At 65.2% G+C, this 112,796-nt stretch carries 99 protein-coding genes, 1 tRNA gene and 1 pseudogene (2 of these 101 cut by a window edge); 43 read left to right on the forward strand and 58 right to left on the reverse strand.

The annotated features are described in order from the left end of the window. Together DK842_RS13205 and DK842_RS13210 are read right to left on the reverse strand one after the other, a co-directional pair. Positions 1-1,171, reverse strand: partial view of an FAD-dependent oxidoreductase gene (locus DK842_RS13205; RefSeq protein ID WP_114061852.1) — the 5' portion only. 11 nt of this gene lie to the left of the window's left edge; 1,171 of the gene's 1,182 nt are visible here — the first part of the coding sequence; it begins with the start codon at positions 1,169-1,171; its stop codon lies beyond the left edge, outside the window. Positions 1,172-1,216: 45 nt separating this feature from the next. Continuing rightward, complete coding sequence (locus tag DK842_RS13210; RefSeq protein ID WP_114061853.1) at positions 1,217-2,182, reverse strand: LysR family transcriptional regulator; 966 nt, start codon at positions 2,180-2,182, stop codon at positions 1,217-1,219. 95 nt (positions 2,183-2,277) lie between these two features. Here DK842_RS13210 and DK842_RS23455 point away from each other — a divergent pair, with 95 nt between their 5' ends. The 6 genes from DK842_RS23455 to DK842_RS13235 all read left to right on the forward strand — a co-directional run bounded on the left by DK842_RS23455 (position 2,278) and on the right by DK842_RS13235 (position 9,673). Beyond that, the gene (locus DK842_RS23455) at positions 2,278-2,415 is read left to right on the forward strand and encodes a hypothetical protein (RefSeq protein WP_168191902.1); all 138 of its coding nucleotides are present in this window, start codon (positions 2,278-2,280) and stop codon (positions 2,413-2,415) included. Continuing rightward, positions 2,412-2,828: an ester cyclase gene (locus DK842_RS13215; RefSeq protein WP_114061854.1), complete on the forward strand. Its 417-nt coding sequence runs from the start codon at positions 2,412-2,414 to the stop codon at positions 2,826-2,828. Before DK842_RS23455 ends, DK842_RS13215 begins: the two co-directional genes overlap by 4 nt. A 101-nt stretch (positions 2,829-2,929) precedes the next feature. Further along, the gene (locus tag DK842_RS13220) at positions 2,930-3,793 is read left to right on the forward strand and encodes a DMT family transporter (RefSeq protein WP_114061855.1); all 864 of its coding nucleotides are present in this window, start codon (positions 2,930-2,932) and stop codon (positions 3,791-3,793) included. Between the two features lie 77 nt (positions 3,794-3,870). Next, the gene (locus tag DK842_RS13225; RefSeq protein WP_114061856.1) at positions 3,871-4,935 is read left to right on the forward strand and encodes a carbonic anhydrase; all 1,065 of its coding nucleotides are present in this window, start codon (positions 3,871-3,873) and stop codon (positions 4,933-4,935) included. Positions 4,936-5,300: 365 nt separating this feature from the next. Further along, on the forward strand, positions 5,301-7,970 hold the full coding sequence (gene adhE / locus DK842_RS13230; RefSeq protein WP_114061857.1) for a bifunctional acetaldehyde-CoA/alcohol dehydrogenase: 2,670 nt from the start codon (positions 5,301-5,303) through the stop codon (positions 7,968-7,970). Positions 7,971-8,281: 311 nt separating this feature from the next. Beyond that, on the forward strand, positions 8,282-9,673 hold the full coding sequence (locus DK842_RS13235; protein WP_114061858.1) for an amino acid permease: 1,392 nt from the start codon (positions 8,282-8,284) through the stop codon (positions 9,671-9,673). Positions 9,674-9,718: 45 nt separating this feature from the next. On the opposite strand, the gene DK842_RS13240 is transcribed toward DK842_RS13235, so the two are convergent. Then, on the reverse strand, positions 9,719-10,624 hold the full coding sequence (locus tag DK842_RS13240; protein WP_114061859.1) for a LysR family transcriptional regulator: 906 nt from the start codon (positions 10,622-10,624) through the stop codon (positions 9,719-9,721). A gap of 96 nt (positions 10,625-10,720) precedes the next feature. Between DK842_RS13240 and DK842_RS13245 the strand changes: the two genes are divergently transcribed. Continuing rightward, complete coding sequence (locus DK842_RS13245) at positions 10,721-11,710, forward strand: aldo/keto reductase (RefSeq protein WP_114061860.1); 990 nt, start codon at positions 10,721-10,723, stop codon at positions 11,708-11,710. A gap of 13 nt (positions 11,711-11,723) precedes the next feature. Here the strand turns inward: DK842_RS13245 and DK842_RS13250 are convergent, their stop codons facing one another. Further along, on the reverse strand, positions 11,724-12,176 hold the full coding sequence (locus tag DK842_RS13250) for a hypothetical protein (protein WP_145964034.1): 453 nt from the start codon (positions 12,174-12,176) through the stop codon (positions 11,724-11,726). Between the two features lie 183 nt (positions 12,177-12,359). Further along, entirely contained in the window at positions 12,360-12,719 is a 360-nt protein-coding gene (locus DK842_RS13255; protein WP_114061862.1) for a hypothetical protein, read from the reverse strand. A 331-nt stretch (positions 12,720-13,050) separates the two neighbouring features. On the opposite strand from DK842_RS13255, the gene DK842_RS13260 reads away from it, so the two are divergent. Continuing rightward, positions 13,051-14,253: a GGDEF domain-containing protein gene (locus DK842_RS13260; protein ID WP_114061863.1), complete on the forward strand. Its 1,203-nt coding sequence runs from the start codon at positions 13,051-13,053 to the stop codon at positions 14,251-14,253. A gap of 10 nt (positions 14,254-14,263) precedes the next feature. Here DK842_RS13260 and DK842_RS23680 read toward each other — a convergent pair whose 3' ends face one another. From DK842_RS23680 to DK842_RS13275, 4 genes and pseudogenes are all read right to left on the reverse strand, one after another. Next, complete coding sequence (locus tag DK842_RS23680; protein WP_198414538.1) at positions 14,264-14,593, reverse strand: DinB family protein; 330 nt, start codon at positions 14,591-14,593, stop codon at positions 14,264-14,266. A 71-nt stretch (positions 14,594-14,664) separates the two neighbouring features. Continuing rightward, a pseudogene (locus tag DK842_RS24255) lies at positions 14,665-14,802 on the reverse strand (DinB family protein); the annotation flags it as partial. Between the two features lie 207 nt (positions 14,803-15,009). Further along, complete coding sequence (locus DK842_RS13270; protein ID WP_168191903.1) at positions 15,010-15,732, reverse strand: substrate-binding periplasmic protein; 723 nt, start codon at positions 15,730-15,732, stop codon at positions 15,010-15,012. Between the two features lie 106 nt (positions 15,733-15,838). Then, the gene (locus DK842_RS13275) at positions 15,839-16,462 is read right to left on the reverse strand and encodes a Clp protease ClpP (RefSeq protein WP_114061865.1); all 624 of its coding nucleotides are present in this window, start codon (positions 16,460-16,462) and stop codon (positions 15,839-15,841) included. Between the two features lie 130 nt (positions 16,463-16,592). Here DK842_RS13275 and DK842_RS13280 point away from each other — a divergent pair, with 130 nt between their 5' ends. Next, a complete protein-coding gene (locus DK842_RS13280; protein WP_114061866.1) occupies positions 16,593-17,666 on the forward strand; it encodes a hypothetical protein in 1,074 nt (357 codons plus the stop codon). Between the two features lie 303 nt (positions 17,667-17,969). Here DK842_RS13280 and mfd read toward each other — a convergent pair whose 3' ends face one another. Further along, positions 17,970-21,362 (reverse strand): transcription-repair coupling factor, encoded by a 3,393-nt coding sequence (gene mfd / locus DK842_RS13285; protein ID WP_114061867.1) that lies wholly within the window; start codon positions 21,360-21,362, stop codon positions 17,970-17,972. Between the two features lie 398 nt (positions 21,363-21,760). On the opposite strand from mfd, the gene DK842_RS13290 reads away from it, so the two are divergent. Both DK842_RS13290 and rlmB read left to right on the forward strand, forming a co-directional pair. Next, positions 21,761-25,018 carry a sensor domain-containing protein gene (locus DK842_RS13290; protein ID WP_232538475.1) on the forward strand — a complete coding sequence of 1,086 codons (3,258 nt, stop codon included), beginning with the start codon at positions 21,761-21,763 and terminating at the stop codon, positions 25,016-25,018. 77 nt (positions 25,019-25,095) lie between these two features. Further along, positions 25,096-25,845: a 23S rRNA (guanosine(2251)-2'-O)-methyltransferase RlmB gene (gene rlmB, locus DK842_RS13295; RefSeq protein WP_114061868.1), complete on the forward strand. Its 750-nt coding sequence runs from the start codon at positions 25,096-25,098 to the stop codon at positions 25,843-25,845. A gap of 596 nt (positions 25,846-26,441) precedes the next feature. Here the strand turns inward: rlmB and DK842_RS13310 are convergent. After that, positions 26,442-27,332: a LysR family transcriptional regulator gene (locus tag DK842_RS13310; RefSeq protein WP_114061869.1), complete on the reverse strand. Its 891-nt coding sequence runs from the start codon at positions 27,330-27,332 to the stop codon at positions 26,442-26,444. Between the two features lie 102 nt (positions 27,333-27,434). Between DK842_RS13310 and DK842_RS13315 the strand changes: the two genes are divergently transcribed. After that, entirely contained in the window at positions 27,435-27,875 is a 441-nt protein-coding gene (locus tag DK842_RS13315; protein ID WP_114061870.1) for a CidA/LrgA family protein, read from the forward strand. Next, positions 27,865-28,548: an LrgB family protein gene (locus tag DK842_RS13320; RefSeq protein ID WP_232538476.1), complete on the forward strand. Its 684-nt coding sequence runs from the start codon at positions 27,865-27,867 to the stop codon at positions 28,546-28,548. The genes DK842_RS13315 and DK842_RS13320 overlap by 11 nt, the downstream gene beginning before the upstream one ends. A gap of 74 nt (positions 28,549-28,622) precedes the next feature. Here DK842_RS13320 and DK842_RS13325 read toward each other — a convergent pair whose 3' ends face one another. Then, a complete protein-coding gene (locus DK842_RS13325; protein ID WP_114061871.1) occupies positions 28,623-29,129 on the reverse strand; it encodes a Cd(II)/Pb(II)-responsive transcriptional regulator in 507 nt (168 codons plus the stop codon). Between the two features lie 80 nt (positions 29,130-29,209). On the opposite strand from DK842_RS13325, the gene DK842_RS13330 reads away from it, so the two are divergent. Next, positions 29,210-31,582 (forward strand): heavy metal translocating P-type ATPase, encoded by a 2,373-nt coding sequence (locus DK842_RS13330; protein WP_232538477.1) that lies wholly within the window; start codon positions 29,210-29,212, stop codon positions 31,580-31,582. On the opposite strand, the gene DK842_RS13335 is transcribed toward DK842_RS13330, so the two are convergent. Further along, positions 31,579-32,304, reverse strand: coding sequence for a putative metalloprotease CJM1_0395 family protein (locus DK842_RS13335; protein ID WP_114061872.1), 726 nt, complete (start codon positions 32,302-32,304; stop codon positions 31,579-31,581). The two genes, DK842_RS13330 and DK842_RS13335, sit on opposite strands and share 4 nt — an antisense overlap. A gap of 97 nt (positions 32,305-32,401) precedes the next feature. On the opposite strand from DK842_RS13335, the gene DK842_RS13340 reads away from it, so the two are divergent. Beyond that, positions 32,402-32,878, forward strand: a complete 477-nt coding sequence (locus DK842_RS13340) for an acyl-CoA thioesterase (RefSeq protein WP_114063738.1) — start codon at positions 32,402-32,404, stop codon at positions 32,876-32,878. A 20-nt stretch (positions 32,879-32,898) separates the two neighbouring features. On the opposite strand, the gene DK842_RS23915 is transcribed toward DK842_RS13340, so the two are convergent. Then, positions 32,899-33,366: a pilin gene (locus DK842_RS23915; protein ID WP_269779777.1), complete on the reverse strand. Its 468-nt coding sequence runs from the start codon at positions 33,364-33,366 to the stop codon at positions 32,899-32,901. A 307-nt stretch (positions 33,367-33,673) separates the two neighbouring features. On the opposite strand from DK842_RS23915, the gene DK842_RS13350 reads away from it, so the two are divergent. Next, a complete protein-coding gene (locus DK842_RS13350) occupies positions 33,674-34,348 on the forward strand; it encodes a TIGR01621 family pseudouridine synthase (protein WP_114061874.1) in 675 nt (224 codons plus the stop codon). 6 nt (positions 34,349-34,354) lie between these two features. On the opposite strand, the gene DK842_RS13355 is transcribed toward DK842_RS13350, so the two are convergent. From DK842_RS13355 to DK842_RS13375, 5 genes are all read right to left on the reverse strand, one after another. Next, entirely contained in the window at positions 34,355-35,170 is an 816-nt protein-coding gene (locus tag DK842_RS13355; RefSeq protein ID WP_114061875.1) for a ChbG/HpnK family deacetylase, read from the reverse strand. A gap of 54 nt (positions 35,171-35,224) precedes the next feature. Continuing rightward, positions 35,225-35,614 (reverse strand): GtrA family protein, encoded by a 390-nt coding sequence (locus tag DK842_RS13360; protein WP_114061876.1) that lies wholly within the window; start codon positions 35,612-35,614, stop codon positions 35,225-35,227. Continuing rightward, a complete protein-coding gene (locus tag DK842_RS13365; protein ID WP_114061877.1) occupies positions 35,611-36,618 on the reverse strand; it encodes a glycosyltransferase family 2 protein in 1,008 nt (335 codons plus the stop codon). The genes DK842_RS13360 and DK842_RS13365 overlap by 4 nt, the downstream gene beginning before the upstream one ends. After that, positions 36,615-38,102: an ArnT family glycosyltransferase gene (locus tag DK842_RS13370; protein ID WP_114061878.1), complete on the reverse strand. Its 1,488-nt coding sequence runs from the start codon at positions 38,100-38,102 to the stop codon at positions 36,615-36,617. The genes DK842_RS13365 and DK842_RS13370 overlap by 4 nt, the downstream gene beginning before the upstream one ends. Before the next feature lie 129 nt (positions 38,103-38,231). After that, positions 38,232-39,608, reverse strand: a complete 1,377-nt coding sequence (locus tag DK842_RS13375) for a peptide MFS transporter (protein WP_114061879.1) — start codon at positions 39,606-39,608, stop codon at positions 38,232-38,234. 572 nt (positions 39,609-40,180) lie between these two features. On the opposite strand from DK842_RS13375, the gene DK842_RS13385 reads away from it, so the two are divergent. Beyond that, positions 40,181-41,566, forward strand: a complete 1,386-nt coding sequence (locus DK842_RS13385; protein WP_114061881.1) for a tryptophanase — start codon at positions 40,181-40,183, stop codon at positions 41,564-41,566. 52 nt (positions 41,567-41,618) lie between these two features. Here the strand turns inward: DK842_RS13385 and DK842_RS13390 are convergent, their stop codons facing one another. Continuing rightward, positions 41,619-42,239, reverse strand: coding sequence for a glutathione S-transferase family protein (locus DK842_RS13390; protein WP_114063739.1), 621 nt, complete (start codon positions 42,237-42,239; stop codon positions 41,619-41,621). 188 nt (positions 42,240-42,427) lie between these two features. Here DK842_RS13390 and DK842_RS13395 point away from each other — a divergent pair, with 188 nt between their 5' ends. Then, a complete protein-coding gene (locus DK842_RS13395; protein WP_114061882.1) occupies positions 42,428-42,907 on the forward strand; it encodes a YbaK/prolyl-tRNA synthetase associated domain-containing protein in 480 nt (159 codons plus the stop codon). Beyond that, positions 42,904-43,248: a hypothetical protein gene (locus DK842_RS13400; RefSeq protein WP_114061883.1), complete on the forward strand. Its 345-nt coding sequence runs from the start codon at positions 42,904-42,906 to the stop codon at positions 43,246-43,248. The genes DK842_RS13395 and DK842_RS13400 overlap by 4 nt, the downstream gene beginning before the upstream one ends. A gap of 69 nt (positions 43,249-43,317) precedes the next feature. Here the strand turns inward: DK842_RS13400 and DK842_RS13405 are convergent, their stop codons facing one another. Further along, positions 43,318-44,991 (reverse strand): SgrR family transcriptional regulator, encoded by a 1,674-nt coding sequence (locus DK842_RS13405; RefSeq protein ID WP_114061884.1) that lies wholly within the window; start codon positions 44,989-44,991, stop codon positions 43,318-43,320. A gap of 90 nt (positions 44,992-45,081) precedes the next feature. Here DK842_RS13405 and DK842_RS13410 point away from each other — a divergent pair, with 90 nt between their 5' ends. Beyond that, the gene (locus DK842_RS13410; protein ID WP_114061885.1) at positions 45,082-46,290 is read left to right on the forward strand and encodes an MFS transporter; all 1,209 of its coding nucleotides are present in this window, start codon (positions 45,082-45,084) and stop codon (positions 46,288-46,290) included. A gap of 176 nt (positions 46,291-46,466) precedes the next feature. Here the strand turns inward: DK842_RS13410 and DK842_RS13415 are convergent, their stop codons facing one another. The 6 genes from DK842_RS13415 to ccoN form a co-directional block, all read right to left on the reverse strand. Then, a complete protein-coding gene (locus DK842_RS13415) occupies positions 46,467-47,003 on the reverse strand; it encodes a FixH family protein (protein ID WP_114061886.1) in 537 nt (178 codons plus the stop codon). A gap of 5 nt (positions 47,004-47,008) precedes the next feature. Further along, entirely contained in the window at positions 47,009-48,436 is a 1,428-nt protein-coding gene (gene ccoG / locus DK842_RS13420; protein WP_114061887.1) for a cytochrome c oxidase accessory protein CcoG, read from the reverse strand. A 122-nt stretch (positions 48,437-48,558) separates the two neighbouring features. Next, entirely contained in the window at positions 48,559-49,476 is a 918-nt protein-coding gene (gene ccoP, locus DK842_RS13425) for a cytochrome-c oxidase, cbb3-type subunit III (protein WP_114061888.1), read from the reverse strand. Beyond that, positions 49,473-49,664, reverse strand: a complete 192-nt coding sequence (locus DK842_RS13430; RefSeq protein ID WP_114061889.1) for a cbb3-type cytochrome oxidase subunit 3 — start codon at positions 49,662-49,664, stop codon at positions 49,473-49,475. The genes ccoP and DK842_RS13430 overlap by 4 nt, the downstream gene beginning before the upstream one ends. A gap of 3 nt (positions 49,665-49,667) precedes the next feature. Further along, entirely contained in the window at positions 49,668-50,282 is a 615-nt protein-coding gene (gene ccoO / locus DK842_RS13435; protein WP_114061890.1) for a cytochrome-c oxidase, cbb3-type subunit II, read from the reverse strand. Between the two features lie 15 nt (positions 50,283-50,297). Beyond that, positions 50,298-51,722, reverse strand: coding sequence for a cytochrome-c oxidase, cbb3-type subunit I (ccoN, locus tag DK842_RS13440; protein WP_114061891.1), 1,425 nt, complete (start codon positions 51,720-51,722; stop codon positions 50,298-50,300). A gap of 460 nt (positions 51,723-52,182) precedes the next feature. Here ccoN and DK842_RS13445 point away from each other — a divergent pair, with 460 nt between their 5' ends. Next, positions 52,183-53,976, forward strand: a complete 1,794-nt coding sequence (locus tag DK842_RS13445; protein WP_114061892.1) for a M61 family metallopeptidase — start codon at positions 52,183-52,185, stop codon at positions 53,974-53,976. 94 nt (positions 53,977-54,070) lie between these two features. Further along, complete coding sequence (gene pepN / locus DK842_RS13450) at positions 54,071-56,689, forward strand: aminopeptidase N (protein ID WP_114061893.1); 2,619 nt, start codon at positions 54,071-54,073, stop codon at positions 56,687-56,689. 69 nt (positions 56,690-56,758) lie between these two features. On the opposite strand, the gene DK842_RS13455 is transcribed toward pepN, so the two are convergent. After that, complete coding sequence (locus tag DK842_RS13455) at positions 56,759-57,184, reverse strand: Hsp20/alpha crystallin family protein (RefSeq protein ID WP_114061894.1); 426 nt, start codon at positions 57,182-57,184, stop codon at positions 56,759-56,761. A gap of 109 nt (positions 57,185-57,293) precedes the next feature. Further along, complete coding sequence (locus DK842_RS13460) at positions 57,294-58,949, reverse strand: ABC transporter substrate-binding protein (protein ID WP_168194883.1); 1,656 nt, start codon at positions 58,947-58,949, stop codon at positions 57,294-57,296. A gap of 119 nt (positions 58,950-59,068) precedes the next feature. Between DK842_RS13460 and DK842_RS13465 the strand changes: the two genes are divergently transcribed. From DK842_RS13465 to DK842_RS13480, 4 genes are all read left to right on the forward strand, one after another. Next, positions 59,069-60,277: an MFS transporter gene (locus DK842_RS13465; protein ID WP_168194884.1), complete on the forward strand. Its 1,209-nt coding sequence runs from the start codon at positions 59,069-59,071 to the stop codon at positions 60,275-60,277. 58 nt (positions 60,278-60,335) lie between these two features. After that, the gene (locus DK842_RS13470) at positions 60,336-61,253 is read left to right on the forward strand and encodes an alpha/beta fold hydrolase (RefSeq protein WP_114061897.1); all 918 of its coding nucleotides are present in this window, start codon (positions 60,336-60,338) and stop codon (positions 61,251-61,253) included. A 667-nt stretch (positions 61,254-61,920) separates the two neighbouring features. Beyond that, positions 61,921-63,192: a RidA family protein gene (locus tag DK842_RS13475; protein ID WP_114063740.1), complete on the forward strand. Its 1,272-nt coding sequence runs from the start codon at positions 61,921-61,923 to the stop codon at positions 63,190-63,192. Positions 63,193-63,434: 242 nt separating this feature from the next. After that, positions 63,435-64,064, forward strand: coding sequence for a 2OG-Fe(II) oxygenase (locus tag DK842_RS13480; RefSeq protein ID WP_114061898.1), 630 nt, complete (start codon positions 63,435-63,437; stop codon positions 64,062-64,064). Positions 64,065-64,400: 336 nt separating this feature from the next. Here DK842_RS13480 and eutC read toward each other — a convergent pair whose 3' ends face one another. From eutC to eat, 3 genes are read right to left on the reverse strand one after another with little or no spacing between them, the layout of a single operon-like run. Then, positions 64,401-65,201, reverse strand: coding sequence for an ethanolamine ammonia-lyase subunit EutC (eutC, locus tag DK842_RS13485; RefSeq protein ID WP_114061899.1), 801 nt, complete (start codon positions 65,199-65,201; stop codon positions 64,401-64,403). After that, entirely contained in the window at positions 65,198-66,580 is a 1,383-nt protein-coding gene (locus DK842_RS13490) for an ethanolamine ammonia-lyase subunit EutB (protein ID WP_114061900.1), read from the reverse strand. The genes eutC and DK842_RS13490 overlap by 4 nt, the downstream gene beginning before the upstream one ends. Next, positions 66,577-67,998: an ethanolamine permease gene (eat, locus tag DK842_RS13495; protein ID WP_114061901.1), complete on the reverse strand. Its 1,422-nt coding sequence runs from the start codon at positions 67,996-67,998 to the stop codon at positions 66,577-66,579. The genes DK842_RS13490 and eat overlap by 4 nt, the downstream gene beginning before the upstream one ends. A gap of 195 nt (positions 67,999-68,193) precedes the next feature. On the opposite strand from eat, the gene aroC reads away from it, so the two are divergent. Both aroC and DK842_RS13505 read left to right on the forward strand, forming a co-directional pair. Further along, the gene (gene aroC / locus DK842_RS13500; RefSeq protein WP_114061902.1) at positions 68,194-69,294 is read left to right on the forward strand and encodes a chorismate synthase; all 1,101 of its coding nucleotides are present in this window, start codon (positions 68,194-68,196) and stop codon (positions 69,292-69,294) included. 56 nt (positions 69,295-69,350) lie between these two features. After that, complete coding sequence (locus DK842_RS13505; protein WP_114061903.1) at positions 69,351-70,775, forward strand: EAL and HDOD domain-containing protein; 1,425 nt, start codon at positions 69,351-69,353, stop codon at positions 70,773-70,775. A gap of 112 nt (positions 70,776-70,887) precedes the next feature. On the opposite strand, the gene DK842_RS13510 is transcribed toward DK842_RS13505, so the two are convergent. Beyond that, positions 70,888-71,907, reverse strand: a complete 1,020-nt coding sequence (locus DK842_RS13510) for a response regulator (protein WP_114061904.1) — start codon at positions 71,905-71,907, stop codon at positions 70,888-70,890. 2 nt (positions 71,908-71,909) lie between these two features. Then, positions 71,910-76,049 (reverse strand): response regulator, encoded by a 4,140-nt coding sequence (locus tag DK842_RS13515; protein ID WP_114061905.1) that lies wholly within the window; start codon positions 76,047-76,049, stop codon positions 71,910-71,912. Between the two features lie 621 nt (positions 76,050-76,670). Between DK842_RS13515 and DK842_RS23690 the strand changes: the two genes are divergently transcribed. The 5 genes from DK842_RS23690 (at position 76,671) to DK842_RS13545 (ending at position 79,409) form a co-directional block, all read left to right on the forward strand. Beyond that, positions 76,671-77,282 carry an aminotransferase class III-fold pyridoxal phosphate-dependent enzyme gene (locus DK842_RS23690; protein WP_114061907.1) on the forward strand — a complete coding sequence of 204 codons (612 nt, stop codon included), beginning with the start codon at positions 76,671-76,673 and terminating at the stop codon, positions 77,280-77,282. 40 nt (positions 77,283-77,322) lie between these two features. Then, complete coding sequence (locus tag DK842_RS23925) at positions 77,323-77,475, forward strand: hypothetical protein (RefSeq protein ID WP_232538478.1); 153 nt, start codon at positions 77,323-77,325, stop codon at positions 77,473-77,475. Positions 77,476-77,863: 388 nt separating this feature from the next. Continuing rightward, a complete protein-coding gene (locus DK842_RS13535; protein ID WP_145964035.1) occupies positions 77,864-78,727 on the forward strand; it encodes a hypothetical protein in 864 nt (287 codons plus the stop codon). A gap of 19 nt (positions 78,728-78,746) precedes the next feature. Next, positions 78,747-79,175, forward strand: a complete 429-nt coding sequence (locus DK842_RS13540) for a hypothetical protein (RefSeq protein ID WP_145964036.1) — start codon at positions 78,747-78,749, stop codon at positions 79,173-79,175. A 6-nt stretch (positions 79,176-79,181) separates the two neighbouring features. Continuing rightward, a complete protein-coding gene (locus tag DK842_RS13545) occupies positions 79,182-79,409 on the forward strand; it encodes a hypothetical protein (protein ID WP_114061910.1) in 228 nt (75 codons plus the stop codon). Between the two features lie 16 nt (positions 79,410-79,425). On the opposite strand, the gene DK842_RS13550 is transcribed toward DK842_RS13545, so the two are convergent. The 12 genes from DK842_RS13550 to DK842_RS13605 all read right to left on the reverse strand — a co-directional run bounded on the left by DK842_RS13550 (position 79,426) and on the right by DK842_RS13605 (position 92,268). Continuing rightward, positions 79,426-81,066 carry a sigma 54-interacting transcriptional regulator gene (locus DK842_RS13550; protein WP_114061911.1) on the reverse strand — a complete coding sequence of 547 codons (1,641 nt, stop codon included), beginning with the start codon at positions 81,064-81,066 and terminating at the stop codon, positions 79,426-79,428. Between the two features lie 91 nt (positions 81,067-81,157). Beyond that, on the reverse strand, positions 81,158-81,637 hold the full coding sequence (hycI, locus tag DK842_RS13555) for a hydrogenase maturation peptidase HycI (RefSeq protein WP_114061912.1): 480 nt from the start codon (positions 81,635-81,637) through the stop codon (positions 81,158-81,160). Next, positions 81,627-82,037 (reverse strand): formate hydrogenlyase maturation protein HycH, encoded by a 411-nt coding sequence (gene hycH / locus DK842_RS13560; protein WP_114061913.1) that lies wholly within the window; start codon positions 82,035-82,037, stop codon positions 81,627-81,629. The genes hycI and hycH overlap by 11 nt, the downstream gene beginning before the upstream one ends. Next, on the reverse strand, positions 82,034-82,834 hold the full coding sequence (locus tag DK842_RS13565) for an NADH-quinone oxidoreductase subunit B family protein (RefSeq protein WP_114061914.1): 801 nt from the start codon (positions 82,832-82,834) through the stop codon (positions 82,034-82,036). The genes hycH and DK842_RS13565 overlap by 4 nt, the downstream gene beginning before the upstream one ends. After that, positions 82,831-83,370: a formate hydrogenlyase complex iron-sulfur subunit gene (locus tag DK842_RS13570; RefSeq protein ID WP_114061915.1), complete on the reverse strand. Its 540-nt coding sequence runs from the start codon at positions 83,368-83,370 to the stop codon at positions 82,831-82,833. Before DK842_RS13570 ends, DK842_RS13565 begins: the two co-directional genes overlap by 4 nt. Before the next feature lie 9 nt (positions 83,371-83,379). Continuing rightward, a complete protein-coding gene (locus DK842_RS13575) occupies positions 83,380-85,086 on the reverse strand; it encodes a hydrogenase large subunit (protein WP_114061916.1) in 1,707 nt (568 codons plus the stop codon). Positions 85,087-85,102: 16 nt separating this feature from the next. Continuing rightward, entirely contained in the window at positions 85,103-86,620 is a 1,518-nt protein-coding gene (locus DK842_RS13580; RefSeq protein WP_114061917.1) for a hydrogenase 4 subunit F, read from the reverse strand. 4 nt (positions 86,621-86,624) lie between these two features. Further along, on the reverse strand, positions 86,625-87,275 hold the full coding sequence (gene hyfE / locus DK842_RS13585; RefSeq protein ID WP_114061918.1) for a hydrogenase 4 membrane subunit: 651 nt from the start codon (positions 87,273-87,275) through the stop codon (positions 86,625-86,627). Between the two features lie 10 nt (positions 87,276-87,285). Continuing rightward, positions 87,286-88,725 carry a hydrogenase 4 subunit D gene (locus tag DK842_RS13590; RefSeq protein WP_114061919.1) on the reverse strand — a complete coding sequence of 480 codons (1,440 nt, stop codon included), beginning with the start codon at positions 88,723-88,725 and terminating at the stop codon, positions 87,286-87,288. Positions 88,726-88,734: 9 nt separating this feature from the next. Next, on the reverse strand, positions 88,735-89,673 hold the full coding sequence (locus tag DK842_RS13595; RefSeq protein WP_114061920.1) for a respiratory chain complex I subunit 1 family protein: 939 nt from the start codon (positions 89,671-89,673) through the stop codon (positions 88,735-88,737). Positions 89,674-89,683: 10 nt separating this feature from the next. Further along, positions 89,684-91,705, reverse strand: coding sequence for a hydrogenase 4 subunit B (gene hyfB / locus DK842_RS13600; protein ID WP_114061921.1), 2,022 nt, complete (start codon positions 91,703-91,705; stop codon positions 89,684-89,686). Next, a complete protein-coding gene (locus tag DK842_RS13605) occupies positions 91,702-92,268 on the reverse strand; it encodes a 4Fe-4S dicluster domain-containing protein (RefSeq protein ID WP_232538479.1) in 567 nt (188 codons plus the stop codon). The genes hyfB and DK842_RS13605 overlap by 4 nt, the downstream gene beginning before the upstream one ends. 416 nt (positions 92,269-92,684) lie before the next feature. Between DK842_RS13605 and DK842_RS13610 the strand changes: the two genes are divergently transcribed. Both DK842_RS13610 and DK842_RS13615 read left to right on the forward strand, forming a co-directional pair. Continuing rightward, positions 92,685-93,563, forward strand: a complete 879-nt coding sequence (locus DK842_RS13610) for a nitrilase-related carbon-nitrogen hydrolase (RefSeq protein WP_114061923.1) — start codon at positions 92,685-92,687, stop codon at positions 93,561-93,563. A gap of 225 nt (positions 93,564-93,788) precedes the next feature. Further along, positions 93,789-94,361 carry a hypothetical protein gene (locus DK842_RS13615; RefSeq protein WP_145964037.1) on the forward strand — a complete coding sequence of 191 codons (573 nt, stop codon included), beginning with the start codon at positions 93,789-93,791 and terminating at the stop codon, positions 94,359-94,361. An 81-nt stretch (positions 94,362-94,442) separates the two neighbouring features. Here DK842_RS13615 and hypE read toward each other — a convergent pair whose 3' ends face one another. Genes hypE through DK842_RS13645 form a run of 6 tightly spaced genes read right to left on the reverse strand, consistent with a single transcriptional unit; the run spans position 94,443 to position 100,338 of the window. Then, a complete protein-coding gene (hypE, locus tag DK842_RS13620; RefSeq protein ID WP_114061925.1) occupies positions 94,443-95,474 on the reverse strand; it encodes a hydrogenase expression/formation protein HypE in 1,032 nt (343 codons plus the stop codon). Beyond that, the gene (gene hypD, locus DK842_RS13625; protein ID WP_114061926.1) at positions 95,471-96,610 is read right to left on the reverse strand and encodes a hydrogenase formation protein HypD; all 1,140 of its coding nucleotides are present in this window, start codon (positions 96,608-96,610) and stop codon (positions 95,471-95,473) included. The genes hypE and hypD overlap by 4 nt, the downstream gene beginning before the upstream one ends. Positions 96,611-96,619: 9 nt before the next feature. Then, positions 96,620-96,862, reverse strand: a complete 243-nt coding sequence (locus DK842_RS13630) for a HypC/HybG/HupF family hydrogenase formation chaperone (protein ID WP_114061927.1) — start codon at positions 96,860-96,862, stop codon at positions 96,620-96,622. Between the two features lie 10 nt (positions 96,863-96,872). Beyond that, a complete protein-coding gene (gene hypF / locus DK842_RS13635) occupies positions 96,873-99,167 on the reverse strand; it encodes a carbamoyltransferase HypF (RefSeq protein ID WP_232538480.1) in 2,295 nt (764 codons plus the stop codon). Positions 99,168-99,169: 2 nt separating this feature from the next. After that, a complete protein-coding gene (gene hypB, locus DK842_RS13640) occupies positions 99,170-99,985 on the reverse strand; it encodes a hydrogenase nickel incorporation protein HypB (RefSeq protein WP_114061929.1) in 816 nt (271 codons plus the stop codon). Between the two features lie 11 nt (positions 99,986-99,996). After that, positions 99,997-100,338 (reverse strand): hydrogenase maturation nickel metallochaperone HypA, encoded by a 342-nt coding sequence (locus DK842_RS13645; protein ID WP_168191905.1) that lies wholly within the window; start codon positions 100,336-100,338, stop codon positions 99,997-99,999. Positions 100,339-100,605: 267 nt separating this feature from the next. On the opposite strand from DK842_RS13645, the gene DK842_RS13650 reads away from it, so the two are divergent. The 8 genes from DK842_RS13650 (at position 100,606) to DK842_RS13685 (ending at position 108,970) form a co-directional block, all read left to right on the forward strand. Then, positions 100,606-101,142, forward strand: a complete 537-nt coding sequence (locus DK842_RS13650) for a 4Fe-4S dicluster domain-containing protein (RefSeq protein WP_114061931.1) — start codon at positions 100,606-100,608, stop codon at positions 101,140-101,142. A gap of 30 nt (positions 101,143-101,172) precedes the next feature. Then, positions 101,173-103,320 (forward strand): formate dehydrogenase subunit alpha, encoded by a 2,148-nt coding sequence (gene fdhF / locus DK842_RS13655; RefSeq protein ID WP_114061932.1) that lies wholly within the window; start codon positions 101,173-101,175, stop codon positions 103,318-103,320. A 3-nt stretch (positions 103,321-103,323) separates the two neighbouring features. Next, entirely contained in the window at positions 103,324-104,310 is a 987-nt protein-coding gene (gene moaA, locus DK842_RS13660; RefSeq protein WP_114061933.1) for a GTP 3',8-cyclase MoaA, read from the forward strand. A gap of 35 nt (positions 104,311-104,345) precedes the next feature. Beyond that, the gene (locus DK842_RS13665) at positions 104,346-104,933 is read left to right on the forward strand and encodes a HupE/UreJ family protein (protein WP_114061934.1); all 588 of its coding nucleotides are present in this window, start codon (positions 104,346-104,348) and stop codon (positions 104,931-104,933) included. Positions 104,934-105,491: 558 nt separating this feature from the next. After that, the gene (locus DK842_RS13670) at positions 105,492-106,205 is read left to right on the forward strand and encodes an ABC transporter permease (protein ID WP_114061935.1); all 714 of its coding nucleotides are present in this window, start codon (positions 105,492-105,494) and stop codon (positions 106,203-106,205) included. Positions 106,206-106,242: 37 nt separating this feature from the next. Continuing rightward, complete coding sequence (locus tag DK842_RS13675; RefSeq protein WP_114061936.1) at positions 106,243-107,166, forward strand: glycine betaine ABC transporter substrate-binding protein; 924 nt, start codon at positions 106,243-106,245, stop codon at positions 107,164-107,166. Between the two features lie 11 nt (positions 107,167-107,177). After that, on the forward strand, positions 107,178-107,825 hold the full coding sequence (locus tag DK842_RS13680; protein ID WP_114063741.1) for an ABC transporter permease: 648 nt from the start codon (positions 107,178-107,180) through the stop codon (positions 107,823-107,825). Beyond that, positions 107,825-108,970: an osmoprotectant ABC transporter ATP-binding protein OsmV gene (locus DK842_RS13685; protein WP_114061937.1), complete on the forward strand. Its 1,146-nt coding sequence runs from the start codon at positions 107,825-107,827 to the stop codon at positions 108,968-108,970. Before DK842_RS13680 ends, DK842_RS13685 begins: the two co-directional genes overlap by 1 nt. Positions 108,971-109,165: 195 nt before the next feature. Here the strand turns inward: DK842_RS13685 and DK842_RS13690 are convergent. The 6 genes from DK842_RS13690 to apbC all read right to left on the reverse strand — a co-directional run. Further along, a tRNA-Ser gene (locus DK842_RS13690) sits at positions 109,166-109,255 on the reverse strand. Positions 109,256-109,375: 120 nt separating this feature from the next. Further along, a complete protein-coding gene (locus DK842_RS13695; protein WP_114061938.1) occupies positions 109,376-110,611 on the reverse strand; it encodes a dicarboxylate/amino acid:cation symporter in 1,236 nt (411 codons plus the stop codon). Positions 110,612-111,069: 458 nt separating this feature from the next. Then, positions 111,070-111,348 (reverse strand): barstar family protein, encoded by a 279-nt coding sequence (locus DK842_RS13700; RefSeq protein ID WP_232538481.1) that lies wholly within the window; start codon positions 111,346-111,348, stop codon positions 111,070-111,072. After that, entirely contained in the window at positions 111,339-111,782 is a 444-nt protein-coding gene (locus DK842_RS13705; protein WP_114061940.1) for a ribonuclease domain-containing protein, read from the reverse strand. The genes DK842_RS13700 and DK842_RS13705 overlap by 10 nt, the downstream gene beginning before the upstream one ends. 172 nt (positions 111,783-111,954) lie before the next feature. Further along, complete coding sequence (gene murI, locus DK842_RS13710) at positions 111,955-112,734, reverse strand: glutamate racemase (protein WP_114061941.1); 780 nt, start codon at positions 112,732-112,734, stop codon at positions 111,955-111,957. A gap of 8 nt (positions 112,735-112,742) precedes the next feature. Next, positions 112,743-112,796 carry the 3' end of an iron-sulfur cluster carrier protein ApbC gene (gene apbC / locus DK842_RS13715; protein WP_114061942.1) on the reverse strand. 1,098 nt of this gene lie beyond the right edge of the window, so only the last 54 of its 1,152 coding nucleotides appear in the window; its start codon lies off the right edge, out of view; its stop codon occupies positions 112,743-112,745.

The following is a 112,796-nucleotide window of genomic DNA, read 5'->3' on the forward strand; positions in this document are numbered from 1 at the left end:
GGCCCAGCGCGTAGCGTATCGCTTCGCGCTTCAGCGGCCCGGCCTTGTCCGCCAGCTTCAGGCCCAGGCCGCGCAGCAGGCGCAGCGGGCCGATGTCGTTGGAGAAGCCATAGCAAAAGGCGTCCATGCCGGCCTGCATCGCTAGGTTGGCAGGCTTGCGCGCGCGCTGGTAGCGCGACAGCGCCTTTTCGCCGGCCCAGTCTTCGCCCTTGGCATGGGCGTCGGCGATGACGCGCGCCAGCTGCGCCGCGTCCTGGAAGCCCAGGTTGACCCCCTGTCCGGCCAGCGGGTGTATGGTGTGGGCGGCGTCGCCGGCCAGCGCCACGCCGTCTCTGACATAGCATTGGGCGTGGCGGCGGGTCAGGCCGAAGCTGCCGCGGGCGATGATTTCGCGGATGCCGGGCAGCTTGCGCGGAAACGACTGGCTGACGGCGGCGATCAGTTCCTCATCGCTCAGCGTCTGCAGGCGCTTGGCTTCTTCCGGCCGGTGATACCAAACCAGGGAAGCGGCGTCGCCGCTCAGCGGCAGGAAGGCGAGGGGGCCGGTGGGCGTGAACTGTTGCCAGGTGATGTCCTGCTGGCCGCCTTCCATCCTGCAGGCCAGCACCAGCGCGTGCATGGGGTAATCCCAGCTGGTGACGCCGATGCCGGCGGCTTCGCGCACCTGTGAGCGCGCGCCGTCCGCGGCGATCAGCAGCCTGGCCTGCAGCCGGCTGCCGTCGGACAGCGTCAGTTGCGAGGCTTGCGGCCGATAGACGATTTCCGCTACCGCCGCCGGGCAGCGATAGTCGATATCGCCCTTGGCGAGCAAGGCTTCGGTAGCCGCCAGCTGCACCACGCGGTTCTCCACGATGTGGCCCAGCGCGTCCTCTCCCACCTCGGCGGCGTCGAACAGCACGCCCGCCGATTCGTCCCGTTCCCACACCTGCATCCGGCGGTAGGGCGCGGCGCGCATCGCCAGGGCTTTGTCCCAGGCGCCTATGCTCTCTAGAAAGGCGGCCGAGGCGGGGCTGATCGCCGAGACCCTCAGGTCGGGCGCCTGTTCCGGCGCGAAAGGCGCCGGCGCTTCCTTTTCCAGCACGCAGACGGACAGGCCGCGGCCTGTCAGCGCGGCGGCCAGCGCGCTGCCCACCATGCCGCCGCCGACGATCACGATGTCGTGGTGTTCCATTGCATTCTCCTTGTCAGGCCGGGCTGTCGCCGGCGCGGATGGCGCTCATTCTGGCGATGACGGGCGAACGGCGCCTTGGCCTGGATCAATGCCGGCCTCCAGCAGCGCGCGCATCCGCGGCACCACGTGCTGGATGAAGGCCTCGTATTTTCGCGGCAGCGGATGGCGGTAAGGGTAGACCAGGTAGACCGGCCAGCAATCGTGGCTCCAGCCCGGCAGCACCGGCGCCAGGCGGCCGCTTCTCAGATGCTCGCTGGCGACATAGGCCGGCAGCAGGGCCACGCCGCTGCCGGCGATGGCGGCGGACAACAGCGGCGCGTATTGATGGCTGCTCAGCACCGGCTGCACTCGCACCTGCTTTTGCTGGCCGTCTTTTTCCAGCAGCCATTCCGGGGTGTCGCGCAGCTTGGGCCGGCTGGTGTCCAGCAGGATGCGGTGCTGCGGCAAATCGTCTGGGGACGCCAGGGGAGGGGCTTTGGCGAGGTAGTCGGGGGAGGCGAACGCCCATTCGCGTACCAGGCCCAGCGGTTTGGCCACCAGCGCGTCGTCGTGGATGTTGCGGGTGCGGATGCAGAAATCCAGCCCTTCCGCTATCGGGTCCTGCAGCCGGTTTTCCACCTGCAGCTTCAATTGCAGGCCGGGATGCAGCACCGCCAGCTCGGCCAGGATCGGCGCCAGCAGGTATTGGGCGAAGGAGGTGATGGAGCTGATGACCAGCGGCCCGCTGACATCGCCGTCCGCCTCGTTGATGTCGAGGCGGGCGCGCTCCAGCAGGCAGCGCAGCTCGCGCGCGTGCGCGGCCAGCCGCTGGCCGGTTTCGGTCAGCGCCACGCGGCGGGTGTTGCGCAGCACCAGCACGGAGCCCAGATCCTTTTCCAGCGCCTTGACCAGCTGGCTGACCCGGCTCTTGGTGCATTCGAGCTCTTCGGCGGCGGCGGTGAAGCTGCCGCGGCGGACCAGCGCGTCGAAGGCCAGCAATGCCTGGGCGTCGGGTAGATGGTTTGTTCTCATTTCATGAACAGTGTGTCATGCGGCATGCGGTTTTTCAATCCATCCTGCCCAGGTAGCATCGGATTCATATTCAAGATTGAACAATGGAGGCGGAAATGCGAACACTTTTGAACGCGCTCAGGCATTGGAGGGATTGGTGGTGGCAAGGCATGGCCATCCATGCCCGGCAAGCGTGCCGCGACGAGTCGGAAGCGTTGGACCGCATCCGGAATCTGACGGGAGAGCCGAAATGAGCAAGGAAGAAACCAGGGCCGTGGTATGGGGGTTTTTGACCGAAGTGCGTTCCGGGCGCCATCCGGACGCGGCGGGCCAATATCTGGCGGCCAGCGTGGCCGCGCACCAGCTGGAGTCGGAAAATCCGCGCGCGTTGACGCGCAGTCCGGCCAATTACGCCGAGCATGTGCGCGAATTCATGAGCCTGTTCGGCGACTTTGAATTGCGGATAGACGAGCTGCTGGCGGATGGCGACCGCGCTTACGCCCGCTGGACCCAGCTGGGCCGCCACCAGGGCGAGATAGACGGCCGTCCCGGCACCGGCAAGCCGCTGGCGCTGATCGACAGCGCCTGCTACCGGGTGGCGGACGGCAAGATCGTCGAATACTGGATACAGGCAGACAGACTGGGGCTGGAGCGGCAACTGGGCTGAGCGCGGCGCGCGGCGACGTTCGACAGCCGCCGCCGGATTCTGAAACAATGTCTCCCGCATAGGGCCGCGCAGACGGCCCGCCAACCGCATCGGGAGACATCTTGCCTTATCTCGCCCTGACGCTGGCCATGTTTCTGTGGTCCAGCGCCTTCATCGTTCTCAAATACGTGTTCCAGTATTACCACCCGCTGGCGGTGCTGTTCGCGCGGATGGCGATCGCCACCGTCTGCCTGCTGCCGCTGGCGATGAGCGGACGCGTCAGCTGGCGCTACCGCCGCGGCGACTGGCCCTGGCTGCTGGCGATGGGGCTGTGCGAGCCTTGTCTTTACTTTTTGTTCGAAGCCAATGCCCTGACCTATACCAGCGCCTCCCAGGCCGGGGTGATCACCGCCACGCTGCCGATGATGATGGCGATAGGCGCGACGCTGTTCCTGGGCGAGCGCCAGCCGCGCCAGGTGTGGCTGGGCATCGCGGTCTCCTTCGCCGGCGTGATCTGGCTGAGCATGGACAGCCAAGCCGGTCCGGGCGCGCCCCGGCCGCTGCTGGGCAACGCGCTGGAATTCTGCGCGATGATCTGCGCCAGCGGCTATGTGTTGATCGCCAAGCGGCTGTCGGCGCGCTATTCGCCGCTGGCGCTGACCGGCATCCAGACGCTGGCCGGCTGCGCCTGGTTCGGGGGGGCGATGCTGACGCCGTGGGGCGAGTGGCCGCCACGGCTGCTGCTGATGCCCAGCTTGTGGGTGCTTTACCTGGGGGCGGTCATCACCCTGGGCGCTTACGGCCTCTACACCTGGGCGGTGTCGCGGATTCCGGTGGCGAGGGCGGGGGCGTTCAACAATCTGATTCCGGTGTTCACCGTCGCCATGGCCTGGCTGCTGCTGGATGAGAAGCTGCAGCCCTGGCAAGGCGCGGCGGGCGCGCTGGTGTTCGCCGGCGTGTGGCTGAGCCAGCGGCGGCAGGCGTGAAACGCGGCTGGCGGCTTTCCCCGCCATGGTCGATGATGCAGAATAGAAACAATTGCGATTGACGTAAGGAATCGAGCATGAATCGTCGGCGGATGGGATCTTGCGTGGCGTTGCCCCTGTTGTTGCTGGCCGGCCAGGCTGCCGCTGCGGAAGACGCGCATGGCCAGGAGCAGGTGCAGCAGGTGATCAAGCTGCCGTTGAAGCTGAACAAGGAGCCGCAGGCCGGCGCCGAGCATGGCGCGTCGCCGGCGCCCAAGCCCGCAGAGGCGAAGCCGGCCGAGCACAAGCCAGCCGCGCCCGCTCCTGGCGGCGCCGAGGCCGGCAAGAAGCCGGAGCCGGCCAAGGCGGAGCAGAAGGAGCCGGAGAAAATGGCGCCGTCGGTGCCGATGGCCAGCCCGCCGCGCGATCTGAGCCAGCCCAGTCCCGAGGTGAGGGCGCCCGGCAGCAGGCCGCGCGTCGCGCATCGAGCCAAGCCCAAGCGCCACGCCAAGCCGGAGCCGGCGAAGGCAATGGGCGAGGCCGGCCAAGTCAAGAGCGTGGTGGGAGACATCCTCAAGGCCAATCAGACCTATATCGCCAAGCACTCCCCGGGCTATCTGCTGAAGCTGGGCGAGCGCGCACAGCCCAAGGCGACGGTTGTCACCTGCTCCAGTCCGGGCGGGCAGGTGGGCATGGCGGGCGGCGACGCCGATCTGTTCGTGATCAGCAATATGGGCAATCAGCTGGCCAGCTCCGAAGGATCGATCGAATACGGCGTCCGCAATCTGCGCACGCCGTTGCTGATGTTCGTCAGTCACACCGGCTGCGGCGCGATCAAGGCGGCGGCCGGCGATTACAGCAATCTGGGGCCGGCGGTGCAGAAGGAGCTCGAAAATATCGAGATTCCCAAGGGCATCGACGCCACCAACGGCGCGCTGATCAACATCAACAATCAGGTGGAAGGCGCCATCCTCAAGTTCTCCGGCGAGGTGGAGGCGGGCAGGCTGGCGGTGCTGGGCGGCTACTACGATTACAACAATGACCTGAAGCAGGGACGCGGCAAGCTGGTGATCACCAATATCAACGGCGAAACCGACCCGGCTCGCATCCGCGAGCTGACGCGGGGAGGCCGCTACTTCCACTACGCCTTTATGGGGCATTAAGTCCGCATCGGTAGCATCCACGTTACAGCGGTTTTCATCCGTACCCATATCAGAGCGCCGATGCGGCGCTCTTTTCATGGGAAAAGTGCGAATTGTTTGGCCATGCGCAAAAACGAATATCCGAAAATCGATTAGGATGGTCGTGAATCAAGCGAGCCGGGGGAAATGGCCCGAAAAGCCCCTGAATTTCATAAGGGTATAGTCCCCGGGATGTAATGGCTACGCTACAAAGGGTTTGATGGCGCCGTCATCGAAAAGCGGTGATGGATTGGGGTTTTAGCTATATTTTTTCGAATTCGAAAAATTTTTAGCGAAAACGAACATTCAAGCGCTCGGCAATTTCATTTGGTTCTTGGAGAGACAAAATGGCAGTCAGCAATCAAATCGAACTCGACGCCCTGGTGGCCCGCGTCAAGAAGGCTCAAATCGCCTTCGCACAGTTCACGCAAGAGCAGGTAGACCACATTTTCCGCTCGGCCGCGCTGGCCGCGGCCGACGCCCGCATCCCGCTGGCGCGCATGGCCGTCGCCGAGACCGGCATGGGCGTGATGGAAGACAAAGTGATTAAAAACCACTTCGCCTCCGAATACATCTACAACAAGTACAAGGATGAGAAGACCTGCGGCGTCTTGTCCGAGGACGACACCTTCGGCACCATCACCATCGCCGAGCCTATCGGCGTGCTCTGTGGCATCGTGCCCACCACCAACCCGACTTCCACCGCCATCTTCAAGGCGCTGATCTCGCTGAAGACCCGCAACGGCATCATCTTCTCGCCGCACCCGCGCGCGCGCCGCTCCACCTGCGAAGCCGCCCGCCTGGTGCTGGAAGCCGCCGTCGCCGCCGGCGCGCCGCAAGACATCATCGGCTGGATCGACGAGCCGTCGGTCGCGCTGTCCAACCAGCTGATGCACCACCCCGACATCAACCTGATCCTGGCCACCGGCGGCCCGGGCATGGTCAAGGCTGCTTACTCCTCCGGCAAGCCCGCCATCGGCGTGGGCGCCGGCAACACCCCGGCCGTGATCGACGAAACCGCCGACATCAAGCGCGCCGTCGCCTCTATCCTGATGTCCAAGACTTTCGACAACGGCGTGGTGTGCGCGTCCGAGCAATCCGTCATCATCGTCGACGAAATCTACGACGCGGTGCGCGAGCGCTTCTCCAAGCACGGCGGCTACATCCTGAAGGGGAGCGAAGCCGAGGCCGTGCGCAAGGTGATCCTGAACGACGGCAGCCTGAACGCCGCCATCGTCGGCCAGAGCGCCGCCAAGATCGCCGCCATGGCAGGCATCGAAGTGCCGCCCACCACCAAGGTGCTGATCGGCGAAGTGACCGAAGTCTCCGAGCAGGAAGCCTTCGCCCACGAAAAACTGTCGCCCACCCTGGCCATGTACCGCGCCAAGAACTTCCTCGACGCTTGCGACAAGGCGGCCGCGCTGGTGACCATGGGCGGCATCGGCCACACCTCGGCGCTGTACACCGACCAGGATCTGCAAGAGGAGCGCGTGCGCTACTTCGGCGACAAGATGAAGACCGCCCGCATCCTGATCAACACCCCGTCCTCGCAAGGCGGCATCGGCGACTTGTACAACTTCAGCCTGGCACCGTCGCTGACCCTGGGTTGCGGCTCCTGGGGCGGCAACTCCATCTCCGAGAACGTCGGTCCCAAGCACCTGATCAACAAGAAAACCGTCGCCAAGAGGGCTGAAAACATGCTGTGGCACAAGCTGCCCAAGTCCATCTACTTCCGCCGCGGCTCCTTGCCGGTGGCCCTGGAAGATTTGGCCGGCAAGAAACGCTGCCTGATCGTCACCGGCCAGTATCTGTTCGAACACGGCTTCATCGACGAGCCCATCCGTTTGCTGAAGAAGATGGGCCTGGAAGTGGAAACCTTCTTCGAAGTGCCGGCCGATCCGACCCTGGCCGTGGTGCGCAAGGGCGCCGACCTGGCCCACGCCTTCAAGCCTGACGTCATCATGGCCATCGGCGGCGGCTCGCCGATGGACGCGGCCAAGATCATGTGGGTGATGTACGAGCATCCGGAAGTGCACTTCGCCGACCTGGCCTTGCGCTTCATGGACATCCGCAAGCGCATCTACCAGTTCCCGAAACTGGGCCAGAAAGCCATGATGGTGGCCGTGCCGACGACCTCCGGCACCGGCTCCGAAGTGACCCCGTTCGCTGTGGTGACCGACGAAGTGACCGGCGTGAAGTACCCGATCGCCGACTACGAGCTGACCCCGAACATGGCCATCGTCGACGCCAATCTGGTGATGGACATGCCGAAGTCGCTGACTGCCTTCGGCGGCATCGACGCGGTGACCCACGCGCTGGAAGCGTATGTGTCGGTGATGGCCAATGAGTACTCCGATCCGCAAGCCCTGCAATCGCTGAAGCTGCTGAAGGAGTACCTGCCGTCGTCCTACCTGAACGGCGCCAAGGATCCCAAGGCGCGCGAACAAGTGCACAACGCCGCCACCATCGCCGGCATCGCCTTCGCCAACGCCTTCCTGGGCGTGTGCCACTCCATGGCGCACAAGATCGGCGCCGAGTTCGGCCTGGCCCACGGCCTGGCCAACGCGCTGCTGATCAGCAACGTGATCCGCTACAACGCCGCCGACGTGCCGACCAAGCAAACCGCCTTCAGCCAGTACGACCGGCCGAAGAGCGTGGCGCGCTACGCCGAGATCGCCCGCCACCTGGGCCTGGAAGCCAGCCGCGACCACGAGCGCGTCGAGAAGCTGATCGAATGGGTGGACGAGCTGAAGAAGACACTGGGCATCCCGTCGTCCATCCAGGGCGCCGGCGTGGCCGAGTCCGACTTCCTGGCCAAGGTGGACGAGCTGGCCGAAGCCGCCTTCGACGATCAGTGCACCGGCGCCAACCCGCGCTACCCGCTGATCAGCGAGCTGAAGCAGCTGCTGCTGGACAGCTTCTACGGCCGTCCGTACAAGGAAGCCTGGGAGCGCGAAGAAGCGGCCGCCAAGCCGGAAGACAAGCCTGCCAAGGGCAAGGCCAAAGCCAAGGCCTGAGCCGCCAGATTTCAGCGAGCATGAGAACAGCCCGGACCCAGGTCCGGGCTTTTTTGCGTCTGCCGTTTTTTCTGGGGCTTGTCCTTTTCAATAAAAAACATGAATCAACAATGCTTGAAAATGTTTAAATCTGGTTTTAATGTGCTGGCTTATTCATATTGATATGAATTTATGTAAAATACTTTGTCATTCCGGCGTATAAGGGCGATTGACCTGATTCATCGCGCGCAGAGGGCGGTTCGGTTTCGGAACGCGGCTGCCGCTTGAAAACACAACAGCCGGAAACTCAACGCTTACACAAGGAGCAATGCATGTCAGGAGAACCGCAGACCCTGCACCGGGGGCTGGAAGAGAGGCATATCAATCTGATGGCGCTGGGCGCCACCATAGGCGTCGGCCTGTTTCTGGGATCGGCCACCGCGATCAAGATGGCTGGCCCGGCCATCATGCTGGCCTATGGTCTGGGCGGCCTCGCCATTTTCATGATCATGCGCGCGCTGGGCGAGATGGCCATCCACAACCCGGTGGCAGGTTCGTTCAGCCGCTACGCGCAGGACTACCTCGGCCCCTTGGCCGGCTATCTCACCGGCTGGAACTACTGGTTCCTGTGGTTGGTGACCTGCATGGCGGAAATCACCGCCGTCGGGGTCTACATGGGCATCTGGTTCCCGGACGTGCCGTCCTGGTACTGGGCGCTGGCGGCGATGCTGGCGATGGGCGGCGTCAATTTCATCGCGGTGAAGGCATACGGCGAGTTCGAGTTTTGGTTCGCGCTGATCAAGATCGTCACCATCGTGCTGATGATCGTCGGCGGCTTCGCGATGATCTTCTTCGGCTTCGGCAACCACGGCGTGGCCACCGGCATCTCCAATCTGTGGGCGCACGGCGGCTTCATGCCCAATGGCTTCTCCGGCGTGCTGATGTCGCTGCAGATGGTGATGTTCGCCTACCTGGGCGTGGAAATGCTGGGCCTGACCGCCGGCGAGGCGAAGAATCCGAAGAAAGCGCTGGCGCGCGCGGTGGATTCGGTGTTCTGGCGCATCCTGATCTTCTACGTCGGCGCGCTGTTCGTGATCCTGTCCATCTATCCGTGGAACGAGCTGGGCACCCGCGGCAGCCCCTTCGTGCTGACTTTCGAGAGCATGGGCATTCCGGCCGCCGCCGGCATCATCAACTTCGTGGTGCTGACCGCCGCGCTGTCCTCGTGCAACAGCGGCATCTTCAGCACCGGCCGCATGCTGTTCAACCTGGCCGAGCAGAAGCAGGCGCTGCCCGTGTTCGCCCGCGTCTCCCGAAGCGGCGTGCCGGTGCCGGCGCTGCTGCTGTCCATCGCCGCGCTGTTGCTCGGCGTGCTGCTGAACTACCTGGCGCCGAAGGAGGTGTTCACCTGGCTGACGGCGATTTCCACTTTCGGAGCCGTGTGGACCTGGCTGATCATCCTGCTGGCGCAACTGCGTTTCCGCCGTTCGCTGTCGGCGGAGGCGCTGGCTTCCATCAGCCACCGCATGCCGCTGTGGCCGTACGGCTCCTATCTGACGCTGGGCTTCCTGGCGTTGGTGATCGGCCTGATGGCGTACTTTCCGGACACCCGCGTCGCGCTGATCGTCGGCCCGGGCTGGCTGGTGTTCCTGGTGGCGGTGTATTACTTGTTGGGCTACCACAAGCAGGACGCCGCCTGGCGGCTGGCTCAGCAGTCGCGCTGAGTTCAGGCTTGCGTATCCAATCCGCCCGCCCGCCGGCGGGCTTTTTCATGCCTGCGGCAAGCCGGCGCGCTCGCGCAAAAAGGCCATCAGCGCGCGAAGCTTGGCCGGCTGCCGGACGCGATGCGGATAGTACAGGTACAGCGCCTCCGCCGGCGGCATGTGCTGGTCCAGCACCACGGCCAATCTGCCTTCGGCGGCCCAGGGCGCGATCAGCGGCTCGGCCAGGTAGGCCAGGCCGGCGCCGCCCAGCGCCGCGTGAAGCAGCGCCGTGTTGTCGTTGGCGATCAATGGGCCGTTGACCGCCAGCTGCAGCGGCTGGCCATCGGCGACGAACTGCCAGCGGTATTGCCCGCCGCCGCCGAAGCGGTAGCCCAGGCAATCGTGGTCGAACAAGTCCTGCGGCTGCATGGGCATGCCGCGGCGGCGCAGGTAGTCCGGCGAAGCGGCGACGACGAAACGCAGCGGCTGGCTGACCGGCAGCGCCTGCATGCCGGGCTGCAGCGCTTCGCCGAAACGGATGCCGGCGTCGAAGCGCTGGGCGACGATGTCGACCAGGCCGTTGTTGACGTCCAGCTCCAGCCCCAGCTTGGGATGGCGGGCGGCGAATTCGGCCAGCGCCGGGTAAAGCAGCAGCTGGGCGGCGGTGTGCGGCAGGGTGACGCGCAGCTGGCCCACCGGCTGGCCGCGGCTCTGCCGGGTTTCCTCCAGCGCCTCGGCGATTTCATCCAGCGCCGGCGATAGCCTCGCCAGCAGCGCCTCGCCGGCCTCGGTCGGCGCCACCTGGCGCGTGGTGCGGGTCAGCAGGGGCGCGCCCAGCGCCGTCTCCAGCTGACGCATCGCCTGGCTGAGCGCCGAGGCGCTGACGCCCAGTTCGGCGCCTGCGCGGGTGAAGCTGCGGTGGCGGACGATCGCGCGGAAAGCCTGCAGCGCGTCATGCGGAATTCGCGACATTGTGAAGCTCAGCGAAATAATGTTTGTCATTTTGGGCCATTTATCGCCCTGTCGCCATCTTCTATGCTGACGTCCATTCACCAAAGGAGCGATACGATGCAAAAACGCACGCTGGGCCGGGACGGCCCGCAGGTTTCCGCGCTGGGCTTGGGCTGCATGGGGATGAGCGCTTTTTACGGCCCGCGCGACGACGCCGAATCGCTGGCGACGCTGGACGCGGCGCTGGATCTGGGCGTCAACTTTCTCGACACCGCCGACATGTACGGCCCGCACGCCAACGAGCTGTTGCTGTCCCGGCTGCTGGCGCGCCGCCGCGGCGAGGTGGTGCTGGCCACCAAATTCGGCATCGTGATGGACTCGGCCGATCCGGCCAAGCGCGGCGTCAACGGCCGCCCGGAATACGTCCGCGCCAGCTGCGAGGGCAGCTTGCAGCGGCTGGGCGTCGATCACATCGATCTCTACTACCAGCACCGAATCGATCCCGACGTGCCCATCGAGGAAACCGTCGGGGCGATGGCCGATCTGGTCAAGGCCGGCAAGGTGCGTTGGCTGGGCTTGTCGGAAGCATCCTCCGCCACGCTGCGCCGCGCCGCGGCCATCCATCCCATTCACGCGCTGCAGAGCGAATACTCGCTGTGGACGCGCGATCCGGAAGACGGCGTATTGGCCGCCTGCCGCGAGCTGGGCGTCGGTTTTGTCGCCTACAGCCCGCTGGGGCGCGGCTTCCTGACCGGCGCGATCAAGAGCCCGGACGATTTCGCCGCCGACGACTTCCGCCGCGGCAATCCGCGGTTCCAGGGGGAGAACTTCCTGCGCAATCTTGAACTGGTAGACCAGGTGAAGGCCTTGGCCGCCGCCAAAGGCTGCAGTCCGGCGCAACTGGCGCTGGCCTGGCTGCTGGCCCAGGGGCAAGACATCGTCGCGATCCCAGGGGCGCGCAAGCAGGCCAATCTGCGCGACAACCTGGGCGCGCTGGGCGTCGCGCTGTCCGAGGAGGAACTATCGGCCTTGGGCGAAGCGTTCGCGCCCGGCCGGGTCAGCGGCCAGCGCTACGCTGCCGAGGTGATGGAGATGGTCAACCGCTGATGGCTCTCGTCATTCAGCGCAGTTGCTGAGGCGGCAGCGGCGGCAGCATGTGCATGGGGATGGCGCGCTGTTGCCCATTCGCCCCCGGTTGCTTGATGTTCAGTTGCGGCCAGGGAAATGCGTCGCGCGGCGCGGGGGGCGGAGAGAATCCGCTGTTCCGCGGTTGCAGTTGCACGGGACCGGACTCGTTCAGGGACTTGCCTATCGAAAAACTGTCGGCGAATTTGGGATCATCGCGCGGGCCCGCGAAATTGGAGGGCGGTTGGATCTCGATCAGCGGACTGTCCAGGTCGCCCAGCTGGATTCTGGGCTCGATGTTCAACGGCTTGGCTTCCGCCTGGCCCTGGCCATGGAAAACGCGCGGTTCGCCGGCGGATTGGGTGGCGAAATCGAAGGAGGGAAGCGGGGAGGCTGCCAGATGGGCGCTGCAGAGCGCCAATGGCAGCAGGAGGACGCATCGTCGCATGGTATACCTGCTATGGCTGGGCCGCGAGAGCGGCCGGGTGTGGCGGAATGGCTTGGCTGGCGCGCTCAGGTCACTGAAACGCGTGGCTGGGCGCCGTCATGACTCGACCTCGGGTTGCGGGCGCTAAAGTCGGCGGCATGACGAAGGGGAGCGGACGGAGGCGCTAAAAATGGATAGAGTATTCTATCTAAGTTGAGAGAAGGGATCAAGCTGATAGTCTGGCGAAGAAAAGCCTTGTTGCCGCCATTTGCCGGTCTTGGGGTCCAGTTCCGGCGCCAGCATGGGCGCGAGTTGCCATTGCGGCGTCTGCAAGCGGGTTTGCCGTTTCCGTTTTTTGGCTTCCAGAGCCCAGCTGGGCGGAGGCGGGACATCAAAATCCGGCAGTTGCAGCTTGGGATCCTGTTTCAGCGGCTGGCGCGGTTGGCTCATGTCCAGCCTGGGTCTGTCGCTTTCTGCCGCCAGAGCGAAAGCATAGGAGGGAAGGGAAGCCGCCGCTGGCTCGGTGGATAGCGCCAATGGTAGCAGGAAAAAGCGTAACGGCATGTTGATTCCTGCGGGGGGCCGCATGGGCCTGGTGTTGCGTGGGTTGGGTGTCTGGCGCGCTCGACGGGATGAGAGCGCGTGGCTGCTGGCACAGGAAGATGAAATACCTTTCCTGAAAGATAGAGTATTCCACCTAATTTAATCTGTATTGACAATTATGTAGACTGAGTGCTCGTTGCGGGACATGCTTAGCGCGGCTACGATGATGCGAAAGGCATGATGCGGCCGTACTGATGTCGCGCAGTTCTGGTATGGTGTCGGCGTTTTGCCCGCGGAGCGGGGCGATCTTTGTCCCGGTTGCCGCCTGACCCATACCGCCAAGCCGCTTTCCATGCCCATCGTGCCTTTACATACGCCCAGCATCCTTGACTTCAAGGCCACGCTGATCAGCAATGCCGGCTATTCGCTGGTGTTGACCACGGTTTTGTTGTTGTCCTGGTTCAGCGGCCGGCGCGAGCGCGCCTTGCTCACGTTGGGCATTGCCGGCGTGCTGGGCAATCTGGGTTTCCTGATCAATGCGTTGCCGCTGGGGCTGTCGTCCTGGCTTCAGTTGCAGGCAACCAATTATCTGCTGCTCGTCTTTTGTCCGCTGGCCCTGGTGTGCGCCCGCCAACTGCACGGCAAGCCCAGCCGCTGGCAGGCGGTTTTCGCGCCTTGGCTATTGGGCGTGCTGGCATACGCTTTTTGGGCGGGGCCGGACCGTTTCGCCGACAGGGTGCTGGTGGTGTCTTTGGTCAGCGCGTTGTATTGGGGGGGCACCACGCTGGAATTTTGGCGGCAGCGGGAGCGTTATCAGGGCATCGGGCATTGGATCGCCGTGCTGTGCGCAGCATTGCAATGCCTGCTCTCATGGCTGCGGCTATGGCATGGCTGGCATGTGGGCGGCCGCTATGGCCCAGACGGGCTGATGTTCAACGCGTTGGCTTCGCAAGGCTTGTTCTGGCTGGGCTACAGCTTCAGCCTGTGCGTGCTGATGATCAGCTACGAGCAGTTGCTGCTGCAGGTGCGCGAGCAGGCGCAGCAGGATGGCCTGACCCGCCTGTTCAATCACCGCACCTTCCATGAACAGGCGGCCGGCCTGTTTCAGCGCGCGCGGGAGCGGGGCGAGGGACTGGCGCTGCTGTTGATCGATCTGGACCATTTCAAGAACATCAACGACCGCTACGGCCACCAGGCTGGGGACGAAGTGTTGCGCCAACTGGCGGACTGCCTGCGCGCGGAGTCCCGCCATGGTGATCTGCTGGGGCGCCACGGTGGGGAGGAGTTCGTGGTGATGCTGCCGCGAACCTCGAGGGTGGAGGCCTATAACGCGGCCGACCGGCTGCGGCAGGCCATCGCCGAACTTCATCCGCGGACGGGGGAGCTGCGGCTGGCCATCAGCGCGAGCATAGGCGTGGCCTGCCTGCGTGAACGGGAGCATGAAAACCTGGCCAGCCTGTTTCTGGAGGCGGATCTGCTGCTTTACCAGGCCAAGCGCAAGGGCCGCAACCGGGTGGAGATAGAGCGCGAGCCTGAGCCCGCGCTGCTGGCGTGAGCGGGTTCTGTCAGCGCGCGTTTTCCGGTTCGCGGTGCGCGTCGCGGAGATAGACCGGCAGGTCGGTGACCGGGGGCGTGGCGGGCACTTGGTACAGCATGTCGGCGACGAAGCCGCGGTGGTAGTTCTTGTGGTTGACGATATGCAGCAGCATGTCGCCGCGCCGCATGCGGCCCTTGCCGCCATCCACGAATAGAAAATCCACTTCCTCGTCATGCGCGGCGGGGGCCAGGCCGTCCGCGTAATCGATATACCAGCGATGTAATCGATATACCAGCGATCCAGCTCCGCCTGCGAGCGGGCGAGCTCGCTCAGCGCCGGCGTGTCCGCCGTGTTGCACGCGTTGTAGCCATGCGCTTGCGCCAGCAAGTGGCCACGCCAGATGCGGTCCACCACCAGGTTGTGATTCAGGGTGGACAGGATGTCGCCGAACACGGTGGCGCGGCTTTTGACCAGCTCCGACTCGGGCAGGGCGGCCAAGGCGTCGAACAGGCGTTGATTGGCCCAGGCGCTGTAGCGGGCCAGCATGCGGATGTGGCGCAGAGACATGTCGATATCGAGCCGTGAAAGTGAGCGGAAAGGTTATGGACAAATCCGGACCAATTTAATGTCATTGGTATTGAATTGCCATCTCCGTGTTAGCGGCAGCGCGCCTGGATGCGTTGGTAAGCGCTGTTCCGCCGCAGGCGTCGTCCAGCTTGCCGTCTTGAAAGGAGAAGGGCGTTCCGCCACCGTGCCGGGCGAGAGCGGCGCGTTTCATTGGCCGGGCGACGCCTCGCCGTCAGGCAGCAGCAGCTGTTGATAGCGGCCGCTGCGGCGCAAGGCCGCCAGGCCCTGATTGAACTTCTGCATCAGTTGCTCCGCGTTCGGCCGCTGCCGGCTGATGATCAAGAACAAGCCGCTGGTCTGCTGCTTGCCGATCTCGGCGGCGACGAAGGGCGAACGCGGGCCGTATAGCTGGCGGATGGCGTAGCCGGCGACGAAGTCGTTGCAGGACACCAGGTCCACCTGGTTGCTGCCCAGCATCTTCAGGCAATTTTCCAATGCCGGAGGCCTTTCCAGCCTGAGCTGGTATTTGCGGATGTCGGCGTCGGTATAGGCGGTGGTCCAACCCAGCGGCAGGCATAGCCGCTTGTTTCGCCAACGTCCCGCCAGCGCATCCGCATCGTCCTTGCGCGCGAAATACGAGAAATGGTCCTGATGCAGCGGATCAGAATACAGGAACTGCTTCTCGCGCGCCGCGTCGCGGGCATAGGGAAAGGTGGCGGCGTAACGATTCAGCTCGGCTTCGCTGTAACCGCGCTTCCATGGCAAGAATACGATTTTGGGCGTAGCCAGCCCGGCCGCGGCGAAGGCCTCGCGAACGATCTTGCTGGTGACGCCGCCTTGCGGCAGCCGCTCGCCGACATAGGGCGGAAACTCGCCGGTGGCCAGCGTCAGCGCGGCCTCATCCTCGGCGGGCGCCGGGGAGGAAAGCAAAAGCGCGATGAGCGGAAGGCACGCGGCGGCAAGAGGGCGCATTGCGGCGGATGGTGTGAGGTTAACCTTATGATTATCAATCAACTCGGCGGTACGGCAAGCACGATCACGCCGCTGGCGGTTTGGCTTTGCCGCGATCCGGCTTGCGTTGCGCGGCGGCCGGCGCGCCCTTCTGGATGTTGTGCAGGCGGCGGCGGATATTGTCGCTGTCCAGCCAGATGTCCTCGCCCCGCAGGATGCGGTCCAGCTCCTCGTCGGTGAGGAAGGGGCGGCAGACATGTCGCATCACCTTTTCAAACCACTTCACGCTGGCGGCTACCTGCGCCTGTTGCTCGTTGCCCTTGCCTATCAGCGCCGACGAGTAGTTGTGGAACATCAGCTGGCAGGTATCGTGCACCACCAGTTCGTCGCCGGCGAGGAAGATCAGCGCGCCCATCGAGTAGGCCCGCGCTTCCAGAATGGTGACCACGTGGGCTTCGCTGGCCGTGATGTTGTTGATGATCTGCAGGCCGGCGTCGAAATTGCCGCCGGGGGTGTTCAGGTGCAGGTAGACGATGTCGGTGCTGCTGGCGGTGCGCAGGGTGTAGAGCAGGTCGGTGTAGTGTATCGGCGCGCCAATTTCGTCGGATAGGTAGAACGAAATCTGCCTCACCGCGCCCTGGGTTTCGTACTGGCGGTACAGCGGGACGGGCTTGTCGTCATCGTCCGCGTCGGCATTGCGGCGAGGCATGGCGTTTCTCCTTGTGCTTGCCTTTCCAATCTAGTCCCAGAGAGGGGGGCTTGCTTTGGGTTGGCGCAAGAGGGGGCACGCTGCGGTAACATAAGAGCATTTTGCGCGCAGGAAACCACAGCTGAAACGAATGAAAAAAGAACCGCTGCCTCGATTACATTCTATCGACGAGTTCGATGACTGGCGGATCGCGCTCAAGGCAATAAAAATCACGAGGCGCTTCCTGCTATTGGAAGAGATGGTTATGGCGCTTGTGATGTGTGTCTTGCTGATAGCGATCTATGGGCTTGTCTTGTGGCTGGCGGAGGACTGCGCTTGCTTGCCGGGGCTGGGCATGTCGGGCATGAGTTGGCTACTTGCCGGAGGCGCGGGACTGCTCGCGTTGGGAGTCATGGCTTACTGCATGCCTGTGGATGAGATTGGTTTGGAGTGCTGCGACGCAGGGTTAAAAATCGGTCAAAACGAATTCTGGCCTTGGGCGGCTTTGGATGTCCATTGGCGTTTAAGGAATTGCCTGGGAGGCTTGACCCGATCCACTCATGATATTCATGAAGGGGAGGCATGGGTGAAGACGCCAGGGAATCCACTGATGAAGTTCCGTTTGCTGCAGATGGACGCCTCGGAGACGGCAGAGGCAATGGCGGCGCTGCAACGCTGTCGGGCCGCCGGCGTGTTCGACGTCGCGGATGGCGCTTTCCCATGGGAGGAGTCACAGGGAAAGAGCCGTTGCTGGTCCTGGATCCGGATGCGGGGTGCGGTGCGGCGTCCGCAGTCCAGCCCGGAGCCTCCCGGCGCATTGCGGCGCGGACTCGCGTGCATGGCCCTGACGCTGTTCGCCAGCATGACGATGGTGCTTGTGCTGAGCGAGATGGGGTCTGGCCTCAGTGATTGGCTGGTTGTTTCCGCAATGATGGCTGTCATTTGCATTGGCGCGGCGGCGACAGTTGTGGCTTCAAGCTGCGACAAGGTTATTTTCGATCAAGAAGGTTTGACTAGTCAGACGCATGGGCGCTTGGCCTGGGGTGATGTGGCGCGTGTTTCCACGGAAAGGCGCAGCAAGAGCCTGCATGTGTTTCTGCATTATCATGATCCCGCTCGTCCGCGGATCCAGTGGTCATGGCCTGCGGGTTTTGATTTCGGCGCGGCTGCGGACTTTGCCGCCATATGCGAGCAGGCGGCATGCCGATGGGGTCGCAGATTGTAGGCTTAGGCTGCGGCTCTTTGCTTCTTGGCGCTGTTGCTAGTTGGCAAGATCAGTCTTGCGAGCGAGTGAAATGATTTTGGGAGAAGGAAACCGGTTTGGGGCATAAAAAGAAAACCCAGCGCGTCGAGCCCTCGCTGATTCGCAAGCAGGAGGGGATGTTGAGCGTACGCGTATTGAGCGAGCGCGAACAGCGTGGATTGCATAGGGCAGAAGCGATATGGGCTTTTGGCTTTATGAAGCATCAGCATGAAGCATCGACGGCCAACACTTGAACGATCGGTTGCGTGTTGACCGCCGCTGAGCCTACGCGCTCAACTCCTTCAACACCTCCTTCACCTTCACGATCCGCTGCGCCACCTCCGGCAGCGCCTGCTCGATGCGCAGCTTGTCCTGTCCGGCCAGGCGGTAGTTCTTCTTGCTCTGGATCAGCAGGATGATCTTCACCGGATCGATAGGCGGGTTCTTGATGAAGGTGATCTGTACCGCCACCTCGCTGGCGTCCAGCTTTTGCACCCCCAGCTCCTTGGCCGCCAAGCGCAGACGATGGCTTTCGATCAGCGTCTTCACGCTTTGCGGCGGCAGGCCGAAGCGGTCGATCAGCTCTTCGTGGATGTCGTCGATCTCCGCTTCGGTCTCGCAACTGGCCAGCCGCTTGTAGATCAGCAGCCGCTCGTGCACGTCCGGGCAATAGCCGTCCGGCAGCAGCGCCGGGCTGTGCAGATTGATCTCGGTGGTGACGCCAAGCGGCGCGTCCAGGTCCGGCGCGCGGCCCTTTTTCAGATCGCGCACCGCCTGCTTCAGCATCTCGGTGAACAGGCTGAAGCCCACTTCCTGCATCTCGCCGGACTGGCCTTCGCCCAGGACTTCGCCGGCGCCGCGGATTTCCAGGTCGTGCATCGCCAGGTAAAAGCCCGCGCCCAGCTCGCCGGACAGCTGGATGGCCTCCAGCCGCTTCTGCGCGTCGCGGGTCATGCCGTCCGGCGTCAGCAGATAGGCGTAGGCCTGGTGGTGCGAACGGCCGACGCGGCCGCGCAGTTGATGCAGCTGGGCCAGGCCGAACTTGTCGGCGCGGTTGATCAGGATGGTGTTGGCATTGGGGATGTCGATGCCGGTTTCGATGATGGTGGAGCACAACAGCAGGTTGAAGCGCTGCTGCAGGAAGTCGCGCATCACCTGCTCCAGCTCGCGCTCGCGCAGCTGGCCGTGGGCGACGCCGATGCGCGCCTCCGGGATCAGCTCGGCCAGCTTTTCGCGCATGTTTTCTATGGTGTCGACTTCATTGTGCAGGAAGAACACCTGGCCGCCGCGCTTCAGCTCGCGCAATACCGCCTCGCGGATCACGCCGTTGCTCAAGGGGCTGACGAAGGTTTTCACCGCCAGTCGGCGGCTGGGGGCGGTGGCGATGGCGGAGAAGTCGCGCAGGCCTTCCAGCGCCATCGACAGCGTGCGCGGAATCGGCGTCGCGGTCAGCGTCAGCACGTCCACATTGGCGCGCAGCCGTTTCAGCTGCTCCTTCTGCCGCACGCCGAAGCGGTGTTCTTCGTCGATGATGACCAGGCCCAGGTTCTTGAACTCAACATCCGGCTGCACCAGCTTGTGGGTGCCGATGACGATGTCGACGCTGCCGTCGGTCAGCCCTTGCAAGGCTTGCTTCGTTTCCTTGCCGCTCTTGAAGCGCGACAGCTCGGCGATGCGCACCGGCCAGTCGGCGAAGCGGTCGGAGAAGTTCTGGAAGTGCTGTTCGGCCAAGAGCGTGGTGGGCACCAGCACCGCCACTTGCTTGCCGCCCATCACCGCGACGAAGGCGGCGCGCAGCGCCACTTCCGTTTTGCCGAAGCCGACGTCGCCGCAGACCAGCCGGTCCATCGGCTTGCCGGAGCACATGTCCTGGATCACCGCTTCGATGGCGGTGGCCTGGTCCGGCGTCTCCTCGAAGCCGAAGCCGGCGGCGAAGGCGCTGTAGTCGGCGGGGGACAGCTCGAAGCTGTGGCCCTCGCGCGCGGCGCGCTGGGCGTACAGGTTCAGCAGCTCGGCGGCGGTGTCGCGCGCTTTTTCCGCCGCGCGCTTCTTGGCCTTTTCCCAGGCCGGGTTGCCCAGCTTGTGTAGCTGGATGTTGTCGGTGGCGCCGCCGGCGTAGCGGGAGATCAGCTGCAGCTGCGACACCGGCACGTACAGCGTGGCGCCGTCGGCGTACTCCAGCTGCATCAGTTCGGTTTCACCCTCGCCCAGGTCCATGGCCACCAGGCCGATGTAGCGGCCGATGCCGTGCGCCTCGTGCACCACTGGGTCGCCGGCCTTCACCTCGGCCAGGTCGCGCAGCATGGCGTCGGAGCTGGCGCGGCTGGTCTTGCGGCGGGTGTGGCTGCGGGCGACGTGCTGGTACAGCTCGCTCTCGGTCACCACGGCGATGGCCGGATCGGCCAGCGCGAAGCCGGAGTAGAGCGGGGCGATGGTCAGCGCCAGCGGCGTCTTGCCGGCCATGAAGTCGGCCCAGTTGTCCACCGGCGTCGGCTTGACGCCGTGTTCGGCCAGGAAGCTCAGCATGGTTTCGCGGCGGCCCAGGCTTTCCGCCGCCAGCAGGATGCGGCGGCCGCCGGCGGCGATGAAGCTTTGCAATTTATGCAGTGGCGCGTCGGCGCGGCGGTCCACGGCCAGCTCCGGCAGCGCGGCGGCGATGTCGCCTTCGCCGGAGAATTCGATGCGGGCGTAGGGCTTGAGCCTGGCCATCAGCTCGTCCGGGCGCAGGAAAATGTCGGCCGGCGCCAGCACCGGGCGCTCGACGTCGCCGCGGGCCATGTCGTAGCGGCCTTGCGCGTCGCGCCAGAAGGTTTCCGCCGCCGCCTGCACGTCGTGGTGCTGGATCACCAGCGCGTCGTCGCCGACGTAGTCGAACAAGGTGGCGGTTTCGTCGAAGAACAGCGGCAGATAGTATTCGATGCCGGCCGGCCACAGGCCTTGCGACACGTCCTTGTAGACGCGGCTCTTGCTAGGGTCGCCTTCCATCTTCTCGCGGTAATGCTGGCGGAAGGCGGTGACGCCGGTCTCGTCGGCCGGGTATTCGCGCGCCGGCAGCATGCGGATCTCGGGCACTGGATACAGCGTGCGCTGGGTGTCCGGATCGAAGGTCTTCAGGCTGTCGATCTCGGCGTCGAACAGGTCGATGCGGTAGGGCAGCGGCGAACCCATCGGATACAGATCGATCAGGCTGCCGCGCACCGAAAATTCGCCCGGCGCCATCACCTGGGTGACGTGCTGGTAGCCGGCGGACACCATGTCGCCGCGCAGTTTTTCCACATCCAGTTGCTGGCCGGCTTTCAGGAAAAACGTGCGGCCCAAGAGATAGCTTACCGGGGCCAGCCGGCTCAGCGCGGTGCCGACCGGCGCGATCACCACCTGGCACTCGCGCTGGCGTATCCGCCACAGGGTGGCCAGCCGCTCGCTGACCAGGTCGCCGTGCGGCGAGAAGTGGTCGTAAGGCAGGGTTTCCCAGTCCGGGAACAGCGCGATGGACAGGTCGGGCGCGAAGAACGGCAGCTCGGCTTGCAGCCGCTGCGCTGCCTGGGCGTCGGCGGCGAGAATCAGCAAGGGGCGGCGCTGCTTGGCCAGCGCGGCGATGGCATGGCTGTCCAGGCCGTCCGGCAGGCGGCCGCAGCGGGTTTTCTGGCCGGCGGGCGGCAGGGGCGGTAGCGTATCCAACTTGATCTGGTTTCTATGCGGAGTTGTGCTTGTCGCGATTATAACAGTGCGCCGGGCGGCTTACGGCTTTGACGACCGGCGGCGCTAGCCGGCGCGGGGATTCCCGGCTATCGTATGCGTTTGCTTCAAGCGAGGTTTACTTTTGCATGAAGCAAATAGGCGTTTGATGCTGAAAAGATATAACAAAAAATAATACCGCAGGTCACGCATGCCAGGCTACCGGCCTGGGCGCCGTCAATCACGCTTGCCGCGGGTCCGATTCCCAGGCCTCGGCGTTTGGGAGCCTGGCGCGAGCCGGCAAGCGACTCAGCGGGCAGGGGCCGCCGGAGCGTAATCGGGGGCCAGCTGGATGACGGATCACGATCCGGCGAAGCGGACGACAGAAAGAGGATGGGAGAGTGAGGAGCGCGCCTAGGGTGGAGGAGTGGCTGGTTTTCCTGGGGTTTGTCGCCAGCGCGGCCTTGTGGCCGCGTGGACCGCATGCGGCATTATCGCTGGCGAGTTTCGCGCCGCATGGCTTGCTGTGCTGGCAATTGCTGACGCAGCCGCCTCGGCGCAGCCGCTGGTGGCCGCTGGCGGCGGGCGCGGCGGCGGCGTTGTGGATGCCCCCGGCATGGGCGTCGCTGCTGGCCGCGTCGCTGTATTTGATTCAGCCAGGCTTGCGCCTGGGGGGCTTGTCGAACGGCCTGGCGCGGCCGAACACGCCGCAACAGCTGCGGCATCTGCTGCTGGCGCTGATCGCCTACCCCGCGTTGGCGGCGGCGCTGCTGCTGGGCGGCTTCGCCTGGGCCGCGGGCCGGCTGGCGGGCAGCCCCTGGCCCTGGATATGGCAATGCTGGGCGGCATTGGCCTCAGCCTTGTTCCTGTGCGCGCCGCTGGCGCTGGCGCCGCCGCGGCCGCTGTCGGTGCCTTTGCGAATGGAACTGGCGCTGATTCTGCTGTTGTCCGCCGGCGGCGTGGGCTTGCTGCTGTCCGCCGGCGAGCCGCCCGGCGTGCCCAGCCTGCTGCTGTTTTTCCCCCTGATTTTGTGGGCGGCTTGCCGCACCGGCCCCGGCGGCGCGGCGCTGACTTGCGGCATGGTGTCGCTGCTGTTGTCGTTGGCGGCGTTGCCGCCGGCGGGGCTGGCCCGGGGCGGCATGGGCGATGCGGCCACCGATTTGCTGCTGGCGTTGGTCTTGAACGTATCCGGCTTGCTGGTGGGCATCCTGATGGATGGCCACCGCTCCGACGGCGAGGCGCTGCGGGCCTTCCGCGCCCGCATTGAATCCCTGGTGAACCACAGTCCGACGATGATGTCGCTGAAGGACAGGGACGGCCGCTATCTGCTGGTCAACGCCGCCTACGCGCGGCGGGTGGGCGTGGCGGCGGAGTCGCTGTTGGGCAAGCGGCCGGAGGATGTGTTCGATCCCGAGGACGCGCGGCAGATCCGCGAGCAGGACCAGCAGGTGCTGAACTTGCTGTCGCCGCGCCAGTTCGACGAGCATTTCGTTCTCAACGGCGCGGAAACCTATCTGCTGGCTTCCAAGTTTCCCTTGTTCGATGCCGACGGCCGTCCAGCCGGCGTCGGCAGCGTGGATACTGACATCACCCAGACCAAGCAGGAACAGAAAGCCAAGCGCGAGGCCGAGGAGCGGTATCTGGCTCTGGTGGAGCAGTCGCTGGTGGGCATCTACATTATGCAGGACGAGAAGCTGGCCTACGCCAATCCGAAGCTGGCGGAGATCATGGGCTACCCGCAGGCGGACATGACCGGCATGACCATGGCCCAGCTGCTGGTGCCGGGCGAGGCCGATCGCTTGCGGCAGCAACTGCTGCGCCGCTTCCGCGACAATATCGCGGTGATGCATTACGCCACCCGCGGCCTGAGGCGGGATGGCGTGCTGGTGGACATGGAGGTGCACAGCCGCCTGTTCGACTTCAACGGCCGCAAGGCGGTGATCGGCGTGGTGATGGACATTTCCGAGCGCCTGCTGGCCGATACCAATCTCAGGCTGGCGGCCAAGGTGTTCGAAAACTCTGCCGAGGGGATTTTGATTCTGGACGCGGCGACTCGCATCATCGCCGTCAACGACGCTTTTACGCGCATCACCGGTTATGCGGAGGAAGAGGCGCTGGGCCGGCCTTCGCGCATTTTCGGCGCGGAGCAGCAGGCGCGTTCGGCGATGCAACAGGCGCTGGCCGACTGCGGGCATTGGCAGGGCGAGATGCAGGACCGGCGCAAGGACGGCCAATGGTATCCGGCCGAATTGTCCATTTCCGCGCTGCGCGACGAGGACGGCCAGTTGTGCAACTACGTGGCGGTGTTCTCCGACATCACCCAACGCAAGGAGGCTGAGGAGAGGCTGCAATTTCTGGCCAACCACGATCCCTTGACCCGGCTGCCCAACCGCAGCAGCCTCACCGCCCGGCTGGACGAGGCCCTGGGGCGGATGGACTGCGAGGACGGCCAACTGGCGGTGATGTTCATCGATCTGGACCGTTTCAAGCTGATCAACGACTCCTTCGGCCACCAAGTGGGCGACCAGCTGCTGTGCGAGATCGCGATCCGCCTGTCGCGGGCGGTGGGCGAGCGCGGCATGCTGGCGCGGCTGGGCGGCGACGAGTTCACGCTGCTGATGAGCGGCTTCGACAGCCACCACCAGCTGGCCGACATGGCGTCCGACATTCTGTCCGCGCTGGCCAAGCCGCTGTGCCTGGAAGCGCACGAAGTGTTCATCACCGGCAGCATCGGCATCAGCGTGTTCCCGCACGACGGCCGCGACGCGCCTACGCTGCTGAAGAACGCCGACGTGGCGATGTACCGCGCCAAAGAGGCCGGCAAGAACACCTACCAGTTCTTCGATGTCGGCATGAATACCCAGACTTTCGAGCGGTTGTTGTTGGAGAACGGCCTGCGCATGGCGCTGGAGCGCGACGAGTTCGAGCTGCACTACCAGCCGCAGTTGAGCGCCGGCGGCCGCGCGTTGGCCGGCGCCGAGGCGCTGCTGCGCTGGCGGCATCCGCAGCTGGGGCTGGTGCCGCCGGCGCGCTTCATTTCCCTGGCGGAGGAAACCGGCCTGATCAAGCCGATAGGCGATTGGGTGCTGCGCGAGGGCTGCCGCCAGTTGGCGGCTTGGGATGCGCAGGGGCTGAGGGTGCCCAGACTGGCGGTGAACTTGTCGCCGCGGCAGTTCGGCCAGCCGTCGCTGCCGGCCAAAGTGGCGGATGCCTTGCAGTCCTCCGGGCTCGCGGCGGATAGGCTGGAGCTGGAAATCACTGAAAGCATGATCATGCAGAGCCCCACCGAGGCGGTGGGCCTGCTGTCGGAGCTGAAGTCGCTGGGCGTGTGGCTGTCCATCGACGATTTCGGCACCGGCTACTCGTCGCTGTCGCATCTGAAGCGTTTTCCGCTGGACACCCTGAAGATAGACCAGTCCTTCGTCGAGGGACTGCCGGACGATGGCGACAACGCCGCCATCGCCGAAGCCATTCTGGCGATGGCCAAGAAGCTGAAATTCCAGGTGGTGGCGGAAGGCGTGGAGAGCGAGGCGCAGGCGGCCTTTCTGGAGGGCAAGGGCTGCCATCTGCTGCAAGGCTATTACTTCAGCCGGCCATTGCCGGCGGATGCGTTCGCCGCCCTGGCCTCGGCTTGGCGGCGCGAGGCGGCGCCGGCCTGAGCGGAGCGTTCCGGGCTGGGCCGGGAGGGCGGCTTGCGGCTACAATGGCGGGAATCGAGAATTTGAGAATCCCCGCCATGAGCAACAAACGCCTGATACACGGCTTCCACGCCATCAACGCCCGTCTGTGGCAGAACCCGAAGAGCCTGCTGGAGATCTGGCTGGCCGGCGGCCGCCACGACGCCCGCGCCAAGGCGGTGCTGGACAAGGCCGGCGAGGAGAAGGTCAAGCTGCACATCGTCGACAAGGAGCGCCTGGACAGCATGAGCGGCAACGCCCGCCATCAGGGCGTGGTGGCGATGATAGACGCCAGCATGAACTACGTGACCCTGGACGACGTGCTGGACAACCTGTCCGAGCCGCCGCTGCTGCTGATCCTTGACGGCGTCACCGATCCGCACAATCTGGGCGCCTGCCTGCGCGTCGCCGACGCGATGGGCGCGCACGCGGTGATCGCACCCAAGGACCGCTCCGCCACGCTGAACGCCACCGTGTCCAAGGTGGCTTGCGGCGCGGCCGAGGTGGTGCCCTACATCACCGTCACCAATCTGGCGCGCACCTTGCGCGACCTGAAAGACGCCGGAGTGTGGATCGCCGGCACCACCATGGAAGCCGACACCGATCTCTACCACTTCGACGCCTCCGGCCCGCTGGCCTGGGTGATGGGCGCGGAGGGCGAGGGCATGCGCCGGCTGACGCGCGAGCATTGCGACGTGCTGGTGTCCATCCCGATGTTCGGCACCGTGGAGAGCCTGAACGTGTCGGTTTCGTCCGGCATGGTGCTGTCGGAAAGCCGCCGCCAGCGGGTGCTGAAGGCTACTGGCTGATGGGGGTTTAGCCTAGCGCTAGTAAAGCGCGCCTGCTTCGTGCAGGGGGTGGATTCCGGGCAGTGGCTCGCCCGATTCCTTCATGTCGATGATGACGTCGTGCACCAGATGGACGATGCCACGCAGCGCTTTGTCTTGGCTGTTGTCTAGCCAAGACAGCAGCGGAAACTCATCGCATAAGCCTACGTATTGTTCATCTTCGGCGACCAGATCACTCGATAGGAATAATGCTTGCTATCCATTCTGGGGTTTCTCCAACTGCTCTAATGCTTTCAGGACCTGTCGAACCTGATAGGACTTCGCTTTGCCGTGATCGTTCTGGATATTGATCCGCCCGCCGCCGCCTGGGATTTCGTAAATCTGATGGCTGGTCCCTTGTTGTCTGGGTTCGCCAAATTTTTCCCGACATACTGTTTCCAGTCATGAAAGCTGATGTTGTTCGGTGAGCGCCTCATCTTGTCGATGATTTTCTCGGTACTCATCAAGCATTGCCTTTCATGATTGTCGAGGGATCATTTTCGAATTATCTCAGGCTGTTGCAGCGAAGTTCGATTGGACTTTTCGTGTATACCAATGGCTCTTGATAGCTTGCTTTTTCAATCCTGCCCGCCCAGCGTTTCCCGCGTCAGCGCCAGCCAGGCGCGGGCGGCATGGGACAGATAGCCGCCGCGCTGCCAGATCAGCGCGAGGTGCCAATACAGCTTGTTGTCGAACAGCGGGATCACGTCGAATTGCTCGCGGTCCAGCCGTTCGACGATGCTGCGCGGCAGCAGGGTGACGCCCAGATTGGCCGCCACCAGCTCGACGATGAAATCCCAGTGGGCGCTGCGGCCGACGATGTTGAGCGGCTTGCCTAGTTCGCGAAAGGCGTCTCCGATGCGGCGGCTGAGGGTGAAGTCGTCCGGGTACAGCACCATGGGCTGGTCGGCGATGTCGGCCAATTGCACCAGCGACTTGCCGTGCCAGCGCGAGCCGGCCGGCGCCACCAGGCACAGCGGGTCGCGCACCACCGAGTAGTGCTCGAATACCTGGCTGTCCACCGGCAGCACCGCCACGCCGATCTCCAGCTCGCCGCTCTTGATGCGGTTTTCTATCGCCAGCGCGCCGTCCTCCACCATTTTCAGCTCGATCTGCGGATAGCGGCCTCGGTAGCGGCTGACCACCGGCGCGAAGAAGGCGACGCCTACCATCGGCGGCAGGCCCACCACCAGTTCGCCGTGGCTGAGCGAGGCCAGGTCGGCCAGCTCGTGCTTGAGCTGGTTCATGGCCGACAGCACATCCATGCCGCGCTCGTAGGTGACGCGGCCGGCGTCGGTCAGGCGGAAGCTGCGGCCTTCGCGCAGGATCAGCGGCATGTCCAGTTCCTCCTCCAACTGCTTCACCATCTTGCTGATGGTGGGCTGGGTGACGAACAGGGCGTCGGCGGCACGGGTGAAGCTTTGGCATTTCACCAGTTCAACGAAATAGCGCAGCGCGCGGATGTCCATTTTCATTCCTGTATGGAATCGTCTTGATAATTTTAATTCATTTTTAGAATGAATATCGTCTGGCTATACTTTGTCCAACTCCTAAGTTGATGGAAGCCAAGCATGGCCAGCCTGTTTCACCGCCTGTCGCAGCCGTTGCAAACCTTTTTCCAGGTTTTGCTGCTGAGCTTGGTGTGGCTGGCGGCGAGCCAACTGAGCCACCGCTTCCTGCCGGCGATGCCGGCCGGCGTGCTGGGCATGCTGCTGGTGCTGGCCGGCCTGTGGTCTGGCCTGCTGCCGGTGGATTGGTTCCGCCACGGCGCGCGCTGGCTGCTGGCCGAGATGCTGCTGTTCTTCATCCCGGCCGTGGTGGCGGTGGTGCAGTACCCGGAAGTGATCCTGTCCGCCGGCGTCCGATTGCTGCTGGTGATCGTCGCCTCCACCGCGCTGGTGATGGCGGTGACCGCCCTGGTCGTGGATCGTTGCTACCGGCTGGAAATCCGGCTGCGCCGCCGCGGCAGCAACCGCAAGGCGCAGATGAGGGCTGAAGTCCATGGAGCATGAGATTGCGTTGATTTCCTTCGTACTCACCGTGGTGCTGTACTGGGTGGTCAAGAAGTATTACCTGAAAACGCGCAGCTGGTGGAGCACGCCGATTCTGGCGGTGCCGCTCTTGATCATCGGCTTGGTGGTGCTGGCGCGGGTGCCGTACCAGACCTACTTCGCCGATACGCGTTGGCTGACCTGGCTGTTGGGACCGGCGACGGTGGCGTTCGCGGTGCCGATCTACGAGTACCGGGCGCTGATCCGCAGGCATTGGCTGTCGCTGGGCTGCGGGGTGCTGGCGGCGATACCGGCGGCGGTGGCGAGCTCGGTGATGCTGGCCCGCTGGCTGGATCTGTCGGATCTGATGCAGAAGAGCCTGGCGCCCAGATCGATCAGCACGCCGTTCGCGCTGGCCGCGGCGCAGTCGCTGGGCGGCTCGGCCGATCTGACCGCGCTGTTCGTGGTGGTGACCGGGGTATGCGGCATGATGCTGGGCCAGTTGATGCTGGCGGTGCTGCCGATCCGCTCCAAGCTGGCCCGCGGCGCCTTGTTCGGCGCGGCGGCCCATGCGGCCGGCACCGCGAAAGCGAATGAGATCGGCGCCGAGGAAGGCGTGGTGGCCAGCCTGACCATGATGCTGGCCGGTGTGGCGACAGTGTTCGCCGCGCCGCTGATCAGCCACTGGCTGTAATGATTTTGTTGTGAGCTGACCGCCGTGGGGTGGTGGTCGGTTGGGTTTCTCCTCTTCCCCAAACGAGCGTTGATTTAAGGCCGGCCCTTTTGGGTCCGGCCATTTTTTTTGGCCGCGTGGTCGTGATCCTGGCTATGGCCGTGATTGTCCTGCCCGAACGGGGTGTGGCAGACGCAGGGCGCGCCCCCGGCGGCGTCCACCAGCGTTTGCAGGATGCCGCAATCGGCGGCGGCGTGGCTTTCGTGGCACTTGTCGCGCAGCGCCAGCAGCTGCTGCTCCAGCAGCCGCAGCGCTTCCACTTGCTGGTGCACCTTGGCGATCTGCTGGTCGATCAGCAGGTTGATGTCTTCGCAGTCATGCTCGTGATCGGCCTTGAACGCGGCCAGATTGCGGATATCCGCCAGCGACATGCCCAGCGAACGGCAGTGCAGGATGAAATTCAATTCGCCCAGTTGTTCGGCGGTGTAGCGGCGGTAGCCGGAGGCCGAACGGCCCGGCGCGGACAACAGCCCCTCGCGCTCGTAATAGCGTATGGTTTCCACCTCGCAGCCGGTCTGGCGCGCCAGTTCTCCGATCAACATGGCCTTCTCCCGAAAGAAACGCTTGACCCTGTAGTGACTACAGGGTGTGCAATGTGCCCAGACTACCAATGGAGGCGCATATGTCAAGCTTCACGCGTTATCGCAAGGCGGCCTTGCCGCACCAAGGCCATTCATCCGCCCGCGGCGGCGATTGCTGCGCGGCCAAGGCGCAAGCCGAGCTTGCCCTGAGCGGCGCGGAGCATGTTCATGGCCGCAAGGGCGGCTGCGGCCACGAACATCAGTCGGCCGCGCGGAAACCTGGCCACGATCACGGGCACGGCGCGGCCTGCGGCCACGCGCATGGCCATGAGCATGCCGAGCCGGCTCGGGTGAAATTGGGCGAGGGCAAGGGCGAGAAACAAACGAAGCTGCAAATCCAGGCGATGGATTGTCCGACCGAGGCCAAGCTGATCGAGAAGGCGCTGGCCGGCATGAATGGCGTGGTGGCGCTGGAGTTCAATTTCATCGAGCGGGTGTTGCTGTTGCGCCACGATCTGCCGCATCTGGACGACGTCAAGCGCGCCATCGCCAAAGTGGGCATGCAGGCGGTGGAGTTGGACGCCGCCGCGGCCGCGCCGGCGCCGCAAGGGCCGGGCCGACGCGCCAACTTGTTGCTGCTGGCCTCCGGCCTGGCCGCCGCCGCGTCCGAGGGCATCGCCTGGAGCCTGGGCGACGGCCGGCTGGAAGTGGCGGCGCTGGCGCTGGCCTCCATCCTGCTGGGCGGCATTCCCACGCTGAAGAAGGGCTGGATCGCGCTGTCCACCCGCACGCTGAACATCCATTTCCTGATGTCGGTCGCCGTGATCGGCGCGATGCTGATCGGCCAGTGGCCGGAGGCGGCGATGGTGCTGTTCCTGTTCGCCATCGCCGAGCGGTTGGAGGCGATGTCGCTGGCGCGAGCCGGCGAGGCGGTGCGCGCGCTGATGGCGCTGGCGCCGGAAACCGCCTGGGTGGCCGAGGGCGCCGGCTGGCGCGAGATGCAGGCCGCCGAGGTGGCGACGGGCAGCCGGGTACGGGTGCGTCCGGGCGAGCGGGTGCCGCTGGACGGCCGCATCGCCGACGGCCACAGCAGTTTCAACGAGGCCAGCATCACCGGCGAGAGCCTGCCGGTGGACAAGGGGCCCAAGGACGCGGTGTTCGCCGGCAGCATCAACGGCAGCGGCGTGGTGGAGATCGACACCACGGCTTTGGCGTCAGGCTCGGTGCTGGCTCGCATCATCGCCACCGTGCGCGACGCGCAGGCGTCCAAGGCGCCGACGCAGCGCTTCATCGACCGTTTCGCCTCGGTCTACACCCCGGTGGTGCTGGCGCTGGCGGCGCTGTTCGCCGTGGCTGCGCCGCTGTCGGGCCTGATGCCCTGGCACCAGGCCATCTATAGCGCGCTGGTGATGCTGGTGATCGCCTGCCCATGCGCGCTGGTGATCGCCACGCCGGTGACGGTGGTCAGCGCGCTGGCCTCGGCCGCGCGCCACGGCCTGCTGGTCAAGGGCGGCGCGCCGCTGGAGATGGCCGCCCGCATCGACACCGTCTGCCTGGACAAGACCGGCACGCTGACGCTGGGCGAGCCCCGCGTCACCCGGGTGACGGCGCTGGATGGCGGCGCAGACGCGGCGGTGTTGGCGATGGCCGCCGCGCTGGACAGCCATTCCACTCATCCGCTGGCCAGGGCGGTGTTGGACGAGGCGGCTCGCCGCGGCGTCGAACTGCCCGCCGCCGAGCAGGTGGTGGAGCTGATCGGCCGCGGCGTCAGCGGCAGCGTGGGCGGGCGCGAGCTGCAATTGGGCAGCCGCCGGCTGGCGGAGGAGCGGGGCGCGTTGACGCCGGCCTTGGCGGACGAGTTGCGGCGCATGGACGAGGCCGGAGAAGGCGCGCTGGTATTGCTGGCCGGCGAGCGGGCGCTGGGCGTGATCGCCGTCGCCGACCAGGTGCGGCCGGAAGCCGCCGCCACCATCGCCAGGCTGGACAAGCTGGGCGTGCGCTCGGTGATGCTCAGCGGCGACAGCCCGCAGGTGGCGGCCGCGGTGGCGGCGCAGACCGGCGTCGCCGCGGCCCATGGCGGCCTGCTGCCGCAGGACAAGCTGCGCTTCATCGAGCAATTGCAGGCCGAGGGCAAGGTGGCGATGGTGGGCGACGGCGTCAACGACGCGCCGGCGCTGGCCCGAGCCGACCTGGGCGTGGCGATGGGCGCGGCGGGGTCGGACAGCGCGCTGGAGACCGCGGGCGTGGCGCTGATGGACGACAAGCTGTCGCGGCTGGCCGATCTGATTTCGCATGCCCGCCGCGCGGCGGCGGTGCTCAAGGTGAACATCGCCATCGCGCTGGGCATCAAGCTGGCATTCTTCGGCTTGGCGCTGGCAGGCGTGGCGAGCTTGTGGATGGCGGTGTTCGCCGACGTGGGCACCAGCCTGATCGTGATCGCCAACGGCCTGCGGCTGGCGCGGCGGATCGTTTAGGCGTAGGTGTCGATATTGCCGCCCTTGGCCTGGACGCTGCCGGCGGGGGCGCTCGCCTGCTGCAGTTTTTGCAGCGGGCTGAGACTGCGGTTGCCGCTTTGCTGCTGCAGCTCCTGCATTCTGGCCTGTTGTTCCATCTGGGCGGCCTCCGCCGCCACCGCGCGGTCCTGGCCGGAAGGGTCGGACGGCGCCAGCGCGGCGGCGCGCACTGTCTGCGCGTTGCGGATGGTTTCTTGCGGCGTGCCGCCCTGGCTGATCTGGATCGGCACTTCGCCGCCTATCGCGTACTGCTTGCCGTCGGGGCCCTGCTGGTAGGTGAAGCTGGCGGCGCCGGCCAACGCGCCGCCGGCGGCCTGATGCGCCGCCTCGTGGCGGCGGACATCGATGTCGCGCGTTCTCAAGTCCTCCACTTCCTGTTTTTGCGCGTCGTTCAGCGGCTTGCCGTCCGGAGACTTGGGCGCGGCGGGATCGGCTGGTTTGGCGGCCTGGCTGGCGGATTGGGCGCTGCCGCGGTTGTCCTGGCCTGCAGCATTGTTTCCGGCTTCGCCGCCTGCGGCGGGGGGAGGCGCGGCGTTGGCCGTTTGCGGGGCTGAGGACGGGGGCGTTCCTGAAACTGGCGAAGCCTGCGAGCGCAAGGACTGGCAGGCGGGGCACTGGCAATTGGCGCCGTGCGGGCTGAGACCGTAGCTGGAATAGCCGCCGGCTACACTGGAAATGGACATGGAACGCGTTCCTGCTGAATTCTCAGTATAGGAGCGCTTGCCCGCTATTCCAATGGCCGTGGCAAAATGTCCGTTTGCATACTTTCTGGAGCGGATGATGAGCGAAGAAGCGCAGGGACAGCGCGAGCTGGTGATGTCGGTGTTGATGACGCCGGACATGGCCAATTTTTCCGGCAACGTGCATGGCGGCGTGCTGCTGAAGTTGCTGGATCAGGTGGCCTACGCCTGCGCCAGCCGCTACGCCGGCTGTTACGTGGTGACGCTGTCGGTGGACCAGGTGCTGTTCAAACAGCCGATACACGTGGGCGAACTGGTGACCTTTTTCGCCAGCGTCAACCATGTGGGCCGCACCTCGATGGAGGTGGGGATCAAGGTGGTGGCGGAGAACATCCAGCAGCGCAGCCAGCGCCACACCAACAGCTGCTATTTCACCATGGTGGCGTATCAGGACGGCAAGCCGATGGCGGTGCCGGCCCTGGCGCTGGATACGGAGGAGCAGCGGCAGCGCTTCCGCGCCGCCGAGATGCGCAAGCAGTTGCGGATGGAGATGGATGCCAAGAAAAAGGCGCAATGACGGCATCCCTCTCGGCTTGATCAGCTTGCCTGCGCGCAGCCGGCTGGCCGCAGGTCTTCCTCGTTGATATTGGTTGTGCACTGCCAGTCGGCTTTCTCGCCGCGGACCAGGCGCAGGAAGGGCTTCACATTGTCTGCGAGCTCCTTTTTCAGCGCCGCGGGGGCTTGCTCGATATCGCATTGGATGCCGATGGTGGCCAGCGAGTCGCCCAGCGCGCGCATGCCGCAATGGTTGGTCGGCGCATTGCGCAGGCCTATCAGTTTGAGATTGTCTTCCTCGTCGCCGGCAGGCAGGATCGCTTTCCCGTCATTGAGCCTTATTTCGTAGGCGGTGCGCGCCGGCGACAATTCCGCCAGCGCGGCGACAGCCTTGGCGCGCGCGGTGTAGTTCTGGTATTGCGGAATGGCGATGGCGGCCAGGATGCCGAGCACGACGACGACTATCATCAATTCGATCAGGGTGAAGCCTTGCTGACTGGCGTGTTTCACGAATGCGTCCTTTTCTGTTTTGGCGAAGGCGGGCGGCCTGAAAGCTCCGGACCGCAGCGACGCAAAGGGTAGCAACTCATTCGTTTTATGCTCAAGGCATGTTTGATATTGTTTTGTCATTCGTCATGACTTGCCGGCTTGCTTCCCGTTCCGCGCGGGGAGCGAAGCCCTGGGGCGGGCGTTTGCCAGCGCATTGAGGATGCCCGCGCTCATTGAGTGCGGCAAAAAAACGGTTCGCAGGGGCCGGGGTTTGGCCAGCTGCTGTCGGCTGCACTACAATCGCCGCTGACTCACCGCTGGAACCACCATGTACACCCTGATTCATCAAGATCCCCGTTTTTATCTCGTCGACAAGCATCCCGGCGTTGGCTTTCACCGCGAAGAGGATCAACCGGGTCTGATGGACGCGTTGCGGGCAGGGCTGGGCGACGAGGCGCTGTGGCCGGTGCATAGGCTGGACCGTATCACCTCCGGCCTGATTCTGGTGGCCCGCACCGCCGAGGCGGCAAGGCAACTGGGCGATGCGCTGGCCGGGCGCGAGATGGAGAAATACTATTTGGCGCTGTCCGACCGCAAGCCGCTGAAGAAGCAGGGCAAGGTGGCCGGCGACATGGCCAAGGGCCGGGGCGGCGCCTGGCGCTTGACGGCGGACAGGGAAAATCCGGCCGTCACGCAGTTTTTCAGCTATTCGCTGGCGCCCGGCTTGCGGCTGTTCCTGCTGCGGCCGCGCACCGGCAAGACGCATCAATTGCGGGTGGCGATGAAGTCGCAGGGCGCGCCTATCCTGGGCGACGAGCTGTACGGCGGCAGTGCGGCGGACCGCGGTTATCTGCACGCCTATGCGCTGCGTTTTGCACTGGATGGGGAGCGTTTCGCCTTTCTGTGCCCGCCGACGGCGGGGCAGGCATTCGCCGCCGAGACCTGCCGCGCCAAGCTTTCTGAGCTTGGCGCGCCGTGGGAACAGCCCTGGCCGGCCCCCTGAGCGGATTCAGGCGGCGACGGCAGCGGGTTCCGGCTGGAAGCGAGCGATGCTGACTTGCTGGCGCAGACAGAGTTCGGCGAAGGCGGGGCTGGACAGGTAGTCGAACTCGCGGCCGCGGCTGGCGGCGATGGGGTCGGAGGCGTCGACGGCGGGCTGTCCGGGATGGCACATGATTAGCGCGCGGTCAGGGCTCTTGGCCAGCCAGGCCTGCATCAGGCCAGCGAAATCCGCCTGCGGGCTCAGCGAGTACATGCCGCCGAACCATGGCGTGGTGGCGAAGCGGCGCGCCTGCGCCTGCTCATCGAAATTGGTGCACACGCTGCGCAGAATCAGCGCCTTGAGCCGGTTGTCGCCGGGATGGCCCAACCGGTCGGGCGAGCGCAGATAGGGCAGCGGCCGCTGTTCCCAGCGCTGCTGGATGGCGTCGAACAACGCGTCGCGGATCACCGGCAGCGCGTGCACGTGCTGGTGGCCGTCGATGAAATCCGGCAGCCGGCCGAAATGCTCGGCGAAGCGGTCTATCTGCGCCAGCGCCTCGTCGCGCAGCGAGGCATGCGGCAACTGGCGCAGCTGGCTTTTCATCAGCCAGTGCGACAGCGGCTTGACCGGCGCGTCGAACGGATGGGTGAGATTGAAGTGCAGGCCGACGTCGACCCGCTCCGCCCGCGCCTTGAGCTCGCCGGCCAGCTCCGGCCAGTGCGGGGACTGGCAGAGCGCGCTGGTGGCGGACAGGCGGCCGGCATCGATCAACTGCAGGATGCCGGCGCTGATGCTGCCGGACTGGGCGAAGTCGTCGGCGCAGAGTGTCAATCGTTTCGTCATGGACGGTATGACTTGGGGCTGGGGGGAAAGTTTAGCAAGCCGGCGCGCCAGGCGTTAATTTGTTTGCGGCGAGGAGGAAAACGCCCACAGCTTGCCCAGGAGGAAGGTGAGCGTCGCCACCGCGAACAGCACGATGGCCAGCGAGACGCGGTAATCCAGCGCCGTGAAGCGCAGCAGCAGGAAGTACATGGCTTCGTTGACGCAGAAGCTCAGGCAGGACACGCCGAAGAAGCGCGGCAGCGCCTGGCGGTGCGGCACGTGGCGCGCCTCGAAGGTGAAATGGCGGTGTCCCCAGTAGCTGAGCTGGAACGCGCCGAGAAAGCCCAGCACGTTGGCGATCAGCGGCGGCACGCCCAGCGGCACCAGCGCCAGCGTCACCAGCGCGAAGTGCAGCAGCATGGCCGACACGCCCACCACGCCGAACCAGAACAGCTGCCGCTTCATGCCTCGCCGTCCGTGCCGCCGCGGGTGATGCGGCTGATCAAGTAGGTGGGGCGGCCCTTCACTTCATTGAAGATGCGGCCGACGTATTCGCCGAGTATGCCTATCGACAACAGCTGCACGCCGCCGAGGAAGGTGACGGCCACCGCCAGCGTCGGCCAGCCGCTGACCGGGTTGCCGAACAGCAATGTGTGCACCAGTTCCCAGGCCGCGTAGCCTATCGACAGCAGCGAGATCGCGCAGCCGACCAGCGTCCAGATGCGCAGCGGCATGTTGGAGAAGGCGGTGAGGCCGGTAAGGCCCAGGTTGAACAGGCTGCGGAAGTTGAAGCTGCTCTCGCCGGCGCGGCGCTCCTGGGTTTGCGTCTCCATCGCCAGTTGGGTGAAGCCCACCCAGTTGTACAGGCCTTTCATGAAGCGGTTGCGCTCCGGCATGCGGCGCAGCGCCTCCAGAATGCTCTTGTCCAGCACGCGGAAGTCCTGGGTGTTTTCCGGGATCTTCAGCGGCGCGCCGCTATTGATCAGCGCGTAGAAGGCGCGGGTGAACAGCTTTTTGGCCAGCGTTTCGCCGTCGCGGTTGGCGCGCACGCTGTAGACCATGTCGTAGCCCTCGCGCCATTTCTCCAAGAATACCGGCACCATTTCCGGCGGGTGCTGGAAATCGCCGTCAATCAGCACCGCCACGTCGCCGCTGATGTTGTCTATGCCGGCGGTGAGCGCGATTTCCTTGCCGAAGTTGCGCGACAGCTGGATCAGCGTCACCGGCAGCCGCTTGGCGGCCTCCAGCACTTTCGGCACGGTGTCGTCGCGGCTGCCGTCGTCCACCACCACCAGCTCGTGGCGGTAGCCGCGCTCGGACAGCAGCCGGTGCAGCGTTTCCAGCATCGGCACGATGTTTTCCGACTCGTTGTAGGCCGGGATCAGGCAACTGATCAGCGGGGTGGCCGGGCGTTCGGCGGCATGCAGCTCAAGCAGGTAGGGCGGAACGAAGTTTTCGAAGTCGCTCATGGCTGGCCTCCGGTCAAGCCGTGCCCGGCCGGGCGCAGCAGCAGCATGCGGTCCTTCATGACCGGGAATTCCGCGGCGTGGCGGTAGCCGGCGGCGATGGCCGGCGGCAGGCTGGCCAGATCGCGTTGTTCGGTGACGATCCAGCTGCCGGGGTGAGCGGCGAGCTGAACGGCCAGCGCGTGCGGATCGGCGGTGGTGCGCACCTTGCCCTGGCTGTAGAACTCGGCTGAGAACTCGCGGCGGCTGTCCCAGTAGAACAGACGGGCCTGTTGCGCCGGCTGCTGCTGGAGCCAGGCCGCGATCACCGGCTTCTGGGTGCGGAAGTAACGGGCGCCGTCATGCCATTGCAGGCCGATGGCGGCCAGCACCAGCGCGGCGGAGGACAGCGCCAGCCACGGCAGCGCGCGGCCGGAGCGCTCATGCCGGCCGCGATGCCACAGCTCGGCCATCAGCAGCGCCGCACCGGGCAGCATCGGCAGCGAATACGGGAAGATGATGTTGCAGGACATCGTGAAGAACAGCAGCGTCATCACCGTCCACAGCGAAGCGTAGAGCAGCCAGCCGTCGCTTTCTCCCTGGCGGACGATGGCCGGCAGCCGGCGCGCGCGGCAGGCCAGCCAGGCCAGCATGGCCAGCGACCACGGAAACAGCGCGCCCAAGGCGTACGGCCAGATCATGCCGCGCGGAGTGGCGTGGGCGAAACCGTATTTGTCGCCCTTCCAGCCGGAATCGAGGAAGCGGCTGACGTGCTCGCCCATGATGAAGTAGTTGAGGAAGCCCGGCGTGCGGATCTCCGCCCAGGCGTACCAGGGCAGGGCGATGGCGGCGGCCAAGAGCGTGCCGGAGATCCACGGCAGCTCGCGCCACAGCGCCTTCCATTGATTGCGGATCAGCACCCAGAAGAAGATGGGCATGCCCACCAGCACCACGGACAGCGGACCCTTGGCCAATAGGCCCAGGCCCAGGCCGGCGAAGAAGGCGTAGCGCCAGATCCGGCTGCCGCCGTTCATCGCGTGCCAGAAAGCCACCTGGCTCAGCGTCACGCAGAACATCAGCGAGGGGTCGGTCATCACCGTGCCGGCCGCGCCGTAGAACAGCAGGCTGCCGGCCAGGAACAACGCGGCGGCCATCGCCGCGTCGCGTCCGGCGCGGCGGCGCATCAGGTCGGCCGTCAGCCACAGCGCGCCCAGCGCCAGCAGCAGCGCCGGCAGGCGGGCGGCGAATTCATTGACGCCGAACAGGCCCATGCTGGCCGCGGACAGCCAGGTGGACAGCGGCGGCTTGGCCCAGAACGGCACGCCGTAGTCGTGCAGCGGCGTCACCCAGTTGCCGGTTTCCAGCATCTTGCGGGCGATCTCGGCGTAGCGCGCCTCGGTGGTGTCGGTGAGCGGGATCGCCCGCATCGCCAGCAGGCGGATGGCCAGCAGCGCCAGCAAGGCGTAGCCGGCCGCCTTCCGCCAGGAAGAAGTAGCAGCGGTATTCATCCGTAAACTTGTTTTCAAAACGGGGTAGTGGATCGGCGCAAGGCTATCACAGACCGGGAGCGGCGTCTGCCAGCGCAATCAGCGAAAACGCCGCCCGGAGGCGGCGTTGGGATGAGGAACGGGATGCGCTTACTGGCGGCCGTGCATCATCTTCTTCAGCACGGAAGACAGCGCGAACAGCACGATGGAGCTGGCGCCCGCCATCATGACGAACAGCATGAAGAAGTCGTGCAGATTGGTCACCGCGTAGCCGAGGAAATGCGGGACCGGCTTGGCCGGGTCCGGATACAGCTCGGACAGCGTGCCGGCGAACTTGTTGGCGGCGGCGGAGGACAGGAACCAGATGCCCATCATCAGGCCGGTGAAGCGGGCCGGAGACAGTTTCACCACCAGCGACAGGCCGATCGGCGACAGGCTCAGCTCGCCGAAGGTATGCAGCACGTACAGGCTGACCAGCCACAGCATGCTGACCTTGACGCCCGGCGCCAGGCCGTCGACGCCGAAAGCGATCACCAGATAGCCCAGGGCCAGGAAGAACAGGCCCAGGGCCATCTTGGCGGGGGAGGACGGCTCCATGCCTTTGTGGCCCAGTTTGGTCCAGATCCAGGCGAAGATCGGCGCGAAGATCACCACCGAAATCGGATTCAGCGACTGGAAGAACGAGGCCGGGATCACATAGCCCATCAGGTTGCGGTTGGTCTGTTCTTCGGCGAAGAAAGTCAGCGAAGCGCCGGCCTGCTCGAAGGCGGACCAGAAGAAGATCACGAAGGCGGACACGATCAGGATCACGGCCAAGCGCTGTTTTTCGATGCTGGTCAGCGGCGCGTGCACCACTTTCTCGCCGCTTTCGTGATGGCGCTTCGGCGCCATGCCTATCGGTTTGCCTTCCGGCGTCACCAGATATTTGTTCTTGAACAGAGTGAATATCACCAGGGACAGCAGCATGCCGAAGCCGGCAGCCATGAAGCCCCATTTGAAATCGGCCGGATCGCCGGTGTCGCCCAGCGTGCCGCATATCAGCGGCGCGATCAGCGAGCCGGTATTGATGCCCATGTAGAAGATGGTGAAGGCGGAGTCCACGCGCTTGTCGCCCGGCGCGTACAGCTGGCCCACCATCGACGAGATGTTGGGTTTGAACAGGCCATTGCCGGCGATCAGCATGCCCAGGCCGCCGTACAGCAGCCAGGAGGCGGCGGCGACGTTGGTGTCATGGAAGGAGCCGGAGAAGAACAGCATGAATTGGCCGATGGCCATCAGCACGCCGCCGGCCAGGATGGAGCGGCGGTTGCCCCAGTAGCGGTCGGCGATGTAGCCGCCGATCAGCGGGGTGAAGTAGACCAGGCCGGTATAGGTGCCATAAATGTCGGATGCGTGGGCCTTATCGAACAGCAGCGCCTTGATCATGTACAGCGTGAAGATGGCGCGCATGCCGTAGTAGCTGAAGCGCTCCCACATCTCCGTCACAAAGAGCAGATAGAGCCCCTTGGGATGCGATTGTGTAGACATAAGGGTTTCCTTCGAGTGACTTGAGACATCACCAGCAACGAGCGGTGTTTTTGTTTTTTATGCATGCCTTGGATTTTGTAGGCAGCGCAAGATCATATCGATTTAATGTTGAGATGTGAAAATTTTTTTTAAGCTAGATCAATTACATTGTAATAAATAGAGCAAATGCTTTTCGTTGTTGATGTTTTCTTACTAGCAAAAGCTCTAGAGCAGATGAGTTTATTGCATTGCGATTATTGTTTAATGTATACAAATCAATAAATTGATAGTCGTAATCTGCCTGTATTTGTTGTGCAGTCTGACAAAATTGTCCTATCGTGGATGGGCGCTCTCATTCGGGCGACCCTGCAACTGCCTCAAGGTGTGGCGATGAATACCAAGCCCCATGCTGGCCAGGCCCAGATAGACTTCCACGGCCCGCGCCCCGACTGGTACACCGTCGATGTCATCCTGACATTCGATTTTCCACGCGGCTGATCTTCTCAGGCTTCCTTGTCCCTATCGCATGAAGGCGCGCCGTCGTCCTGTCCGCACCTGAGCGGACGGCATTCGGCCGCGCCGAGGAGAAGATCATGGCGCGACGCATTCCCGAACCGTTCCGCATCAAGATGGTGGAGCCCATTCGCCAAACCACGGCCGAAGACCGCCGCCAGGCGTTGGTGCAGGCCGGTTGGAACCCCTTTCTGCTCAAGGCGGAAGACGTTTATATCGACTTGCTGACCGACAGCGGCACCGGCGCGATGTCCGACCGCCAATGGGCTGGCCTGATGATGGGAGACGAGGCCTATGCCGGCAGCCGCAATTTCCTGCACCTGGCCGACACCGTGCGCGAGCTGTTCGGCTACGCCCACACCATTCCCACCCACCAGGGCCGCGGCGCGGAGCAGATCCTGTTCCCGGAACTGGTCAAGCGCTGCCGCGGCGAGCGGCCGGTGTTTCTGTCCAACTATCACTTTGACACCACCAAGGCCCACGTGGAGCTGGCCGGCGCGCGCGCGGTCAATGTGCTGACGCCGCAGGCCTTGGACACCGGCACGGCTTATGACTGGAAGGGCGATTTCGATCTGCCGCGGCTGCGCGACATCGTGGCAGCGGAGGGAGACAACGTCGCCGCCGTCATCGTCACCATCACCTGCAACAGCGCCGGCGGTCAGCCGGTATCCATGGGCAATATCCGCGCCGTCAGCGAACTGGCGCGCGCGCGCGGCATCCCGGTGGTGATAGACGCCGCGCGCTTCGCCGAAAACGCCTGGTTCATCCGCCAGCGCGATCCGGCCTATGCCGGCGCTTCCATACCGGCTATCGCGCGCGAAATGTTCGGCCACGGCGACATGTTCACGATGTCGGCCAAGAAGGACGGGCTGGTCAATATCGGCGGACTGTGCTGCTTCAAGGACGACGAGGCGCTGTTCCGCGAGGTGCAGGTGCGTTGCGTGCCGATGGAAGGTTTCGTCACCTATGGCGGCCTGGCGGGACGCGACATGGAGGCGTTGGCGATAGGGTTGAGGGAAGGGCTGGACGACGCCTTCCTTAGCTACCGCATCGGCCAAGTGGCTTATCTGGGCGAGCGGCTGCGCGAAGGCGGGGTGCCGATCCAGACGCCGACCGGCGGGCATGCGGTATTCGTCGACGCCGCGCGCCTGCTGCCGCATATTCCGGCCGAGCAATTCCCGGCTCATGCGCTGGCCTGCGAACTCTATCTGGAGGGCGGGGTTAGGGCGGTGGAAATCGGCTCCTTATTGCTGGGCCGCAATCCGCAAACGGGCCTGCAGGAGTCGTCGCCGTTCGAGCTGATGCGGCTGACGATACCGCGCCGGGTGTATACCAATGATCACATGGACTACATCGCCGACTGTCTGATCGAGGTGAAACAGCGCGTGACCGAGGTGAGAGGTCTGGCCTTCGACTACGAGCCGCCGATACTGCGGCACTTCACCGCGCGGCTGAGGCCGGCGTAGCGCTTGCGGGCGGGAGGAGGCTGCGAGTCCGCCTCCCGCGCGTGGCTGGCGTTTACGTCTTGCTTGCTTGCCACTGGGCGGCCTGCTCGGCGGCGCGCTGCAGGGCCGGCCGGTTTTTCAGTCCATCCCAGTAAGCGACCAGTTCGGGCCAGTCGCGCATATTGCCGAACTCGATGCCATAGCCTATGGTGCGGCCGACATAGACGTCGGCCGCGCTGAAGCGGTCGCCGGCGAGATAGCGGCGGCCGGCGACGGCTTTGGCCAGGGTGTTCAGCGTCGCCTCGTATGAGCCGTAGCCGAACATGCGTTGCTGCTCCTGGGTGGGCGTGAAGCCGGCGGCCTGGTTGGTCCAGGCCTGTTCCACGCAGCTGGCGGCGAAAAACAGCCAGCGATAATAATCGCCGCGTTCGGCGGGCGCCGGCGCGAGCCCTGCCTCGGGAAAGGCGTCGGCGAGATAGGCGCAGATGGCCGCGCCTTCGGTGACGACCTGATCGCCATGGCGGATGGCGGGCACCTTGCCCATCGGATTGATGGCCAGATAGTCGGGCGATTTCATCGCCGGGCCGTACTCCAGCAGCACCGGGCGGTAGGGCGCGCCCACTTCTTCCAGCATCCAGTGCACGATATTGCCCCGCGATTGCGGGTTGGTATAGAAGACGAGCTCTTTCGACATGGTCTTGCGCCTTTCTTTACGGAGGTTGAGGCGGCGGAAAGGGCGGCAAAAGACCGCCTTTTCCATGCATCATGCATGGCTGGACCGCAGGCGACAAGCGATTTGCTGCGGCGCGCGCGGACTTGCCTGGCCGAAGTCCGCCCTCATGTAGATTGCCAATGGCTGGCAGGGAGCCGGCGGAGAAAACCATGTTTGAACATTTGCGCAAAATGCTGGAGAACGGCCATGCCCGCTTCCGGGTGATCGAACACCCGGCCGAGGGCAATTCGCACAAGGTGGCCGAGATCCGCGGCACTGAAGTCGGACAGGGCGCCAAGGCCATGCTCTGTCGGGTGGGGGACGCGGCTGGGCAGTATGTGCTGGCGGTGTTGCCTGGTGACGAACGGGTGGATTTCGCCAAGGTGGCCGCCGCCGTCGGCGCGCGAAAGGTGAAGCTGGCCGACGCGGCCGATGCCGAGGCGGCGACAGGTTGCGTGATCGGCGCCATCCCGCCGTTCAGCTTCGATCCGTCCATCCGGTTGGTCGCGGACCCGCAGTTGTTGGCGCGCTACCGGGAGATCGCGTTCAACGCCGGCAGGCTGGACGCGTCCATCGTGCTGGATGGCGACGATTACCGCCGGCTAGCGCAGCCCTTGTTGGCCGACATCCGCCAGGAGCGCCTGGAATGAGTGATCCGAACGAAGCGCTGGCCGCCTACGCCCGCGCCATCATGGGCGGGGCCGGCGCGGAGCGCATCGTCGGCCGAGAGGAGCGGAACGAGAGCTGGCGCGAGGCCGATTGCGAGGTGACCTTGCGGCAGCGCGATTACCGTTTCGACAACGGCGTGGTGGTCCGCCGCGCTATCGAAATGGATGATTATCCCAGTGAGTTGGCTTGCTCCGAGTGCTGGATCACTTACGAAGTGCTGGAGCTGGGCGGCTCGCCGGGCATTGAGCCCGCGCGCAAGAGTTTCGACAACGCCTGCCGAGAAGCCTATTGGTTGCGTTACCACGCGGAATCCGCGATCTGAAAAAGCCCCAATGGGAGGCGCGCGCCGCCTGCTTTGGGGCTGGGGTGTCGCCGCGCAGGCGCGCGCGGCTTACTCCGGCGCCAGCCAGATCTGGTCGAAATCCATCCAGCCGCATTGCGCCAAGCTGACGCCGCGCACCTGGGGCGAGTATTCCAGCATTTGCCAGTAATGGCGCAGCGGGATCAGGCTAGCCTCTTCCACCAGCCGGCGGGCCAGCGCTTCGTAGCGCTGCCAGCGCCGTCCGGCATCGGGCTCTCGCGCCAGCGCCTCTGCCGCCCGGCGCATTTTGCGCCGCGGCTCCGCTTCCAGCCAATGGTGAAATCCCGCGTCCTGGCTCAGCCATTGGCAGACGTTGAAGTCCACGTCGTCGCCCATCACTTCTCCGGTCAGCAGCAAATCGGCCTTCTCCAGCCAGTCGTAACGGGCGAAGTCCGGATAGGGCAGCACCGTCAGTTCGATGCGGCAGCCTGCCGCGCGCAGACGCCGCGCCGTCGCTTCAGCCAGATCGACATGGGACGCGAGCTGGTAGGTGACAAGCCGCAGCGTCGCCGGCAGCGGCGGCGCTTGCGGCTGGGCAGGCGGGGGGCGGTGCTTCCATTGCGGCAGCATGCCCAACGCAGGCTCCTCATTCAGTTTTGCCTGCCAGACGGAGGGATGCAGCCAGTCGGCCAACGCTTGTCTTTGTCCTAGGTCCAGGCAGGCCGGGTTGGCCGCCAGATAGCTGCAGCCGGCTTCCAATTGGCGCAGGCACGGCTTGTCGACGGTTTCGCCTTGATGGCAGACGCGCGCGTCCAGCCTGGCCCTGATTTCGGGATCGTCCACCACCCAGATGTCCACCTCATCCAGCAGCGGCCTGGTTTTCCAGTGGCGGTCGAAGGCGCGCAAGGTGGCGCGGCAGTCGTTGTTGACCTCCAGCCGGAAGGGGCCGGTGCCGACGGGCTGGCGGTCGAAGCCGGCTTGCGGCCAGCGCTCGCGCGGCAGGATGGAGGCGGCGCTGTCGGCCAGCCGCCGCGGCAACAGCGCGTCGGGCCGGGAGAGCGCGATGTCCACGGTCAACGGCGCGGGCAGATTGACGGATTGCAGATGCGGCAGCAGGCCCTGGTGCGGACCGGCTTCGTCGCGCAGCCGCAGCAGGGTTTGGCGGACATCTTCGCCATCCAGCGCGCGGCCGTGATGGAACAGCGCGCCGGGCCGCAGGTGGAAGCGCCAGTTGCGCCACTCCGCGTCATGCGACCAATGGTGGGCCAGGGCCGGGACGATCTCCCCTTTGGCGCGGTCGTAGCGGGTGAGGCCATCGAATATCTGGCGGATCAGGTGGCATTCGGTGCGGCGGTTGATCTGGACCGGGTCCAGGCTATGCAACGGCCGGTAGAAGGGCAGGCGCAGCGTTTGCGGCTGGGCCGGCGGCGCGCCAAGATAGGCTGGCAGCAAGGCGGCCAGCTGCCGCCGCGCGTCCGGCGGCAAAATGCGCGTCGCCTGTTCGATGTCGCCCGTGTCCAGCAGCCGGCGCAGCGCGTCGGCCTGCAGCTCCGAGGGCGGAGCCAGCAGCCGCAAATGCGATGGATGGCCGCGGCCCAGGCCGGGCTGCCAGCGCAGCCAGCCTCGCGCCTCCATTTTCTTCAGGATTTCGCGGGCGTGGCGCGGCGCGCAGCACAGCGCGCCGGCGATGTCGGCCAGGCGGATGGGGCCGTCGTGATCGGGAAGGGCGCGGTGCAGGCGCTGGTAGTGCTGGAGCGTGCGCATAAAAGGGGAGCTGTCGGCTGAATTTGATCCGTGTTTGTCTCCGCTTTTGTGCCGGATACTGCCGGCTCTGTCAATTGTCATGGAGCGCGCATGTCCGCCGTCACCACTCCCGTTTCGCTTTGGCGCCAGCCGGTGTTTTCCGGCCTGTTCGCCTCCACCGCGCTGCTGGCGCTGGGCGGCCAGATTTACCAGCTGGCCTTGCCCTTGATCCTGTACGAGCTGACGCATTCGCTGGCGGCGATGAGCAATCTGCGTGCGGTGGAGTTCCTGCCCAATCTATTGCTGGCGGCCTTCATCGGCGTGTGGGTGGACCGGGTGTGCCGCCGCAGCTGGGCGCAGCGCTCGCTATTGGCGATGGCGGCGTTGCTGGGCGGGGGCGCGCTGGCCTTGGCGCATGGGCAGATGGAGTGGTGGCTGTTCTATCCGCTGACCTTTTGCGTGATGTTGTGCAACTACGTGACGGCCATCTGCCGCATGGCCTTGATCAAGGTGAGCGTGCCGCCGGCGCAGCTGGTGCAGGCTAACGGCTACCTGGGCACATTGTCCGATGTGTTCGCCGTCAGCGGACCGATGCTGTCCGGCTTGCTGATCGCCTGGGCTAGCCCTCAATGGAGTTTGGGCGCGCCGGCGCTGATGTTTTTAGCGTCGTCCGTCCTGATGGCGCGCGTGCCCCGGACAGCACCGCGCGCGTCGGGCGAGCGCCGCTTCTTGAGCGAACTGGCCGAAGGATGGCGCGCGCTGCGCGGCAACGCTGCCTTGTGGCAGCTGAGCTGGGTGGTGGTATTGGCCAATGGCGCGGCCGGCGTAGCCGAGGTTTTATTCCTGTTCCGCGCGCGCGATCAGTTGGGCCTGTCGCCGGGAGCGCTGGGCTTGCTGTTCGGCTGCGCCGGGGGCGGCGGCATCCTGGCCGGCTTGGCTGTGGCGCGGGTGAGGAGGGCGCTGGGGCTAGGGCGGATGATCTGCCTGGCGCTGTCGCTGGAGGCGGCGGGCATGGCGGCGCAGGCCACGTTGACGGCGCTGCCTTGGCTGGCATTGGCGATGGCGCTGCAAAGCTTCGTGGTGGTGTGCGGCAATGTCGGCATCTGGAGCTATCGGCAGGAGGCGACGCCGGCCGAGCTGATTGGCCGAGTGTCCGGCCTGACCGGCTCGCTGTTCAAACTGTTGATGCCGCTGGCGCTGATCCTGGGCGGCCTGTTGTCGGCGGGCCTGCCGCTGCGCGAACTGATGCTGGCGACGGCGTTGTGGCAGGCCGGGGCCGGCTTGCTGTGCTGGCTCAGCCGGGTGAGGGGCGTGGCCTAGGGCCGCAAGGCGCGGCAGAATTGAAAAAAACGGCCCTTGGACCGTTTTTTCAGGAGAGGATTCGGAGCGGCTGGCAAGACCCCGCGGAGAGCCTGAGCCAAGGCGCGCCGAGGCAGGCGGCGCCCGCCGTGCGACAAGGAGGCGCCACGCTGGATCGGGGCGGTGGTTAGCGGCTCTTAGTGTTCGACGGGCTCCAGGTGGGGCTGGCCCAGTTGCACCATCGATCCCGTCGCGGGTTTCCACTCGCCCTGGATCCGCCATTTTTTCTCGTGGTCTTCCAGTAGCACGTACCAGTGATTGGCGTTGACCGGTGTCTTGGGCAGGATGCCCTGGTACAGATTGGGGCCGGCCAGGGTCATTTCGGCGGCCAGGTCGTAATCGTCCTGCGCCGGGTGCACCATCCGCAGCGAGATGGTGTCGGGCAGCTTGGCCTTGCTGCTGGTGGCCAGACGCAGGCTGCGGCCGTCGCTGCCGAACATCAGCTGGGCGGACAGGCCCATCTGGGCTGCTGCCTTTTCGCGGCGCAGCTCCATATTGATGGCCTTGCCCTTCTTGTAATAGTCGTCGGTGACCAAACCGTCGTCGGACTTGATCGCCGCCATCAGGAAAGCGATGCCGACGACGACGGACACGGCCGGAAAGCCGAACAGTATCCAGGGCCAGGGTTCCTTGTACCAAGGGCGGGGCGGTTGGTGGGCGGTGTGTTGCTGCATGCGTGTCATTCTCCGATGAAGCTGGATTTTTCTTCTACCCGCAGCGAGGCGTCGCCGGCGGACTCTATGATGAAGCGGATCGGGTGGCTGCCCTTGGTCGCGTACTGCGGGTCGGCTTCCACGTGCACGGTGGCGCTGTCGGTGGCGGCGGCGGGTATTGCCACCAGCGGCGTCTGCGTCTTGACCTTGATGTCGGGCAGGCCTTCGGCTGTGATCCGGAACTGCTGCGGATGTTCCGTGGTGTTGATGATCTTGATGGTGTAGGTGTTTTCCAGCCAGCCTTCGTCGGTTTCGCGCACCAGCGAGGCGCGGTCGCGCAGGATGTCCACCTTGAATGGCTTGCGCATCGCCAGCGAAGTGACGGCCGCGGCGAAGATGGTTAGCAGCACCAGGCTGTACAGCACCACCCGCGGCCGTTTCAGCCGCGACGCGATCGCCTTTTCCGGATACTTGCCTTCCAGCGCGTTTTCCGTGGTGTAGCGTATCAGGCCGCGCGGATAGCCCATCTTGTCCATGACTTCGTCGCAGGCGTCGATGCAGGCGGCGCAGCCTATGCATTCATATTGCAGGCCGTTGCGGATGTCGATGCCCACCGGACACACCTGCACGCAGATGCTGCAGTTGATGCAGGCGCCCAGACCCTGTTCCTTCGGGTCCGATCCTTTCTTGCGCGCGCCGCGCGGCTCGCCGCGGGCCTCGTCGTAGGAGATGATCAGCGTGTCGGCGTCGAACATCACGCTCTGGAAGCGGGCGTACGGGCACATGTATTTGCACACTTGCTCGCGCATGAAGCCGGCGAACAGGTAGGTGAAGCCGCCGTAAAAGAACATCCAGAAGATTTCCCAGGAGCCGTAGCCGAAAGTGGGAATGGCGGCCACCAGGCTGCGAATCGGCGTGAAGTAGCCGACCAGCGTGAAGCCGGTCCACAGCGAAAAGGCGAGCATCAGGAAATGCTTGGCTGACTTCAGCCTGAGCTTGCGCAAGCCCATCGGCTCCGCGTCCAGCTTGATGCGCTTGTTGCGGTCGCCCTCCACCCATTGCTCTATCCACAACATGATTTCGGTGTAGACCGTCTGCGGACAGGAGTAGCCGCACCACAGCCGGCCGGCGATGGTGGTCCAGGTGAACAGGCCGAAGGCGCAGCACATCAGCAGCGCGGCCAGATAGACGAAGTCCTGCGGCCAGACGGTGAGGCCGAACAGGTAGAACTTGCGGTCGGCCAGGTCGAACAGCACCGCCTGGCGCCCGTTCCATTGCAGCCAGGGCAGGCCCAGGTAAACCAGCTGGGTGCCCAGCACGAACAACACGCGGAAGTTGTTGAACAGGCCCTTGGCGGCGCGCGGGTAGATTTTGCGGTGGGTTTCGTACAGCGAGACGGTTTCTTTGTCCTGGTTTTCGACCTTGATCGGAATTTTCTTCAGCGAATCGGACATGTCGGTTTCCTGAAGAGGATTTGGCGAAACTCACCGGACGATGCGCTCTGCCAAAGCCTCTGGGTGGGTGGAAGAGGCGAAGCGCCGCCCGCTCGGGGCGGGCGGCGCGTGCTGAAGGCGGATTACTGCGGCGCCTTGGGGTTGTTGGACAGGCTCCACACGTAAGCGGCCAGCAGGTGGACCTTGCCGTCGCCGAGGAAGTCCTTCCAGGCCGGCATCTGGTTGTTGCGGCCGTTGGTGATGGTTTCGATGATGGTCTTCTCGGTGCCGCCGTACAGCCAGTTGTTGTCGGTCAGATTGGGCGCGCCCAGTTGCTGGTTGCCCTTGCCCTCCGGTCCGTGACAGGCGGAGCAGACGGCGGCGAAGGTTTCCTTGCCGCGGGTCGCGCGCTCGGCGTCATGCTTCTTGTTGGACAGCGACAGCACGTAGTTGGCCACGTCCTTGACCTTTTCCTCGCCGAAGGCCGCGCCCCAGGCCGGCATCTGGCCGTGGCGGCCGTTCGCGATGGTCGCCTGGATGGTTTGCGGATCGCCGCCCCACAGCCACTTGTGGTCGGTCAGGTTGGGGAAGCCTTTGGCACCGCGCGCGTCGGCGCCGTGGCACTGCACGCAGTAGGTCTGGAACAGGCGCTTGCCCATCTCCTGGGCCTGCGGGTCGGCGGCCACCGCTTTCAGATCCTGCTTCAGGTACTTGTCGTACAGCGGTTGGTATTTTTCCTCGGCGGTTTTACGCTCGGCCTTGTACTGGTCGATCTGGGTCCAGCCGAAAACGCCCTTGTAGTCGCCCAGGCCCGGATACAGCACCAGATAGACCACGCCGAAGATCAGCGTGATGTAGAACATCAGCATCCACCAGCGCGGCAGCGGGTTGTTGTATTCGGCCAGGTCGCCATCCCAGATATGGCCGGTGATGTCGGCTTCCTCGCCCTTTTTGACCGTGGTCTTGGATTGGGTGAATACCAGCAGGGTCAGGCCGATGATGCCCCCCAGCACGATCACGATGATCCAGATATTCCAGAATCCGCTTGTGAATTGACTCATTTTCTAGCTCCGTGGGCAGCCTCGTCCTGAGAGGCGTCCTCTACCTTGTCGTCATCGAGGAAGGGCAGGTTGGCCGCTTCCTCGTACCGGCTCTTGGAGCGCTTGCTATAGGCCATGATCAGCACCGCGATGAAGAACGCGAAGCAGACCACGGTGAACAGGGAGCGCCCGACAGTTACCCAGTCCATGGCTCAACGCACATTCTTCAGCGCAAGGCCCAGGCCTTGCAGGTAGGCGACAACGGCATCCAGTTCGGATTTGCCTTCCACTTGGGATTTCGCCTCGGCGATGTCCTTGTCGGTGTAGGGCACGCCGACCAGGCGCAGGGCTTCCATCTTCTTGGGCACCACGTCGGCGTCGGCCAGGTTCTTGGCCAGCCACGGGAAGGCCGGCATGTTCGATTCCGGCACCACGTCGCGCGGGTTGTTCAGGTGCACGCGGTGCCATTCATCGGAATAGCGGCCGCCCACGCGGGCGAGGTCGGGACCAGTGCGCTTGGAGCCCCACAGGAAGGGATGGTCGTACACCGATTCGCCGGCCACCGAATAATGGCCGTAGCGCTCGGTTTCCGCGCGGAACGGACGGATCATCTGGGTGTGGCAGGTGGTGCAGCCTTCGCGGATGTAGATGTCGCGGCCCGCCAGCTGCAGCGCGGTGAAGGGCTTGACGCCGGCGACGGGCTCGGTCACGGATTTTTGGAACGCGAGCGGCAGGATTTCCACCAGGCCGGCCACGCTGACCACCAACAGGGTCAGCACGATCAGCCAACCCACATGCTCTTCAATCAGTTTCTGGATTTTGTCCATGATTATTCTCGCCTCTTAGTGAGCTTCCGCGGTGATGGCCGGGATCTTGGCATCGACGGCGCGGCCAGCGGCGACGGTGCGGTAGGTGTTGTAGGCCATCAGCAGCATGCCGGAGAGGTAGAGGAAGCCGCCCAGCAGGCGCACGGCGTGGTAGGGATAGGTGGCTTTCACCGCTTCGACGAAGGCGTAGGTCAGGGTGCCGTCAGGGTTCAGCGCGCGCCACATCAGGCCTTGCATCACGCCGGAAATCCACAGCGCGGCGATGTACAGCACCACGCCGACAGTGGCCAGCCAGAAGTGGGCCTCGATCAGCTTGACGCTGTGCATGGTTTCGCGGCCGAACAGGCGCGGGATCAGGTAGTACATGGAGCCGATGGTGATGAAGCCCACCCAGCCCAGCGCGCCGGAGTGCACGTGGCCGATGGTCCAGTCGGTGTAGTGGGACAAGGCGTTGACGGTCTTGATCGACATCATCGGGCCTTCGAAGGTGGACATGCCGTAGAACGACAGCGACACCACCAGGAACTTCAGCACCGGGTCGGTGCGCAGCTTATGCCAGGCGCCGGACAGGGTCATGATGCCGTTGATCATGCCGCCCCAGGACGGCGCAAGCAGGATCAGGGAGAACACCATGCCGACGGACTGGGTCCAGTCGGGCAGCGCGGTGTAGTGCAGGTGGTGGGGACCGGCCCACATATAGGTGAAGATCAGCGCCCAGAAGTGCACCACGGACAGGCGGTAGGAGTACACCGGGCGGCCGGCCTGCTTGGGAACGAAGTAGTACATCATGCCGAGGAAGGCGGCGGTGAGGAAGAAACCCACCGCGTTGTGGCCGTACCACCATTGCACCATCGCGTCGACGGCGCCGGAGTAGACCGAGTAGGACTTCCAGAAGGTGACCGGCACGAAGGCGGAGTTGACGATGTGCAGCAGGGCCACGGCCAGGATGAAGGCGCCGTAGAACCAGTTGGCCACGTAGATGTGCTTGACCTTGCGGATGGCGATGGTGCCGAAGAACACGATCGCGTAGATCACCCAGATCACCGCGATCAGCACTTTGATCGGCCATTCCAGTTCCGCGTATTCCTTGGAGGTGGTGAAGCCGAGCGGCAGCGTGATGGCCGCCAGCACGATCACCAGTTGCCATCCCCAGAAGGTGACGGCGGCCAGCTTGTCGGAAATCAGCCTGACGTTACAGGTGCGCTGCACCACATAGTAGGAGGTGGCGAACAGACCGCAGCCGCCGAAGGCGAAGATGACGGCATTGGTGTGCAAGGGGCGCAGGCGGCCGAAGTGGAACCATGGTCCGAAGTTGAGTTCGGGCCATACCAGCTGGGCCGCGATGACGACGCCCACCAACATGCCGACTATGCCCCAAACAACGGTCATGATGGCAAATTGGCGCACCACCTTATAGTTATAAGTGGATTGCGTTTCCATTTAAGGTTTTCTCCAAGGTTGCTAACTTAGAACATGACAAACCAAGGCGGCTTGAACTTCTCAACCTTATCCCAATCTGGAAACTGGAAAAGCAAGCCGCGGGGAACCGTTTTACGAAAAGTCGAATCAGGTGCTTGACCTGTACCGATAGGCTTTGATGTCTGTATTAGCAGTTTGCCAGCCTTTTCGATAGCACCAAATTTCCACTTGTCCAATGCCGTTATTCTAAATCAAATGACCTATGCGAGCCAGTTGCATAGTCGGCCTGGATGGGTTCCCGCTTGTCTTCGTTCTTGTGGTATTGCGAGGGTAGCGATACGAATAGTACATGTTGCCACGCATGCAATTGTATTGGCCTGTCGGTATGACTTCTTGACATGGATCAATACGCCACGAGGCCAACCGCCCGAATCGCGAAAATGCTAAAATCATCAAGTTTTGCAACGCTTGCAGGCCGATCATGACTCAACCCGTCCCAGTACACTACACGCTGCGCCCGGTTTCACCGGAAGCGCACCTGTTCGAGGCAACCGTCACCGTCACGCATCCGGCCAAGGATGGCCAGATGTTTTTTCTGCCGGCGTGGATTCCCGGCAGTTATATGATACGTGAATTCTCCAAGCACATCGTCGAGATCGAGGCCCGCGCCGGCGGCAAGCCGGTGGCGCTGCGGCAACTGGAGAAGAACCGCTGGCAGGCGGCGCCGGCAAAGGGCGCGCTGACGCTTCGCTATCTGGTCTATGCCTTCGATCTGTCGGTGCGCGGCGCCTACCTGGACGGCGAGCGAGGCTTCTTCAACGGCACCAGCGTGTTCCTGGCGGCGGAAGGCTATGAGGGCGAGCCCTGCGCCGTGGACATCCACGCGCCGGAAGGCAAGGCCTACGCCGGCTGGAAAGTGGCGACCAGCCTGCCTGCCGTCGACATCAAGAAAAAGAGCGGCTTCGGCGCTTACCAGGCATCCAATTACGACGAGCTGATCGACCACCCGGTGGAAATGGGCGAGTTCCAAAAGGTCAGCTTCAAGGCTTGCGGCGTGCCGCACGAGTTCGTCGTCTCCGGCCGCTTCCAAGGCGATCTGAAGCGGCTGGCCGAGGACACCCGCAAGATCTGCGAATACCAGATCAAGCTGTTCGGCGAGCCGGCGCCTTTCGAGCGCTACGTGTTCATGCTGTTCGTCGGCAAGGACATCTACGGCGGTCTGGAGCACCGCGCGTCCACCGCGCTGGTGGCCAACCGCGACGACCTGCCGGCGGCGGGCGCGACGGAGATCGGCGATGGTTATCTGAAGTTGCTGGGCCTGATCAGCCACGAGTACTTCCATAGCTGGAACGTCAAGCGGATGAAGCCGGCGGCGTTCACGCCCTATGACCTGAACCGCGAAGGCATGACCCGCCTGCTGTGGGCGTTCGAAGGCATCACCTCCTATTACGACGACCTGACCCTGGTCCGTTGCGGCCTGATCGACGAAAAGCGCTACCTGGGTCTGCTGGCTGAAACCATCACCGGCGTGCGGCGCGGCGCGGGCCGCCTCAAGCAGACGCTGGAGCAATCCAGCTTCGAGGCCTGGACCAAGTACTACCGCCAGGACGAGAACAGCCCCAACAGCATCGTCAGCTACTACACCAAGGGCTCGCTGGCCGCGCTGGCGCTGGACCTGCTGATTCGCCGCGACAGCAAGGGCAAGCAATCGCTGGACGACGTGATGCGCGCGCTGTGGGCCAAATGGCTGGCCGATGGCAAGGGCCTGGAAGAGGACGAGTGGGAAAAGATCGCGATCGAAACCACCGGCCTCAAGCTCAAACCCTTCTTCGATCTGGCGCTGCGCAGCACCCTGGATCTGCCGCTGGCTGAACTATTGCAGAGCCAGGGCGTGGAACTGAAATTCGAGGCCGCGCAGGGCGCGTCCGACCGCGGCGGCGTGGTGGACGCTTTCGCCGGCAAGCCGGCGCCGCTGACGCTGGGCGTCAAGACCGCGGCCGACGCCGCCGGCGTCAAGCTGGCCCAGGTGCTGGATGGCGGCGCGGCGCAGCGGGCCGGCCTGTCCGGCGGCGACGTGGTGGTGGCGCTGGACAAGCTCCGCGCCTACGATTTGGACAAGCAGCTTGTCCGTCTGTCCGCGGGCGACACGATCAAGCTGCACGCTTTCCGCCGCGACGAACTGATGACGTTCGATGTGGCGCCGCAGGCCGCGCCGGAGGATACCTGCCGCCTCAAGCTGGAAGCCGGCGGCGGCAAATGGATTGCAGGCCGCTGACAGAGCGGTCGATTTCGACCAAGAGCGGCGCCGACTAGGCGCCGCGCCGTCTATGAAAGAGACCGGCCATGAGCCGGACCGCAAGGAGACACGAATGGCTCAACAGCCGGAAGTGAAGTACCGCAAGGATTATCAGGCCCCCGCTTTTCTGATCGACCGCGTCGATCTGGTGTTCGACATCGAAGACGAGTCCACCCGCGTGCAATCGCGGCTGGTGGTGACCCGCAACGGCGAATCCGCCGAGCGCGATCTGAAGCTGGAAGGCAGCGCCAAGCTGCTGTCCGTGCTGCTGGACGGCGAGAGGCTGGACGAAACCCGCTACGGCCTGGCCGATGACGTGCTGACCGTGAGCCAAGTGCCGGACAGCTTCATCCTGGAAGTGGAAACCGAGCTCGAACCGGCGGCCAATACCAGCCTGATGGGTTTGTACGCGTCCAGCGGCAACCTGTTCACCCAGTGCGAGCCGGAAGGCTTCCGCAAGATCACCTATTACCTGGACCGTCCGGACGTGATGGCCAAGTTCACCACCACCATCAAGGCCGACAAGCAGAAGTACCCGGTGTTGCTGTCCAACGGCAACAAGGTGGGCGAGGGCATGGTGGACAAGAAGCGCCACTGGGTCAAATGGGTGGATCCGTACCGCAAGCCTTCCTACCTGTTCGCGCTGGTGGCGGGCAAATTGGTGGCCTTGAAAGACAAATTCGTCACCATGCGCGGCCGCGAAGTGGCGCTGGAAATCTGGACCGAGCCGGCCGACCAGGACAAGACCGCGCACGCGATGGAGTCGGTCAAGCACTCTATGAAGTGGGACGAGGAGCGCTTCGGCCTGGAGTACGACCTGGACATCTACATGATCGTCGCGGTCGGAGACTTCAATATGGGGGCAATGGAGAACAAGGGCCTCAACATCTTCAACACCAAGTATGTGCTGGCCCGCCAGGACACTGCCACCGATACCGATTTCGAAGACATCGAGGCGGTGATCGGCCACGAATACTTCCACAATTGGACCGGCAACCGCGTCACCTGCCGCGACTGGTTCCAGCTGAGCCTGAAGGAGGGCCTGACCGTTTACCGCGATCAGGAGTTCAGCGCCGACATCTACAGCCGCGCGGTCAAGCGCATCGAGGACGTCAAGGGCCTGCGCATGGCGCAATTCCCGGAAGACGCCGGCCCGACCGCGCACCCGATCCGTCCGGACAGCTACATCGAAATGAACAACTTCTACACCATGACCGTGTACGAGAAGGGCGCGGAAGTGGTGCGGATGTATGAAACCCTGCTGGGCCGCGACGGCTTCCGCAAGGGCATGGACCTGTACTTCAAGCGCCATGACGGCCAGGCCGTCACCTGCGACGACTTCCGCGCCGCGATGGCCGACGCCAACGATGCCGACCTGTCGCAGTTCTCGCTGTGGTACAGCCAGGCCGGCACGCCGCGCCTGGCCATCTCGTCCAGCTACGATCCGGCCGAGCGAAGCTACACGCTGACTGTCAAGCAAAGCTGCCCGGCCACGCCGGGCCAACAGGCCAAGCTGCCCTTCCACATTCCGCTGGCGCTGGGCTTGGTGGGCGCGGACGGCCAGGACCTGCCGCTGCGCCTCGCCGGCGAGGCCGAGGCTGTCGGCGCGTCGCGGGTGCTGGACGTCAAGGCCGCCGAACATCGCTTCACCTTCGTCGATATTCCGGCCGAGCCGGTGCCGTCGCTGCTGCGCGGCTTCTCCGCGCCGGTGAAGCTGGAATACGATTGGCGCGACGACCAACTGGTGTTCCTGATGGCCAACGACAGCGACAGCTTCTGCCGCTGGGAGGCCGGCCAGATTTTCGCCGAGCGCTTGTTCAAGCAATTGATCGCCGATGTGGCCGCCGGCCGCGAACTCAAGCTGTCCGAAACCTTCATCGGCGCTTTCCGCGCGGTGTTGAAGGATTTGAATCTGGACCCGGCCTTCAAGGCGCTGATGCTGAATCTGCCGACCGAGGGCGAAATCCTGGAGATGGTGGACGTCGCCGATCCTGCCGTCATCCACCAGGTGCGCGAGTTCGTGCTGGACCAGCTGGCGCAGGCGCTGCGCGGCGAATGGCGCGAGGCTTACGAACTCAACCTGACCCGCGAATACAAGCCGCAGGACTCCGGCAAGCGCAGCCTGAAGAACCGCGCGCTGTGGATGCTGAACCGGCTGGACGACGCCTGGCCGGCGGAAATGGCGGCCAAGCAGTTCCGCGACGCGGACAATATGACCGACCAGATGGGCGCGCTGCTGGCGCTGCGCGACCGCGACGGCCAGGAGCGCGACGACTGCTTCACCGATTTCGCCTCGCGCTGGCAGGGCGAAGCCTTGGTGATGGACAAATTCTTCATGCTGATCGGCGGCAGCCAGCTGGAGGGCACGCTGCAGCGGGTGGAAGCGGCGCTCAAGCACCCGGCCTTCAGCATCAAGAACCCCAACAAGGTGCGTTCGCTGCTGGGCGCCTTCGGCGCCAACCTGTACCATTTCCACGCGGCGGACGGCAGCGGCTACCGTTTCCAGGCCGACCGCATCCTGGAACTGGACCCGATCAACGCTCAGGCGGCCAGCGGGCTGACCCGCGCCTTCCGCAGGCTGCAGAAGCTGGAGCCGGGCCGGCAGGCCCTGATGCGGGCGGAGCTGGAGCGGATGGCCAAGGCCAAGCTGTCCAAGGACGTGTACGAGATCGTGTCCAAGATTCTGGCCTGATCCCGGGCACGCCCCAATGAAAAAACGCGCCGGCGAAACCGGCGCGTTTTTTGCGTCAAAGGGGCAAGCTTATTCTATCCGCAGCCGTTGGCTGGCGCCGCCGTTGCGGCGCTTGGGCAGGATCAGACTCAGCACGCCGTTTTCATACTTGGCGGCGGAGGCGTCGCGATCGACGTCCTGCGGCAGCTGGAAACTGCGCGATACCACGCCGTAGTAGCGCTCGGTCCGCAGTTGGCGCTCATCCTTGCCTTGCTGGTCGAACTGCTTGACCTCGGCCTTGATCGTCACCAGCGCGCCGTCGATGTCGACGTGGATGTCCTCTTTGCCGACGCCGGGCAGTTCGGCCGCCACCAGATAGGCTTCGCCGGTTTCCTTGACGTCCATCTTGATCTGCGAGGGCAGCGCGTCGCCATGCAGCGGCTTGATGAAGAAACCCGGCGTGAAATCGCGGAAGAACTCATCAAACAGGCTATGGCGGGCAGGCAACATGCTCATTTGCTTCTCCTTTCGTTTCAGTGGCTTACGGCGATCGCCTTCCTATGGCTGGAGATAGGGGCGGTTCGCGCGGATTCAAGTGTCAATCGGTCGAAAGGGTTGATCGCGGTCAAGCGCGCAGCCACAGCCCGGCGAAGTCGGTCCAGCCGTTGCCGCCCAGCTGCAGTCCGGCCAGTTGCGGGCTGGCGTCGTGGCCCAGCGTTTCATGGGACAGCGGCAGCAGCCAGCCCTCGGCCACCAGCCAGTCGCCGGCGCGGCGGTAGCCCTGCTGGCGGGCGGCGAACGCCGGCTCCGCCTGCAGGCTGCGCATGTCCCGGGCCAGCCGAGCCGAGGCGTCGGAGGATAGCCCCAGCTGCAGCGTGCCGCAGCCGCTCAGCCATTCGAACATGCCATAGTCGCGGTCATCGTGCAGCAATTCGCTGCACAGGATCAGGTCCGCCTCGCCGCGCCAGGCGGCGGAGTCGAAGAACGCGCGCCGGGACAGGCAGCGGATGTCGAGCGCGACGCCGATGGACGACAGCCGTTCCGCCAAGGCGGCCGCCAGCGGCGGGAAGCAGGGCAGGTCGTAATGGAACAGCGTCAGCTCGCGGACATTCAGCCGCGGGGGCTCGCCGGATGCCGGGCGAGGATGTTCCCAGCCCGGCTGCAAGCCCAGCGCCGGCGCGCGGTCGTCGTTGGCGGCGACGGGGTGCGGCGAGGAGAGAAAGCGCATCAGCGGCAGCCGCCGGCCTTCGGGGACGCGGCAGCCTGGGCGCAGCAGCAGATAGGTGCAGGCCGATTGCAGCATGGTGGCGCCGCGCTGGGCGCCGTATTCCAGCCGCAGATGGAAATCCTGTTCGCCCGGCGACGGGATGATCCACAGCTCGATCGCATCCAGCAGCGCGCGCTCGCGGTAATGCTGTTCGAAGGCGGACAGCTTCAGCCGCTGCGGGCTGTGCAGCTCGACGCGGAACGGGCCGCTGCCCACCGGCAGATGGGCGAAGTCCTCGCCGCGTCGCCGCGGGACGATGGAGGCGTTGGCGGTGGCCAGCCGCTGCGGCCACAGGTAGTCGGCTTCGTCCAGCCGGCAGCTGAAGGACAGAGCGTCATGGATGTCGACGCTGCGCAGATGGGCGTATAGCGCGTGATAGGGGTTATCCGGCCGCTTCAGGCGCAGCAGGCTGGCGGCGGCGGTTTCGGCGTCGAGGAGGGCGCCGTCGTGAAAGCGCAGGCCGGGGCGCAGCCAGAAGCGCCAGCTCTTGCCTTCGCCGTCGCTTTCCCAGCTGTGGGCCAGCGCCGGCCGCAGCTCCCGGCCTTGCTTGTCGTGGCGGCACAGCCGGTCGAAGATCTGCCGCACCAGATGGGCCTCCAGTCTGGAGTTGACCTGCTGCGGGTCCAGCGTCAGCGGCGGATGCGGAATCGGGATGCGCAGGCTGCGGCCGCTGTCGCCGGCGCCCAGGTGCTGCGGCAAGCTGGCCAGCAGCCGCTGCTGGCTGGACGGTTCCAGCCGGGAGAAAGCCTGCTCCAATTGCCCGCGCGCCAGCATGCCTTGCAGTTGCTGCCACTCCAGCTCGTCCGGCCGTTGCAGCAGCGTGAGCGTGGAGCGATTGCCGCGCCCGCGGCCGGCTTGCCATTCCAGCCAGCCCAGCTCCCGCATCCTGGCGAGCTGCAGCCGCGCGTTGCGCTCGCCGCAGCGCCATAGCCCGGCCAGTTGGGGCAGACCGGGCTGGGCTGGCGCGTCGCCATAGGCCAGGTAGAGTTGTTGGTATTGCTGTCGCAGTCGCATCGCGGCTCCCGGTTGGGAAAATATAAAAGCGGAAGTATTTATTATGGGTTGCATCCATTTTTCTATTCCGCTTTATCGTCAATACTGCAGGCGTTTCCTTTGCTTTACAAGGTGTTGTCGTGGATCTGCGTTCTTCCGTGGTGCGGCGCGTGCTGCTGTCTTCCTTCCTGCTGTCTTTGTCGCGGGCGGTGATCTCGCCGCTGTTGGTGTTGGCGCTGGGCAAGCAATTGCAGTTGTCGGTGCAGGCCACCGGCACGTTGCTGGCCGCGGTGCTGCTGGTGTCGGCGCTGTTCGGCCTCTACGGCGGCTATTGGCTGGACCGGCTGCCGCGGGGTCCGGCTTTGCGCGGCGCGGCCATCCTGATGGCGGCGGGCGGCGCGCTGCTGCCCTATGGCCACAGCTACGCGACGGTAGTGACGGCGTTGGCGGCGGGCGAGCTGGCGATGGTGGTGTACAGCATCGCGGTGAAAGCGATACTCAGCGACGTGGTGGCCGCGCCGTGGCGCAGCAAGGCGTTTTCGATGCGCTACACGCTGGCCAATGTGGCCTGGGCGCTGGGGCCCATGCTATGCAGCCTGACGCTGTGGTGGAGCGAGCTGGCGCCTTACTGGCTGGGCGGCGCCATCGCGCTGGCGGGTCTCGCCGCCCAGCCGCGGCTGCCTGAGCGGCGCCATGATCCGGCCGCGCTGCCGGACGGCTTCGCCGCCACGTTGCGCACGCTGGCCGGCGACAGGGTGCTGGTGTGGTTCACGATCAGCAGCCTGCTCGCCTACGTGGTGTATGGCCGTTTTTCCGGCTATCTGCCGCTGTTTCTGCTGACGCGGATGGACGAGGCCGAGGCGATGCGCTGGATGTCGGCGCTGATCAGCTGCAATGCCGTCACGGTGGTGCTGTTCCAGTATCCGCTGGGGCGGTTGCTGAAGCCGCAGCGTCTGATGCGCGCCATCGTCGGCGGCTTCCTGCTGATAGGCGCCGGCATGCTTTGGGTGGGGTGGGCGGACAGCCTGGCGATGATGTGCGCGGCTATCGCCTTGTTCACGCTGGGCGAGATCGTGCTGGTGCCGGCCGAATACCTGTACATCGACGCCATCGCGCCGGACGCCTTGAAGGGCAGCTATTACGGCGCGCAGAACCTGGCTTCGCTGGGCGGCGCGCTGGGGCCGGCGATGGTGGGCGTGCTGCTGTCGCATGGGCCGTCCTGGGTGGTGTTCGCCATATTGGCGTTGTTGTGCGCGGCCGGCGCGGGGCTGGCGCTCTACAGCGAGCGGCTGCGTTTGCGGCGGAGCGGCGAGCGAGCGGCTTTTCCTTTGTCGGGTTCTTTGTCATGATCAAGCGTTTGCTTGAATCGCCGCGCAGACGGCGATGGCATCACCGAGCGAGGAAAGCATGGAGAAACTGCAGCAGGATTTGTATGTGCCGGTGGGGGGCGGAGAGCGCCTGTTCCTGAAGCGCATCGGACGGCCCGGAGGCGAGCCGGTGCTGATGGCGCATGGCGTGATGGCCAATGGCCGCATCTTTTACACTGATACAGGCAAGGGGCTGGCGCATTTCCTGGCGGATGCCGGCTACGACGTGTATGTGGCTGATCTGCGCGGCAGAGGACGCAGCACGCCCAAGATCGGGCCGCATTCCCGACATGGGCAGACCGAGACCATCTGTGAGGATCTGCCGGCGCTGCATGAATTCGTGCGCCGAAAGAGCGGCGGCCAGCGAGCGCACTGGATCGCCCACTCCTGGGGCGGCGTGCACATGACGAGCTGCCTGGTCCGTTATCCCGAAATCGCCGCCCAGGTGGCGAGCGCGGTGTATTTCGGCGCCAAGCGCAGCGTGAGGGTGCGCAACCTGAACAAGCTGATAGAAGTGGACTTCATGTGGAACACTGCTTCGCGCTGGCTGATCCGAGCCTTCGGCTACCTGCCGGCGCGTCGCATCCGGCTGGGGGCCGACGACGAAAGCGACAAGAGCCATCTGCAAAGCAAGCTGTGGGCCCAGCCCAAGCCCTGGGTGGACAGCGACGACGGTTTCGATTACGCCGCCGCCGCTGAAGCCGGCCATCTGCCGCCGATCCTGTACTTCGCCGCCGCCAACGATCCCTGCCGCGGCCACCCGGAAGACGTGCGCCGCTTCCGCGACGAATCCGGCCCGCACCTGTCGAGGCTGCACCTGTTGGGACGGCGGGCCGGCCATCTGCACGACTACAACCACGTGTCGCTGCTGACCCACCCGGACGCGCCGCGCGACCACTTCCCGTTGGCGCTGGACTGGCTGGCGGGGCGCTGCGACGCGGTGGCGGAGAATTATTGAGCAGGCTTGGCTGGATAGGCGGCGGGCCTTGGATTTCAGGGCTCGTTTTCATTTCTTTTTGTGGCGAGAGGCCGCATGGATGATGCCATGCGGCCTCTCGCGTATCTTAATTCGCGCCGCGCTCGGGAACGGCTTTGCCCGGCTGGCGAGTCATTGGCAGCGCTGTAGTTTACTGTTCACCTTCTCATTTAAAACCGTGAAAAGCAACGAATCATTTGGCGCCGCATACAGCTGAGGTTGATCATTGTCAAATCCGGCTTCTGCTGAATATGTTTGATCGTGCAGTTTTAAAGAGCAGGTGTGCAGAAAATGGCAGTGTGAAGTATTAGCATTAAAGAGCAGTTTTAGTTGAATATGCGACATGATGGATGGTTATGTCCTGTGGCGGCGGCCTTTTACTCAATTCGAATTGATTCTTTTCGCTTTGTTTTGTTGTCGTGTCGTATTGACAGCTCTGGGCGATGAGCCGATAAAATCCGGAATCTTGATTGCATTGCTTCCATTCCTCTCGGTTTCGCTCTTGGCTGATTTCGGCTTTGCCAAGACTTTATCTTGCAGTGAAGCGGATTAAATAATGGTAATGCCAATGGAGCGGCGGCCGCCGATGGTGAGGCGATATATATTCGGCCATGCTGCGGATGAATTTGAACTGAACAGGTATACCATCATGAGTAGTTTCAACGCGGTACTGGCAAGGAATTCGGAAAAGGCGCCGACTGGAATGGGGCCATATTCCCAAACGGTAGCCTTCTCGCACTACAACAATCTGTCGGCTCAGTTGCCGGTGGATCCGGCCACGGGGCGCTTGGTGGCTGGCGGCGTGAAAGAACAGGCCGAAAGATGCTTCAAAAATATCCAGGAAATTATAAAAAGCATCGGCCATGAGATGAGCGACGTGGTGAGGATCACCATTTTCCTGCAAGATATCTCGGACATGCATGCGGTCAATGCGGTGTACTCCGGCTTCTTCCCGGATTATGTCCCCACCTTGACGACTGTCGCGGTCGCGGCTTTGCCGATGGGCGCCTTGTTGCAAGTAGAGGCTCTGCTTTCCAATGGCGAAGGCACCATTCCCAATGCGCCGCAGGCGGGCGACCTGATTAAGATCGCAAGCGAGACCGGCCATGCGCCGACCAGCCATTTGTCTACCCAATCGGTAGCCTTTTCCCATTACAACAATATCTCGGCTCAATTGCCGATTGATCCTGAATCCGGAAAGCTGGTCGCCGGCGGAGCAAGAGAGCAGGCTGCCCAGTGTTTGAAGAATATCCGGGCGATTCTGGAAAATATCGCCGTGCCGTTTGACGATATTGTCAAAATCAATATTTTCCTTAAAAACCTGTCGGACATCGAGTCGGTGAACGAAGCTTACCGCGCGTGCTTCCCGGATTCCGCCATCGCTCGGGCAGTGGGTTATGTTCCGGCGCGCACCGTGGCGGAAGCCGCTGCGCTGCCTATGGACGCTCTGGTGCAAATTGAAGCGGTGGTATCGCATGGAGACGGCACGCCGCCGCAAGCGGTTGAAGACAGGCACGGCATCGTGATCAAAGCGCATAACACTGAAAACGCTCCCCGTTGCCCGCTTTCTACGCAAACGGTGGCATTCTCCCATTACAACCATCTTTCCGCTCAATTGCCTTTGGATCCCGAGACGGATGAAATGGTGGCCGGCGGCGTGAAAGAGCAGGCCGCGCAGTGCCTGAACAACATCAAGGCCATCGTGGAAAGCATAGGCCACGCGATGGGCGATGTGGTCAAGGTCAATGTTTTCCTTAAAAACATCGCGGATATGGATGCGGTGGACGAGGTTTACACCACCTTCTTCCCGGGCGGCGTTCCCGCGCGGCGGGTGGTGGGCGTTGGCGCCTTGCCTCGCGGCGCGATGATACAAATCGATGCCGTGGTGGCCAATGCCGAGGGCACGCCTCCGAAAGCATAAGCAGTCGTTTTTTTGAAAAGGGAGCGGAATCATTTTCCGCTCCCTTTTTCAATGGCGCGGTCCGCGGCAGGCCTGTCTGGAGAGCGGAGGCCAGACCCGCTGGCAACCTGTGTGCGAGCAGGGCGCGGAGACGGCGCCGCTCCGATTCGGCTGGATAAGCTGGCGAGGATTGATATTCGACATTCGCCAGCGGGTGCGGCATGTGGTAGAAAGCGTCAGCCCGTTTTCTGGACAACTTCGACATGACCGCGCTGCAATTCGAACTCGACGCCGTACTCGACACCCTGGCCGGCCAGGGCTGGATCGTCATTCCTCAAGCCCTGCCGGCGGAATGGGTCGCCAATCTGCGCGAAGCCTGCCTGCAGGTGTGGGACGAGGGCCGCTTCCACGAGGCCGCCACCGGCCGCTCCGGCGGCCAGGCGCGCCGCGCCGAGATCCGCTCCGACTCCGTATTGTGGCTGGACCAGGTGGACGAGTTGCCGGCGGTACGGGCTTATCACGCGGCGATGGACGAGATCATGCAGGCAGTGAACCGCGGCCTGTACCTGGGCTTGGCCGAGCTGGAGTCGCATTTCGCCGTCTACCCGGAAGGCGCCTTCTATAAAAAGCATCTGGACCGTTTTCAGGACGACGACGCGCGCACCCTGACCACGGTGTTCTATCTCAATGAAAACTGGCCGGCCGATGCCGGCGGCCAGATCCGGCTGTATCTGGACCAAGCTTGCGAAGCGTTCATCGACGTGGAGCCGGAGGCCGGCACCCTGGTGCTGTTCCTGGCCGACCGTTTTTGGCATGAGGTATTGCCGGCCAAGCGGCAGCGCTTGTCGGTCACCGGCTGGTATCGCCGCCAGGGCGGCAGCTTGCCGTGGTGAGTGTGTTGACGGTTCTTATCATTTGAATCCGCTGCGCGGATGATGGGTTTTCATAGCCGGGGCTGCCCGGCGAGCAGGGAGGGGATATTTGCGTGGCCAAATATCCCCTCCACCCCTAAAGGCCACCCTGCAAGCCTGGCCTTCGGCTCCCCGCCGGGTCCCGCCAGGCCCGAGGCGCGGCTGAACTCTCTGCGTGCGAATCTTCCAGATTCGCTCAGCGATGCGCGCTAACGTCGCGGGGCTCAAACAAGCAGCCGCTTAAAACCTCGGGCCTGCCACCCGGCGGCAGGCTTGAAGGGAGTTGGGGTGCGCCGGATACGTGGTTTGCTTCGTTTGCTAGTTTCTGACCAAGCTGGCCTGCCTCGCCGCCAGCGCCGCCCAGCGCGGATCGGCGGCGCTGCCGTCCTTCAGCGCCACGCCGGTAGGCTGGCGCAGCGCGGCGTCTATCAGCCAGGCCAGCTTGAACGCGGCCAATGGGTAGGGCAGGCCGTTCGGCCGCACATTGGAAATGCAGTTGCGCTCGGCGTCGCTGCGGCCGGCGCGCGGCGCGGCGGTCAGGTACAGGCCCAGGCTGTCCGGCGAGCTCAAGCCGGGTCGCTCGCCTATCAGCATCGCGGTCATCTTGGCCCCCATGATTTCTCCGGCCTCGTCGCCCAGCGCTACCCGCGCCTCGCGCGCGATCAGCAGTGGGCCGACGCTCAGGCCCATCTCCCGCACCCGCGGCAGCAGCTCGCGCAGCAATGGCGCCGCGTGCAGGGCGGGCGCGCGCGAGGACAGGCCGTCGGCGATGAGGATCAGCAGGTCGCAGCCTTTGCCGGTTTCGGCCAGCAGCCGCGCGCGGCTGGCCTCGTCCAGCCTGCGGCCCAGGTCCGGCCGCTGCAGGTATTCGGCGCGGCTGCCGGCGGCGCTGTGGATGTCGATGACGCGGTGGCCGTCGGCCGCCAGCTCTCCGGCCAGCGCGGCGGCGTCCAGCGGCGTGTGCACCGCGTCGCGCGCCTGGGCGTGGGCCAGGGCGAAGCGCAGCGTTTCGCGGCAGGGCAGGCTGTTGCCGGCGCGGCCCAGCGCGATGCGGGCGGCGGTGAGGCGGGACAGCTCGCCCCAGCCGTCTTCGGTGATGGGATTTTGCTTTTCTTTCACGCCACGCCCTCCATCAGCGCCAGCAGGCGCTGGTTTCTATCCTGCGGCAGCAGCTTGCCGCCACGGGTGATTTCCATCGCTTCCAGCCAGTCCTCGAATTCCGGCGCGCGCTTCAGTCCCAGCGCATTGCGAAGATAGAGCGCGTCGTGGAAGGAGGTGCTCTGGTAGCCCAGCATGATGTCGTCGGCGCCGGGCACGCCGATGATGAAATGCGTTCCGGCCACGCCCAGCAAGGTCAGCAGCGCGTCCATGTCGTCCTGATCGGCCTCGGCGTGGTTGGTGTAACAGATGTCGCAGCCCATCGGCAGGCCCAGCAGCTTGCCGCAGAAGTGGTCTTCCAGGCCGGCGCGGAGGATCTGCTTGCCGTTGTACAGGTACTCCGGGCCGATGAAGCCGACCACGGTGTTGACCAGCAAGGGCGAGTAGCGCCGCGCCACCGCGTAGGCGCGCGCCTCGCAAGTTTGCTGGTCCACGCCCCAGTGCGCGTTGGCCGACAGCGCGCTGCCCTGGCCGGTTTCGAAATACATCACGTTGTTGCCCACGGTGCCGCGCTTCAGTTCCCGCGCCGCCTGCTGGGCCTCGTCCAGCACGGCGAGGCTGACGCCGAAGCCGGCGTTGGCCTTCTCGCTGCCGGCGATGGACTGGAACACCAGATCCACCGGCGCCCCCTGGCGGATCAGCTGCAGCGTGCTGGTGACGTGGGTGAGCACGCAGCTTTGCGTGGGGATGGCGTAGCGCTGGCGGACCTCGTCCAGCAAGGTCAGCAGGTTGCGGATGTCGTCCGGGCTGTCGCCGGCCGGGTTGATGCCGATCACCGCGTCGCCGGCGCCGTAGAGCAGACCGTCCAGCGTGGCGGCGGCGATGGCGCGCGCGTCGTCGGCCGGGTGGTTGGGCTGCAGCCTCACGCCCATGCGGCCCGGCAGGCCCTGGGTGTTGCGAAAGGCAGTGACCACGCGGCATTTCTTCGCCGCCTGCACCAAATCCTGATTGCGCATCAGCTTGGACACCGCCGCCGCCATTTCCGGCGTGAGGCCCGGCGCCAGCGCGGCCAGCGTTTCCGCCGTGGCGGCGTCGGACAGCAGCCAGTCGCGCAGGCCGCCCACGGTCAGGTGGGACACGGTAGAGAAGGCGGCCGCATCGTGGCTGTCCAGGATCAGCCGCGTCACCTCGTCTTCCTCGTAGGGAATCAGCGCCTGGTTGAGAAAGACGCTCAACGGCAGATCGGCCAGGCACATCTGCGCCGCCACCCGCTCCTCGGCGCTGGCGGCGGCCAGGCCGGCCAGCTGGTCGCCGGAGCGCAGCGGGCTGGCCCGCGCCATCAGCGTTTTCAAGTCGGCGAAGCGATAGGTCCGCGGGCCTATGGTGATGGCGTGGCTCATGTCTGGCTCCGGATCGTGGGGGAGGGCTGGGCGGCAATCTCAGCCGAACCTTGCAGCTGAGCGTCGACGCCGGCTTCGGCGCGCTGGCGGGCGGTGGCGAGGAAGTACAGGTAGCCGGCGGCCAGCATGGCGGCGAAGATGGCGGCCAGCAGCAAGTTGTAATAAATCATGGCGATCAGGCAGATGACGGAGCAGCTCAGCGCCAGCGCTGGCAGCCAGGGGTAGCCCGGCGCGGCGTAGGGGCGATACAGCGCCGGCTCGCGGCCGCGCAGCCGGAACAGCGCCAGCATGGACACGATGTACATGACGATGGCGCCGAACACCGACAGGGTGACGATGTTGGCGGTCAGCGGCTGGCCGGCGATCTGCACCAGATCGTCGCTGAAAATGGCGGCGATGCCGACCGCGCCGCCGGCCAGGATGGCGCGGTGCGGCGTCTTGAAGCGCGGATGGACGGCGGCCAGCGCGCGCGGCAGGTAGCCGGCCCGCGCCAGGGCGAAGATCTGCCGCGAATAACCCATGATGATGCCGTGGAAGGACGCCACCAGGCCGAACAGGCCCAGCCACACCAGCATGTGCAGCCAGCCGCTGTGCTCGCCCACAATCCGCTTCATCGCCTGCGGCAGCGGGTCGTTGATATTGGCCAGCCGGCTCCAGTCGCCGGCGCCGCCGGCCATGATCATCACGCCGAAAGCCAGCGCCGCCAGGGTGAGGATGCCGGCGATATAGGCGCGCGGAATGGTGCGCGCCGGGTCCTTGGCCTCTTCGGCCGCCATCGCCGCGCCTTCTATCGCCAGGAAGAACCAGATCGCGAACGGCAGGGCGGCGAACATGCCGCCGACCGCGCCCCAATGGAAGGCGTCCTGTCCGGCCCAGCCATGATGCAGGAAGTGATCCCAGCTAAAGCCCGGCGCCACTACGCCCATGAACACCAATAATTCAAATATGGCCAGCAGCGTGACGGCGAGTTCGAACATCGCGGCGATGCCGACCCCGGCGATGTTCAGCGCCATGAACGCCAAATAAGCGCCGCAGGCGGTCCATTTCGGCGCCAGCCAAGGGAACTGCACATTGAGATAAGCGCCGATGGCCAGCGCGATGGCCGGCGGCGCGAACACGAATTCGCACAGGGTGGCGAAACCGGCGAGGAAGCCGCCTAGCGGGCCGAAGGCGCGGCGGGCGTAGGCGAACGGCCCGCCGGCGTGCGGGATGGCGGTGGTCAGCTCGGTGAAGCTGAAGATGAAGGCGGCGTACATCAGCGCCACGAACACGGTGGCGCACAGGAAGCCCAAGGTGCCGGCCTGCGCCCAGCCATAGCTCCAGCCGAAGTATTCGCCGGAAATCACCAGGCCGACGGCGATGCCCCATAATTGCCAGCCTCCGAGCTTGCGCGCGAGGCCTTGCGTCGATGCGTTCATTGCAGACTCCTGTCCGATGGGTGGGCCTTCCGCGCGGGAAGGGCGGCCAGCGCCGCATCGCCTTGCTATGCAAAAAGAATGCCAGCGTCCGGTTTGGGTTTCAATGCTTTTGGCATCTGTCTGGCGTGCGGGCCGGCTGCGCCGCGCGCCATGCTAGAATCGATCAGGATATGAAACGGAGCAGGGGAAAAGCAGATGTCTGGCAATAGCATGGGACGCTTGTTCACGGTAACTTCCTTCGGCGAAAGCCACGGGCCAGGCATAGGCTGCGTGGTGGACGGCTGCCCGCCGGGACTGGCGCTGACCGAGGCCGACATCCAGTTGGAGCTGGACCGGCGCAAGCCCGGCACCAGCCGCCACGTCACCCAGCGCCGCGAGCCGGACACGGTGGAGATCCTGTCCGGCGTCTACGAGGGCAAGACCACCGGCACGCCGATCGCGCTGTTGATCCGCAACACTGACCAGCGCAGCAAGGATTACGGCAATATCGCCGACACTTTCCGTCCCGGCCACGCCGATTACTGCTATTGGCATAAATACGGCACCCGCGATCCGCGCGGCGGCGGCCGCTCGTCGGCGCGCGAGACCGCGGTGCGCGTCGCCGCCGGCGCTATCGCTAAAAAATGGCTGAGCGAGAAATACGGCATCGTCATCCGCGGCCACATGACCCAGATCGGCGAAGTGCAGATGTCGTTCAAGGGCTGGGAGCATGTGGGCGCCAACCCCTTCTTCAGCGCCGATCCGGATATCGTGCCGCGGCTGGAAGAGTATATGGACAGCATCCGCAAGAGCCTGGATTCGATAGGCGCGCGGCTGCGCGTGGTGGCCGACAATGTGCCGGTGGGCTGGGGCGAGCCGGTGTTCGACCGCCTGGACGCCGACATCGCCTACGCGATGATGAGCATCAACGCGGTCAAGGGCGTGGAGATCGGCGCCGGCTTCGGCTGCGTGGCGCAGAGGGGAAGCGAGCACGGCGATGAGCTGACGCCGCAAGGCTTCGCCAGCAACCACGCAGGAGGCGTGTTGGGAGGCATCTCCACCGGCCAGCAGATCGATGTGTCCATCGCCATCAAGCCGACTTCGTCCATCGCCCAGCCGCGCCGCTCCATCAACAAGCAGGGCGAGGCGGTGACCATGGAAACCCATGGCCGCCACGATCCCTGCGTCGGCATCCGCGCCACGCCCATCGCGGAGGCCATGTTGGCGCTGGTGTTGATCGACCATGCGCTGCGCCATCGCGCGCAATGCGGCGATGTGCGGGTGGAAACGCCGAGAATTGCGGGGCGTATCGGCTAGAATTCAGCTATACCGGCCGGGCGGGATCAGGGCCAGTTCAACCTCGGGATGACACCATGCTGAAAAATCTGATAGATGGATTGGCCGGACGTCTGAAAAAGAATACGCACGGAGAGGAGCCGGAGCCGGAGGAGGAAAGGCCGGAGCCGCCGCCAGCCGTCATCACACCGCCGCCGGAGGAAGAGCCGGCGGAGCTGCCTCCCACGCTGGGCTTCGTGTCCCACCAGCCGGTGATGGATCGCCAGCAGCGCGTCGTCGCCTATGATTTTTTCGTCCGCCAGGGCAAGCGCAACATCGAGGCGGGCAAGCAGCAGGAGTTCGACCGGCTGCTGCTGGCCACGCTGCACAATATGGACATCTTCCGCTTGCTGGCTTACCGACGCGCCTTCGTCCATGTCGCGATGACTTCGCTGGAGGACCCCCAACTGCGCGGCATGCCGGCCGGCAGCGTGATCTTCGTGCTGGAGCCGGTGCCGGGCATGGTGGTGGCCGAGCACATGCTGCGCGAGCTGGACGATTTGCAGAAGCTGGGCTTGCGCTTCGCGCTGGAGCCGGCCGCCTACGACCAGACCATGCTGACCCCGGGCCTGCAGGCCGATCTGTTCAGCCGGGTGGATTTCATGGTGCTGGATTTCGCCGGTCCTTCCACTCGGGTGCTGGCGCCGATACTGGACCAATTGCCCAAGCGCTATCCGGGCGCGCGGTGGATGGCGCGCAACGTCGGCACCGCCGAGGATCTGGACGTCTGCCTGCGCGCGCCGGGCAACAACCGCTTCGCGTTGTTCCACGGCCCTTTCGTCACCACCGCGCACGCGCTGGAGGGCGGCAAGGTGGACACCAATCAGACCCGCGTGCTGCAGATCATGCGCCTGCTGCGCACCAGCGCCGATCCCAAGGAGGTGGAGGCGCAGTTCAAGCTGGATTCGGTGTTGCTGTTCAAGCTCTTGCGCTTTATCAATTCGCCGATACACGGCTTGAGCCGCAAGGTGCAGACCATAGAAGAAACCTTGTTGCTGTTGGGGCGCGAGACGCTGTTCAAGTGGCTGTCCATGCTGCTGTTCACTTCGCGCAAGGAGGACGGCACCGCGTTGTCGCTGCTGGAGAAGTCGCTGATCCGGGCCCGCTTCATGGAAAAGCTGGGCGGCTACCGGGGCAACAAGCTGGAGGCCGAGCACTTGTTCCTGACCGGCATGTTTTCTTTGCTGGACGTGCTGCTCAACCAGCCTTTCCCCGATGTGCTTGACCCGCTGGAGCTGCCGCTGACGGTGAGAGAGGCGGTGGTGGAGCAGAAAGGCATCTTCTCGCCCCACCTTGCGTTGGCGCTGGCCTGCGAGCAGGGCGACAGCGCGCAGATCGAGGCGCTGGTGAGGGTGCTGGATTTCGATGTGGACCTGGCCAACCAGTATTATCTGGACTCGGTGGTGTGGGCGCAGGTGGTGCTGCGCGACAGCGAGGTGCACAACAATGTAGAGGCGGTTTAGCGCCGCGCGACTCCATTCCTGCGCAAGCCTTCCGCCCTGGCATGTCAACGGACTCCCGCGGGCATTGGGCGGCGGCGTCGCTTGGAAACCGCCCCGCAGTGGCGGGGCGGGCTCAGAACAGCATCAATTCATCGTGCTCGGCCTGCTCGGCCCGGTCTCCCCAGATGTCCTTGATTTCCAGCAGCTTGGGCAGCGCGGCGTCGAACACTTCTATCAACCTGGGTTCGAAATGGCTGCCGCGCCCGTCGCGCAGCGTGGTCAGCGCTTTTTCCAGCGGCCAGGCATCCTTGTATGGGCGCTTCATCGTCAGCGCGTCGAACACGTCGGCCAAGGAGACGATGCGGGCCGATTCCGGTATCGCGGTTCCGGCCAGGCCGTCCGGGTAGCCGCTGCCGTCCCACTTTTCGTGATGGCGCAGCGCGACCTCTGCCGCCAGCTTGAAGATGGGCGCTTCGCTGCGGATCAAGATGTCGTGGCCTATCCGGGTATGCGTCTTCATCACCTCCCACTCTTCCGGCGTCAACGGGCCCGGCTTGCGCAGAATGGCGTCCGGGATGCCCAGCTTGCCTGTGTCGTGCATGGGCGCGGCCATTTCCAGCAGATGGCAGGACGGCGCGTCCCAGCCGCTGGTGGCGGCCAGCATCGCGGAATAGGCGGCCATGCGCCAGATGTGGACGCCGGTGTCGGTGTCGTTGAAGTGGCCGGCCTGGCCCAGCATGTAGATGGCGTCGCGATGGCTTTTCTCCAATTGGGTGGCCTGCACCAGCGACAAATGGGTGCGCACCCGGGCCAGCACGATGGAGGGCGAGACCGGTTTCACCAAGTAGTCGACCGCGCCGGCTTCGAAGCCTGCCGCCTCGTTGCCGATTTCAGATAACGAGGTGACGAAGATCACGGGCGTGGACGACGATTGCGAATCGCTCTTCAGCCGGCGGCATACTGTGTAGCCGTCCATGTCCGGCATCTGGATGTCCAGCAATACCAGCGCCGGCCTGTGTTTGGCGGTGGCGGACAGCGCTTCCGCGCCGTTTCTGGCAAAGACCAGCGGGTATTGCGGCGCCAGCACCTGGCGCATCGCCGCCAGGTTTTGCGGTTCGTCGTCCACGATCAGAAGGGGGGCTTGCTGTTGCATGGTCACCATTCCTCGGCAAGGCCCAGCGCTTCGGCCAGCGCTTGGGTGGCGGCTTCTCCGCCGCGGAAGTCGAAATTTTCGACCGCGTCGCGCAGCGGCGCGAGCTGGTCGCTGGGCAGAAGCTGCCCCAGTTGGCTGAGCACGGGCTCCACCTCGGCCGGATTGTCCAGGTTGAACGCCTGCATCGCTTGATGCAGCAAAAGGGCGAGGCTGGCCGACGCGGCGGCGGGAGCATCCGCGGCTGCGGGGGAGGGAACGGGAGCGTAGCGGGCGATGGACTCCAGCGCCTGGCACAACGCCACTCTCAACGCGGCTAGTTCTAAAGCGGGATCGCGTCCTGCCGCCAGGCTGGCCTCCAGCCTGGCGGCTCGGGCCGATACTTCCTCCAATGCCAGATTGCCGGCCGCGCCTTTCAGCTTGTGGGTCAGCGCCTGGGCCGCTTCGCTTTCCGCCTGAGCCAGCGCGTCCACGCAGTCGCCGTAATCGCGGGCGAATTTTCGCAAGTATTGCCGGTAGACGTCGGCGTCGCGCCAAATCAACAGCCCTCTGGATAAGGCCAGTCCGGGCAGGTCAGGGTTCAGGGAGGGAGGGCGCCGGACCGGCTCTTCCGCATCGGAGGGCTTTTTCCCGGCCAAGCGTCGCAGCAGGTTGATGGCGGTATCCACGTCAAAGGGTTTGGCGATGTAATCGGTCATGCCGGCTTCTCTGGCGGCATCCTGCTGGGTCTGGAACGCGCCGGCGGTCAATGCCACCACCGGCAAGTGGGAGAGCTCGGGCGCCGCCCGGATAGCGCGCGTCGCTTCGTAACCATCCATCACCGGCATCTGCACATCCATCAGCACGATGTCCACATCGCCGTGGTTTTGGCGCAGCCAGTCAAGCGCCTCGCGGCCGTCGCTGGCGAGCGCCACCACCGCGCCTTCGTCTTCGAAGATGCGCAGAGCGACCTCTCGGTTGATGTCGCTATCGTCAACCACCAGCAATCGCAGGCCGTCCAGGCGGTTGTTCGATTGCGGTTGGACGGCCGCCGCCGCTTGCAGCGGACGAAGCGCCCTGGCCACTGCGTTGTAGAGTCCTGACGGCGTCACCGGCTTGTTCAGCACCTCGTTGATCTCGCCGGCGGCGGGCTCCGCCTTCAGCAGCTCACGGGAGTAGGCGGTGGCCATCAGGATGATGGGCATGCGCTGGCCCCGGCAGAGCCGGCGGATGGCCTGGGCGGCGGCCAGCCCATCCATTTCCGGCATTTTCCAGTCCAGCACCACCACATCCACCGGTCGGCCCGCTTCCTGAGCGGCCCGGACCCGTTCCACCGCCTCGCCGCCGGAGGCCGTTGTAGAGACCTCCCAGCCGAGCTCGCCGGCGGTGATGTCCAATGTCTCGCGGGCGATCGGATTGTCGTCGGCGATCAGCACGCTGAGATTGGCCATTTCCGGCGCGGACAGCCGGATGCCGACCTCCCGAGGAAAACGCAGCGTGAACCAGAACTCGCAGCCTTCGCCGGGCTGGCTGTTCAAGCCGATTTCACCGCCCATCAGCGTCACCAGCCGCCGGCTGATGGCCAGCCCAAGTCCAGAGCCGCCGAAGCGGCGTGTGGTGGAGGCGTCTGCCTGGGTGAAAGGCTGGAACAGTTCCCTTTGCTTGGCTTCCGGTATGCCAATGCCGGTATCCACCACCGCGAAGCGCAGGACCACATGTTGGCTGCTGGTTTCCAGCGGCTGTATGTCTACCTTGACGTGGCCGGTTTCGGTGAACTTGATCGCGTTGCTGGTCAGATTGATCAGCACTTGCTCAAGCCTTAGCGAGTCGCCGCGCAGATGATCGATGTCCGCGGGGGGCGGGGAGATGACCAATTCGATATCGCGGTCGCCGGCATTGGCGCTCATGATAGTGGACAGGTTGTCCAGCACGTCGCCCAGGCAGAACGGCACCTGTTCTATCTCCAGATTGCCGGCCTCGATCTTGGAAAAATCGAGGATGTCATTGATGATGCCCTGCAGCGAGCGGCCGGCGACGCGTATCTTATGCACCAGGTCGAGCGCACTGGCCGGCAGGCCGGCTTTTTCCAGCAGATAGGCCAAGCCCAGCACCGCGTTCATCGGCGTGCGGATTTCGTGGCTCATGTTGGACAGGAAGTCGGCCTTGGCGCGGCTGGCCGCCTCCGCGCTTTCCTTGGCCAAGCGCAGCGCGGCCTCCGCGTCATGCTGGATGGTGATGTCGCGGTTGATGCCAGTCACACGCAGCGGCCGGCCGTCGTTGTCGCGCTCCACCAGCGCGCCGGCCTGGATGTGCCGTATCTGCCCGTCCGGCAACACGATGCGGAATGTCGGCGAGTAGGCGCCGCGTCCCGCCACCGCGTTCCGCAGTTCCCGCTCCACCGCGTCCACGTCCTCCGGGTGCAGGCGCTCGCGCCACTGGCGGTAGTGGAGGCCGTTTTGGCGAAGTTCGTGCGGAAACTGGTAGATATCGAACATTCGCGCGTTAAGCTCTAGCGCGTCGCTGTCCAGCTCCCAGCTCCAGATGCCCAGCTCGGCCACTTCCGCCGCCTTGCTCAATTGATCGCGCGCGCGCATCAGCTCGCGTTGATTGCGTTGCCGCTCGGATATGTCGACGGCGATGGCCAAAAAGCCTTGCAGCTTGCCGTCGTCGCCGCGCAGCGCGGTCATCGCCAGCGTTACCGGCAGCCGCTGTCCATCGTTCCGGGTGAAGGTCCAGTCGAATTGATTGGGCAAGCCATGGCGCGATCGCAGCGTCAACGCCTCGAAGCCTCCCCTGTGCGGCACTTCGTTTTCCCATGCCAGCTTGTCAGCCTGCCGCTCCAACTCGTCGGCGTCCATCCAGTCGGTCAGCCGCTGCTGGCGGACCGCTTCGTCTGCGGCGCAGCCGAGCAGCGATCCGGCTGCGGGATTGAGCAGCGTGATCCAGCCGTCAGGATCGGTGGCGATGATGGCGTAACTGGCGTGGTTGAGTATGGCTTGCTGCAACGAGGCGTAGCGGCGAATTTCTTCGGTGCGTTGTTGAACCTGGATTTCCAGCGAGGCGTTGAGATCGCGTATCCGCTCGTGCATGCGGCTGCGTTGGCGTTGGTAGACAAAAGCCAGCGCAGCCACCAGCAGGCCGCCCAGCAGCATGGACAGCAGGGTGTTGCGGCGCGCCGCGTCTACGGATGCGTCCAGAACGGTTTCAGGCTGCAGTTCCGCAACCATCAGAAAGCGCTGCTCCCGCTCCGGAGGGCGGGACAGCGGGAAGCGGTGGCTGACAGAATAAAAGCGCTTTTCTCCTGACTGCAGGTATTGGAGGGCCTGTTGCGACCGCGGAGACGGCAGAGAGTGGAATTCATCCTGCCATCGCCAGCGTCGGCCCCGTTCGAAGCCGAATGCCTTGTCGGCAGAGGGATGCTTGAGAAAATCGCCTCGCTGGTTGGCGATATAGAGTTTGACGTCATGCTCGCTGCGGTTCACTTGCAAGTAAGACATCATGTGGCTGGCATCCAGGCTCGCAGCCATGACCGCGAACAGCTTGCCATTCGGCGCGTATACCGGCGTGGACAAGCGCAGCACGGGCATGGTGGCACGGGTCGCGCGGGTTTCCGGATCGCGGCTGAGCGTGATGTCGCCGACGTAGATCTGTCCGGCGCGCAATTTTCCGGCTGCGATGAAGTAGTCCTCGCTTTTCTTGTCGCGCAATTGGGCATCGGCCATTTCCACGATGCCTGAGGCGGCCCGCGATACGCGGATCAGTTCGCGCCCGTCGGCGCCGATCAGGCGCAACTCCAGCGCTTCAGGCGTGGCCGAGGCGTAGGCGTGGAAGATGGTCTTCATTCGTCGCTTCCACAGCTCGCTTGAGCTTTGCTCCTGGACATCGATTCCGTGATTGAGGCTGGCTCTGGCGAGGCCCGGTATCGGCGGCGTGCCCACCAGGAATTGCAGATTCTGGCTGTAGCGCTCCAGACTTTGTTCCAGGCTGGACAGGCGCAGCTGGGCCTGGGCTTCCAGCCGGTTTCGCATCGAGTCCAGCGCCCGCTGTTCTTCGTGCGCGCCGGCCAGCCAGGTGCCGAACGAGGCGAGCAGAATCCATAGCGTCATGCCAAGCCAGAACAGCCGGCGGTCGAAGCCGAATAGTGTGCGGGACGGCGATTCTGTCATCCGGAGAGCCCCAGTGAATTAGATCAAGCCGTTGCGAGAAACATTATCCATTTAAGTTAGTTCATGTGGCGTCATTTGGCATGAACGCCATCGAAGCTTGAGTGAGGCTGGACGGAGAGGGGGGCTAGGCTACGTATAAATACTGAATCGCGTTCTGTCGGGTTTGCGGAGGGGGCGCGGTATCGACTTCCCAAGTATTCGCAATGTCATTTGTACGTCACATGGCGATTTATTTATTTTCCTGGCGACGAGGACATGCAAGAGGGCTGTCCTTTATGAGGTTTCAAAGAGTTGGTCGCTTGCGATGGTTTTAAGTTTAATTATCTATTTCAATATTTATTTTGCTCGTTTAACAATAGTGGTCGGTTAGTGATTTTATTTTAATGATAATCATGTTTGGGGGCGGAAAACGATGCCTGCCGCGGTCTTCTGAGAGTGCGAATCGGAGGTGCGTCGCTACTGCCGTGTTTTCCGGCCGTATTTTGCCGAGCGAAGGGTGAAGTATGGATTTTTTCGCTGCGCGGGCTCGCTCAATTACGGCCATAACGATGACGACATGATAGAGGCAGCCATTGCGTATATGCGCGAGGACGGCATCCTCAATGGGCTGGACTTGAATGCGTGCAGGGCGAAGGCGGCTTGAACTGCGCATCGGCAGAATGGCTGCAAGGCGTCGCCGTGCTCGCCCGCAAGCTGGGGTCTTTGCTGATCGTGGACGAGATGCAGACCGGCTGCGGCCGGACAGGGCGCTTTTATCAGTTTCGAGCATGCCTGCATCGAGCCGGCATCTTTGGTCTGTCCAAGTCTTTGGGCGGTGGAGGCTTGCCGTGTTCCCTGAACCTGATCGAGCCCGAAATCGATGCCTGGAATCCCGGCGAGCACAACAGGACTTTCCGTGGCTGCAGCCTTGCCATGGTGATGGCCGTCGCGGCGCTCAGGAAATACTGGGCCGCTCCTCATTTTGTCCATGATGTCGAAGAAAAAGGACAAGCCGTAGCAGAGTGCCTGCAACAGGCGCTTAAGCCGTTTGAAGGGCAAGTGCGCGTAGTCGGCAAAGGACTGATGCTAGGCTTGCGCTACACTGGTCGGGCCATGGATCGCGGCGCCGCAGCAGGCGCTGCACTATCTGCAAGGCGTGCGTCTGGTCAATGTGACCGCGGACGCCCTCTCGGCGCAAAAGGTGAACGGCTGGGAAAGCATCCGTCCCGAATCCACTGGACTGATCAATACTGACGGACCAACCGAGGCGACGGTTTCCTGCACGGCCTCGCGCTTGTCCGGCGAGCAGGAGGCCATCAGCGTAACCATCGGCAAGCCGTTCACCAATGCCGGCATGTCTATGCTGGATGGCAAATTGCAACCGGTGCCGATCGAGGGGCGGGAGGGCTGTACATTGCCGGTGTCCAGGCCGGGCGCGGCTACCTGAACCGGCTCGAGCTGACGGCGGAACGCTTCATTCCCGACCCGTTCCGCGCCGGGCCGTACGCCAGGCTGTACAAGGCCGGCGACCTGGAGCGCTGGCTGGCGGACGGCAGCATCGAATACCTGGGCCGCAACGACCTCCAGGCCAAGATCTGCGGTTTCCGCATCGAGCAGGGGGAGAACGAAGCCAAGCTGGCGGCGCATCCTGGCATCGCCTTCGAGTCAGGCGCAGGGACGCGAGATGGCCGCGCGACTGGCCGGCCGCGGCTAAGGCGCGAGGGCCGACGGGTGGAGGACGAGCCTGTTTGCCAACCGTCTGCTTGGCCGGTTGCCGCCCCATTTCTAACGAATAAAATATGCATTTTAATAGTTGATTGCGGTTTGGAGGCTAGGTGATAGGCAAACATGCTGCGCGGCTCACCCTCGGCGCTTTGCTGGCGGTGGGAGGGGGGGCGACTGCGCTTGCCTCGGGGGACGGCGGGGAGCAGGACTCGGCGCGGGCCTATTCCGTGCTGAGCAAGGGCGTTGAGGTGTTCCACGCGAACGCCAAACTGGCGCCGGAAGGCGTATTCCGTTACCGGCTCTATCTCGGTGATCGCTCCCGCGCCGTGGAGCCGACGCTTAGATTGTCCGGCGGCCGAAACGTCGCTGACGTGAAACTTGGCAGGGGATTGACGTTTTCGCTTCCGGAGGTCGCGGACAAGTCGGATTCCTCTCTGAAGCTGATCGCGACGCCGGCAGGCGATGGCTTCAACTGGCGGGCGGAGGTGAAGAGCCCGGGGGGGGCGCTTGGAGCCAGAAGGCTGGGCGACTTGCGCCTGGAGTGCCTGGTGGATGCCCAGAGCAATCTGAACAACCTGCAGGACGGCAAAGTGGAATGCGTTCCCGCGGCCGCCAAGGAGGCATCCTGCCTGGACGATATGCGCAATTGCGCCAAGTATGCGCCCGCGGCGGTGGGCACCGCGCTATGGGACATGCTGAAGGGCGCGTCGCAGTTGAAAGTGGATCGCGATCCGTACGAGGCGCGGCAGTACAGCTATCTGTTCATTTCGGATCGGCCTTTGTTCTCCATTTCATTGCAGCAAGGCGGGAGAGCGCTCGTATTGCCGACTGAGTGGCTTTATGGCTTGCCGCAGCAGCGAAGCCCTTTCTTCCATTGGCCGTATCCCAAGCAATACCTGTATTCGCTTCCTCTGAGCGACGCGTCGTGGTCCAACGATGCGCTGGTGGTTTTCGAATACATGGATCCGGTATGAGCGGCGGAAGGGGATGATCATGGAAAGAGGAGCGGGAGTGCGCCGGGCCTCGCGCCTGGGGTGCGTCGCGGCGCTGGCCGCATGGTTGGCCGCTTGCGCCAGCATCGGCAACGCCAAGCTGGAAGATGTGGATGAACCGTATGTCAAGCAAGCGCTGTCCCTAGGCGAGGGAAGCAAGCAAGGCATGGCGGGCCGGCTGGGCCAGCCGCAGCAAAAGATAGGCTTCGATGACGGCAGCGAAATCTGGGTGTACAGCTACAGGCAATACAAGCCCAAACTGCAGAATTTTACCAATGTGGGCGTTTTGTTCCGCGGACAAAGCAATTTCAGCAAGGAGTTGGTGCTGTTGTTCGACAAGGCGGGGAAAGTGCGTCAGTGGAAGCTGTCGGCGAGCGAAGAGAGTCTCGGGACCGGACTGGCCACACAGCCCCTGCCGGCGGAAAACTAGGCAGGTTTGAGCCAATGCGGACCGCATGGCTGGCTGATCTGGCGCTGGCCGGTTTTGTCGAAAGGCGGCGCTTGGCTGGGAGAGGGCAAAGGACGCGGCGTCGCCTTGTTGTTCGTCTTGTGCGGCGTCGGCAGCATCGCGATATCGGCTTTCGCCTTGCTGGGCACGAAACTGGCGCAGTTGGATGAATCCGTCGAAGACGCGTCCGGGCGGATGAACGAGTCCGCGGTCTGAGCGGCGGCAGCGGCGGTTAGCCGCAGGCGTCTGGCGCCGCCTGGCGGCCGGCGATGCCGAGGCGTTGCATCCTAGACAGCAGCGTGGTGCGCTTCAGCCCCAGCTTGGCCGCGGCCCCGCGCGGGCCGGCAACGATGCCGTTGCACTCCTTCAGCACGCGCAAGATGCGCTCTTTTTCCGGCTCGCTGGCGTCGAACAAGGGCGTTTCCCGCCGCGCCGGCGCGGCGGGGGGCGGACAGGGCGGGGCCTGGCGGCAGGCAAGATCCGTCTGCGGCAGTTTGAGCACCGGCCCGCGGGTGAGGATGACCGCGCGCTCGATCACGTTTTGCAGCTCGCGCACATTGCCGGGCCAATCGTGGCCTTGCAGCCGCTGCAGCGTGTCAGCCGGGATGCTTTCGATGCCGCGGCTCATCCGGCGCGAAAACTTTTGGGTGAAGAACTGCGCCAGCAGCGGAATGTCGTCCGGGCGCTCCCTAAGCGGCGGCAGGATGACGGGGAAGACGTTGAGGCGGTAGTAGAGGTCGCTGCGGTAGCGCTTGTCGGCGATCATGCCCATCAGGTCGCAGCTGGTGGCCGAGATCACGCGCACGTCCACCGGGATGATCTTTTGCCCGCCCAGCCGCTCCACCTCGCGTTCCTGCAGCACGCGCAGCAGCTTGGGCTGCAGCTCCAGCGGAATGTCGCCCACTTCGTCCAGGAACAGCGTGCCCTGGTCGGCCAGCTCGAAACGGCCCATGCGCTGGGCGGCGGCGCCGGTGAAGGCGCCTTTTTCGTGGCCGAACAGCTCGCTTTCCAGCAGGCCGGCGGGAATGGCGGCGCAGTTCATATTGACCATGCGCTTGCCGGCGCGCGGGCTGTGGGCGTGGATGGCGCGGGCGATCAGCTCTTTGCCGGTGCCGGTTTCGCCCAGAATCAGCACCGAGCAATCGCTGGCGGCGACGATCTCCACTTGCTCCAGCACGGCCGACATGGCCGCGCTCTGGCCGATGATTTCATCGAAATTCTGGTAATGCTGGATCTCGCTGGTCAGCTGCAGGTTTTCGGTCGCCAGCTGATCCTTGAGGCGGGAAATTTCCTGGTAGGACTGGGCGTTGGCCAGGCCCAGCGTCAGCCGCGCCGCCACCTGTTGCAAGAGCGGCAGCACGGCGCGGAAATAGCCGCTGTCGCCGGGGTAGGCCAGCAGCAGCGCGCCCACGGTGCCGGTGGCGCCGCACAGCGGCAGCACGCACAGCGAGCGGCAGCCGGCGCGCATCACTTCGGCGAAGCGCGGGTGGACGGCGGCCATCTGCTCCAGCGTCGGCTCGCTGGCCAGCAGCAGCTGATGGCCCAGCATCGCCTCGCGCGCGGGCAGCCGGTCGCGCGGATAGCTGCGGTGCTGGCAGCGGCCGCGGCCCTCGCGCTCGAGGAAGATGTCGTGCACCTGAAGCTCGCTGTCGTCATCGGCGCGCAGGTTGAGTCCGACGAAGCTGACGCCGAAGGCCAGCTGCAAAGCCTGCGCCGCTTTTTCCGCCAGTTCTTCCAACTGCAGCGTGGACAGCACCGCGTTGGTGACGTCCACCAGGATTTGCAGCTGGTCGCGGTCGGCGCGCAGCGCGGCGACCGGGTCGGCGGGCGGCGGCGCGTCCTGGCCGCAAGTATGGGGCGCGAGTATCGGCATGGTCGGCTTGATGGCGGGCGGATGTGCGGAATCAATTTTACCGGCCGTCCGGCGCTGCCGATAGCATGCAGGCCGCCTAATCGCCGCGCGTTTAATCTGCGTCAGACAGCCAGGGCAGGCTGTCTAGCGTCGGATCGTCCCGCAGCGCGGCGTAGAGCCGGTCCACCGCTTGGCGCACCCTATCGCTCATCGGACAGTAAAACGCCACCAGATCGGGCTGGATGCCGATGAACTCCACTTGCGGCACCGTTTCGGCCAGCCTTTCCATCAAAAAGCTCAGGGGCAGGTCGTGGGTGCTCATGATGAACATCTCGGCCAGCGCCTCCGGCGGCACGCGGCGGATTTCGCCGGGGGGCAAGCCCATGTCGGCGGCGTCCACCAGCACCACGCGGCGCGGCGCGCGCGCGGCGATGCGGTGGGCGGCGTTTTCCGGCGCGCTGCCGCCGTCCTCCACGTCCCAGCCGGCAATCGGGTTCTGTTTCATCCGGTCGGCCAGCAGCGGGCCGGCGCCGTCGTCGCCCATCATGCTGTTGCCCACGGCCAGGATCAGATCGCGCGCGTCAGTCTTCATGTCGTTTCACCATCAGGTAAAGCGCCGGCTCGGCGTCCATCGCCGCCAGCTCGCGCATCAGCGCGTCGCTCCAGCCGCGCTGCCGCTCGCTCATCGCATCGCGGCCGCGGCTGAGCGCCAGGGCCAGCAGCGCGGCATGGCTGGCGTCTATCATGATTTCGCCGAAGCGCAAGACGCCGGCCAGCTTGCGCCGCGCCTCGCCCTCGGGCAGCGCGGCCAGCCATTCGGCGTAGCCTTCTTCCGGGCAGCTGATCCTCGGTTGCAGGCAGTCGATCACGCCGATGTGGTGGCCCAGCGCCAGCGTCTGGTAGATCACTTGGCGCGCGTTGTCGTCGGCGGGCATGTCTTCTTCGCGCTGCAGGAATTTGCGGCCCAGCGCGTGAAACACGATGCGGCTCATCGCGCGCCTCCTTCCATGCTGATGTCCCATAAACGGGTGAAGATTTCGTTCTCGCGCGGGTCGGCGGTCGCCGAGAGATGGCGTTTGACGCGTTCGTCCAGCGTCAGGCCGTCGGCCCGGCCGGCCAGATCCATGAACTGGTCGGCCAGGAGGCGGCCGCTGCGGTAGCCGGCCAGCCGCCGCGCCTCGCGTTCGATGCGCACCCGCGCGTCCAGCGGGATGGACGGGTGCGGCAACAAGGCGCGGTCGCATTCGCTTTCTTCCTGATGCGTGGCGCGCAGTTTTTGCTCCAGCAGGCCCAGCGCCATGGCGAAGCCGTAAATCGTGGCGGCCGGCGTGGGCGGGCAGCCGGGAATGTAAACGTCCACCGGCACGATCTTGTCGCTGCCGCCCCATACGCAGTACAGGTCGTGGAAGATGCCGCCGCTGCAGCCGCAGGCGCCGTAGGAGACGGAAATCTTGGGATCCGGCGCGGCCTGCCAGGCGCGCAGCGCCGGCATGCGCATGGCGCGGGTGACGGCGCCGGTGAACAGCAGGATATCGGCGTGGCGCGGCGAGGCCACTACCTTGATGCCGAAGCGCTCGGCGTCGAACACCGGGGTGATGGCGGCGAAGATCTCGATCTCGCAGCCGTTGCAGCCGCCGCAGTCCACGCGGTAGACGTAGGCGGAGCGCTGGATGTCTTTCAGCAGCTTCTGTTTCAGCTGGACGATGCCCTCGCTCTCGGTCAGCGGCTTGGGCATGCCGTATTCGTCGCGCGGGACGATCAGGCCGGCGTCGGCTTGGATGGGAATCATGCTCGCTCCTCCTCGCGGCGGCTAAGCGGCAGCGCGTCGCGTTCTATGGTTCGCTTGCGCTTGCATTCGGGACAGGTGGCGTACAGGCCGCGCAGGGTGTCGTCCAGGGCGAGGCCGCTCTGGCGCAGCAGATCCATCGCGTGGTGGACTTCCTTGCGCGGCGCGAAGGGTCTGCCGCAGCAGGCGCAGTTTTCCAGCCGGAAGCTGGCGCGCTGGATCAAGTCCGCCTTGCTGGCCACCGCCAGCTCGAATTCCTGGGTCAGCTGGATGGCGCGGGTGGGGCAGACTTCCTCGCAGCGGCCGCAAAACACGCAGCGGCCCAGGTTAAGCGCCCATTCGCGCCGCCCGGCGCGGCTGTCGGTTTGCATGGTCAGCGCGCCGGCAGGGCACGCCTGGGTACAGGCGGCGCAGGCGATGCACTGGCGGGCGTTCAGCTCCGGCTTGCCGCGAAAGCCGGGGCTGACCGGAAACGGCGCGAACGGGTATTTCGTGGTCGGCTCGCCCGCCTTGGCTATGATCTTGAATAGCTTGAACATGGCGTTTTCCTATTTCAGCGGCGAATCTTTGCGCTCGCGGCCATAGCGCTCGATTTCCTGGTAGGGCACGGTGGTGGACTTTTTCTTTTTCACGTCCACCAGCGTCACGCGGTCGGTGCAGGAGTAGCAGGGGTCGATGCTGGCCACGATCAGCGGCGCGTCGGATACGGTGTTGCCGCGCAGCATGTAGCGCAGCGGCGGCCAGTTGGCGTAAGTGGGCGCGCGGCAGCGCCAGCGGTAGAGCTTCTGGTTGTCGCCGGTCATCGCCCAGTGGATGTCCTCGCCGCGCGGCGCTTCGGAGAAGCCCAGCGCGAATTTGTGCGGCTGATAGGCGAAGCCCTCCAGCAGCACCGGCCCGGCCGGCAGGTTTTCCAGCGCGTGCTGGATGATGTCCAGCGAGTTGAAGAATTCGCGGGCGCGGATCAATACCCGGCCCAGCACGTCGCAGCTGTCTTCGCTGTGCAGCTCGAAGGGCAGGCTGACATAGGCGCCGTAGGGGTGGTCGGCGCGGATGTCGCGGCGGTAGCCGCTGGCGCGCAGCAGCGGGCCTACCGGGCTGAAATCGCGCGCCACCTTGCGGTCCAGCACGCCCACGCCGCTGGTGCGCTGGCGCAGATTGGGCGTGGACAGCAGCATGTCGACCAGCCGCGTGGTTTCCTCGCGCAGTTCGATCACCAGCTTCAGCGTGCGTTGGCGTTCTTCTTTCAGGATGTCGCGGCGCACGCCGCCTATCAGGTTCATGCCGTAGGTCTTGCGCGCGCCGGTGAGCAGCTCCGCCATGGTCATGGCTTTTTCGCGGACGCGGAAAAATTGCATGAAGCCGGTGTCGAAGCCGACGAAGTGGCTGGCCAGCCCCAGGTTGAGCAAGTGGCTGTGTAGCCGCTCCACCTCCAGGAACACGCTGCGTATCATTTGCGCGCGCGGCGGCACGGCCAGGCCCAGCGCGTTTTCCACCGCGCTGGCGTAGGCCACGCTGTGGGTGAAGCCGCAGATGCCGCAGACGCGGTCGGACAGGAAGGTGACTTCGTCGTAGCCCATCCGCGTTTCGGCCAGCTTTTCCATGCCGCGGTGGACGTAGAACATGCGGTAGTCGGCGTCGACGATGGTTTCGCCGTCCACGAACAATCTGAAGTGGCCGGGCTCGTCCGAGGTGATGTGCAGCGGGCCCAGCGGCACGTCGCGGGTGACGCCGGCGGCGTCGTTGACGAAGGCGTAGGTTTCGGTGTCGGTGGTGGGGACGGGGCGCTGGTTGTAGGCCATCGCGTCCTTGCGCAAGGGGTAGAGATCGTCCGGCCAATCGTCCGGCAGCACCAGCCGCCGCTCGTCCGGGATGCCGACCGGCGTCAGGCCGTACATGTCGCGCACTTCGCGCTCGCCCCACACCGCCGCCGGCACGCGCGGCGTGACCGAAGGAAATTCCGGCCGCTCCGGGTCTATCAGCGCGCGCACCACCAGCCAGCACTTGACCGGCCCTTCCATCGACAGCACGTAGTAGACGGCGAAGTGGCCGTTCAGCGGGCGCTCGTCGTTGCCGAACAGCACCGACAGCCAGCCCTCGTTCTGGTAATACAGCCACGCCACCGCCTCGGGCAGGCTGTCCAGCTTGACGGTGACCGTCAGTTGGTCGGCGGTTTGCCATTCCGCTTCCAGCACTGCGTGCGGGAAGCGTTGCTTCAGGCCATCCAGGTAGTTTTGGCCCAGTTTGTCGTCGTTCATGTTTTTCTCCCAGGCCTCAGCGGATGGCTACAGGGTGGTCGGCTGCGGCCAGCACCAGCTGGCTGGCCTCGCGCAGCAGGGTTTGCAGGCTGTCCGGCATGAACAGGCCTATCGCCAGCATGGCCAGCATCAGCAGGATCAGCGGCAGCAGCGTCAGCCAGCCGGCCTCGCCCGGCTCCACCTCGTCCGGAGCGGGGCCGAACAAGATCGCCGCCAGCATGCGCGCGAGTCCCGCCAGCACGATGGTCAACAGCAGCAGCACGACGACGGTGAGCGCGACATGGCCCTGGCTGAAGCCGGCCGCCACGATCAGGAACTCGCTGTAGAACACGTTGAACGGCGGGATGCCGCCCAGCGCCAGCGCGCCGGCGCCGAACAGCATGGCCGTCAGCGGCGCGGCGCGCAGCAGGCCCTTGACCGAGTCCATGTCCGGCGTGCCGTACTTGAGCAGCACATTGCCGGAGCCGCAGAACAGCAGCGCCTTGGCCAGGCTGTGGTTGACGGTGTGGAACAGCGCCGCCATCACGCCCAGCGGGCCGCCCAGGCCCAGGGCGATGGCGATCAGCCCCATGTTCTCCACGCTGGAATAGGCCAGCAGCCGCTTGATGTGGCGCTGCGACAGGATGAACAGCGCGGCCACCGCCACCGACATCAGGCCGAAAACCAGCAGCAGCGTTTCCGAGAAACCCGGCCCCAGCGCGCGCGCGGCCAGCATGTGGAAGCGGATCACGATCAGCAGCGCGCAGTTGAGCAGCACGGCGGACAGCAGCGCGCTGATCGGGCTGGGGGCCTCGCTGTGCGCGTCCGGCAGCCAGGCGTGCATGGGGAAGAAGCCGGCCTTGGTGCCGAAGCCGATCAGCACAAAGACGAAGGCGATGCGCGTCAGCGCCGGGTCCAGCCGATGGGCCATGGCCAGCAGCGTGGTCCATTGCGCCGCGCCGCCGTGGTCGCCCAGCAGGCTGGCGGCGTTGGAATAGACCAGCACCACGCCGTACAGGCCGAAGGCCACGCCCACGGTGCAGATCACCATGTATTTCCAGGCGGCCTCCAGCGAGGAGCGCTGGCCGTAAAAGCCCACCAGGAAGGCCGAGCCCAGCGTGGTGGCTTCCACCGCCACCCACATCATGATGACGTTGTTGGCGGTGACGGCCAGCAGCATGGTGAACAGGAACAGCTGGAAGAGGGCATAGAAACCGGCCAGCCGTTCCGGCCCCACCTCGCCATGCTCCCGCTCATGGCGCATATAACCCACCGCGTACAGGCCGGTGGCGAAACCGAGCACGCCGATCAGCGCCAGAAACAAGGCGCCCAGCGCGTCGACGCGCAGCCAGCCGTCCAGCGCCGCCAGCGGTCCGCCGCTTACGACCCCTACGCAGGCGGCCAGCGACAGCGCCAGCAGCAACGACACGCTGGCCAGATGCAGCGCGGCGGCCAGCCTGGCGCCGCCCGCGCCCGCCAGCCGGCTGCCCGCGCACAGCGCGGAGGCGGCGAGCGGAATCAACAACAGCAGAACAAGCCAATGCGTAGCAGTCATGGCCTCAGCCCTTCAAAGCGGTCAGTTGCCGCACGTCCAGCGTTTGCAGCGTGCGATGAATGCGGCGCGCCAGCAGCGCCATGATCAGCACCGCGCACACCGCGTCGGTGGCGATGCCTATCTCCACCACCTCAGGCGCCTTGCCGGCCATCAGCGCCAGCGTCAGGTGGGCGCCGTTCTCCATCAGGCAGTAGCCGAAAATCTGCTTGAGGATGTTGCCCGAGGTGACGATGCAGGCCAGGCCCAGCAGGAAGTGGCCCAGCGACACCGCCAGCGCCGGCTTCAACTGCGCCACGACCGCCAGCCGCACGGCATCCACCGCGTACCAGCTGACCAGCACGATCAGCGCCGCCAGCACGGCCATCCAGGCCGGGCCGAGCAAGCCTTTCAGCGCCGGATCGTCCGGCAGCGGGCCCAGCAGCTTGATCAGGATCAGCGGCGCCAGCACCACCTTGGTGACGAAGGCCGAAGCCGCCCACAGCGTCAGCTCGTGAGAGCCCTGCGCAATGGCCAGCGCCAGGAACACGCCCACCAGCGTCAGCGATTGCAAGACATAGAGCCAGGCGGCCGTCGCCACGCGATTGGCGCAAATCACCAATAGCGAAGTGACGATCAACAGCCCGGCCAGGTTGTTGACGATCAGCATGCCGTCCATCCTCGCCTCCTCAAGCCAGCCACGCCGCGGCGATGAAGCTGGAAGCCAGACTCATCGCCAGCAGCGCGGCCAGCACGGTTTTCATTTGCCAAGGCAGCGGCTGGGCCGCGGCCACCACAGGGGACGGTTCGCCCGGCACCGTCTTGCCGAACCAGCGCAGGAACCAGGCGAAGCTGGCCACCGATTCCGCCATCGCCAGCAGCATCAGCGGCAGCAGCCACGGTTCGCCGGCCGATAACTGGAAGCCGGCGGCGAAGATGGCGAACTTGCTGAAGAAGCCGTTGAACGGCGGCACGCCGGCAATAGCCAGCGCGGCCACGCAAAAGCTCGCGCCCAATAGCGGCGCGCCGCGCAACAGGCCGCGCAAGGACGGCAGCAGCCGCGTGCCGCAGCTGTAGCTGAGCGCGCCGGCCACCAGGAAGAACAGGCTCTTGGCGAAGGCGTGGTTGAAGATGTGGGCGATGGCGCCGTTGAAGGCCAGGCGCGAGCCGAAGGCCGACAGCGACAGGGCCAGGAAGATGTAGGACAACTGGGTGATGGTGGAGTAGGCCAACAGCCGCTTCATGTCGGTTTGCGGCAGATACATCCAGAAGCCGTACAGCAGCGTGACGGTGGCCATCACCGCGCCCACCCAGCCCACCAGGTGCGGCACGCTGCCGGCGGCGTCCAGCGCGCGGGCGAAGATGTAGACGCCCACCTTCACCATGGAGGCCGCGTGCAGATAGGCGGACACCGGCGTCGGGGCCTCCATCGCGTCCGGCAGCCACATGTGCAGCGGCAGCTGGGCCGATTTGCCCCAGGCCGCCCACAGCACGCCCAGCAGCACCACGACCTTGGCGGCATCCGGCAGCGCCGAGATCGCGGAGAGGCTGAAGCTGCCGCTATGCGCGAACAGCCAGCCGGCGGCCAGGTACAGGCCCAGCGAGCCGGCATGGGTGATCAGCAAGGCTTTCAAGGCAGACTGCAGCGCCTTGGGCTTCTGGTAATAGCCGATCAGCCCCCAGGAACAGGCGCCGGTAATCTCGAAGCACACCAACTGGCCCAAGAGGGTGGACGACAGCACCAGGCCGGCCATCGCGCCGATGAACACCAGCAGGTAGGCGTAGTAGCGCGGCGCGGCGGCGTGCGGATGCTCGCGGTTGGCCGGCGTCATGTAGGCGGTGGAGTAAAGCGCCACCAGAAAGCCCAGCCCCACCACGGCCATGCCTATCAGCGTGCTGAGCCGGTCTACGGCCAGGCCCAACAGCTCGATGCCGTTGAAGCTGAGCAAGGGGTAGTGCGCGGCCATGCCGCCGGCCGTTTTGAAGGCCGCGGCCAGCCAGATGGCGCCTATGGTCGCCAGCAGCGCGAACAGCGGCGCCAGGAAGCGGCCGGCTGGGCGCGGGCTGGCCAATACCAGGGCCGCGCCTAGGAAGGGCAGCAGGATGGTCGCCAGAGCGAGTGGTTCCATGAATGCTCCTTAAAGACCGGTGAGATAGAAAGCAAAGGACAGCGCGGCCAGGCCGAAGCCCACCCAGGTGACGCGCGCGGTGAGCAGGAAGCGGCCGCGCGCCATGCTGTTCTCGATGACGGAGGCGATGAGGAACACCGCCAGCAGCTTGAGCGGCAGCCAGGCCGCTGCGGCCAGCAGCGCGGCCGGCGCCAGGCTGTCGGCCGCGCCCAGCGGCAGGAACACGCCCAGCATGAACTGCGCCAGCACCACTTTCTTCAGCGCCAGGCCGAGTTTCAACAGCGCCAGCGAGGGGCCGGAGTATTCGGTCAGCGGGCCTTCCTGCAACTCCTGCTCGGCTTCGGCCAAGTCGAAGGGCAGCTTGCCCATCTCGATGAACACGGCGAAGGCGAAAGCGGCCAGCGCCAGGCCGATGGCGGCCGGCGACTGCAGATAGCTGCCGGACATGCCGGTGGCGATGGCGCCCAGATTGGTGCTGCCCTCGATCAAGGCCACCACCAGCAGCGAGAGCATCATCGTCGGCTCCACCAGAATGCCCAGCGTCAGCTCGCGGCCCGCGCCGATGCCGGCGAATGAACTGCCGGAATCCACGCCGGACAGGGCGAAGAAAAAGCGCGCCAAGCCGAACAGGTAGACGAAGGTGATCAAGTCGGCCAGCGGGCCGGCCGGCGAGTGGCGGGTGAGCGCCGGCAGCGCCATCGCCAGCATCAGCATGGCGGACAGCTGCACCGCCGGCGCCAGGCGGAAGGCGAGGCCGGCCCGGCCCGGCGCCACATCCTGGCGGCGGAACAGCTTGAAAATGTCGCGGTAGTCCTGCAGCACGCCGGGGCCGCGCCGCGAATGCATGCGGGCGCGGATCATCCGCGACACGCCGGTGAACAGCGGCGCCAGCGCCAGCAGCAGCGCGGCTTGCGCGACGGCCAGAGGGAGGGATGGCAAGGGGTGCATGGTGGTTCTCCTAGCGCGCGGCGATCAAGAGCAGCGCCAATAGCGCGATCACCACGTACAGGCAGTACAGGCGGAAATCGCCGTGCTGCAGCCAGCGGACGCGGGCCGCCAGCCTGTCCGCCCAGCGGGCGATGGGCAGGGTCAGCGCCCGGTCCCACAGCGGCTCGGCGCGGCTGGCCCCGGCGATGGTCTTCTCCAGCGCGGCGTCCAGCCTGGCGGCCGGCGACAACTGGCCGCGCAGGCGGTAAAGCGGGGCGAACATATGCGCCACCGGCTGGGTCAGACCTTGCGGGCCGACCGACATCGACGCTTCCTGCGCATAGCCGCAGGCCCAGGCATCGCCCTGCTGGCGGCGGGCCAGCCGCGCGCCGCGCAGGATGGACAAGGCCAGCAGCACGCACAAGGGCAGCGAGATCAGCAATACCGCCAACAGCGGCATGGACACCATGGTTTGGGCATGCAGGCCGGGATGGATGGCCAGGCCTTCCGTCACGGAGGCCGGCGCGGCATGCGTCAAGGACGCCGCCACATTGGCCATCAGCGGCGACACCGCGCTCGCGCCCACGCCTAGCAGCAACAGCGCCAGCGCGGCCAGCAGCATCGCCGCGCGCATGGGCAACGGCACCTCGGTCGCCTCCGCGGCATGGCGGCTGCGCGGCGCGCCGGAGAAGCACATGCCGTAAGCCTTGACGAAGGCCATGGCCGCCAGCGCGCCGGTCAAGGCCAGCATCACCATGGCCAGCGGCCCGGTCAGCCGCAGCGCGAAGCCGGCGTCCTGGCTGACGGCGAACAGCGTCTGGTAGGTGAACCACTCGGACACGAAGCCGTTGAACGGCGGCAGCGCGCAGATGGCCAGGCTGCCGGCCAGGAAGCTCAGCGCCGTCCACGGCATGCGCGAGGCCAGCCCGCCCAGCCGCTCCATGTCCTTGCTGTGGGCGCGGTAAAGGATGGAACCCGCGCCCATGAACAGCAGGCCCTTGAACAGCGCGTGGTTGAGCAGGTGGTAGCCGGCGGCGACAAAGCCCAGGGCCGCCAGCAGCGGCTGATGCTCGGCCAGGCCCAGCATGCCCGCGCCCACGCCCAACAGGATGATGCCGACGTTCTCCACGGTGGAGTAGGCCAGCAGCCTTTTCAGGTCCTGCTCGGCCAGCGCGTACAACACGCCCAGCACCGCGGAGGCGCCGCCTATGGCCAGCACCAAGAGGCCCCACCAGGCGGCGCGCGCGCCCAGGATGTCGACGCCCACCTTGATGATGCCGAACACGCCTATCTTCACCATCACGCCGGACATGAGGGCCGAGGCGTGCGAGGGCGCGGCCGGGTGGGCGCGCGGCAGCCAGCCGTGCAGCGGCGCCATGCCTGCCTTGGCGCCGAAGCCGAACAGGGCCAGCAGGAACACCGCGGAGGCGAGCGGGCCGTCCAGCTTCAAGGCGCGGAAGCTGTCGAAGTCCAGGCTGCCGCTTTGCGCGTACAGGAGGAAAAAGGCGGTCAGGATCAGCACCGAGCCGGCGTGGGCGATCAGGAAGTACAGGAAGCCCGCGTTCACCGCCTCCTCGTCCTGCTCGAAAATCACCAGGAAGTAAGACGCCAGCGACATCGCCTCGAATAGGATCAGGAAGTAAAACGCGTTGTCCATCGCCACCAGCCCTGTCATCGAGGCGATGAAGGCATTGGCGAAGAATCCCATCGCGCCGACGCCGCGGCCGCGGTATTCCCGCACATACGACCAGCCATACAGCGAGGCGAGCAGCGTCAGCGCCGAAATGGCCAGCAGCAGCAGCGCGGCCAGCGGGTCCAGCCGCGCGGCGAAATGGGCGAATGCGAACGGTCCGTCCATCACCAAGCGTTCTACCGTCCCGCTTTGCAATACCGGCAGCGAGGCGGCCAGTCCGCAGGCCGCGCCGGCGATGCCGAACAGCGACGACGCGGCGATGGCCAGCGTTTCCAGGCGGGCCAGCAGCAGGCTGAGCAGCGCGCCCGCGCCGTACAGACAGACGGCCAGCAACAGCCATTGCAGGGGCGCGAGGCTCATGGTCTTTCCTCCGGCATGTCCCACTCCGCGCCCAGCGCGAACAGCGCCGCCTGGCGGCGGACATCGGCGGCGCGCGCGAGCGCATCGTTGTCTTCCAGCCGCAGCGCCCGCGTCGGGCACACCCGCATGCATTCCGGGCCATCGGCCAGGCCCTGGCACAGGTCGCACTTGATGGCGATGGCCTTCACGCCAGGCTCCCAGGCCAAGAGCGGCGACAGCGTGGCGTTGCTGTCGCGCGGGGCGGCGGCCGGCTCGGTTTCCGCCGGCGGCGCTTGCCAGCTAGGACTGACGGCGGCCACGCCACCGCACGGCGTGCCGGAGAGCTGGATGGCGCCGAAAGGGCAGGCGATGGCGCACAGCTTGCAGCCTATGCACAGCGTTTCATTGAGATCGACGGAATGGCCGGACAGCGAGATCGCCGCCACCGGACAGACGCGCGCGCAAGGCGCGTCGTCGCAATGGCGGCACAGCACCGGCGCGGTGACGGCGGCCGTGCGGGTGACGGCCAGCCGCGGATGCGCCTGCAGGCCGGCCGCGCGGTGCAGCGCGGAACAGGCGGCCATGCAGGTATGGCATCCATTGCAAAGCTCGGGCTCTGCAATGACGAAGCGGTTCATGATTCCCCCAAGTAAAGCCAGGCGGGGCCCGGGATGGCTTATGGCTTGCAGGAGGCGTGCCAGATTGGATTCTTGATTGGATCTCTTTGTTTTCAGCGGCTTGCGCGCGCGCCGGCGTCGGATGTGTCGTGTCGATGCGGTGTCGGCGGGTAAGGGATGTCGTCAGAAGTGACGAGGATTTATGGATTGGGACGCGAAGGGGAGCATGCCGCCCGGGCAACGTTCCGGTCCCATCTGGCTTGCCGTCTGGCGGGAATCGGTTTGCGGGCGGCGCATCTGTCCGATGATGGAACTCGTTCTTCGAACCCATCTCTACCCTTAATGTGCCAAGGATGCGGCCCACTTTGCAAAGGAAGAGAGCGATGCCACAAGAGTCCTGTCCGGTAGACCATTTGTCCAGCGCAGTCAGCGTGGCTTGCTGTCAGCTGGCGCCTGTTTTCGGTGATATCTCAGGCAATATGCGCCGCAGCCGCGACATTCTGATGCGGGCGGCGGATATGGGCGCTCAATTGGCGGTCTTGCCGGAACTGGCGAATACCGGCTATGCATTTTCCAATCGAGATGAGGCAAGGGGCCTTGCTCAATCCGACGCGGGGGAGTGCGTGAGCGAATGGCGAGAGTTGGCCGCGCAACTGGATTTGATCGTGGTCGCCGGCTTTTGCGAGGGAGATGGGGACGGGTTGTACAATAGCGCGGTGCTGCTGACGCCAGATGGCCGCCAAGCGCGCTATCGCAAAGCCCACCTGTGGGATGGCGAGAAGAGGATTTTCGATTTAGGTTGCCAGCCTCCGCCGGTGGTGGAAACGGCAATAGGCCGCCTTGGGGTGATGATTTGTTACGACCTGGAAATCCCCGAGTGGGTACGCCTGCCCGCGCTGGAAGGCGCCGATCTGCTCTGTGTTCCGGTCAATTGGCCCGTCCTGCCGCAACATCGCGAAGCGCTTCCAATAGAGGTGATCAAGGCGCAAGCCAATGCCGCGTTCAACCGCTTGCCGGTGGCGGTATGCGACCGCGCTGGCCACGAGCGGGGAATAGACTGGGCGGGCTGCTCGCTGATCACCGATGCGGACGGCTGCAAGTTGGCGCTGGCGAGCCGCCAAGAACAGGCCGGGGCTGATGAGATCGTTTTCGCTCAGATCGATCTGCGCGCCAGTCGCGACAAACATATCAGCCGGCATAATCATGTGCTGTCGGATCGTAGGCCAGACTTATACGGCAAACTTCATGGCACTGCGATTTAGACCCGCTAGCCCGCCCTGCTCCAGCGTTGCGCCTCCTTGTCGCACGCCTTGTACGGCCTGCGTCGGCGCGCCTTGGCTCAGGTTCTTGGCGAGGGTTTTGTTAGCTGCCTTAGTCGGTTATTGGCAATAGTACCGCTGCGATAGAAGGAATGAGAGGGCTGGCAGGCGTAAACTATGCGTTTTGCTTGTTGCGCCGCCTGCCGCGGCCGTTTCCGAATCGCCGACATGAAAAACGCTTTCGCTTTCCTCGCCTGTTCCTTTCTCGTTTCTGGCTGCGCCGATCTGCAGCAGCACGCCACCAAGATCGCCGATGAGACCCTCCGCGCGATGAACGCGCAGTCCAGTCCGTCCGCTCAAACCTCCACGTCTTCGGGCCGCGCCGAGACGCCGGCCGCATCGGTTTCCCTGGGCATGGATTTGAGGCCGATATTGACTTGCCAGTCCAAGGGCTACGATCTGGATGCCTTGCGCCGCAATCTGAAGCGGAGCCCGGCGGTGAGCCGGAGTTTCGTCACTCGCGATGAGGAGTCGATTTACGTTCTGCGCCCGGGCGTAAGCATCAATGGGCTGCCGGTTTCTTATATCGCGGTGTGGGGAATCATGAATTCCGGCACCGGGAGTTCGGTCGTGGCGATGACGGATCGCTCGGTTGCCGCGGTCGGGAAGGCGATGAAGATGAAAAACCAGAAGCCGCGCTCCGGGTATTTCACCTTTGTCAAAAACATGAAGCTGGACTTCGCCGGGGGCAAGCGGCTGACGCAGTTCGGCTGCGTCCTCGCCTCGCTGGATGAGGAGTGAGGCCAAGCCGACCGGGGGGAAAGGTTTAGCCCGGCTGGCATAGGAGAGGACGATCGCCCCGGACGGCGGGCATCGCCTCGATCAGCAAATCCTCGGCAGTTGCTCGCCGTTGATCCAGTCCACCATCCGTCGTCCCCCGAAGGCGGTTTCCATCTGCGCGAACCGGTTTGAGTCGGCGACAGCTTCGCCGATGATCGCCGCGTCGCGTCCTCGCGGGTGGGCGCGCATCGCGGCCAGCAGCGCGTCGGCGTCCTCCGGCGCGCACACGGCCACCAGCTTGCCCTCGTTGGCCACGTAGAGCGGGTCCAGGCCCAGCAGTTCGCAGGCGGCGGCCACTTCTTGCCGTATCGGCAGCGCGGATTCGCGGATCCGCATGCCGCAGCCGGCTTGCTGGGCGAATTCGTTCAGCACCGCCGCCAGGCCGCCGCGCGTCGGGTCGCGCAGGCAGCGGACATCCGGCGCGGCGCGCAGCATGTCCGCCACCAGCGTGTGCAGGGCGGCGCTGTCGGACTGCAAGGCGGTTTCAAAGCCCAGGTTTTCGCGCAAGGACATGATGGCCACGCCGTGGTCGCCCAGGTGGCCTGACAGCAGGATTTTGTCGCCGGGCCGGATGCGGCGCGGCGAGATGGCTATGCCGGCCGGCGCATGGCCGACGCCGGTGGTGGAAATGAACACGCCGTCGCCCTTGCCTTGCTGCACCACCTTGGTGTCGCCGGTGACGATGGCGACGTTCGCCTCGCGCGCGGCGGCGGCCATGGACTGGACGATCCGGCGCAGATCGGCCAGCGGGAAGCCTTCCTCCAGAATGAAGCCGGCGGTCAGATACAGCGGCGCGCCGCCGCACATCGCCACATCGTTGACGGTGCCGTGCACCGCCAGGCTGCCGATGTCTCCGCCGGGGAAGAACAGCGGCGAGACGACATGGCTGTCGGTGGCCAAGATCAGCCGGCTGTCGGCCGGCGGCATGGGCAGGGCGGCGCCGTCGTGCTGCGCGCCCAGATAGCCGTTGTCGAACTCGGCGACGAACAGCTGCTCGATCAGCTTGGCCATCGCCCTGCCGCCGCTGCCGTGGCTGAGGTCCACCCGGCCGTGGGCAAAGTCTATGCGGTTCATGCCGCGTCTCCGTTGTGATCGGCCGCGCGGAAGCGGCCATAGGTGAAATGGGCGGCGCAAGCGCCTTCGGACGACACCATACAGGCGCCCAGCGGCCGCTCCGGCGTGCAGGCGGTTCCAAAGGCGCGGCAGTCGGCCGGCTGTTTTTGGCCGCGCAGGATGGCGGCGCACTCGCAGGCCTTGTGGTCCGGCACTTGGCGGTAGGGCAGGGCAAAGCGCTGTTCGGCGTCCAGGTCCGCGTATTCCTCGCGGATGCGCAAGGCGCTCAGCGGCACTGTGCCCAGGCCGCGCCAGTCGTATTCGTCGCGCAGCTCGAATACTTGTTCGCATATCGCCTGCGCCTTGCGGTTTCCCTCGCGGCTGACCACGCGGCTGAACTGGTTTTCCACTTCGGCGCGGCCTGCGTTGAGCTGGCGCGCCAGCATGAGGATGGACTGCATCACGTCCAGCGGTTCGAAGCCGGAAATCACCACCGGCCGGCGATAGCGGGCGGCGAAGCTCTCGTACGCGCCGTAGCCTATCACCGTGCTGACGTGGGCCGGGCCGATGAAGCCGTCCAGCGCCACCGCGTCCGGGTCGCCTTGCGACTCTATGATGTGAACCATGGCGGCAGGGGTGAGCACGTGGTTGCAGAACACGCTGAAATTGGCCAGGCCCAGTTGCTGCGCGCGCAGGATGACGGCGGCGGTGGGCGGGGTGGTGGTTTCGAAGCCGATCGCGAAAAAGACGACTTGCCGCTCCGGATTCGCCTGGGCGATGGCCAGCGCGTCGCCGCAGCTGTAGACCATGCGCACGTCGGCGCCGGCGGCGCGGGCCTTGAGCAGGGAAACGCCCCCGCTGGCCGGCACGCGCAGGGTGTCGGCATAGGTGCACAGGATCAGGCCCGGCTCGCGCGCCAGCGCGATGGCGCTGTCGATGCGGCCGGCGGGCAGCACGCACACCGGGCAGCCGGGGCCGTGGATCAGACGGATGTTGGCGGGCAAGAGATCCGGCAGGCCGTAGCGGGCGATGGCGTGGGTGTGGCCGCCGCAGAATTCCATCAGCCGGTATGGCCGCGCCGGATCGGCCTCGGCATGGATGGCGGCGGCCAGCCGCCGCGCCAGTTCGCCGTCGCGGAACGCTTCAATGTATTTCATCTGGTTTTCCTAGCGGTAGGCCGCGGGGTTGTCCGGCATGGCGCCCATTTCGGCCAGCAGCGCCAGCGTGCGCTCGGCCTCGGCCGGGTCCAGCCTGCCGATGGCGAAGCCGACGTGGACGATCAGGTAGTCGCCTACCCGCGCGGCGTCCACCAGCGCGGTGGAAATGATCTTGTGCACGCCGCCCAGCTCCACCCTGGCTTGGTCGGGCTCCAGGACTTCGGTGACGCGGGCGGGAATGGCCAGGCACATAGCGGGCTCCTCAGGGATGGAAATGTCTTTGCGCCACCCAGGCCTGGCCCAGGGCCAGGCCGCCGTCGCCGGCGGGCGCCCGCCGCGCCTGCAGCATGGACAGGCCGCGTCGGCCCAGCGCGGCATGCAGGCCGCGCGCCAGGATGGCGTTTTGCAGGCAGCCGCCGCCGCACGCCACGCGGCGCAGCCCGTGGCGGCGAGCCGCCTGGGCGGCCCAGTCGGCCAGCGCTTCGATCAGGCAGGCATGGAACAGCGCCGCGCCCTCGGCCGGGGCCATGCCGTCGGCCAGCCGGCGCAACAGCGGCGACAGGTCCAGCGTCTGCTCCTCGTCTATCCGGTGCAGCCGTGGCGGCTTGTCCGGCAAGCCGTGGCGTTCGGCCAGGCCTTCCAGCCGCATCGCCGCCTGGGCTTCGAAGCTGGTGCGGGCAGCCACGCCCAGCAGCGCGGCGGCGGCGTCGAATTGCCGCCCCAGGCTGGTGGTCGCGGCCATGGGTTTGCCGTTGGCCAGCCAGCGCGCCAGTTGCGGCGCGGCCGCCTCGCGGGGGAAGCGGTGGGCGATTTCCTCGTCCGCGCCCCAGCCGTGCAGCGCGGCGGCGGCCATGCGCCAGGGCTCGCGCGCGGCGCGGTCGCCGCCGGGCAAGGGCAGCGGGGCCAGATGCGCCAGCCGCTGGCTATGGGCGCCGTCCACCAGCAGCAGCTCGCCGCCCCAGGCCGCGCCGTCGTCGCCCAATCCGGCGCCGTCCAGCGCCAGGCCCAGCACCGCGTCGTCGCATTGCTGTTCGGCCAGGATGGCGGCGATGTGGGCATGGTGATGCTGCACCGCCAGGGCCGGGAGGCCCCAGCGTTCGGCCAGCTCGCGCGCCAGCCGGCTGCTGAAGTAGTCGGGGTGCAGGTCGTGGGCGACGCATTCCGGCCGGGTGGCCAATAGCGTCTGCAAGTGGGCGACGGCGGCCTCCAGCGCCTGGCAGTTGGCCACGCGGTCCAGGTCGCCGATGTGTTGGGACAGGAAGGCTTCGTTGCCGCGGGTCAGGCACAGCGTGTTTTTCTGCTGCGCGCCCAGCGCCAGCACGGACGGCCCGCCGCGCGACAGGCCGATGGCGCAGGGTGTGTAGCCGCGGCCGCGGCGCAGGAATTGCGCGTGGCCGTGGCAGCCCATGCGCAGCACGCTGTCGTCGCAGCGGGTGACGATGTCGCGGTTATGCTCCAGCACCGCGTCGGCCAGCACCGGCAGCAGCACGCGGGCGTCCTCGTCCGCGGTGATCAGCGGCTCGCCGCGAAGGTTGGCGCTGGTCATCACCAGCAGCAGCGGCTGCGGTTGTTTCAGCCAGCCGGCGCCGGCCGGCCGGCCGGCGGCTTCGTGGAACAGCAGGTAATGCAGCGGGGTGTAGGGCAGCATCGCGCCCAGCCAGGCCACATCCGGCGCCACGCCGGCCAGCGCCTTGTCGCAGGCGGCGGTCTTGGGCAGCAGCGCGATGGGGCGCTGGGCCGAGTTCAACAGCCGCAGCGACAGTTCGTCCGGCTCAGCCAGGCCGGCCAGCGAGACGGCGTTGGCGGCCATCACCGCCAGCGGCTTTTCCTCGCGGGCCTTGCGCTGGCGCAGCCGGGCCACGGCGCCGGCGTCGCGGGCGTCGCAGGCCAGGTGATAGCCGCCCAGGCCCTTGATGGCGACGATCTCGCCGCGCCGCAGCCGCTTCAGCGTTTCGGCGATGGCATCGCCGGCGACAAGGCCCGCCGCGTCTCGCAGCGAGAGCCTTGGGCCGCAATGCGCGCAGGCGTTGGGTTCGGCATGGAAGCGGCGGTGCCGCGGGTCGCGGTATTCGGCCAGGCAGGCGGGGCACTGCGGAAACACGGCCATGCTGGTTTGGGCGCGGTCGTAGGGCAGGCGGTTGACCAGGGTGTAGCGCGGCCCGCAATCGGTGCAGTTGATGAAAGGGTAGCGGTAGCGCCGGTCGGCGGGGTCGAACAGTTCGGCCAGGCAGGCGTCGCAGACGCAGCTGTCGGCGCCGATGGCGGCGCGGTTGCCGCCGGCGGCGCTGTCCAGGATGGCGAAGCCGGCGTCTTCTTCCCGCTCGGGCCGCGGCTGGCGCAGTACTTGGTCGATGCGCGCCAGCGGCGGCTTTTCGGCCAGCAGGCGGCTGGCGAAGCCGTCCAGCTGGGCGCGGCCGCCTTGCAGCTCCAGCGTGACGCCGTCGCCGTCGTTGCGTATCCAGCCGGACAAGGCGAGCTCGTCCGCCAGCCGGTAGGCGAAGGGGCGGAAGCCAACCCCCTGCACGATGCCTCTCACCGTCAACTGTTCGCGCGCCATGGTCAACCTCCTTCGCCGCAACCGGCCGCCAGCCAGTTCAGCCATTCGTCGCAGCCTTCGCCGGTTTTGACCGACAGCCGGATCACCGGCAGGCCGGGGCGAACCCGGCGCGCCATGCGGATGGCGGCGGCGATGTCGAAGTCCAGATGGGGCAGCAGGTCGGTCTTGCTGATGATCAACAGGTCGGCCGCGCGGAACATGTCCGGATATTTGAGCGGCTTGTCCTCGCCCTCGGTCACCGACAGGATGGCCACCTTGTGCGCCTCTCCCAGATCGAAGGCGGCGGGGCACACCAGGTTGCCCACGTTCTCGATCAGCAGCAGGCCGCCGTTCGGCATGGCCCGGTCGCGCTCCAGCCGCGCCAGCGCCTGGGCCACCATGCGGGCGTCCAGATGGCAGCCCTTGCCGGTGTTGATCTGCACCGCCGGCGCGCCGGCGGCGCGGATGCGTTCGGCGTCGTTGGCGGTTTGCTGGTCGCCTTCCACCACCGCCACCGGCTTGCGCCCGGCCCAGCGGCCAATGGTGTCCACCAGCAGGCTGGTTTTGCCGGAGCCGGGGCTGGACACCAGATTGAGCGCGAAGACGCCGCGTTCGGCCAGCAGCCTGCGATTGCGCGCGGCGCGGGCGTTGTTGTCGGCGAGGATGTCCTGCTCGATGGCGACGATGCGTTCGGCCGGGGTGTCCGGCGCGTGCGCGGCGTCCAGCGGGCCATGGCGCTGGCCGGCCAGCCGGTAGCCGCTTCCGGGCGCGCCATGGCCATGGCCGCGCTTGCCGTTGATGCTGACTTGTCCGTGGCCGCAGCCGCAGGTTGTGCACATGGTGTTTCCTCCTAGCGGATTCCGATATCGACCACCCTCATCTCGTCGCCGCCTTCCAGCGCCAGGTTTTCGCCGCCGCAGCGCGGGCAACGGGCCGGGAGGGAGGCGATTTCGGCGCGCTGCCCGCAGTCGCCGCAATGGGCCTGGGCGGGGCGGCGCTCGGCCTGGAATTCGGCGTCGGCCGCCAGGGTGTCCCGCGCCGCCAGCTGGCAGCAGTAGAGCAGGGTGTCTGTCTCCGCATGGGCTAGCAAACCCAGTGCCAGGCGGACGCGGGTGACGCGGCGGGCGCCGGCGCGGCGCGCGGCGGCCTCGGCGATGGCGACCACGCTTTCCGCAAGTGTCAGTTCGTGCACGGTTTTTTTCTCCTGGCCGGCCCGCGCCTCGATGCGGGCGATGCGGCGGCTTGGCGGCGGGCGACGGTGTCGAGGCGTCGTCACTTCTGACGATGCGCGGCTGGGCGGTTGCGGCGTTCGACACCGGCGTCAAGCCGGATTTCTGTTTCGAAACAGGACATTGCGCGGAAGCGGGCGGCTGGCATGGCTTATGCAAGGCATGAACGCGAGTTTTCGCAAAGCTTGCAATCGACGTTCGGGCGGCTGCCGCCGCTTGAGGAGGCTGAAATGAATCGGTTCATCATCGCTGAACCCCAAAACTGCATCGGCTGCCGCACCTGCGAAGTGGCGTGCGCGCTGGCCCATCCGCTGAGCCCTGGCGATCCATTGTCGCCGGACAACTTCCATCCCCGGCTGACGGTGATCAAGAGCGCGCGAATCAGCACGCCGGTGTTGTGCCGGCAGTGCGACGACGCGCCCTGTCTGAACGCCTGTCCCAACGCCGCCATCGTCTACGCCGGCGACAGTGTGCAGGTGCTGCAGGAGCGCTGCGTGGGCTGCAAGACCTGCATGGTGGCCTGTCCTTACGGCGCGATGCAGGTGGTGACGGTGAGGCAGCGGCCGGAGCCGGGCGGCTTCGCCACGCGCCAGCTCAAGGCCAAGGCTTTGAAGTGCGACTTGTGCGTAGGGAAGACCGGCGGGCCGGCATGCATCGCCACCTGTCCCACCAACGCGCTGCGCATGGTGGAGCCGCAGGCGCTGGAGGCCGCCATGAAGAAACGCCGGGAGCAGGCCGCGCTGGACACGCCGGCGCTATCGCTCTGAATCGAACGCAACGCGCAAAAGGACAGGAAAATGGAGAAGGTGATTTCGGTTTGCCCGTACTGCGGTTCGGGCTGCAAGCTCAATCTCTTGGTGGAAAACGGCAAGATCGTCGGCGCGGAAGGCGCGGACGGCGTGACCAACCAGGGCGAGCTGTGTTTGAAGGGCTATTACGGCTGGGACTTCCTCAACGACACCAAGCTGCTGACGCCGCGTTTGCGCCATCCGATGATACGCCGCCGGCGCGGCGGCGAGTTCGAGCGCGTCGGCTGGGACGAGGCGGTGGCCTTCGTGGCCGGCCGGCTTAGTCAGATCAAGGGCGAGCATGGTCCGGACGCCATCATGTTCACCGGCTCCTCGCGCGGCACCGGCAACGAGTCCAACTACATCGCGCAGAAGTTCGCCCGCGCGGTGATCGGCACCAACAACATCGATTGCTGCGCCCGGGTCTGCCACGGGCCGTCGGTGTCCGGGCTGATGGCCACGCTGGGCAACGGCGCGATGAGCAACTCGATCTGCGAGATCGAGGACACCGACTGCATTCTGGTGTTCGGCTACAACGCGGCCGATTCCCACCCCATCGTCGCCCGCCGCATTCTCAAGGCCAAGCAAAAGGGCGCCAAGATCATCGTCTGCGACCCGCGCTACATCGAAACCGCGCGCGTGGCCGACTTGCATCTGCAATTGAAGAACGGCTCCAATATGGCGCTGGTCAACGCCTTCGCCCATGTGCTGATCAGCGAAGGCTTGTACAAGGCGGATTTCGTCGCCGAGCACGCCGAAGGCTTCGAGGAATACAAGGCCGCCGTCGCCAAGTACACGCCGGAATACGCGGCCGAGATCACCGGCCTGCCGGCCGAACTGATCCGCCAGGCCATCCGGATGTATGCCGCCGCGCCCAGCGCCACCATCCTGTGGGGCATGGGCGTGACCCAGTGGGGCCAGGCGGTGGACGTGGTCAAGGGCTTGTCCAGCCTCGCCACCCTCACCGGCAACCTGGGGCGGCCCCATGTCGGCGTCGGCCCGGTGCGCGGCCAGAACAATGTCCAGGGCGCTTGCGACATGGGCGCGCTGCCGAACACGCTGCCGGGTTATTACGACGTCAGCGACGCCGAGGCGCGCGCGCGCTTCGCTGAGGCTTGGGGCGTGGACAGCCTGCCGGCGGAGAAGGGCTGCAGCATCACCGAGGTGGCGCATCGCATCGAGGCCGGCTCGCTGAAGGCGTATTACATCTTCGGCGAAGACCCGCTGCAGACCGAGCCCGATCTGGGCATGATGCGCCGCGCTTTCGAGAAGCTGGACCTGATCGTGGTGCAGGACATCTTCATGACCAAGACGGCGATGGCGGCCGACGTGATCCTGCCCGCCACCTCCTGGGGCGAGCACGAAAACGTGTTCTCCAGCGCCGACCGCGGCTTTCAGCGCTGCTACAAGGCGATAGCGCCTCCGGCCGACGTCAAGGACGATTGGGAAATCTACAGCCTGATCGCCACGGCCATGGGCTATCCCATGCATTACGACAACGCCCAGCAGATTTGGGACGAGCTGCGCGGCCTGTGCCATCTCTACACCGGCGCCAGCTACGACAAGATGGCCGGCCTCGGCTATGTGCAATGGCCGTGTCCCAGCGAAGACCATCCCGGCACGCCGTGGCTGTACGAGGGCCGCCGGTTCGACACGCCCAGCGGCAAGGCCAGGCTGTTCGCCGCCGAGTGGCGGCCGCCGCTGGAAACGGTGGACGCTGAATATCCGCTGGGCCTGTGCACGGTGCGCGAGGTGGGCCACTACTCCTGCCGCTCGATGACCGGCAATTGCGCGGCCTTGCAAACGCTGGCCGACGAGCCGGGCTTTGTGCAGATCCACCCGAATGACGCCAAGAAGTTCGGCATCGCTGACCAAGCGCTGGTGTGGGTGGCCTCGCGCCGCGGCAAGGTGATCACCCGAGCCAACCATAATCCGCGCGTCAACGCTGGCGCGGTCTACATGACCTACCAGTGGTGGATAGGCGCCTGCAACGAGCTGACGGTGGACCACCTGGACCCGATCTCCAAAACGCCGGAGCTGAAATACTGCACGGTGCGGCTGGAACCCATCGCCGACCAGGCCTGGGCGGAAAACCACGCGCGCGGCGTTTACGCGCGGCTGAAGGCGGACCTGCGCAAGGCCGCGCTGGCGGAGTAGGGCATGGACAAGCCGCCGCTGATCGACCGCCACGGCAGGCGCATCGCCTATCTGCGGCTGTCGGTGACCGACCGCTGCGATCTGCGCTGCCGCTATTGCCGGCCGGCGGGCGGCGGGTCTTACGCCGAGCGGGCGGATTGGCTGAGTTTCGCCGAAATCCGCCGTCTGGTGGGCCTGTTCGCCGCCATGGGCGTGGGCCGGGTGCGGCTGACCGGCGGCGAGCCGCTGCTGCGCGCCGGCATCGTCGATCTGGTGGGCGAGCTGGCCGCCGCGCCCGGCGTGCGCGACCTGTCGCTATCCACCAACGCCACCCGGCTGGCCCGGCACGCCGCCGCGCTGAAGGCGGCCGGCCTGGGCCGGGTCAATGTCAGCCTGGATTCGCTCAGGCGCGAATGCGTGAGCGCCTTGTGCGGGCGGGACTGCCTGGACGCCACCCTGGCCGGGCTGATGGCGGCCAAGACGGCGGGGCTCGCGCCGATCAAGCTGAACATGGTGGCGCTGCAAGGCGTCAACGACGGCGAGATCGAGTCGATGGCGGCATTTTGCTTCGTGCACGGCTTCATCCTGCGCCTGATCGAGGCGATGCCGATGGGCGAGGCCGGCCGCGCCGCCGCCTACCTGCCGTTGGACGGCGCGCGGGACCGGCTGGTCCGCCGCTTTCACCTGCGGCCGTGCGCCAGCGAGCTGGGCGGCGGGCCGGCGCGATATTGGCAGACGGCGGACGGGCATGGGCAGGTGGGGTTCATCACGCCCATCTCCCAACACTTTTGCGCCAGTTGCAACCGGGTGCGGCTGGCGGTGGACGGCGCGCTGTACCTGTGCCTGGGGCAGGAGAACAAGCTGGAATTGCGCCCGCTGCTGCGCGGCGGGGCCGACGATGGCGAGCTGGAGGACGCCATCCGGCGCGCGGTGGACGGCAAGCCCTGGGGCCATGATTTTGGCGCGCCGGGCGGCGCCGTTGTACGATTCATGTCGCATACCGGCGGCTAAGCCGGATTTCTGGATTGAACCATGAGGAAAACAAGATGAAGACACGCACCTGGATATCGCTGCCCTTGCTGGCGCTGTTGCCGGGCCTGGCCATGGCGCATATCGGCAGCGACGCCGGCATTCACCATGGCTCTGCCTTTTTCATCGGCTTCGTCCACCCGTTCACCGGGATGGACCACTTCGCCGCCATGCTGGCGGTGGGCGTCTGGAGCGTGCTGGCCACCCGCCAAGTGTGGGCGATGCCGTTCGCCTTCGCCGGACTGTTGCTGGCAGGCGGGTTGATAGGCTTTACCGGCGCGGCGGTGCCGGCGGTGGAGCCGATGATCGCCGCTTCCTTGCTGGTGTTGGGCCTCCTGGTGTGCGCCCGGGTGAAGATGGCGCTGCCCTGGGGCATGGCGGTGGTGGGGCTGTTCGCCGTGTTCCACGGCATCGCCCACGGCGGCGAGTTGCCGGCAGGCCAGGCCGCCGCCGCCCTGTCCGGCATGGTGCTGGGCACCATGATCCTGCACGTCGCCGGCATGGGCATCGGCGCTTTTTTCAAGCAACGCAGCGCCTGGTACGCGCGGGCGTTGGGCGGCGGCATCGCCGTGCTGGGCGTCGGATATCTGGCCGGCGTGCTGTGACGCGCGGCGCGTGAAACCGCGATTCCGGCCCTGCGTCGGCGCGCGGAATAGAGAAATGGATCGGAAGCCAGGCTTCCGATTTTTTATGCTATTCGATAATTATGCGCCGGCGTGAAACGGCCTGGCAGGCGGCATCGAAATGAGTACCGGCATGGAATGTTGTCTATTGTTTTTTAATGACTTTATCCATTTCGGCCACTTGGGGAAAGCTGCGGCTGGGAGCCGTTTCGGTGTGGCGCGACAGATTTTACAGAGAGTACATTAGAATCAAAAAAATAGATAAATTTCGATTTTTATTTCGCAATATCAAGATTATTATGGATTTTTTGAATATTAGATTGTTTGCATGTTGATTTGGTCGATGTTATAGTATTTTCCAGTTCTTCGGCGCTTCGCGCGCCGCTCAATCTCGGGCTTGCGCCCGTTCCCGCGTTTTACGCGCCTCGTATCCGGCTCGGCCGGATGTCCTGAAAATCTACTGGCAGCTCTCTGGTTGTCGCGATCATTACAGCGGATCGCCGACGGTTTCATCGTCGCTATCCGCCAAGGAGGACGCAGATGCACAAAAGAGCGTTTGGCAAGCGCAGCATGATCTGGCTGATCCCGGCCGCCCTGGCGGCGGGACTGTATTACGGCCTTGGCCCGGCCGTGTGGGCGGAATACCGCGAAGACCTGCTCTATCTGGGCGGGCGGCATCTTTATCTGGTCGGCGTGTCGATGGCGCTGGCGCTGGCGGTGGGCTTGCCCAGCGGCATCCTGCTGAGCCGGCCGGGGCTGCGGCGCAGCGCCGAATCCTGGATGCAGATCTTCAATATCGGCAACACCCTGCCGCCGATGGCGGTGCTGGCGCTGGCCATGGTGGCGCTGGGCATCGGCGACGCGCCGGCCGTCGCGGCCCTGTTCCTGGCGTCCTTGCTGCCCATTGTGCGCAACGTCTACGCCGGCCTGGCCGGCTTGCCGCCGGCCATGCTGGAGGCCGCCGACGCCATCGGCATGACGCCGCGCCAGCGGCTGTGGCGGGTGGAGCTGCCCAATGCCTTGCCGGTGATCCTGTCCGGCGTGCGCGTGGCGCTGGCGTTGAACGTCGGCACCGCGCCGCTGGCCTTCCTGATCGGCGCCAGCAGCTACGGCGAGCTGATCTTTCCCGGCATCTACCTCAACAACCATACCGCCCTGTTGCTGGGCGCCGGCGGCACCGCGCTGATCGCGCTGGCGCTGGACCAGATGGTGGCGGCCCTGGGCCGCGCGGCCGCCGCGCGCGGCATGGCCTGAGGCGCCAGCTCGCGACGCGGGCTCGCATGGAGAAATTATGAAAATGATCGTTATGTTTCGGCGCGGCCTGGCCGCGGCGGCGGCATTCGCCATCGCGCTGTCGTGCGCGCCGGCTTGGGCGGCCAGCCTGACGCTGGGCAGCAAGAACTTCACCGAGCAGCATCTGCTGTCCGAGCTGACCACGCAATACCTTGCCGGCAAGGGCTATGAGGTGACGCAAAAGACCGACCTCGCCTCGGTGATCCTGCGCAAGGCGCAGGAGAGCGGGCAGATCGATCTGGCCTGGGACTACACCGGCACCGGCCTCATCGTCCATCACGGCATTCAGAAGAAGATGAGCAACGAGGAGGCCTATGCCGAGATCAAGCGGCTGGACGAGCCTATGGGCCTGATCTGGCTGAACCCGGCCGCGCTCAACAACACCTACGCGCTGGCGATGAAGCGCAGCCGCGCCGAGGCCGAAGGCGTGCGCGCGCTGTCCGATCTGGTGCGGGCGGTGAACCGCAACAACGGCGGCGGCAAGCGCTGGCAGCTGGGCTTCGACATGGAGTTCGCCGGCCGGCCTGACGGGCTCAGGCCGTTGCAAAAGCTGTACGGCATGGTCTTGAGCCGGCCGCAAATCCGGCAGATGGATTCCGGCCTGGTCTACAACGCCATTCGGGACGGCTTCGTCGACGCCGGCCTGGTCTACACCACCGACGGCAGGATTCCAGGTTTCGACCTGCTGGTGCTGGAAGACGACCAGGGCTTCTTCCCCGCCTATTCGGCGACGCCGGTGGCGCGCAAGGACGTGCTGGACCGCCATCCCGGACTGGCCGACGAGCTGAACCGGCTGTCCGCCTTGTTGGACAACGACGCGATGTCGGCGATGAACGCCGAGGTGGATATCCGGCACCGTCCGGTCAGGGACGTGGCGGCCGAGTTCCTGCGCAGCCATGGCCTGGCGAAGGAGGAGGCATGATGGAAACCCTGCTGGAAACCGGCCGCTACATGCTGGCCAATCTGCCTTATATCGGGGCATTGGCCTGGCAGCATCTGTCGCTGGTCGGCATCGCCGTCAGCCTGGCGGTGCTGCTGGGCGTGCCCTTGGGCATCGCCATCGTACGCTTTCCCGCCCTAGCCGGCGCGGTGCTGAGCCTGGCTACCGTGCTGTTGACCATTCCGGCCATCGCATTGTTCGGCCTGATGATCCCGCTGTTTTCGCTGATCGGCCACGGCATCGGCGCGGTGCCGGCCGTCACCGCGGCGTTCCTCTACTCGCTGCTGCCCATCGTGCGCAACACCCATGCCGCGCTGACGCAGCTGGAGCCCGGCGTGCGGGAGGCCGGCCGCGGCATCGGCCTGACATTCTGGCAGCGCTTGCGCTGGGTGGAGCTGCCGCTGGCGGTGCCGGTGATTTTCGGCGGCATCCGCACCGCGGTGGTGCTGAACATCGGCGTGATGGCCATCGCCGCCATCGTCGGCGCCGGCGGTCTCGGCACCTTGATCCTGCATGGCATCAGCCAGAGCGACATCCGCAAATTGATCGCCGGCGCCGTCGTGGTAAGCCTGCTCGCCGTGGCCATGGACTGGCTGCTGCTGCGCGCCCAGCGCGCGCTGACACCGAAAGGAATCCGCTGATGATAGAACTGCAAAACCTGTGCAAGCGCTTCACCCAGAAAAATGGCCAACCGGTCCGCGCGGTGGACGATGTCAGCCTGAAAGTGCCGGAGGGCGAGATTTGCGTGTTGCTCGGCCCGTCCGGCTGCGGCAAGACCACCACCATGAAGATGATCAACCGGCTGATCGAGCCCACGTCCGGCAGAGTGCTGATAGGCGGCGAGGACACCGCCGGCATCGACACCGTGACGCTGCGCCGGCACATCGGCTACGTGATCCAGCAGATCGGCCTGTTTCCCAATATGACCATCGAAGAGAACATCATGGTTGTGCCGCGGATGCTGGGCTGGGACAAGAAGCGCTGCCGCGAGCGCGCCCGCGAGCTGATGCACATGGTGGCGCTGGACCCGGACCGCTTTCTGCAGCGCTATCCGCGCGAGATGTCGGGCGGCCAGCAGCAGCGAATCGGCGTGATCCGCGCGCTGGCGGCCGACGCGCCGGTGCTGCTGATGGATGAGCCGTTCGGCGCGGTGGACCCGATCAACCGCGAACAAATCCAGAACGAATTCCTGCAGATGCAGCGCCAGTTGGGCAAGACCGTGATGCTGGTCAGCCACGACATCGACGAGGCGATCAAGCTGGGCGATCGCATCGCGGTGTTCCGCCAGGGGAAGATGGTGCAGTGCGCCGGCGCCGACGAGGTGCTGGCGAACCCCGCTGACGATTTCGTCGCCAGCTTCGTCGGCCATGACCGCACGCTGAAGCGCCTGCTGCTGGTGCGGGCGGGCGAAGTGGCCGAGCAGCGGGAGACGCTGACCGCCCGGCTGGATACGCCGCTGTCCGCCGCTTACGGCATGATGGACGACGCAGACTTGTTGCATCTGACCGTGGTGGACGAGGCCGGCGAGCCGCTGGGCTTCGTCAAGCGCCGAGACGCCAAGTCCGGCGGCGATGGCCGCTGCCGCGACAAGATCAATAGTATCGAAGTGACGGCCGGCGTCGGCGAGAACCTGCGCATCGTGCTGTCGCGCCTGTACGAGCACAACCTTACCTGGATGCCGGTGGTGGACGAGGCCGGCCGCTATTGCGGCGAGGTGTCGCAGGACTATATCGCCGATTACCTGCATTCGGGTCGCACGCGCAAAAAGGAAGCCGCGTTGGCTTGATGAGGTTGCGGGCGGCTGAGGAGGGCGCGATATTCGCGCCTTTTTTACGTCCGCGAACGTCGTTCTTGTGGAGGCGCTGGACTGGATTGGGCGTGTCTTTCCGCTGCCGAACGCGGAGAGCATCCCGCGCGGGGATGCTAGGAAAGCAGGCAACAAAAAAGCCCTTGATCGCTCAAGGGCTTGATTGCGTTCTACTGGCGGAGAGGGAGGGATTCGAACCCTCGGTACGCTCGCACGTACGCCTGATTTCGAGTCAGGTACATTCGACCACTCTGCCACCTCTCCGGTGTCAGTCGAGGAGCGCATTATGTCCGTGCGAGCCTGTGCTGTCAATAGTTTCTTGCAGTTTTGCGGCCATGCAAAACGCCACCGCAAGGGTGGCGTTTTGCATGAGGCTGAGCGGGATCAGTGGCGCTTCAATTCGCCTTCCCACTTGGCGACCACGGCGGTGGCGACGGAGTTGCCCACCACGTTGGTGGCGGAGCGGCCCATGTCCAGGAAGTGGTCGATGCCCAAGAGCAGCAGCAGGCCGGCCTCCGGGATGTTGAACTGCGCCAGGGTGGCGGCGATCACCACCAGCGACGCGCGCGGCACGCCGGCCATGCCTTTGGAGGTCAGCATCAGGATCAGCAGCATGGAGATTTCCTGGGCCAGCGTCAGGTCGATGCCGTAGGCCTGGGCGATGAAGATCACCGCGAAGGTGCAGTACATCATCGAGCCGTCCAGGTTGAACGAGTAGCCCATCGGCAGCACGAAGCTGGCGATCTTGTTGGACACGCCGAAGCGCTCCAGCTGTTCCAGCGTCTTCGGATAGGCGGCTTCGGAGCTGGCGGTGGTGAACGACAGCAGCAGCGGCTCTTTGATCATGCCCATCAGGTGCAGCAGACGCGGGCCGACGATCAGCACGCCGACGGCGATCAGCAGCGCCCACAGGATGCCGATGGAGAAGTAAAACTGCGCCATGAACTTGCCGTAGGTGCCGAGAATGGACAGGCCTTCCTTGGCGACGGTGGCGGCGATGGCGCCGAATACCGCCAGCGGAGCGAAGTTCATCACGTAGCTGGTGACTTTCAGCATCACGTGGGCGACGACGTCGATCACGTCGATCAGCGCCTTGGAGCGCTCGCCCAGAGCGGCCATCGCGCTGCCGAAGAACACCGAGAAAATCACGATCTGCAGGATTTCGTTGTTGGCCATCGCCTCGAACACGCTCTTGGGAATGGCGTGGGTGACGAAGTCCTTCAGCGAGATGGCGCCGGCCTTGATGCCGGATTCGGCGTGCATGTCCGGCAGCGGCAGATTCAGCGCCACGCCCGGCTTCAGGATATTGACCATGATCAGGCCCAGGGTCAGCGACGCCAGCGAGGCGCCGATGAACCAGCCCATGGTTTTGCCGCCGATGCGGCCCACCGACTTGGCGTCGCCCATCTTGGCGATGCCGACCACCAGCGTGGAGATCACCAAGGGCGCGATGATCATCTTGATCAGCCGCAGGAAGATGTCGGTAAGGATGGACATGCCGTCGACAAAGGTTTTGATCGCGGCGGCGTCGTCGCCGGCATGTTGACGGAAGAGGTAGCCGACCAGAATGCCCAGCAGCATCCCGACCAGGATCAAGGCCGTGAGTTTTTTAGACTTCATTCAGTTGTTCCTGCCTGTTCTTGAGACGTTTTCAAACGAGCGTCGCATTTTCATGACATGACATGCGGTCAATGGATGGGGTCATGTTTGCGTGCCGTGTGTCCGGCATGTTTCGCCATGTAGCGGCCGGGCTACTTTGTTGTTTTTAGCCCGTTTTCAGGGCCTTGTGCCTGTTGTTGTCCGACAGGAGCAGCCGGCTGAAGGTTAGCGATTATAGAGTGTTAGTACGAGGTTGTCTTGACGGGATTTCGACAATTGCAGTTCGAATTCGAATATTTTGCAATCATTTTAATAACTTAAGCATTTTATGATTCTTGGGGCGTGACGGGGGCATGGCTGGCCGTTTCCGGTCGCGCGTCATGCGTGTAGCGCGGCGACAACGAAAAAGCGCCGAGGCTCAGGCTTGGCCTGAGCGCGCGCGGCGCTTTCGGGCGGCGCCCCGTGGCCGGGGCGAGGCGTCAGTGGTGAATGTCCAGCGTCACGTCGCCGCGCTCTTCCGCCACGGTTTCGAGAATTTCCAGCACGGTGGCGTAAACATCGGCGCCCATGCCTTGCCTGGCTTCGGCGGTGTCGCGCCAGACCAGCTCGAAGGGGCCGGCCACGTCGTTGGCCAAGCAGTCGTACAGCGCGTCCAGATTGCGGCCGAAGCGGGCGGGGAGAAGCAACTGGGTCTGCAGCTCGTTGTAGAACTGTTCCAGGCTGCGTATGTGGCGCAGCTCGCACACTTTTACTGGCATGAGGGAACCTCGATGAAGCTATTGTAATGATCCACGGTGACGAAACGCTGGCCGTGGCGGCTGAATAGCAGCCGCTTGGCGCCGCGTTTGCCACCTTTATAGCTTAGATCGGCTTCCTGCCATTGGCCGGCAGGGAGCCGCTTTTCGTAATTGCCGAAGCGGTCGCCGCCCATGGATTTGCCTTGCAGCTCGGGCACGCTCCACAGGTTGACGCCTGGGCGCCAGCCCGAGCTTTGGGCTTGGCGCTTGGTGACGAATTTGTCCGGCAGGCGGCCGTCCAGATTGAGCTTGAGCAGCATGTCGCCCAGCTCGGCCGCGTCTAGCCGCATGCCGGCTTGCTGATTGACCTTGCCGGCGACGATGCGACAGGAGGGGGCGGCAAGGGCCGGCAGGCTGAATGCCGTCAGCGCGAGCCATAATAGTCTTGTTTTCATGGTTGAGACCTGGGCAAAGGATTGCCGTCCCATTTTAGCGGCGCGGCGCGCGCGGGAACAGCGTCCGCGGCCAGAAGGCATGAATCCGGCGCGGCGGCTGCCGCCTCGCGCCGGATTCTTGCTCGATAGGGCCGGCCAGGCGCGCATCGCGCCCCGTGAACGCGGCTGGCGCTCAATCCAGTAGTTGCGATTCCACCGGGAAGGGCTGGCCTATCAGTTGCGGCAGGCGCAGCGCCATGTCTGCTGCGTCTTCGGCGGTGGTGATGAAGCGGTAGTAATGATCCCCCTGGCTATCGCAGCCGTGCTGCTGGATCAGGTCCGCCGCGCGGCGGGCGATGGCCTCGGCCGGGTCGTACAGGCGGATGCCGTCGCCGATGATTTCCTGGATCAGCGGCGCGAGGAAGGGGTAGTGGGTACAGCCCAGCGCGATGTGGTCGATGTTCTCGGCCAGCAACGGCTCCACCACGCGGCGCACCAGCGCGCGGGTGCGCTCGCCGGCGAGTTCGCCGGCCTCCACCTGTTCCACCCAGCCGTGTCCGGCGCGGCGCAAGACTTCCACATCGCCGGCATGGGCGTCGAGCAGCGTTTTCACTCGCTCGCTGGCCAGTGTGTATTCGGTGGCCAGCACGGCGATGCGGCCGGTGCGGCTCATCGCCGCCGCCGGCTTGATGGCGGGCTCGATGCCGACGATGGGGAGAGACAGCTCGGCGCGCAGCGCGGCGATGGCGGCGGTGGTGGCGGTGTTGCAGGCCACTATCAGGATGGTGGCGCCCTGGCTGGCCAGGTAATGTCCCACCTTCAGCGCGCGGTCTATGATTTCCTCGCGGCTGCGCGGGCCGTAGGGGCAATAGGCCTGGTCGGCGAGATAGGTGATCGGCCAGGCGGGCAGGGCGGCGCGCACCGCGCGCCACACCGACAGCCCGCCCAGGCCGGAATCGTACATCGCTATCATATTGCCGCTCAGTTGTTCTGGATGACGATCTTGGGGAATTTGGCGGAGAAGTCCTGCGCCTT

It is taken from the genome of Chromobacterium phragmitis, from assembly GCF_003325475.1.
GTDB lineage: Bacteria > Pseudomonadota > Gammaproteobacteria > Burkholderiales > Chromobacteriaceae > Chromobacterium > Chromobacterium phragmitis.

What these genes read in the sequence shown, in the direction of transcription:
- DK842_RS23455 (WP_168191902.1), top strand. Translation starts at nt 2,278, where the DNA reads ATGCGAACACTTTTGAACGCGCTCAGGCATTGGAGGGATTGGTGGTGG.
- DK842_RS13565 (WP_114061914.1), bottom strand. Translation starts at nt 82,834, where the DNA reads ATGATTCCCATCCAAGCCGACGCCGGCCTGATCGTCCCGCGCGACGAA.
- DK842_RS13215 (WP_114061854.1), top strand. Translation starts at nt 2,412, where the DNA reads ATGAGCAAGGAAGAAACCAGGGCCGTGGTATGGGGGTTTTTGACCGAA.
- DK842_RS13470 (WP_114061897.1), top strand. Translation starts at nt 60,336, where the DNA reads ATGGAGAAACTGCAGCAGGATTTGTATGTGCCGGTGGGGGGCGGAGAG.
- DK842_RS13610 (WP_114061923.1), top strand. Translation starts at nt 92,685, where the DNA reads ATGCCACAAGAGTCCTGTCCGGTAGACCATTTGTCCAGCGCAGTCAGC.
- DK842_RS13330 (WP_232538477.1), top strand. Translation starts at nt 29,210, where the DNA reads ATGTCAAGCTTCACGCGTTATCGCAAGGCGGCCTTGCCGCACCAAGGC.
- DK842_RS13570 (WP_114061915.1), bottom strand. Translation starts at nt 83,370, where the DNA reads ATGTTCAAGCTATTCAAGATCATAGCCAAGGCGGGCGAGCCGACCACG.
- DK842_RS13700 (WP_232538481.1), bottom strand. Translation starts at nt 111,348, where the DNA reads ATGCCAGTAAAAGTGTGCGAGCTGCGCCACATACGCAGCCTGGAACAG.
- DK842_RS13255 (WP_114061862.1), bottom strand. Translation starts at nt 12,719, where the DNA reads ATGCCGTTACGCTTTTTCCTGCTACCATTGGCGCTATCCACCGAGCCA.
- ccoP (WP_114061888.1), bottom strand. Translation starts at nt 49,476, where the DNA reads ATGAGTCAATTCACAAGCGGATTCTGGAATATCTGGATCATCGTGATC.
- DK842_RS13355 (WP_114061875.1), bottom strand. Translation starts at nt 35,170, where the DNA reads ATGACGAAACGATTGACACTCTGCGCCGACGACTTCGCCCAGTCCGGC.
- ccoO (WP_114061890.1), bottom strand. Translation starts at nt 50,282, where the DNA reads ATGGACAAAATCCAGAAACTGATTGAAGAGCATGTGGGTTGGCTGATC.
- ccoN (WP_114061891.1), bottom strand. Translation starts at nt 51,722, where the DNA reads ATGGAAACGCAATCCACTTATAACTATAAGGTGGTGCGCCAATTTGCC.
- DK842_RS13515 (WP_114061905.1), bottom strand. Translation starts at nt 76,049, where the DNA reads ATGACAGAATCGCCGTCCCGCACACTATTCGGCTTCGACCGCCGGCTG.
- DK842_RS13670 (WP_114061935.1), top strand. Translation starts at nt 105,492, where the DNA reads ATGCACAAAAGAGCGTTTGGCAAGCGCAGCATGATCTGGCTGATCCCG.
- DK842_RS13275 (WP_114061865.1), bottom strand. Translation starts at nt 16,462, where the DNA reads ATGCCTCGCCGCAATGCCGACGCGGACGATGACGACAAGCCCGTCCCG.
- DK842_RS13615 (WP_145964037.1), top strand. Translation starts at nt 93,789, where the DNA reads ATGAAAAACGCTTTCGCTTTCCTCGCCTGTTCCTTTCTCGTTTCTGGC.
- DK842_RS13510 (WP_114061904.1), bottom strand. Translation starts at nt 71,907, where the DNA reads ATGCAACAGCAAGCCCCCCTTCTGATCGTGGACGACGAACCGCAAAAC.
- DK842_RS13505 (WP_114061903.1), top strand. Translation starts at nt 69,351, where the DNA reads ATGCTGAAAAATCTGATAGATGGATTGGCCGGACGTCTGAAAAAGAAT.
- DK842_RS13245 (WP_114061860.1), top strand. Translation starts at nt 10,721, where the DNA reads ATGCAAAAACGCACGCTGGGCCGGGACGGCCCGCAGGTTTCCGCGCTG.
- DK842_RS13235 (WP_114061858.1), top strand. Translation starts at nt 8,282, where the DNA reads ATGTCAGGAGAACCGCAGACCCTGCACCGGGGGCTGGAAGAGAGGCAT.
- hypE (WP_114061925.1), bottom strand. Translation starts at nt 95,474, where the DNA reads ATGAACCGCATAGACTTTGCCCACGGCCGGGTGGACCTCAGCCACGGC.
- DK842_RS13340 (WP_114063738.1), top strand. Translation starts at nt 32,402, where the DNA reads ATGAGCGAAGAAGCGCAGGGACAGCGCGAGCTGGTGATGTCGGTGTTG.
- moaA (WP_114061933.1), top strand. Translation starts at nt 103,324, where the DNA reads ATGGACAAGCCGCCGCTGATCGACCGCCACGGCAGGCGCATCGCCTAT.
- DK842_RS13455 (WP_114061894.1), bottom strand. Translation starts at nt 57,184, where the DNA reads ATGAGCATGTTGCCTGCCCGCCATAGCCTGTTTGATGAGTTCTTCCGC.
- DK842_RS13280 (WP_114061866.1), top strand. Translation starts at nt 16,593, where the DNA reads ATGAAAAAAGAACCGCTGCCTCGATTACATTCTATCGACGAGTTCGAT.
- DK842_RS13415 (WP_114061886.1), bottom strand. Translation starts at nt 47,003, where the DNA reads ATGCAGCAACACACCGCCCACCAACCGCCCCGCCCTTGGTACAAGGAA.
- DK842_RS13225 (WP_114061856.1), top strand. Translation starts at nt 3,871, where the DNA reads ATGAATCGTCGGCGGATGGGATCTTGCGTGGCGTTGCCCCTGTTGTTG.
- DK842_RS13590 (WP_114061919.1), bottom strand. Translation starts at nt 88,725, where the DNA reads ATGGAACCACTCGCTCTGGCGACCATCCTGCTGCCCTTCCTAGGCGCG.
- fdhF (WP_114061932.1), top strand. Translation starts at nt 101,173, where the DNA reads ATGGAGAAGGTGATTTCGGTTTGCCCGTACTGCGGTTCGGGCTGCAAG.
- DK842_RS13360 (WP_114061876.1), bottom strand. Translation starts at nt 35,614, where the DNA reads ATGAAGCGGCAGCTGTTCTGGTTCGGCGTGGTGGGCGTGTCGGCCATG.
- DK842_RS13630 (WP_114061927.1), bottom strand. Translation starts at nt 96,862, where the DNA reads ATGTGCCTGGCCATTCCCGCCCGCGTCACCGAAGTCCTGGAGCCCGAC.
- hypB (WP_114061929.1), bottom strand. Translation starts at nt 99,985, where the DNA reads ATGTGCACAACCTGCGGCTGCGGCCACGGACAAGTCAGCATCAACGGC.
- DK842_RS13385 (WP_114061881.1), top strand. Translation starts at nt 40,181, where the DNA reads ATGGCGCGACGCATTCCCGAACCGTTCCGCATCAAGATGGTGGAGCCC.
- DK842_RS13320 (WP_232538476.1), top strand. Translation starts at nt 27,865, where the DNA reads ATGGAGCATGAGATTGCGTTGATTTCCTTCGTACTCACCGTGGTGCTG.
- DK842_RS13335 (WP_114061872.1), bottom strand. Translation starts at nt 32,304, where the DNA reads ATGTCCATTTCCAGTGTAGCCGGCGGCTATTCCAGCTACGGTCTCAGC.
- DK842_RS13390 (WP_114063739.1), bottom strand. Translation starts at nt 42,239, where the DNA reads ATGTCGAAAGAGCTCGTCTTCTATACCAACCCGCAATCGCGGGGCAAT.
- DK842_RS13325 (WP_114061871.1), bottom strand. Translation starts at nt 29,129, where the DNA reads ATGTTGATCGGAGAACTGGCGCGCCAGACCGGCTGCGAGGTGGAAACC.
- DK842_RS13430 (WP_114061889.1), bottom strand. Translation starts at nt 49,664, where the DNA reads ATGGACTGGGTAACTGTCGGGCGCTCCCTGTTCACCGTGGTCTGCTTC.
- hycH (WP_114061913.1), bottom strand. Translation starts at nt 82,037, where the DNA reads ATGAGCCGCATCGTGTTTCACGCGCTGGGCCGCAAATTCCTGCAGCGC.
- DK842_RS13595 (WP_114061920.1), bottom strand. Translation starts at nt 89,673, where the DNA reads ATGCACCCCTTGCCATCCCTCCCTCTGGCCGTCGCGCAAGCCGCGCTG.
- DK842_RS13405 (WP_114061884.1), bottom strand. Translation starts at nt 44,991, where the DNA reads ATGCGCACGCTCCAGCACTACCAGCGCCTGCACCGCGCCCTTCCCGAT.
- pepN (WP_114061893.1), top strand. Translation starts at nt 54,071, where the DNA reads ATGGCTCAACAGCCGGAAGTGAAGTACCGCAAGGATTATCAGGCCCCC.
- DK842_RS13375 (WP_114061879.1), bottom strand. Translation starts at nt 39,608, where the DNA reads ATGTCTACACAATCGCATCCCAAGGGGCTCTATCTGCTCTTTGTGACG.
- DK842_RS13310 (WP_114061869.1), bottom strand. Translation starts at nt 27,332, where the DNA reads ATGGACATCCGCGCGCTGCGCTATTTCGTTGAACTGGTGAAATGCCAA.
- DK842_RS13705 (WP_114061940.1), bottom strand. Translation starts at nt 111,782, where the DNA reads ATGAAAACAAGACTATTATGGCTCGCGCTGACGGCATTCAGCCTGCCG.
- DK842_RS13650 (WP_114061931.1), top strand. Translation starts at nt 100,606, where the DNA reads ATGAATCGGTTCATCATCGCTGAACCCCAAAACTGCATCGGCTGCCGC.
- murI (WP_114061941.1), bottom strand. Translation starts at nt 112,734, where the DNA reads ATGATAGCGATGTACGATTCCGGCCTGGGCGGGCTGTCGGTGTGGCGC.
- DK842_RS13445 (WP_114061892.1), top strand. Translation starts at nt 52,183, where the DNA reads ATGACTCAACCCGTCCCAGTACACTACACGCTGCGCCCGGTTTCACCG.
- DK842_RS13210 (WP_114061853.1), bottom strand. Translation starts at nt 2,182, where the DNA reads ATGAGAACAAACCATCTACCCGACGCCCAGGCATTGCTGGCCTTCGAC.
- DK842_RS13685 (WP_114061937.1), top strand. Translation starts at nt 107,825, where the DNA reads ATGATAGAACTGCAAAACCTGTGCAAGCGCTTCACCCAGAAAAATGGC.
- rlmB (WP_114061868.1), top strand. Translation starts at nt 25,096, where the DNA reads ATGAGCAACAAACGCCTGATACACGGCTTCCACGCCATCAACGCCCGT.
- DK842_RS13480 (WP_114061898.1), top strand. Translation starts at nt 63,435, where the DNA reads ATGACCGCGCTGCAATTCGAACTCGACGCCGTACTCGACACCCTGGCC.
- DK842_RS13550 (WP_114061911.1), bottom strand. Translation starts at nt 81,066, where the DNA reads ATGCCGATACTCGCGCCCCATACTTGCGGCCAGGACGCGCCGCCGCCC.
- DK842_RS13240 (WP_114061859.1), bottom strand. Translation starts at nt 10,624, where the DNA reads ATGTCGCGAATTCCGCATGACGCGCTGCAGGCTTTCCGCGCGATCGTC.
- aroC (WP_114061902.1), top strand. Translation starts at nt 68,194, where the DNA reads ATGTCTGGCAATAGCATGGGACGCTTGTTCACGGTAACTTCCTTCGGC.
- hypD (WP_114061926.1), bottom strand. Translation starts at nt 96,610, where the DNA reads ATGAAATACATTGAAGCGTTCCGCGACGGCGAACTGGCGCGGCGGCTG.
- hyfE (WP_114061918.1), bottom strand. Translation starts at nt 87,275, where the DNA reads ATGGACGGCATGCTGATCGTCAACAACCTGGCCGGGCTGTTGATCGTC.
- eat (WP_114061901.1), bottom strand. Translation starts at nt 67,998, where the DNA reads ATGAACGCATCGACGCAAGGCCTCGCGCGCAAGCTCGGAGGCTGGCAA.
- DK842_RS13490 (WP_114061900.1), bottom strand. Translation starts at nt 66,580, where the DNA reads ATGAGCCACGCCATCACCATAGGCCCGCGGACCTATCGCTTCGCCGAC.
- DK842_RS13250 (WP_145964034.1), bottom strand. Translation starts at nt 12,176, where the DNA reads ATGCGACGATGCGTCCTCCTGCTGCCATTGGCGCTCTGCAGCGCCCAT.
- DK842_RS13460 (WP_168194883.1), bottom strand. Translation starts at nt 58,949, where the DNA reads ATGCGACTGCGACAGCAATACCAACAACTCTACCTGGCCTATGGCGAC.
- ccoG (WP_114061887.1), bottom strand. Translation starts at nt 48,436, where the DNA reads ATGTCCGATTCGCTGAAGAAAATTCCGATCAAGGTCGAAAACCAGGAC.
- DK842_RS13350 (WP_114061874.1), top strand. Translation starts at nt 33,674, where the DNA reads ATGTACACCCTGATTCATCAAGATCCCCGTTTTTATCTCGTCGACAAG.
- DK842_RS13695 (WP_114061938.1), bottom strand. Translation starts at nt 110,611, where the DNA reads ATGAAGTCTAAAAAACTCACGGCCTTGATCCTGGTCGGGATGCTGCTG.
- DK842_RS13575 (WP_114061916.1), bottom strand. Translation starts at nt 85,086, where the DNA reads ATGAACGACGACAAACTGGGCCAAAACTACCTGGATGGCCTGAAGCAA.
- DK842_RS13365 (WP_114061877.1), bottom strand. Translation starts at nt 36,618, where the DNA reads ATGAGCGACTTCGAAAACTTCGTTCCGCCCTACCTGCTTGAGCTGCAT.
- hyfB (WP_114061921.1), bottom strand. Translation starts at nt 91,705, where the DNA reads ATGAGCCTCGCGCCCCTGCAATGGCTGTTGCTGGCCGTCTGTCTGTAC.
- DK842_RS13580 (WP_114061917.1), bottom strand. Translation starts at nt 86,620, where the DNA reads ATGACTGCTACGCATTGGCTTGTTCTGCTGTTGTTGATTCCGCTCGCC.
- hycI (WP_114061912.1), bottom strand. Translation starts at nt 81,637, where the DNA reads ATGAAGACTGACGCGCGCGATCTGATCCTGGCCGTGGGCAACAGCATG.
- DK842_RS13395 (WP_114061882.1), top strand. Translation starts at nt 42,428, where the DNA reads ATGTTTGAACATTTGCGCAAAATGCTGGAGAACGGCCATGCCCGCTTC.
- DK842_RS13315 (WP_114061870.1), top strand. Translation starts at nt 27,435, where the DNA reads ATGGCCAGCCTGTTTCACCGCCTGTCGCAGCCGTTGCAAACCTTTTTC.
- DK842_RS13475 (WP_114063740.1), top strand. Translation starts at nt 61,921, where the DNA reads ATGAGTAGTTTCAACGCGGTACTGGCAAGGAATTCGGAAAAGGCGCCG.
- DK842_RS13400 (WP_114061883.1), top strand. Translation starts at nt 42,904, where the DNA reads ATGAGTGATCCGAACGAAGCGCTGGCCGCCTACGCCCGCGCCATCATG.
- DK842_RS13540 (WP_145964036.1), top strand. Translation starts at nt 78,747, where the DNA reads ATGGAAAGAGGAGCGGGAGTGCGCCGGGCCTCGCGCCTGGGGTGCGTC.
- DK842_RS13675 (WP_114061936.1), top strand. Translation starts at nt 106,243, where the DNA reads ATGAAAATGATCGTTATGTTTCGGCGCGGCCTGGCCGCGGCGGCGGCA.
- DK842_RS13410 (WP_114061885.1), top strand. Translation starts at nt 45,082, where the DNA reads ATGTCCGCCGTCACCACTCCCGTTTCGCTTTGGCGCCAGCCGGTGTTT.
- DK842_RS13370 (WP_114061878.1), bottom strand. Translation starts at nt 38,102, where the DNA reads ATGAATACCGCTGCTACTTCTTCCTGGCGGAAGGCGGCCGGCTACGCC.
- hypF (WP_232538480.1), bottom strand. Translation starts at nt 99,167, where the DNA reads ATGGCGCGCGAACAGTTGACGGTGAGAGGCATCGTGCAGGGGGTTGGC.
- adhE (WP_114061857.1), top strand. Translation starts at nt 5,301, where the DNA reads ATGGCAGTCAGCAATCAAATCGAACTCGACGCCCTGGTGGCCCGCGTC.
- DK842_RS13605 (WP_232538479.1), bottom strand. Translation starts at nt 92,268, where the DNA reads ATGGCCGCCTGTTCCGCGCTGCACCGCGCGGCCGGCCTGCAGGCGCAT.
- DK842_RS13665 (WP_114061934.1), top strand. Translation starts at nt 104,346, where the DNA reads ATGAAGACACGCACCTGGATATCGCTGCCCTTGCTGGCGCTGTTGCCG.
- DK842_RS13260 (WP_114061863.1), top strand. Translation starts at nt 13,051, where the DNA reads ATGCCCATCGTGCCTTTACATACGCCCAGCATCCTTGACTTCAAGGCC.